Genomic DNA, 114,305 nt, shown 5'->3' with positions numbered 1-114,305 from the left:
GTTCGACCACGTGGTCAAACTGACCTTCTTCGTCACGGACATGGCCCACATGCCGGCGATCCGCGCGGCCCGCGCCACCCACATACCCGACGACCGACTGCCCGCCGCGTCCGCCGTGCAGGTGGCCGCGCTGGTCCGGCCGGAGTTCCTGATGGAGATCGAGGCGTTCGCGGTCGTCGGCGAATAATCGGGCGCCGAGCGGGGCCACGACTCCCTGGGGTGCCGCCATGGACGACGACGAGCCCCCGCGGATCCGCCCGATGGCCCTCGCCGACTGCGACCGCGTCTCCGAGATCCGTGTCCTCGGCCGGCGGTTCGCGTATCGGGGTCTCATGCCGCAGCCTTTCCTCGACGCCCTCAGTGCGAAGGCCGACGCCGAGCGCCGCCGGGCCCGCTTCGGGTGAGGCGACGGCAGCGTCGTGAACCTCGTCGCCGCACGGGGCGAGGAGATCGTCGGCTGGGCCGCGGTTCGGACCCTACCGGGACGGCGAACTCCGCACCGAGGACGCCGAGTTGTACGCCATCTACCTCGACCCCGAGCACCTGGGCACCGGCGTCGGCCGGGCCCTGATGCGGGAGGCCCTACGGCAGTGCGCGGCCCTCGGCCACGAACGGGTCTACCTGTGGGTCGTCCGGGGCAATGCCCGGGCCCGCCGCTTCTACGAGCGGGCGGGCTTCCACGCGGACGGCGCCGAGGAGCCGTACGAGGTGGAGGGGGTGGCGGTTCCCGAGATGCGGTACGTCAGGGAACTCCCGCGCTGAGGGCGGGAGTCGGGCGTCTCAGCGCTGCCGTGGAATCCGGCCCAGCGCACGCACCGCGGCCTCCGCGAGCGTCGGGTGGGCGAGGGCGTCGTTCAGGACCGGTCGGGCGCGGGCGTCGCCGAGTTCGCCGAGACCGTCCACGCAGGCGAGGGCCACGCGGCGGTACGGGTCGTGGGGGCGCAGGCGTCGCTCCAGGGTGGTGATGAGGGCAGGGACGGACTCGGGGGCGCGCAGGTCGGCCAGCAGCCGGACGGGGTGCAGGGCGTAGGCGACGCGGAGTTCGTTGGTGGCGAGGGCGGCTGCCGCGCGGGCGGTGCGGGGGTCGTCGAGGCGGGCCAGGGCGTACGCGGCGGAGGCGCAGCGCGGCGGCTCACGGTGATTGAGGAACAGAACGAGGGACTCGAAGGCCCGCCGGTCACCCGCGAGGCCGAGCCGGAACGCGGCCAACTCCCGGGCCCAGAGCGGCTGTCCCACGGCCGTGAGCACATCCGCCAGTTCGTCGAGGTCTTCGGTCGCCACGAGCCGCTCGTAGAGCGCCGTCCCACCCGACTCCTGCCGTAAGCGCTCCGTGAGCGATCGCAACTCTTCGTCCATGACGCCGAGCCTAAGGGGGTCGCCGGGAGCCCGGGACCTACATCACAAACTCGGGGGCTGGCGCGCTCGTTACCCACCGGTTAAGCTCAGACGAGCGAGTTACCCACTCGCACCCTCCTTGCGGTGGCCTGGTGACGCAGCCACCGTGAGTGCAGTCGGTTCGGCACCTCAATGTGCCGCAGTACGACACGGCCTGGGACAGGGCCGGTCGGACCTCATCTCTCATCTCGCCGGGCGTGTGCGCTCGTTGCCCGGTACCACCCGCACTCCTTCTCGCACTCCGTGCGCCCCTCGGCGTACGGAGTGCGCTCCCAGTCGTCACCCTCATTCCAGGAGTCCCGCGATGGCAGCTCCCCTGTCCGACGCCCCCCTGTCCCCGTTCACGACCATCGCCGTCGTCGGTCTCGGCACGATGGGCACCGGTATCGCCGAGGTCCTCGCCCGGGCCGGCCGCGAGGTCGTCGGCATCGACGTCAGCGAGGCCGCGACCGCCCAGGCCGTCGCCGCCCTGGAGACCGCGACTGCCCGTGCCGTCGAGCGCGGCCGGCTCACCGGGCAGGAGCGCGCCGACGCCCTGGCCCGGGTCCGCACCTCCACCGATCTGCGGGCCGCGGCCGACGCCGACCTGGTCATCGAGGTGGTCCCGGAGTCGTACGAGATCAAGCACCAGATCTTCCGGGAGCTGGACGGGATCGTGCGCCCCGAGACGATTCTCGCGACCGGCACGAACGCCCTGTCCGTCACCCGGCTCGCCGCCGACTCGGCGCGGCCGGAGCGGGTGCTCGGGCTGCACTTCTTCAACCCGGCGCCCGCGATGAAGCTGGTCGAGGTGGTCTCCTCGGTGCTGACCGCGCCCGCCGCCGTCGCCGCGGTCACCGATCTCGCGATCGAGCTGGGCAAGGAGCCCGTCGCGGTCGGCGACCGGCCCGGGTTCGTCGCGGACGGGCTGCTGTTCGGCTACCTCAACCAGGCTGCCGCGATGTACGAGGCGAAGTACGCCTCCCGCGAGGACATCGACGCCGCGATGCGGCTCGGCTGCGGACTGCCCATGGGCCCGCTCGCCCTGCTCGACCTGATCGGCGTCGACACCGCGCGCACGGTCCTGGAGGCGATGTACGCCGAGTCCCACGACCGCCTGCACGCCCCCGCGCCGATCCTGAAGCAGCTCAGCGAAGCGGGCCTGACCGGCCGTAAGACGGGCCGCGGTTTCTACTCCTACGAGGCCCCCGGCAGCGCGACCGTCGTGCGGGACGCGCTGACCCCGCCGGAGGGCGGGCGGCTCAGCCCCGGCCGTACCGTCCGCTCCGTCGGTGTGGCCGGCTCCGGGACGATGGCGTCCGGTATCGCCGAGGTCTTCGCCAAGGCCGGGTACGACGTGGTCCTCGCCGCCCGCAGCGAGGAGAAGGCGCAGTTCGCCAAGTCCCGTATCGGCAAGTCGCTTTCGCGCTCTGTCGACCGGGGTCGGATGACCGCCGAGGCCGCCGCGCAGACGCTGGAGCGGATCACTCCGGCGGGCTCCTACGACGCGTTCGCCGACGTCGACCTGGCTGTCGAGGCGGTCGCCGAGGACCTGGGGATCAAGCAGCAGTTGTTCGCGACGCTGGACAAGGTCTGCAAGCCGGGCGCGGTGCTGGCCACCACGACCTCGTCGCTGCCGGTCGTCGCGTGCGCCCGCGCCACCTCGCGTCCGCAGGACGTGATCGGCATGCACTTCTTCAACCCCGCGCCGGCGATGAAGCTGGTCGAGGTCGTCCGTACCGTGTTGACGGATGATGACGTCCACTCAACGGTGCACGAGGTCTGCGTCAAGATCAAGAAGCATGCCGTCGACTGCGGTGACCGGGCCGGATTCATCGTCAACGCACTGCTTTTCCCGTACCTCAACAACGCGATCAAGATGGTGCAGGAGCACTACGCGTCCCTTGACGACATCGACGCGGCGATGAAGCTGGGCGGCGGCTACCCGATGGGCCCCTTCGAGCTGTTGGACGTCGTCGGGCTCGATGTGTCCCTGGCGATCGAGAAGGTCCTGCACCGCGAGTTCCGCGACCCGGGCCTGGCTCCGGCACCGCTTCTGGAGCACCTGGTGGCCGCGGGCTGCCTCGGCCGCAAGACGGGCCGCGGCTTCCGCGAATATGCCCGCCGCTGAGCGTCCCGGCGACTGGTTCGAGGCCGACGGGGACTGGGGCGGGCTGCTCGATCCCACCGGAGGACCCCTGCCCGCGAGGGGCGGGGGAAACCCCCGACGTGCACGGCACGCTGCGCACATGCAGTACGTTCGGGTCATGCCCCAGCCCGCCAAGCCCTCACGTACACCAGCCACGCCCGACGCACCGGAAAGTGCCGCGGGCAGTCGCGCCGCCGCCCAGCGCCTCAAGATGCGGCGCGAACTGGCGGCGGCCGCGATGGAGCTGTTCGCGACGAAGGGGTACGAGGCGACCACCGTCGACGAGATCGCGGCCGCGGCCGGGGTCGCGCGCCGGACGTTCTTCCGCCACTTCCGCTCCAAGGAAGAGGCGATCTTCCCGGACCACGACGACACGTTGATCCGGGCCGAGGCGGTGCTCAATGCCGCCCCCGCGCACGAGCACCCGCTCGACACGGTGTGCCGGGGCATCAAGGAAGTCATGCGGATGTACGCGGCGCGGCCGGAGATCTCGGTCGCCCGCTACAAGCTCACGCGCGAGGTGCCCACCCTGCGCGAGGCCGAGATCGCGTCGGTGGCCCGCTACGAGCGGCTGTTCACGCGCTATCTGCTGGGCCACTTCGACGAGCACGCGCACGACGACGACGCCAACGACGACCCGCTGCTCGCCGAGGTCGCCGCCTCGGCCGTGGTCACCGCCCACAACCACGTGCTGCGGCGCTGGCTGCGGGCCGGCGGCCAGGGCGATGTGGAGGCCCAGCTCGACCACGCCTTCGGGATCGTCCGGAAGACGTTCGGCACCGGCATCGGCGCCGGCCGCACCACGACCCCCAAGCCGGCCACCGCCGCGGTCCACCGGGACGGCGAGGTGCTGGTGACGGTCGCCCGCACCGACGCCCCGCTGGACGAGGTCATGCGGACCATCGAAGAGGCGCTGCGGGACCACTGAGCCCCCGCCCCCTGTGTGATGACGGCCACCCTTCGGGGTGGCCGTTTTGGCATGTCAGAGCCCCTTTTCACGCATCTTTCGGACCCCGTTCGATCGATCATCGCTCATTTGTTACGTAAAGATTTCACCTGAGAACAATTCATGGCACTCCGTGCCTTGCGAGGTGACACGCAGTGTCATACCTTGAAGGTGTCCGGGCGGCCGGCGTGCAGAGACCTTTCGTACGTCGGCTGTCCCCGCAACCCACCACTGGGCTGCGCGCCCGGACGCCTGCGTCACAGGCACCCTCCCGCGCCACAAAGCGCTGCCGAAGCTCCACCCCCGCCGAACCGACGGCACCTCTCCCACCACCCTCAGCAGCAGCACCGACGCAACCGTCAGCGCCCCTCCCTCAGGGCGCTCTTCGCCGGAGGCAACACCGTGACCGTGAAGGACATCCTCGCCGCGATCCAGTCGCCGGACTCGACTCCGGCCGACTTCGCCGCCCTGCCGCTCCCCGAGTCGTACCGCGCGATCACCGTGCACAAGGACGAGACGGACATGTTCGCGGGCCTCACCACCCGCGACAAGGACCCCCGCAAGTCGATCCACCTGGACGACGTCCCGGTGCCGGAACTCGGCCCGGGCGAGGCCCTGGTGGCCGTCATGGCATCGAGTGTCAACTACAACTCGGTCTGGACCTCGATCTTCGAGCCGCTGTCGACGTTCGGCTTCCTGGAGCGCTACGGCAAGCTCAGCGAGCTGACCAAGCGGCACGACCTGCCGTACCACATCATCGGCTCCGACCTCGCGGGCGTGGTCCTGCGCACCGGCCCGGGCGTCAACGCCTGGAAGCCCGGCGACGAGGTCGTCGCGCACTGCCTCTCCGTCGAGCTGGAGTCCTCCGACGGGCACAACGACACGATGCTCGACCCCGAGCAGCGGATCTGGGGCTTCGAGACCAACTTCGGCGGGCTCGCCGAGATCGCGCTCGTCAAGTCCAACCAGTTGATGCCGAAGCCGGACCACCTGTCGTGGGAGGAGGCGGCGGCCCCCGGGCTCGTCAACTCCACCGCCTACCGGCAGTTGGTCTCCCGCAACGGCGCCGGCATGAAGCAGGGCGACAACGTCCTCATCTGGGGCGCGAGCGGCGGACTCGGCTCGTACGCCACGCAGTTCGCGCTCGCGGGCGGCGCCAACCCGATCTGTGTCGTGTCCTCGCCCCAGAAGGCCGACATCTGCCGGGCGATGGGCGCCGAGGCGATCATCGACCGCACCGCCGAGGACTACAAGTTCTGGAAGGACGAGCACAACCAGGACCCGCGCGAGTGGAAGCGGTTCGGCAAGCGCATCCGTGAACTCACCGGCGGCGAGGACGTGGACATCGTCTTCGAGCACCCCGGCCGCGAGACCTTCGGCGCAAGCGTCTACGTCACCCGCAAGGGCGGCACGATCGTCACCTGCGCCTCGACCTCCGGGTTCAACCACGAGTACGACAACCGCTACCTGTGGATGTCCCTGAAGCGGATCATCGGCTCGCACTTCGCCAACTACCGCGAGGCCTGGGAGGCCAACCGGCTGGTCGCCAAGGGCAAGATCCACCCGACGCTGTCCAAGGTGTACTCCCTGGAGGAGACCGGCCAGGCCGCCTACGACGTCCACCGCAACCTGCACCAGGGCAAGGTCGGCGTTCTGTGCCTCGCCCCCGAGGAAGGCCTCGGTGTGCGCGACGAGGAGAAGCGCGCCCAGCACATCGACGCCATCAACCGCTTCCGGAACATCTGAGGTCACGTAGATGACTGAGCGTCAGAAAGACCAGCCGTGGCTGATGCGCACGTACGCCGGTCACTCCACGGCCGAGGCGTCCAACGAGCTGTACCGGCGCAACCTCGCCAAGGGCCAGACCGGTCTGTCGGTCGCTTTCGACCTGCCGACGCAGACCGGTTACGACTCCGACCACATCCTCGCCCGCGGTGAGGTCGGCCGGGTCGGCGTTCCGGTGGCCCATGTCGGGGACATGCGGCGGCTGTTCCAGGACATCCCCCTGGACCAGATGAACACCTCGATGACGATCAACGCCACCGCCATGTGGCTGCTGGCGCTCTATCAGGTCGTCGCCGAGGAGCAGGGCGTCGACATCACCCAGCTCCAGGGGACGACGCAGAACGACATCGTCAAGGAGTACCTGTCGCGGGGCACGCACGTGTTCCCGCCGGTTCCCTCGCTCCGGCTGACGACCGACATGATCTGCTACACGGTCAACCACATCCCCAAGTGGAACCCGATCAACATCTGCAGCTACCACCTGCAGGAGGCCGGGGCCACGCCGGTCCAGGAGATCGCCTACGCGATGTCCACCGCGATCGCCGTCCTGGACGCGGTGTTCGCGTCCGGCCAGATCCCCGAGGACCGCAAGGGCGATGTCGTCGCCCGCATCTCCTTCTTCGTGAACGCGGGCGTCCGCTTCATCGAGGAGATGTGCAAGATGCGGGCGTTCGGCCGCATCTGGGACAAGATCACACGCGAGCGCTACGGCATCGAGGACCCGAAGCAGCGCCGCTTCCGCTACGGCGTCCAGGTCAACTCCCTGGGGCTGACGGAGGCGCAGCCGGAGAACAACGTCCAGCGGATCGTGCTGGAGATGCTGGCCGTGACGCTGTCGAAGGACGCACGCGCGCGTGCCGTCCAACTCCCGGCGTGGAACGAGGCGTTGGGGCTCCCCCGTCCCTGGGACCAGCAGTGGTCGCTGCGTATCCAGCAGGTGCTGGCGCACGAGAGCGACCTGCTGGAGTACGCGGACATCTTCGACGGCTCGCACGTGATCGAGGCGAAGGTGGCCGCCCTGGTCGAGGAGTCCCTCGCCGAGATCGACCGCATCCAGGAGATGGGTGGTGCGATGGCCGCCGTCGAGTCCGGCTATCTCAAGTCGCAGCTCGTCTCCTCGCACGCGGAGCGCCGAGGCCGTATCGAGTCCGGTCAGGAGAAGATCGTCGGCGTCAACATCTACAACACGACCGAGCCCAACCCCCTGACCGCCGACCTCGACACGGCGATCCACACGGTCGATCCGGCCGTCGAGGCACGGGTCGTCGAGTCGTTGCGGCGCTGGCGGGACACGCGCTACCAGCCGCCCTTCAACCACCCGCGCCCGTGCAAGGCGCTGGAGCGGCTGAAGGAGGCCGCCAAGGGCACCGACAACCTCATGGAGGCCACCCTGGAGTGCGCCCGCGCCGGTGTCACCACCGGCGAGTGGGCCGGGGCCCTGCGCGAGGTGTTCGGCGAGTTCCGGGCGCCCACGGGCGTCTCGTCGGCGCCGGTCGCGGTGCCCGCCGAGGAGGGCTCGGCGATGGCCGGGGTCCGCCGCAAGGTCGATGTGACGGCGCGGGACATGGGCGTCGGCAAGCTGCGCTTCCTGGTCGGCAAGCCGGGCCTGGACGGGCACTCCAACGGCGCCGAACAGATCGCCGTACGCGCGCGTGACGCCGGCTTCGAGGTGGTCTACCAGGGCATCCGGCTGACCCCGGAGCAGATCGTGGACGCGGCTCTCGCGGAGGACGTGCACGCGGTCGGCCTGTCGATTCTGTCCGGCTCGCACGCCCAACTGGTGCCGGATGTCCTCGAACGGCTCCGTGTGGCCGGTGCCACAGACATACCTGTCATCGCCGGTGGGATCATCCCCAATGGCGACGCCGAGCAGCTCAGAGCTGCTGGGGTGGCCGCGGTCTTCACCCCGAAGGACTTCGACATCACCGGAATCATCGGCCGCATCGTCGACGAGATCCGGAAAGCGAACAAGCTCGACCCCCTGGAGGTCCCCGCATGACCACGCCCGCCCCCGTGAACCGGCTCCGTCCGCGACGCTCCTGTCTCGCGGTCCCCGGGAGCAACCCGCGCTTCCTGGAGAAGGCGCAGGGCCTCCCGGCCGACCAGGTCTTCCTGGACCTGGAGGACGCGTGCGCGCCGCTGGCCAAGCCCGAGGCGCGGCACACCATCGTCAAGTTCCTCAACGAGGGCGACTGGACGGGCAAGACGCGGGTCGTGCGCGTCAACGACTGGACCACCGAGTGGACGTACCGCGATGTCGTCACGGTCGTCGAGGGCGCGGGCCAGAACCTCGACTGCATCATGCTGCCGAAGGTGCAGACGGCCCAGCAGGTCGTCGCCCTGGACCTGCTGCTGACGCAGATCGAGAAGACGATGGGCTTCGAGGTCGGCAAGATCGGCATCGAGGCGCAGATCGAGAACGCGCAGGGCCTCAACAACGTCAACGAGATCGCGACGGCCTCCCAGCGCGTCGAGACGATCATCTTCGGCCCGGCCGACTTCATGGCGTCGATCAACATGAAGTCCCTCGTGGTGGGCGAGCAGCCGCCCGGCTACCCGGCGGACGCCTACCACTACATCCTGATGAAGATCCTGATGGCCGCCCGTGCCAACAACCTCCAGGCGATCGACGGCCCCTACCTCCAGATCCGCAACATCGACGGCTACCGCGCGGTCGCCCAGCGCGCCGCCGCGCTCGGTTTCGACGGCAAGTGGGTGCTGCACCCGGGCCAGGTCGAGGCGTCCAACGAGATCTTCTCGCCGTCCCAAGAAGACTTCGACCACGCCGAGTTGATCCTGGACGCGTACGACTACTACACGTCCGAGGCCGGCGGCAAGAAGGGCTCGGCGATGCTCGGCGACGAGATGATCGACGAGGCCAGCCGCAAGATGGCGCTGGTCATCTCGGGCAAGGGCCGGGCCGCCGGCATGGAGCGCACCAGCAAGTTCGAAGCCCCGGAGGCCTGAGCACCATGCAGTTCGGACGCACCTACGAGGAGTTCGAGGTCGGCGCGGTCTACAAGCACTGGCCCGGGAAGACGGTCACGGAGTACGACGACCACCTCTTCTGTCTCCTGACGATGAACCACCACCCGCTCCACATGGACGCCAACTACGCCGAGAACACCACGGACTTCGGCAAGAACGTGGTGGTCGGCAACTACATCTACTCGCTGCTCCTTGGCATGTCGGTGCCGGACGTGTCGGGCAAGGCGATCGCCAACCTGGAAGTGGAGTCGCTGAAGCACGTGGCGCCGACCTTCCACGGCGACACGATCTACGGCGAGACGACGGTCCTCGACAAGACGCCGTCGAAGTCGAAGAACGACCGCGGGATCGTCTACGTCGAGACCAAGGGCTACAAGCAGGACGGCACGCTGGTCTGTGTGTTCCGCCGCAAGGTGATGGTGCCGACCGAGACGTACATCAAGGAGCGCGGCGGCGAGCAGCCCGGCCGCCCGGAGCTGAAGCAGACGGAGAAGTAGCCATGGCGCGACTCGCCCAGACCGCCGGTCTCACCGACATCCAGCGGGAGATCCTCTCCACCGTCCGCGACTTCGTGGACAAGGAGATCATCCCGGTCGCCACCGAGCTGGAGCACCGCGACGAGTATCCGCAAGCGATCGTCGACGGGCTCAAGGAGTTGGGCCTGTTCGGTCTGATGATCCCGGAGGAGTACGGCGGCCTGGGCGAGTCGTTGCTGACGTACGCCCTGTGCGTGGAGGAGATCGCGCGCGGCTGGATGTCGGTGTCCGGGATCATCAACACCCACTTCATCGTCGCCTACATGCTCAAGCAGCACGGCACGCAGGAGCAGAAGGACCACTTCCTGCCGCGCATGGCGGCCGGTGACATCCGGGGCGCGTTCTCGATGTCGGAGCCCGCGCTCGGTTCGGACGTCTCGGCGATCACGTCCAAGGCGGTCAAGGACGGTGACGAGTACGTCCTGAACGGTCAGAAGATGTGGCTGACGAACGGCGGCACGTCGTCGCTCGTCGCCGTCCTGGTGCGCAGTGACGAAGGACACCCGGAGGGCACCGCGCCCCACAAGTCGATGACGACCTTCCTGGTCGAGAAGGAGCCCGGCTTCGGTGAGGTCCGGCCCGGACTCACCATCCCCGGGAAGATCGACAAGATGGGCTACAAGGGCGTCGACACCACCGAGTTGATCATGGACGGCCTGCGCATTCCGGCCGATCGGGTACTCGGCGGCGAGACCGGCCGAGGTTTTTACCAAATGATGGACGGAGTCGAGGTCGGCCGCGTCAATGTGGCGGCGCGTGGCTGCGGCGTCGCTCAGCGTGCCTTCGAGCTGGGCGTCTCCTACGCGCAGCAGCGCCACACGTTCGGCAAGCCGATCGCCCAGCACCAGGCGATCCAGTTCAAGCTGGCGGAGATGGCTACCAAGGTCGAGGCCGCCCATGCGATGATGGTCAATGCGGCACGCAAAAAGGACTCCGGGGAACGAAACGACCTTGAGGCAGGGATGGCGAAGTACCTCGCCTCCGAGTACTGCAAGGAGGTCGTGGAGGACGCCTTCCGGATCCACGGGGGATACGGGTTCTCCAAGGAGTACGAGATCGAACGCCTTTACCGCGAGGCGCCGATGCTGCTGATCGGCGAAGGTACCGCCGAGATCCAGAAAATGATCATCGGGCGCAGGTTGCTCGAAGAGTATCGATTCCAGGGCTGATTGTCCGTTTCGGGGTGTTTTCTTCGAGAAGAAGATCACACCCCGTCAACGTGCTTCGGCCGCCGACTCGACTTACTGGCTTAGCCAGTTGTGGCCCACGACCGGTACGATCCCGGGAAAGCCGCCGTCCCCCGTTACAGTGCGGCATCATCCGCTACGAAGGTCATCCATGCCCCACAGCCAAACCTCTGCACCACGCGACAGCCTGGCAGGCGTACGCCTCGCGCGCGGAGCATCGCCGTGGCTCCTGCCGACCGTCGCCACCGCAGCCCTCAGCCTGGTCCGTGCGCGCAAGTCCGGCGCCGCCAAGGCCGTGGCCGTACCCGCCACCGCGCTCGCGGCGGGCATGCTGTGGTTCTTCCGCGACCCCGAGCGCGAGATCACCCGGGGCCGGGTCATCTCGCCCGCCGACGGTGTGGTGCAGAGCATCATGCCGTGGAAGGACGGTCGCACCCGCGTCGCCATCTTCATGAGCCCGCTGAACGTCCACGTCAACCGCGCGCCGCTCTCCGGCACGGTGACGTCGGTCGAGCACATCCCGGGCGGTTTCGTTCCCGCGTTCAACAAGGAGAGCGAGAACAACGAGCGGGTCGTCTGGCACTTCGACACCGAGCTCGGTGACATCGAGATGATCCAGATCGCCGGCGCCGTCGCCCGCCGCATCGTCCCCTACATCCCCCAGGGCACGAAGGTCGAGCAGGGCGAGCGCATCGGTCTGATCCGCTTCGGTTCGCGCGTCGACATCTACCTCCCCGAGGGTGTCGAGGTGGACCTGGAGGTCGGCCAGAAGACGGTGGCTGGGGTGACTCGCATTGACCGTGATTGATCCGGAGACCCAGGCGGGCTGGGTGCCCGAGGCCGACGAGGTGGACGACGAGGAGGAGATGCCCCTTTCTCTCCGCCTCTCAATAGCGGACACCCTCACCCTCGGCAACGCCACCTGCGGCTTCATGGCGGTGTACTTCACCACCACCGGCATCCTGATCCCGCACCTGACGGGCAACGACGAATCGACCGGCATGGCCCGCCACAGCGCGGCCACCGCGGTCATCCTGATGCTGTGCGCGGCGGTCTTCGACCTCTTCGACGGCCTCGTCGCCCGCAAGCTGCGCTCCTCCCCCATGGGCGCCGAGCTGGACAACCTGTCGGACCTGATCAGCTTCGGCCTCGCACCGGCGTACTTCGTCCTCGTCTACGGCATGGTCGCGGACGACGCGCACCAGAGAGTGGCGGCGGTCGGGGCAATCGTGGTGCTCCTGGCCGTGGTGCTCAGACTGGCGCGCTTCTCCTGCGTGACCCCGCCGAACGGCATGTTCCAGGGCATGCCCTCCCCGTTCGGCGCCCTGACTGTGGTCTCCATCGTGCTCCTGGAGCTGCCCTTCGTGGCGACGCTCCTGGCGATCCTGGGCACCGCCTGGCTCATGGTGAGCCGGGTCGAGTACCCGAAGCCGCGGGGCCGCCTCGCGGTGGCGATGCTGTCCTGGATCGTGCTCGGTGTGGGCCTCCTGGCGGCCTGGGCCTTCGACGCCCCGGGCGGCCAGTTGCTCCTCCAGACCGGCTGCGCGCTGCAACTGGTGACGGGCGCGGTCATCCCGCTCTTCGCCACGGCCCGCCGGGTGAACAACTTCCGCGACAACCGGCGCGAGGCGCGAGCGGCGCAGTCGTAGCGGTCGTAGCGCTCCTGGTAGACAGAACGAAGGGCCCCGAGCCACTTGGCTCGGGGCCCTTCGGCGTTCCTCGGGCGGGACTGTCTCAGATCAGGAAGTCGCGGGCGATGTTCTCCGCCACCCGCTCCAGGATCGGTCCCGCGTCCGCGATGCACTTGACGACGTCCGGTTCGACCGAGGTGAGCGGGTACGCGCGGCGGATGCCGGCGTGGCCGAGGTCCTGCGGGGGCAGGGCGAGGCGGCCGCAGACGGCGACGACCTCCTTGCCCTCCGCACGGGCCGCCGCGGCGACACCGGCCGGGGCCTTGCCGTGCAGGGTCTGCTCGTCGAGGGAGCCCTCGCCGGTGATGACCAGCGTGGCGCCCTCCAGGGCGGCGGAGAAGCCCAGGACGTCGAGCATGACCTCGATGCCGGGGCGGAAGCGGGCGCCGAGGAGCAGCGCGCCGTAGCCGATGCCGCCCGCCGCGCCGGCGCCGGGTGCGGCGGCGTACTCGGCGGCCCGGGTGCCGATCGACTCCTCCAGGACCTTCGCGTAGTGGCCGAGGGCGGCGTCGAGGGCGTCCACGTCGTCCGGTGCGGCGCCCTTCTGGGGGCCGTAGACCGCCGGGGCGCCCTTGGGGCCGGTGAGCGGGTTGTCGACGTCGCTCGCGAGGACGAGGTCGACGGAGGCGAGGCGCGGGTCCAGGCCGGAGAGGTCGGCCGAGGCCAGGTCGATCAGAGCGCCGCCGCCCGGGGGCACCGGTTCGCCGTCCGCGGCCAGGAAGCGGGCGCCGAGCGCGGACAGCATCCCCGCGCCGCCGTCCGTCGTGGCACTGCCGCCGACCCCGAACACGATCGTGCGGGCACCCGCGTCCAGGGCCGCCCGCAGCAGCTCGCCGGAGCCGTACGTCGAGGAGGTGAGCGGGGCGAAGACGCCCTTGGGCAGTCGTTGCAGACCGCTCGCCTCGGCCATCTCCACGACGGCCGTGTCGCCGCGCACCGCGAAGGCCGCGCTGACCTCGTCACCGAGCGGACCCGCGACCCGGGTCTCCCGTCTCGTGAACCCGGCCGCGACGGCCGCGTCCACGGTCCCGTCGCCGCCGTCGGCGACCGGCATCGCCGCGACCTCCAGCTCGGGCACGACCCGGCGCAGCCCCGCCGTCACCCGCTCGGCCACCTGCACGGCCGTCAGCGACCCCTTGAACTTGTCCGCGGCGATGAGCACCCTGTGGGTGCCCCTCCGCGCAGCGTCCACCACCTTGCGATCCCCTTGCTCTACGGGCCCCACACACTTCAGGGCCAGTCGCGCCGCTGCGACCTTAACCGGCGGACGCCCCCGCCGTCATGCCCGGACCGAACGCTGGGACCGGTCTGAGTACCCGCTGTGCCGCTGCCGGGCCCGGAATCGGGTACACCGGAGACATGACCCCTGTGGGCACTGACCCGGCGCTCGCGGACCGCATTCTCGGGGGCTGGCTGGGCCGGATCGCGGGCAACATGCTCGGCAAGCCGGTCGAGCAGGGCGACCTGTGGACGCGCGACCGCATCGACCGCTATCTGCGGCGGGCCGCCGCCCTGCCGCTGACCGACTATCTGCCGGAGCCGGCCGGCGAGGACGACGGCTTCGAGCTGCGCCCCGAGTGGCAGCGGTGCGTGCGCGGCCGTATCCACGGCAGTTGCCGTGACGACGACGTCGACTACGCCATCCTCGGCCTCGACCTGCTGGAGACCCACGGCTTCGGCTTCAGCACCGAGCAGGTCGGCGAGCTGTGGCTGCTGCGGCTGCCATATCTGCAGACGTTCACGGCCGAGCGGGCCGCCTACCGCAACCTCGCGGGCGGCCTCAAACCACCGCTGACGGCGACGTACGACAACCCCTACCAGGAGTGGATCGGTGCCCTGATCCGCGCCGACATCTACGGCTGGACCAGCCCGGGCGTGCCGCGCCGGGCGGCTCAACTGGCGCGCCGGGACGCGGTGTTGTCGCACACCGGGAACGGTGTCTACGGCGCGATGTGGGCCGCCGCCCTGGTCGCGGCGGCGTTCACCGCGCCGACCGTGCGGCACGCGCTGGACACGGCGCTGACCGTGATCCCGCCGGGCTGCCGCCTCGCCCGCACCGTGCGCCGGGTGCTCACGCTGCACGAGACCCGGATGAGCTGGGAGGACACCCTGGCCACGGTGTCGGAGGAGACGGCGGGGCTCGGCTGGATCCACACGATCCCGAACGCGGCCGTCCTCACGGCCGGACTCCTGTACGGCGACGGCGACTTCACCCGCAGCATCACGCTCACCGTGCGTGGCGGCCTGGACACCGACTCGAACGGCGCGACCGCCGGTTCGGTCGCCGGGGTGCTGACCGGGGCGGAGGCGATCCCGGGCCAGTGGAAGGACCCGCTGGAGGACACCGTGCGCAGTGCGGTGTTCGGTTTCGACGGGGCGCGGATCAGTGAACTGGCGGAGCGGACCGCGCGACTGGCGGGATCCGCGGCCGAGGAAGCGGCCGCGCCGTCTGGTTACCCTTCCTGAATGACCACCACGCCAGACTTCGACGCCTATCTCGCGGGTCTCCCCCGCATCCTCGCCGGGGCCGCCGCCCTGTTCCGGGACGCCGAGGGACGCGTCCTGCTCGTCGAGCCCAACTACCGTGAGGGCTGGGCCCTTCCGGGCGGCACGATCGAATCGGACGACGGCGAGACCCCACGCCAGGGTGCGCGCCGCGAAACCCTGGAGGAGATCGGCCTCGACATCGAACTCGGCAGGCTCCTCGCCGTCGACTGGGTCCACTGGGCGGGCCGGCAGCCGCTGGTGGCCTACCTCTACGACGGCGGAGTCCTCACCGAGAACGACCTCAAGTCGATCCGACTCCAGGAGGAGGAACTGCTGTCCTGGCGCCTCGTCCCGCGCGAGGAACTCACCGAGTACCTGCGGGGTTCGCTGGGACTCCGAGTCCTGGCCGCACTCGATGTGCTGGACGAGGGGTCGGGGACGGCGGAACTGGAGAACGGTCGGCGGGTGGGGTGAGGCCGGGGCTGGGGCCGGGTGCCCGGAGGGGCACAGATACCTTGGCCATGGGCCGGACGGTAACACCAGGTGCCGGCGCCGCGATATCCGCTCGCCGCCCCCGCCCCCGCCGACCTACCCTCGGCTGCATGAGCAAGCCCCTTGTCGCCCTTCTCAGTGGCGCCGGCATCTCCACCGACTCCGGGATCCCCGACTACCGCGGGCCGAACGGGGTGTGGCGGAAGGATCCCGAGGCCGAGAAGCTCGTGACCTACGACTACTACATGGGCGACCCGGAGATCCGCCGGCAGTCCTGGCAACTGCGGCGCAAGAACCGCACGCTTCAGGCCGAGCCCAACGCCGCGCACCGGGCCGTCGTCGAGCTGGAGAGGTCCGGCGTGCCGGTGCGGGTCATCACGCAGAACGTCGACGGGCTGCACCAGCTCGCCGGTCTGCCCGCCCGCAAGGTGCTCGAACTGCACGGCACCGCAAGGGAGTTCCTCTGCACCGAGTGCCACGCGCGCGGGCCGATGGCGGACGCCCTCGCCCGAGTGGACGCCGGTGAGGACGATCCCGCCTGTCTGGTCTGCGGTGGGATCCTGAAGTCGGCGACCGTGTTCTTCGGTGAGCGGCTCGACCCCGTCGTCCTCGGCGAGGCCGTCGCCATCACCAAGGCCTGCCAGGTGTTCATCGCCGTCGGGAGCAGCCTCCAGGTGCAGCCCGCCGCCGGGCTCGCCGGTGTCGCCGCCGATCACGGGGTCCGGCTGGTGATCGTCAACGCCGAGCCCACGCCCTACGACGACCGCGCCGACGAGGTCGTACGGGAGCCGATCGGCACCGCGCTGCCGAAGCTGCTGCGCACCCTCGTGACCGTCTAGAAAAGCGCCGCCCCGCTCTCGAAGTCCAGCAGCCGCTGCTTGCGGTCGAGGCCGCCGCCGTAGCCCGTGAGGCCGCCGTTCGCGCCGACCACGCGGTGGCAGGGGACGATGATCCCGATGGGGTTCCTGCCGTTGGCGAGGCCGACCGCGCGGGAGGCGCCCGGGTTGCCGAGGGCGTCGGCGAGGTCGCCGTAGGAGCGGGTCTCGCCGTAGGGGATGCGGCGGAGCTGGTCCCAGACCGTGCGCTGGAACTCGGTTCCGTGCAGGCGCAGTTCGAGGGTGAACTCCTTCAACTCACCCGCGAAATAGGCCTGTAGTTGGGCGGTCGCCTCGGCGAAGGGGGTGTCGTCCGGAGTGCCGAAGTTCTCCTCCGGAGGGCGGTGGCGTTGGTCGGTCATGTAGAGGCCGCTCAGGGCGCCGTCGTCGTCGGCGACGAGGGTGAGCGGGCCGTACGGGCTGTCGATCAGCGTGTGGTGCTTCATCGTTTCCGGAGTCCTCATGTCTTCTGCACAACCCTTATACGGGGAGGAAGTTGATCGGGTGGGTGTCCGTCGCCCACAGGTACTGGACCGCGTAGGCTCGCCACGGCCGCCAGGCCGCCGCGCGTGCGGTGAGGGCGGCCGGGGTCGACGGGAGGCCCAACTCCTGGGCGGCGCGGCGGATTCCGAGGTCGGTGGGGAGGAAGGCGTCGGGGTCGCCGAGGGCGCGCATGGCGATGACGTCGACCGTCCAAGGGCCGAAGCCGGGGAGGGAGAGGAGCCGGGCACGCGTGTCCGCCCAGTCACTCTCCACGCCCAAGTGGAGGGTGCCGTCGGCGAGTTGGGCGACGAGGGTGGTGAAGGTGGTGCGGCGGGACTGCGGCATCGCCAACGTGTCAGGGGCCACCGCTGCCAGGGACTCCGGCGACGGGAACAGGTGGGTCAGGCCGCCCTCGGGGTCCTCGACCGGTTCGCCGTGGGCGGTGACCAGACGGGCCGCGTGGGTGCGGGCAGCCGCCGTGGAGACCTGCTGGCCGAGGACGGCCCGTACGGCGAACTCCGCCTCGTCGACCGTGCGCGGGACGCGGCGGCCCGGTGACTTGTCGACCAGCGGCGCCAGCACCGGATCCGTACGCAACTGGTCGTCCACCGCGACCGGATCGGCGTCCAGGTCGAGCATCCGGCGGCAGCGGCTGATCGCCACGGGCAGGTCGCGCAGGTCGCTGAGGGTGAGGCGGCAGGCGATGTGGTCGGACTTCGGGGTGAGCGAGGCGATGCCGTGGCCGTAGGGGAGGCGGAGGGTCCGGCGGTAGGCGCCGTCGCGCCACTCCTCGACGCCCGGTACGGCGGTGGCCGCCAGGTGGCCGAAGAGGTTGTCGGGGGTGAGAGGGGCGCGGAACGGCAGGCGGAGGGTGAGAGTGCCGGGGGTGAGGACGGTCGTCCTCGGGCGCCTGGTGCGTAGTTCGCTCGGGGAGAGGGCGAAGACCTCGCGCACGGTGTCGTTGAAGGTGCGGATCGAGGAGAAGCCGGCGGCGAAGGCGATCTCCGCCATCGGGAGCGCGGTCGTCTCGATCAACAGCCGTGCCGTCTGGGCGCGTTGGGCCCGGGCCAGGGCGAGGGGACCCGCGCCGAGTTCGGCGAGGAGCTGGCGTTCGATCTGCCGGGTGCTGTAGCCGAGGCGGGCGGCGAGACCGGGGACGCCCTCGCGGTCCACCGTGCCGTCGGCGATCAGGCGCATCGCGCGGGCCACCAGGTCGGCCCGCTGGTTCCACTCCGGGGAGCCGGGGCTGGTGTCGGGACGGCAGCGCTTGCAGGCCCGGAACCCCGCCTGCTGGCAGGCCGCCGCGCTCGGGTAGAACGTCATGTTCTCCGGCTTGGGCGGTACGACCGGGCAGCTCGGCCGGCAGTAGATGCGGGTGGTCGTGACGGCGGTGAAGAACCAGCCGTCGAAGCGCGCGTCCTTGGACTGGACGGCGCGTACGCAGCGCTCCGTGTCGGTGTGCATCCCGTTCTGCATACGTCCAGCATCCGATACGGCGTGGACCGGGGCTGGCGGGAATCCGACATCGACCTCGCGTGGCCTGCCGCCGGACGCGAGCCACGCCCTCACTTAACCATTGGTGGTGTCGCGCCCGGCTTTGTAGCGTCGACCTCCGTGGCCCAGACTCCCCCCTCGGTGAACACCGCCGATTCCCTTCCGGCCCGCCTCGACGCGGCCCGGAGCGACTACGAAGCCCTCCTCGCGAAGGCCCTGTCGCTCGACCTGACCCGCGGCAAGCCCTCGGCGCGGCAGCTCGACCTGTCCGCCGCACTGCTCTCGCTGCCCGGTGACCGCCACACCTCCGCCGACGGCACGGACTGCCGCAACTACGGTGGCGCGGACGGGCTGTTGGAGCTCCGGGAGATCTTCGCCGGGTTCCTCCAGGTGCCGGCCGGGCAGTTGCTCGCCGTGGGCAACTCCAGCCTGGAGCTGATGCACGACTGCCTGGTGCACGCGCTGCTCGGCACCCTTCCCGGGGCGGCCCGCCGCTGGGCGGACGAGGAGCGGGTCGCGTTCCTGTGCCCGGTCCCGGGCTACGACCGGCACTTCGCGCTGTGCGAGCGGTTCGGCATCGAGATGATCCCGGTGCCGATGACGGCAGAAGGCCCCGACATGGACGTCGTGGAGCGGCTCGTCGCCGAGGACTCGGCGGTCAAGGGCATCTGGTGCGTGCCCAAGTACAGCAATCCGGACGGGACTTGCTACAGCGACGAGGTGGTACGGCGGCTCGCCGCGATGCCGGCCGCGGCGCCCGACTTCCGGATCTTCTGGGACAACGCCTACGCCGTGCACCATCTCACCGACGAGGAGGCGGAGATCACCGACCTGCTCACGGCGTGCGCCGAACACGGCACTCCCGACCGGGCGTTCGTCTTCGGGTCCACCTCGAAGATCACGCTGGCCGGTGCGGGCGTGGCCTTCTTCGGCTCCTCCCCCGCCAACGTGGCCTGGCTGCGCGGATACAGCGCCAAGCGCTCCATCGGACCCGACAAGATCAACCAACTGCGGCACGCCATGTTCCTGGGCGACGCCGACGGGGTGCGCGCCCATATGCGGCGGCATCGTGAGCTGCTGCGGCCCAAGTTCGACACCGTGCTGCGCATCCTCGCCGAGCGGCTGGGAGACACCGGTCTCGCCACCTGGTCCTCGCCCCGGGGCGGCTACTTCATCACCCTCGACGTCCCCGACGGCTGCGCCCGCGAGGTGGTGCGGCGCGCGGCGGACGCCGGTCTCGCGCTGACACCGGCGGGCGCCACGCACCCGTACGGCGACGATCCCAGGGACCGTACGATCCGCATCGTTCCGTCCTTCCCGCCCCTCTCGGAGATCGAGACGATCATCGACGGGGTGGCCACGTGCGTACGGCTGGTGGGCTACGAAAAGCTTGTGAACGACGGGAGTTGACCCGGTTCGGGGACCGCACACCCCACGCTTCCCAGGTGTGCGGTACCTCACGCCCCGGTTACAAATCTCTCAACCTCTGGTTGCGGGGCGGTGAGCAGTCCACCATGGGCACATGACCCTGGCCGAGCGAGCCATGCAACGACTGGAGGGCTGGCGCGACCTCAGCGCGGTCCCGGCCAGTTGTGGTACCGGGCGGGCGCTGCGGTCCGCCCAGAGCGAGATCGTGCATTTCCACTCCGATCACGATGTGGACCTGCATCTCACGGTCGGGGCCATCCTCCGGTTCCACAGTGACCTCAGTGAGTCGACCGCGATCCGGATCATCCCGGGCTCCCGCTGGGTGACCGTGCACCTGGACTGCGAGACGGATGTCGACCTGCTGCTGAGCCTGGTCAGCGTCGCCCTCAAGGCACATGCGGGCGGGCCCCCTCCCGGGAGCCCGCCCGTGACCGGCTGCAACTTCCACCGGGTGACACTGGTGCCGCGCGACGGCGACTAGAGACCGCCCCGAAGGCGCCGTTCCCTGGAAGCGTTTCTAGAAGACCGCCGCCGTGTCGTCCTCGCCCGCCTCCAGCAGGGTGGCCGCCGCCCCGACGATGCGCGGATCGGGGCTGCCGACGACCTCCTCGTCCTTGTCGGCGTAGTCGAAGCGGGCCAGCACGCTGCGCATGGCCTCGACCCGGGCCCGCTTCTTGTCGTTGCTCTTCACCACGGTCCAGGGCGCCTGCTCGGTGTCGGTCTCCCGGAACATGGCGACCTTGGCGGCCGTGTAGTCGTCCCAGCGGTCCAGCGAGGCCAGATCCATCGGGCTGAGCTTCCACTGCCGTACGGGATCCACCTGGCGGATCGTGAAACGGGTGCGCTGTTCACCCTGTGAGACGGAGAACCAGAACTTGATCAGGTCGATGCCGTCGTCCGCCAGCATCCGCTCGAACAGCGGGGCCTGGCGCATGAAACGGCGGTACTCGTCCTCAGAGCAGAACCCCATCACGCGCTCCACGCCGGCCCGGTTGTACCAGGACCGGTCGAAGAGCACGATCTCGCCCGCGGTCGGCAAGTGCTGGACATAACGCTGGAAGTACCACTGACCGCTCTCGCGCTCGCTCGGCTTCTCCAGCGCCACCACACGGGCACCACGCGGGTTCAGATGCTCGGTGAACCGCTTGATCGTGCCGCCCTTGCCGGCCGCGTCCCGCCCCTCGCAGACGATGACGAGCCGACGGCCGGTCTCCTTGATCCAGCGTTGCAGCTTCAGCAGTTCGATCTGCTGGAGCCGCTTGTGCCAGTCGTACTCCTTGCGCTCCATGCGCTGTTCGTACGGGTAGTTCTCGCGCCAGGTGTCCACCGGGCTGCCGTCGGGCCGGATCAGCACCGGGTCGTCCTGGTCCGTGTAGTCGACGCGCAGCCCCGACAACAGCTCGGTCATCCCGGCCTCCTCTCGATTCGTTCAGTGATCAACGCTGCTCAGTGGAACTGCGGCACGATGAGATATATGCCGTAGGCCACGACAGCCGCACAGGCGACAAAGCACAACCCCGCCTGGGCGATCCCGAGGGTGTGCGTGCCGCCGTCCTGTTCCCGGGCGGTCTCGGCCTGGGCCAGGCCGAGCACCCCCAGCGCGAAGACGACGACCACACCGACGGTCACTCCGACACTCACCCCGAAGACCTCACCGAGGGCGTTCCAGTCCACGCTCATCGCTCGACTCCCTTGATTCAGGCGGCCGTACGGACGTCCTTGGACGCCTCGCCGCGGATGACGACCTCGTGGGTCTCGTTGACGTTGTCGGCGTGCACCGGGTTACGGCGCGAGGCGATCACGATGAACGCGGCCACGGCGGCGGCGATCAGGGCGATCAGGGCCGTACCGAGGTTCCCGCCGTGCTTGACGACGGTCGCGGACACACCGCCGACGAAGGCGGCCGCCGGGAGGGTGACCAGCCAGGCGATGACCATGCGGCCCGCGGTGCCCCAGCGCACCTCCGCGAGGCGCCTGCCGAGGCCCGCGCCCAGGATGCCGCCGGAGCAGACCTGGGTGGTGGAGAGCGCGAAGCCGAGGTGGGCGGAGGTGAGGATCACGGTCGTGGAGGCGGCCTCGGCCGCGAAGCCCTGCGGCGACTGGATGTCGGTGAGGCCCTTGCCCATCGTGCGGATGATGCGCCAGCCGCCGATGTAGGTGCCGAGGCCGATCGCGAGTCCCGCCGAGGCGATGACCCACACCGGCGGACCGGCGTCGTGGCCGAGCGCGCCGGCCGAGATCAGGGTCAGGGTGATGACACCCATCGTCTTCTGGGCGTCGTTCGTGCCGTGCGCGAGGGAGACCAGCGAGGCCGAGGCGATCTGGCCGAGCCGGAAGCCCTTGGTGACCGAGTCCTTGCGGGCCCGGGCGGTGATCTTGTAGGCGAGGTAGGTGGCGAGGAGAGCGGCGATTCCGGCCACCAGCGGGGAGGCGACCGCGGGGATCAGGATCTTCTCGACAACCTTGTCGAAGTGCACCCCGTTGGAGCCCGCGCCGACCCAGACGGCACCGATCAGGCCGCCGAACAGGGCGTGCGAGGAACTGGACGGCAGGCCGACCAGCCAGGTCATGAGGTTCCAGAGGATCGCCCCGACGAGCCCCGCGAAGATCATCCCCGGAGTCACGAGGGTGTCGTCGACGATGCCGCCGGAGATCGTCTTGGCGACTTCCGTGGAGAGGAAGGCGCCGACGATATTGAGAGCCCCGCTGATCAGAACCGCCGTCCGGGGCTTCAGCGCACCGGTGGCGATGGACGTCGCCATCGCGTTGGCGGTGTCGTGGAATCCGTTGGTGAAGTCGAAGGCCAAGGCCGTGACGATGACGACCGCCACGAGGAACGTGATGTGGTCCATCGTTCGATGGAAGCAATCGAAGGCGTACATTCGGCCAAGCCGAAGCCAAATCCAGGCATGGCCCGTTCAACACGGGCGTGCACACACCGCCTTCCGGCCGCCGCTCGCGCTTTCCTCCACTTCATGCGCACACTTCCTTCTTTTTATGGCATGGCCCGGTCAAATCTGCGAAGCTTCCCCCGCGATCACGCGACCGCACCGCGCACCCCCGCGGTCGCTCTCCGGCGCACCCCAGCCGGCCGGGCGACCACCGAGCAGGCCGGAATCCCGGCCGCCGCAGAAGGAGTTCCGTGTGAGATCGACCCCCCACAAGGCTCTCGCCGCCGGCGTCTTCGCCGTCGCCGCGCTGGCCGCCCTCTCGCTCCCCGTCGGTCCCGCCGCCGCGGCACCGGCCGCGGCTCCCGTGGCCGCCGCCTGCACCCCGGCGCAGGTGGTCGCCAACGGCGGCTTCGAGAGCGGCACTTCGTCCTGGACGCAGTCCTCGACCAGTGTCATCACCAGCCGCACCGGGCAGAGCGCCCACGGCGGCACCAGCTTCGCCTGGCTGGACGGCACCGGCTCCACACACACCGACACGCTGAGCCAGAGCGTCACCATCCCGTCCGGGTGCAGCAGCGCCAGCCTCACCTTCTGGCTGCACATCGACACGGGCGAGACGACCTCGTCCACCGCGTACGACAAGCTCACGGCGAAGATCGGCAGCACGACGCTGGCCACGTACTCGAACCTGAACAAGGCCACCGGCTACGTCCAGAAGACGTTCGACGTGTCGGCGTTCGCCGGGCAGACCGTGAGCCTCGCCTTCACCGGTACGGAGGACTCCAGCCTCCAGACGAGCTTCGTGCTGGACGACATCGCCCTCAACACCTCGGGCGACACGGCTCCGCCCGCCGACTCGACGCGCACTCCGGCCGCCCCGGCGTACACCGTCAGTCTGAGCAGCAACACCGCGGGCACGGTCTGGACCGGCCACGAGAGCACGACCTTCACCAACGCCTCGGCGACCCCGCTCACCGAGGTCTACCTGCGGCTGTGGGACAACTACCACGGCACCTGCTCCGCGCCGCCGATCACGGTCACCAATGTCACCGGCGGCACCGCGGGCGCCCTCTCGGTCGCCTGCACGGCCCTCCAGATCGCGCTGCCGACCCCGCTCGCGCAGGGTCAATCCACCACGATCGGCTTCGACTTGGGGATCACCGTCCCCAGCGGCGCCGACCGGTTCGGCTACGACGGCGCGTTCAGCATGATCGGCAACGCGCTGCCGGTCCTCGCGATCAAGGACGGCTCGGGCTGGCACCTGGACCCGTACACGAACAACGGCGAGTCCTTCTACTCCCTGGCCGCCGACTTCAAGGTGACCCTCGACCACCCGACCACCCTGTCGGTCCCGGCCACCGGCACCTCGGTCGACACCCCCGGCAGCAGCGGCCGCACGGTCACCACGGCCACCGCGTCCAAGGTCCGCGACTTCGCGTGGGCGGCCGGTCCGTTCACCAAGATCTCCGGTACGTCGACGGCGGGCACCCCGATCAACATCTACTCGGTCACCGGCATCAGTTCGGCCAACGCCCAGTCCATGCTCAGCACCGCCAAGTCCGCGGTGGACGCCCACGCGGGCCGCTTCGGCGCCTATCCGTACGGCGAGTTGGACGCCGTCATCGACAACAACTTCTGGTTCGGCGGCATGGAGTACCCCGGCTTCGTCCTCGACCTGGTCAGCACCACGGCGCTCACCCATGAGATCGGCCACCAGTGGTTCTACGGCATCGTCGGCGACGACGAGTACAACAGCCCCTGGTTGGACGAGGCGTTCACCGACTACGCCACCGACCTGGCCCAGGGACTGACCGGCACCAACTGCTGGAACAACGTCTCCTGGGCGTCCTCCGCCGAGAACATCACCAACTCGATGGCCTACTGGGACGCCCACTCCTCCCGCTACTCCACCGTCGTCTACGGCTACGGCAAGTGCGCCCTGCACGATCTGCGCCGCACCCTGGGTGACACCGTGATGGCCAAACTCCTGAAGGACTACGCCACTTCACACTGGTACGGCGTCTCGACCACGGCCGAGTTCAAGGCGGCGGCCCAGGCCACCACGACCACGGACCTGACGTCGTTCTGGACCACGCACCGGATCGTCGGCTGACCGAACGGGGCCGCCGCGGTGAACGCCTTCCGGCGTTTCCCGCGGCGGGCCTCCGACCGGCCCTAGTGGTACCGGTGCCAGCCCACCCGAGCCAGCAAGGGCGTCAACGCGTCCACGCTCACGGCGAAGCCGCCGCGCGCAGCCGGTGCCCGGTCACTGGCACAGAGCAGGCCGATGACCTCGCCGAGGTCGTTGAGGAGCGGTGCCCCGGCCTGCTCCGGAGTCGGCCGCAGGGTAGTCCTGACGAGGCGGAGTTGTCGCTCCGGAACGTTCTCCAGGCCGTCGACGGCCGCGGTCAGGAGTGAGCCGGGCCTGTCCGAGACGGCCACCGATGCGGAGCCGTGGACCACCGGCGCCCATACCGGGTCACCGAGACGGACGAGGCCGGGGTGCCCGAGGCGCAGGGAGGCGGACGGCGCGGCAGCGGCGAGTCGTAGGACCGCCACCAGAGCGGACTCCCGGCCGAGTGGCACGATCTCGGCGACGGCGGCCTCGAACCCTTCGCCAGACACAGTGATCCGGTTCGGGGCGATCGGGTTCAGCAGGGTGGTGACCACCAGCCGGTCGGCGAGGAGGAAGCCGCTCCTTCGGGTCCGAACAGCGTCCTGACCTGTGGTGAGAACCTCGACCAGGGCCGACTGAATCGGCGGCGGGCACTCGTCGGGACGTTCCGGCGGCAGGGGGCAGACCTGCAGACGGTCGGCGAAGCCACGGAGCGTGGTGCGATAGCGCCGGGCCCGGGTGCCGACGTCATCGGTTTCGGCGATGCAGTGGAGCAGGCGCTCCATATCGTTCGTCTGGTCGAGACGTAACGACAGTCCGTCGAGCACTTCCAGCGCGCCCGCGAAGTCGCCGTCGTCATGGCGGTCCCGGAAGCGGGTGAGAATGTCCTGCCGGCTTACCGCCGAGCGGATGAGTACCGCGTTCCAGGCGGCCAACTTCGCTTGTCGTTCGGCGAGTTCGCGATGGGCGTGCTCCAGACGGATGCCGAAGTCCTGTGCGCCTCGCACCAGCTCGACGGTCACCTTCCTGTTCGAGAGTTCGTCGAGAAGATCGGGCGCGGCCTCGTTCAGGCGGCGGAAGGCGTCGCGGGCCGCGATGAATTCGAACTCCTCCAGCCGGGCCTCGGAGTGCATCGTGGCGAGCGCTTCCTGGGTGGCCGGGTCCAGCAGTTCGGCTGGGGTGCGGAACGTCTCCAGCCGGTGCCGGAACTCCTCCCGTTCCGCGCCGGTGTCACCGTCCTCGACGGCGGCGAGGAGACGACGGAGCCTCTCGCGCACCGCGTCGCGCTCTCGGAGCAGCCGCTCGCGCTCGTTGAACCGCCGGAGATGTTCCGTCATCCGGGCGACCTGATCAGGGGTGAGCAGTGTGGAGTCGTACACCTGGATCGACTTCCGATGGCCGGTGTCGAGGTCGTGGGCACTGACCTTCAGCACACCGCCGGCGTCCAGATCGAACGACACCTCGATGCGGGGTTCGCCTCGTTGCGCGGGCCCGATTCCGTCGAGCGTGAAATGGCCGATTTCGCTGTCGGGGCTGACCACTCCACTGAAGATCTCGATCAGGACGTTTTCCTGGTTGTCCTTGCCTGTGGTGAAGATCTGCGAACGTGTGGCGGGAATACCGGAGTTGGGCTCGATCAGGACCGCGAGCTCGTCCTTCTCCGCCTGCCCATGGGCCCTGATCCCCATGGCGAACGGGGTGACGTCGACGATCAGGGTCTCGGCCAGCTTCCCGTCGAGCTGAGCGGCCGTCAGCGCGGCTCCGAGCGACACGGCCGTGCGCGGATCGCCCGGCATGCTCCTGGTCCGGCGGAAGGCCCGCTGGCAGAGATCCGACACCAGCGGCGAGAGCATGGGGCCGCCGATGAGGACGAGATGATCGAGCTCGTCGGGGAGACGGCCTCGGGTCCTCGCGCAGAACTCGCGCAGGGCGTCCAGGGGTTCGCGCACGACGTCGGCCAGTTCCTCCCGGGTCAGTGACACCAGCACGTCCATGCCGTCGACGAAGGACCGAAGGAGGTACTCGGCCTTCTGCTGCATGGAGAGGTTGATCTTGATCTGCTCGGCTGCCGTCTCCAGGCGCCGGCCGGCCTCGACGGTCCGCGGCACCCTGAGGCCGCGGTCCTCTATCTGGCGGGTGAGGGCCCGGCAGATCAGCGGGTCGAAGTCCCGGCTTCCGCAGGCGTTGTCCCCGAAGACCTGCTTCACCTCGTGAATGCCGCCGCCGATGTCCATGTGGCTGATGTCGAGGGTGCCCGCCCCGAGGTCGACGACGATCACCGTGTCCTCCAGCTCACCGCCGCGCTGGAAGTTCACCGCGACGCAGGCGGCCGTGGGCTCGTGGACGAACCGCACCAGACGCACTCCGGCGATGGTGCAGGCGTCACGGGTCGCGCTCCGGGCCTTGCTGGAGAAATGGGCCGGCACGGTGACGATCACCTTGGGCCGCGCTATGCGGTAATTGTGCTGCTGCTCGGCCCAGTTGAGCCACTCGGGGGCGACATGGCCCAACTGGGCGCGGGCCAGTTCGTGGACTCGCTCCCGTACGTGGGCGGCCAGGAAGTCCTCCACCGTCTGCCGGGCATGGCGGATGAGGTGGGCGGCGACTTCCTCCGGCCGGTAGGAGGCCGTCGGCGTCTCGTAGGGGAAGCCCGTCCCCATCTTTCGCTTGCTGTCGCGGATGAGGGTCATACCCTCGCGGGTCTGGGTCTCTTCCACGGTCAGGCCGACCAGTTCGCCGCCGTCCAGGTCCACGCACAGGGTCGAGGGGAACTGGTCCCGACCCTTCCAGGAGCAGGCGACGGGCTGTCGGTCGGCGGTGTCGTAGATGGCGGCCGCGCACTGCGAGGTTCCGAGATCGAGCCCCCAGATGCTCGCGAACCGCTGGTCGGTCTCGCGGCGGGCCTGGTCGATCCAGACCGAGACCCGCTCCTCGAAGTCCCTGCGCGCGGCGGCGTCCAGCGCATCGAGCGCTTCGCGCATCCGGGTGACCAGTTCCGGCGCCAGATCAGGTCGGCTCACGAGGTCACGCAGTTCAGCTGCAGCGCGGCGATGGACGGCTCCGCGTTCGACCGCCGCCAGACAGAGCCGGGCCAGTTCCTCGATCTCGCCGGTGGCCCGTAACCACATGGCGAGCCGGGCGTCCTGCTCCAGTGCCTCGTCGCCCAGTTTCCGGCGCAGACACCGCACGGCGCCGGCCAGGTCCTTCTCCCCGACCAGGAGGGCGATGGCCTCCTCCCAGTCCCCCGCCTCCTCGCGCACCTGAGCGGCGCGGGGCAGGTCGCCGCCGGCGGTGAGCGCGGCGGCCCGGGCCTTCATGCCCCTGTCCGACATGTCGCCGTGCAGCACGCGGTCGGCCTCGCCGTACCGTGCTGCCCGCCGATACAGTTCGTGAGCGCGGTAGAGCGCGCCGGCGGCCTCTGCCCGGCGGGCGGCCTCGGACGGTTCGCCGGCCGCTTCCTCGAAGTCGCTCCAGTCGAGGAGGGCCTTGGGCCGGTCGTTCTCGGCCGCTCCGGACACACGCCGCTCGAAGGCGTTCCGAGCCTCCTTCAGTACGGCGTCACGGCGGGCCGCCAGGTCCTCCTGACAGATCGCCGCGGCCGGCGTCCTGGCGGTCAACCGCCCCACGGCATCGCTCAGTTGGTGTAAGTGTCGTGCCGCATCCGCGTACCTTTGCCCGGCGACCAGGTCACCGAGGGGCGGCAGACAGGCGTCCACCAGGCCGAGCAGTCGGTCGGGTTCGTCGTCCGGGCAGTTGACGAGTGCCTCGAAGGGCCTGCCCAGTCGTTCATGGCATTCGCCGGCCTGCTTCAGCAGACCTCTGTCCTGGAGGTGTGGCAGTGCCTCGCGGTAGCGGCCGGCCCTGAACAGCAGGTCGCCGAGCCGCTGTTGCAGTTCGCGCGTCGCCGGGTCGTCGCCCAGTGTGCGGGCCAGGCCGAGGCCTTCGCGTAGTCCGCGTTCGTCGCACAAAGTCAAACAGCAGTCGAGAGCGCGCCGTTGCTCCTCAGGAGTGGCGGCGAGTGTGGCCGCGTCGGCTCCCCGGCCGAGGAGGAGGTGGACGCTGAACATTCTGGGAAGGAGATCCTCCGGCAGTTCGCCGAGGAACCCCGCCCACAACTGCGGATGGCGCTCCAACGGCACCCGGGTCGCGTGCTCCTGTAATGCCCAGCCCCAACCTCCGTCCTCCAGAAGGCCCCACGCATGCCAGCGCGCGCAATGCCGCACCACCGACTCCGCGTCGTAGCTCAGCGCGAGGTGCCGGATCAACACGTCCCGCGCGAGCTGTTGCAGACCGGGCAGCCGCAGCCGGCCGCCCAGCTTGATCAGCACGGTGAGCGTGTCCTCGTCCCCGCCTGCGGCGAACGTGGTCAGCCATGGCTCGTCCTGCGGCCGGAAGGCGCCCGCGTAGTAGGCGTCGGGGATGCGCCGGTCGTAGGTCTCGAAGAGCCGGTCCGCTTCGGCGGGCGCACGGCGCAGGGCCAGGCGGAGTGCCTGGCGGTAGTAGCGTGCGGCTCGGTCGAGTTCCACGGCGCTCAGTGTCGAGAAGTCGAGGGTGGCGGCCACTCGGTCGGCGGCCCGACGCCTGTGCCGCTCGCTGCCGCCCCGCAGCCAGTCGGCGAGCACGGCGGTACCCCGGGTCAGCGCGCCTGACCGCCGGACGCGGGCGGGCATCGGCGCCGTCAGCGGTTCCGGCACTGATTCGGGACGCCGTACGATCGCGGCCTGGGCCTTGCCCGGGAAGCCAGGGAACGGGGACGGTTCGTCGTCCTCCGGAGGTCCGGCGGCGGGCCGCACACCGCGGTCGAGCCACGCCGTCGGTGCACCTGCCCCGGCCTCCCTGACCCCTGTCAGCAGCATGTCGCGCGCCTCCTCTACGGCGAGGTCACGCAGGTCCACCGTCCGGACCAGACCCAGTTCGGGGGGCGGCTCACCGTCGTCCGTGCGCACCGGAATCACCTTGCTGACGAGTGCCTGCGCGTCCGCCTGCTTGGCAACCTGCCATTCCTCCTTTCTGTGGGCGGAACGCGCATACTCGTCCGACACGACGGCCAGGATCCGGTCGGCTCTGGCCACTCCGTTCCACAGAGGGAAGGCCCGGTACGCGCTCTCCGTGCCGGGACAGGGAGCGAGCAACACACGGCACGTGGGGCCCTCAGCCCTGCGCAGTTCCCAGGCGATCCACTCGGCCCAGCGGCGGTCGCGAGGCGCATAGGAGACGCAGTAGCTCCACCAGTCCAGTTCCCCGGCGAGGACGCGCAACATGGCCAGGGCGGCCTGGGTCGCGTTCCGGGCCGCCGTCTGCTGCGAACCGCCCGCGTCGGCCGCGCCCTTGTGGCCGTCGGCCAGGTCACTGATTCCTCGGATGACGAGGGCGGGCCGTCCTCCCGCCAGGTGTGCCGCGTTGGCGATGCCAGCCCCCTCCATCTCGATGGCCACCGCATTGTTGTAGTTCTTTCGCAGCCGTTGCCGGAGCGGGTCGTCTGCGGCGGCGTCGAGCACCACGTCGCCTGCCGCGACCGGCTCGAAGTGGAAGGTGCCCAAGCGCGAACCAAGCGCTATGCGAGCCGCCTCCAGCAGTCCGTTGTCCGCCTTCCAGCTTTCGGGCCGGACCAGCAGTCCGTCCTCGGTCTGCCGTCCGCCCTGGTAGGCATGCACCCAGGTGGCGACCACGACGTGCCCGATCTTCACATCGGGCTTGAGACTGCCGGCGATGCCGACGAACACCAGCGCGCGTGGCCGGAACATCTCGCCGGCTCGCTCCGCGATGACCGCGGCGCTGTCGCTGCCCCGGCCCGCGGCTGCCAGGATGATCCGCCAGGACATGCCCCTGACGAATCCCTCTTCGAAGAGCGTGCCGCTGTCGTGTCTGAAGGTCCGGACGCAGACGAGTTCGGCCTTCACCGCCTCGTACTCCACGGCGAGCGCGGTGAGGATGACGATGGTGTTGTTGTTCCGCATGAACCCGCATCCGAACGCATGGGCACCGACAACGAATTGTCACGGTAGGGCACCTATCCACCTACGGCGACCCATAAGAATGAAAACGGTCACATCACACACAAGCGGAACAGATCGTTCGCGGAGCAGGCGCGCAGTACGGGGAGTGGGGCACCACCGCCGTCGTCAGGGGACCTGCCGGCCGAACGCCTCGTACGCCGTCTCGTCGAAGAGCACGAACGTGACCTCCTCGACCGAGGTCTTCGCGGCCCGCACCGTCTCCACGGCGATGCGGGCCGCGTCGTCCATCGGCCAGCCGTAGATACCGGCGGAGACCGCGGGGAACGCGACCGTGCGGGCGCCGAGTTCGTCGGCGACGCGCAGGGACTCCCGGTAGCAGGACGCGAGTTGGTCCGAGCGGTCCTCCTCGCGGGAGTACACGGGGCCCACGGTGTGGATCACCCACTGGGCGTCCAGTTCGCCCGCCGTCGTCGCGACCGCCTGGCCGGTGCGCAGGCCCTTGCCGTAGTGGGAGGCGCGGAGTTCTCGGCAGGCCTCCAGGATCGCGGGGCCGCCGCGGCGGTGGATCGCGCCGTCGACGCCTCCGCCGCCCAGGAGTGAGGAGTTGGCCGCGTTGACGATCGCGTCGGCGCTCTGGCGGGTGATGTCGCCGCGGACCAGGGTGATGGTGGTCATGACTGCCTCAGTCTTCGCCAGACGGCCTTCGCCGCGTTGTGTCCCGACATGCCGTGCACTCCGGGGCCGGGCGGGGTCGCCGAGGAGCAGATGAAGACGGCGGGGTGCGGGGTGCCGTACGGGGTGAGGGAGAGCTTGGGGCGCAGGAGGGTCTGGAGGCCGGTGACCGCCCCGGTCGCGATGTCGCCGCCGACGTAGTTGGCGTTGCGGGCGGCGAGTTCGGGCGGGCCAGCGGTCGCGCGGGCGAGGACGCGGTCGCGGAATCCCGGTGCGAAGCGCTCCAGTTGGCGTTCCAGGGCGTCCGTGAGGTCGCCGGTCCAGCCGCTCGGGACATGGCCGTAGGCCCAGAAGACGTGTCGGCCGGCCGGGGCCCGGGTGGGGTCGACGACGCTGGGCTGCACGGTGATCATGAACGGCTTGTCGGGGGCGCGGTTCTCGCGGGACGCCGCGCGCAGGGCGTTGCCGATCTCCGTGCTGTCGGCGCCGATCTGCACGGTGCCGGCCCTGCGCGGCTCCTCGGCGGTCCAGGGCACCGGGCCGTCCAGGGCGTAGTCGATCTTGAAGACGCCGGGGCCGTAGCGGTAGTTCTCGTAGTAGTTGCCGAAGCCCGCGATCTTCGCCAGGGCGGTGGGCGAGGTGTCGAAGACGTAGGCGCGGGCCGGGGGGAGGTCGTCGAGGCGCTTGACCTCGTAGTCGGTGTGGATCTCGCCGCCGAGGTCCTCGAGATAGGCGGCGAGGGCGTCCGAAATGGACTGTGAGCCGCCGCGGGCCAGCGGCCAGCCACGCGTGTGTGCCGCGAGGGCGAAGACCAGGCCGATCGCGCCGGTGGCGAAGCCGCTGAGCGGGGCCATGACGTGCCCGACGAGTCCGGCGAACAGGGTCTTGGCGCGCTCGTCCCGGAAGCGGCTGGTCAGCCAGGTCGACGGGGGCAGTCCGACCAGGCCGAAGCGGGCGAGGGTGACCGGGTCGCGCGGCAGGGCGGTGAGCGGCAGCGACATGAAGTCGCGGACCAGGGTGTCCCACTTGGGCAGGAAGGGCTCGACCAGTCTGCGGTACGCCCCCGCGTCGCGCGGCCCGAAGGAGGCGGCCGTCTCCGCGACCGACCGCGACAGCACGGCCGCGCTGCCGTCGGTGAACGGATGCGCCATGGGCAGCTCGGCGTGCAGCCACTCCAGGCCGTAGCGCTCCAGGGGCAGGGCGCGGAACGCGGGCGAGCTGATGCCCAGCGGGTGCGCCGCCGCGCACGGGTCGTGCCGGAAGCCGGGGAGGGTCAGCTCCTCGGTGCGGGCGCCACCGCCCACGGTGTCCCGCGCCTCGAACACGGCCACGGAGAAGCCGCGCCTGGCCAGCTCCACGGCAGCCGTCAGTCCGTTCGGCCCCGCACCCACCACGACCGCATCGAGCATCGACGGCACCTTCGGACCCCTTCGTCAACCGATGGCAAACTCGGTGTCAGGATATGCCGCGGGACCGACAACCCCGGGGCCAGCCCGTCCAGTGTGCGAAAGCCGTGACCCTACGACGCCCGCAGCAGCTCCATCACGCGCCGGGCCGTCCCTTCGTCCCGGGCCGCCGTGAACGGCAGCGTGTTGCCGCCCGTGATACGGAAGGGCTCCCCGGTGAGCGTGAGGTGGGCGCCGCCCGCCTCCTCGACGAGGAGCAGGCCGGCCGCGTGGTCCCATGCCGCCTCCCAGGAGAAGGCGACCGAATCCAACTCGCCCCGGGCGATGGCGAGATACTCCAGTCCCGCCGAGCCGCACGGGCGCGTGCGCACACCGTCCGCCCACAGGCCGAGCAGGGCGCGCTTCTGGGCGTCCGTCGTGTAGTCCGGGTGCGAGGTGGCCACTTCCAGGTCCCGGCTCGGGTCCGGGGCGCCGGAGCGCAGCCGCACGCCGTCGAGGAAGGCGCCGCCGCCCTTCACCGCCGTGGCCAGTTGGTCGCGGGCGGGCGCGTACGTCCAGGACGCGAGGAGGACCCCCTGCCGGGCGAGCGCGACCAGCATGCAGAAGCCGGTCTCGCCGCGCACGAACTGGCGCGTGCCGTCGACCGGGTCGACGATCCAGACCGGGGCATCGCCCTGTATCGCCTCGTACGTCTCCGGGTCGGCGTGCACCGCTTCCTCGCCGACCACCACGGAGCCGGGGAGGAGGGAGCCGAGTGCCTGGGTGAGATACCGCTCGGCATTGCGGTCGGCGTCGGTGACCAGGTCGTGCGGGCCGCTCTTCTGGTCGACCTCGTGCGCGGCGAGTTGCCGGAAGCGGGGCATGATCTCGGCCGCCGCCGCCTTGCGGATCGCCTCTTCGACGTCGGCCGTGTGCTGTACGAGAAACTCGTCGATGGTTTCGGTCTCTTCGATCATGCCTCCATGAGAGCACGCGTCACTGACAATCCCCACCCGCCCGGTGCACCCCGGGTGGATTCACCATGAACACCCGGGGTTCGGGATCAACGCCCCACGGCGTATCCCTGCACGCCCCGAGGATTCGCCGCCGCCGACAGGATCCCGGCCTCCGGCTCCCGGGCGACCGCGCACAGCCGCCCCTCCGACCAGGCCTCTCCGACGGTCACGTCGTGGCCCCGCCGCCGCAGCTCCTCCACCACCGCAGGGTCCGTGCGGGACTCGACGGTGACGCTGCCCGGGCGCATGCCGCGCGGGTAGAAGGAGCCGGGGAAGCCGTCGTTGTGCCAGTTCGGGGCGTCGATCGCGCCCTGGATGTCGAGGCCGCCGCGTACCTTCGCGCGCGTGGCGACCGCCAGGAAGAAGTGCAGTTGCCACTGGTCCTGCTGGTCCCCGCCGGGCGTCCCGAACGCCAGGACCGGTACTCCGTCGCGCAGGGCGATCGACGGGGTGAGCGTGGTGCGCGGACGGCGGCCCGGGGTGAGGGAGTTGGGCAGCCCGGGCTCCAGCCAGGTCATCTGGAGCCGCGTGCCCAGGGGGAATCCCAGCTCGGGCACCACCGGGTTGGACTGCAGCCAGCCGCCGCTGGGCGTGGCCGCGATCATGTTGCCCCAGCGGTCGACGACGTCGAGGTGGCAGGTGTCGCCCCGGGTGCCACCGTCGGCCGCGACCCGCGCGACGGTCGGCTCGCCCGCACCCATCGGGTCGAAGCCGGGCTCTCCGGACACCACCACGCGCGCGTGCTCGCACAGCCGCGGCGCCCGCCCTCCGGGGCTGCCAGGCCGCAGCTCGTACGAGGCCTTCTCGCCGATCAGCTCACGCCGCGCCGTGTTGTACTCCGCCGACAGCAGCGCGTCCAGCGGTACGGCGTCCGGGTCGGCGTCGCCGTACCAGGCCTCCCGGTCGGCCATCGCGAGCTTGCAGCCCTCGATCAGCAGATGGACGTAGTCGGCGGACTCGTAGGCCGGCAACTCGGGCGGAAGCAGGGCGAGTTGCTGGAGGAACACCGGGCCCTGGCTCCAGGGGCCAGCCTTGCAGAGGGTCCAGCCGTTCCAGTCGTACGTGACCGGCGCCTCGTAGGACGCGGACCAGGAGGCCAGGTCGGCGGCCGTGAGCGTGCCGGTATGGCGCTCGCCGCTGGTGTCCATGGTGGGCCGCCCCGCCTGCCGTACGAGGGCCTCGGCGATGAACCCGGACCGCCACACCGCGCGCGCCGCCTCGATCTGCGCCTCCCGGTCCCCCGCCCCGGCGACCTCGGCCAGCAGCCGCTTCCAGGTGGCGGCGAGGGCCGGGTTGCGGAACAGCTCGCCGGGCCGGGGCGCCTTCCCGCCGGGCAGGTACACGTCCGCCGACGAGGTCCACTCCGTCTCGAACAGCTCCCGTACGGTCTCGACGGTTGCCCCGACGTTCTCCACGCACGCGTGCCCGTCCTCGGCGTACCCGATGGCGTACTTCAGGACGTCGGCGAGGGACTTCGTGCCGTGGTCGCGGAGCAGCAGCAGCCAGGCGTCGAAGGCGCCGGGGACGGCCGCCGCGAGGGGACCCGTACCGGGTACGAGATCCAGACCGAGTCCCCTGTAGTGGTCGATCGTCGCCCCGGCGGGTGCCACACCCTGTCCGCACAGCACCCGTACCTCGCCGCCTGCCGGGGCCAGCAGGATGGGCACCTCGCCGGCGGGTCCGTTGAGGTGCGGTTCCACGACGTGCAGCACGAAGGCCCCGGCGACGGCGGCGTCGTACGCGTTGCCGCCGTCCTCCAGGACGGCCATCGCCGACTGGGAGGCCAGCCAGTGGGTGGAGGACACCATGCCGAAAGTGCCTTGGAGCGTGGGGCGGGTGGTGAACACGGACGGGCTCCTCACTGCGCGGCGGACGACCACGTGATCGTACGCAGCGGGGCGTACACCGCTAGGACCTCTTTCTCCCCGCTGTCAGCAGATGTCCGCTCGTGCCGAGCAGCGTGGGCTCCGACTCGGTGCGCCTCATCGCCGCCAGGACGGCCTCGCGGCGGTCCGGGTCGTCCAGCCAGCGCTCGACGCCGCCCATCAGCCAGGCGACGCCTTCGAGGCCGTACTGGCCCTCGACGGTGAGGCCCGACTCCATGAACTCCTCGGGGGCTTCGTGGGGTTGGGCGAAGTAGGCGGTCGTGAACGGTCCGTCGCCGCCGTTCCTGCCGTGGTTGCTGATCGCGTCGGTGTTCGCGCGCCGGACCGGGTCGAAGTACCACTCCTGCAGAAGCATGTCGTGCAGCCCGGCGAACCGGTTGATGGTCGCCGCGACCACCAGCCCGCCCGGTCGCACGACCCGGTGGGCCTCGCTCAACGCCCTCAGCCGGTCGGCCCGTTCGGGCAGGTGGTAAAGCGGTCCGAGCAGCAACACCACGTCGTACGAGGCGTCTTCGGCGGCCAGCGCCCTGGCGTCCCCGGCCCGGACGGTGATCCCGGGCACGCGGGCGGCCTGTTCCAGGTGCAGCGGTACGGGGTCGACCAGATCGACCTCGTAGCCGTCCCGGGCGAGCCACTCGGCGTGGATTCCGCTGCCGCCGCCGACGTCCAGCACCTTCGCGGGGGCCGTCGGCAGCAGTCGCCGCAGCACGTCCTGGGTGCGCCACAGCTCCAGCCGGTTGGAACCCCGTCTCAGGCGGCCGTCCTCCTCGCCGCGGGAGTAGTAGGCGAGGATCTCCTCGCGGACGGCGGGGACTTGGGGACGCGCGGTCTCGGTCACCGCCCCAGGGTGCGATCCGGCGCGTCCGCCTCGCAACGGGATTCCGGCGCGCGGGCCGTGACGAGTCCCGACTCGTAGGCGAACACCACGAGTTGGGCCCGGTCGCGGGCCGCCAGCTTCGTCATCGCCCGGCTGATGTGGGTCTTCGCCGTGAACGGGCTGATGACCATGTGGGCCGCGATCTCCTCGTTGGTGAGACCGCGCGCGGCCAGGGCGGTGACCTCGCGTTCGCGGCGGGTGAGGCGTTCCAGACCGGGGGGTGTGGCGCGGTCCGGGGGCCGGGAGACGAACTCGCCGATGAGGGTGCGAGTGATGGACGGGGAGAGCAGGGCCTCGCCGCCGGCGACGATTTCGATGGCCTGGAGCAGGTCCGCCGGGTCGGTGTCCTTGAGGAGGAAGCCGCTGGCGCCCGCGCGCAGCGCTTCGAAGACGTACTCGTCCAGGCCGTAGTTGGTGAGGATGACGACCCGGACCCCGGCGAGGGCCGGGTCGGCGGCAATGCGGCGGGTGGCCTCGATGCCGGTCATCACGGGCATCTGTACGTCGATCAGCGCGATGTCGGGGAGCTGTGCGCGGGCGAGGGCCACGCCCTCTTCGCCGTTCGCCGCCTCGCCGACCACCTCGATGCCGTCCTCGGCGTCGAGGAGGGCGCGGAAGCCCGCCCGCATCAGCGCCTGGTCGTCGACGACCGCGACCCGGATCATCCCGCCTCCCCCAGGGGCAGTTCGGCCCGTACCGAGAAGCCGCCCTCCGCGCGCGGGGCAGCGTGCAGGGTGCCGCCCAACGCCGCGACGCGCTCCCGCATGCCGGTGAGGCCGATGCCCGGGGTGGGCGGGCAGTCGGGGTCGGCCGCTCCGTCGTCCTCCACCCGTATCGTCAAGTCCCCCTCGCCGTAGTCGAGTCGGACGCTGACCTTCGCGGGGCCCGCGTGCCGGGCCGCGTTGGTGAGGGCCTCCTGGACGATGCGGTACACCGCGCGGTCGACCGTCGCCGTGAGGGGGCGCTCCTCGCCGGTCACCGAGAGTTCGACGGCGAGGCCCGCCGCACAGGCCCGCTCGACGAGCAGCGCGGGGGTGCCGGTGGGCTCCTCGGTGGTGCGCAGGATCTCCAGGGTGGCCCGCAGTTCGCGCATCGCCTCGCCGCCCGCCTCCTGAATGGCGAGCAGTGCGGGTGGCACCTCCTCGCCGCGCTTGCGGGCGAGATGGACGGCGACGCCCGCCTGGAGCTTGACGATCGAGATGCTGTGGGTGAGGGAGTCGTGCAACTCCCGTGCTATGCGCAGGCGTTCCTCACCCGCGCGGCGCAACGCGACCTCCTCGCGGGTGCGTTCGGCCTCCAGTGCGCGCTGTTCGGTCTGGCGCAGATACGCCCGCCAGTTGCGGTCGGCGAGACCGGTGACCACCGCGCTCAGGAACCAGCCGGTGATGAGCGCGGTCCGCTCGACCACCTGCTGGGTCGTCGGCCCGGTGGCGAAGTAGGCCACCAGGAACAGCCCGCCCGCCCCGGCCGACCAGCCGCGGTGCCCCGCGCGGGCCGCCGTGTGCATGGCGGCGAGGACGGGCAGCCCGGCGACCGGCCCGGGATGGGCGTGCAGGACGTAGGCCGCCTGTCCCGCCGTGGCCACGGCGAGGACCGCCTTCGGAGCCGTCTGGTAGAACGCCAGGGCCGCCGACGCGAGGGCCATGAGCACGTAGTCGACGGCGGTCGTGTCCGGGTCGAAGGCGGCGACGGTCATGACGAGGGCACCGATCACGACCGCGAGGGACGCGTCGGCGAGGCGCCTGCGTGGGGTCGAATCGACCGGGTACCCGCTCATGTCGGCACAGTAGACCGCCGCACCGACCTCGGCGTCAGCCCTGTGGACAACTCCCGGACTACTCCCCACGCAGTACTTCCCGGATCCGACCGGGCCGGCCGACGCAGCCTCAACTCCCTTCGGCGGTACGACGACCGGGAGGACCCGGCGAGCGCACGCTGCTGCCATGCCCACACCCTTCCGTCACACCCTGCCGCCGTCGCCGAAGTCGGCCACCGGCCGCACCGCCGAGGTCTTCGAGCAGATCGCCGCCGACTTCGGGATCGAACGGCCCCCGACCTTCGTGGTCCTGTCCTCCGTACCCGAACTCCTCGCCCCCGTCTGGGCGTTGATGCGGGAGTCGCTGATCGCGGGCGACGGCTCCCGCACCGGCAAGGAGCTGGCCGCCCTCGGCGTCTCGCTCGCCAACAAGTGCCCCTTCTGTGCGGACGCGCACACCGTCCTGCTGCACGCCACCGGCGACCACGCCCTCGCCGAGCACCTGGCACGCGGTGGCACCCCGCGGAACGAGGAGCACGCACGCGTGCTCGACTGGGGCCACCGCACCCGGATCCCCGGCGCGGCCCTGACCCCCTACCCGTTCCCGCGCGAGCAGGCGCCTGCCTACCTGGGCACCGCCCTCACCTTCCACTTCATCAACCGCGTCGTGTCGGCCCTGCTGACCGAACAGCTCCTCCCGGGCAACGCCCAGCGCTTCCGGGCCGTACGGAGCCTCGCGGGCCGCAGCGTCGCCCGCACCGTGCGCCGCAGGGCCGTAGCGGGAGCCGCGCTCCCCCTGCTCGACGCACCGGGACCCGGCCCGGAGTGGGCGGCCGGGACCCCCGTGGGCCCGGCCTACGACGCGCTGCGCACGGCCGCGCTCGCGGGCGCGGCCCTGCTCGACGAGGACGACCGCACGCTCGTACGGGAGACGCTGTGGGCCTGGGACGGATCGCATCCGCCAGTCGTCCTGCGCGGTTTCCCGAACCGGCGGGAGCGGCCCGCCGCACGGCTGGCGGTGCTGGCCGCGCTCGCGCCGTACCGGATCACCGAGGAAGATGTGGCCGCCTGGCGCGGGCCCGAGGAGACCGACGCGGGGCTGGTGCGGCTGGTCGCGTACGGGGCGTTCGCCGCCGTCGAACGGATCGAGACGACGATGCGCGTGCCCGCCGCGCGGGCCTGAGTCACGGACATAAGGGGACACACGGCACATCAACAGCGGGGCACTGTCACCGCACAGGCACGGAGCGAGTTCAGGCTTCCGCCTCACAGGGAGTCATGTGACACTGGCGTCCCCGTCCGCAGTGCGGACCCGCTCCGCACCCGTCCCCCACGAGAAGTGCGACTTGCGTTCTCTTCCTCTGCCGCTCGCCCTCACCGCCCGTCTGTCGCCGGTCGTCGTGCTCGCCGCGATGGGCTGGGCCCTGACGTCCGGCCCGTTCGCCGCGACGACGACCGCCGACCACAGATCGGCGTCCGGGAGCGAGGCCTCGCCCGAGGCGTCGACCCCGACCGCGACGGCCGCCGTCAAGGCGTACTCCACCTCGCCCGCCCCGTGCGGGAGTGTGACGGTGGCGACGATCAAGTCGCTGGTGCCGGGCGCGAAGACGGCCGGCAAGGAGATCCCGTCGACGGACACGAAGGTGCGCCGCACCTGCTCGTGGAACGCGCTCAAGGGGTACGACTACCGCTGGCTCGACGTGTCGTACGAGATCACGGAGTCGACCGCGGCGGCGCAGAAGTCGTACTCGGAGACCATCACGGAGAAGAGCGGCGGCGGTGAGGTTCCGGGGCTCGGTGACGCGGCCTACTCCATCGTGAACCTCACCACCGAGGACAAGCAGCAGACCCGTGAGGGCACGGTCGTCGTCCGCGCGGGCAACGCGTTGGTGACCATCACGTACAACGGCAGCGACTTCGAGAACAAGAAGGCGCCGAGCACGGACGTCATCAACAAGGGCGCGATCAAGGCCGCCAAGGAAGCGGTGACCGCGCTGGAGGGCGGCAAGGCCAGCTAGTACGCCGGCCCGACCGCCCTCCCAGGATTCCTCCGACCAGCAGTCCTACGACTCGACCGGCACCGGCTCCTTCCGGGTCAGCAGGGTCAGTGCCACGTAGAGCACCATCGAGGTGCCCAGGCCCACCGCCCAGCCGTAGTCCGCGAGGGAGGACAGGGCCGGGATGGGACGGCCGTCGATCAGCGGGTGGAAGTCGGCGCCGCCGACGGCGAGTACACCACCCACCAGGAAGGCGACGACGGCCCGCCAGTTCCAGCCGCCGTCGTACCAGTAACGTCCGCCCGCGCGGTACAGGTCGACGAGGTCGAGCTTGCCGCGGCGCAGGATCCAGTAGTCGGCGATGAGGATGCCGGCGACCGTGCCGAGCAGACCGCCGACCAGACCGAGCCAGGTGAAGATGTAGCCCTGCGGGTCGGAGTACAGCTTCCACGGGAAGATCAGCACCGCGAGGACGCTGGTGATGAGGGAGCCGGTGCGGAAACTGATCTTCCGGGGTGCGATGTTGGAGAAGTCGAAGGCGGGCGAGACCAGGTTGGCCGCGATGTTCACGGACAGGGTCGCCACCAGGACGGTCACCAGCGCGTAGAGCAGACCGACCACGTTGTCCGTCTTCGCGGCCAGCTGCACCGGGTCCCAGATCGCCGTGCCGTACACCGCCTGGGAACCGGAGGTCACCAGCACCGACAGGAACGCGAACAGCGTCATCGTGGTCGGCAGACCGAGCGCCTGGCCCCACATCTGGGCCTTCTGGCTCTTGCCGTAGCGGGTGAAGTCCGGGATGTTCAGCGACAGCGTGGACCAGAAGCCGATCATGCCCATCAGCGAAGGCCAGAAGAGCTTCCAGAAGCTGCCGCCCCAGCCGAGCTTGGACGGCTGGTCGAAGAGCGGGCCGAAGCCGCCGGCCTTGCTGCTCATCCACCACAGCATCACAAGCGCGCCGACGATCACGAAGGGCGCCGCCCAGTTCTCGAAGCGGCGGATCGTCTCCATACCCCGGTAGATGATGGCCACTTGGAGCACCCAGAACAGCGCGAACGACAGCCACATCGTCCAGGCGTACCCGCCGATGTGCGAGGCGTTCGCCCAACTGTCCCCGATCAGCTTGCCGGCGAGGAAGTAGATCGCCTCACCGCCGATCCAGGTCTGGATGCCGAACCAGCCGCAGGCCACCAATGCCCTGACGACAGCGGGGAGGTTGGCGCCGCGCATCCCGAAGGAGGCGCGGGCGAAGACCGGGAAGGGGATGCCGTACTTCGGCCCCGCGTGCCCGGTGAGCAGCATGGGCACCAGCACGATCAGGTTGGCCAGGGCGATGGTGAACACCGCCTGCTTCCAGTCCATGCCCACGGCGATGAGCCCGGACGCCAGGGTCCAGGACGCCGTGTTGTGGGCCATGCCGACCCACAGTGCGGAGAAGTTGTACGTGGTCCAGGTGCGCTTCTCGACGGGAACCGGCAGCAGATCGTCGTTGGCGTACGGCCCGCTGGGCTGCGGGGATCCGGGGGCAATCTCCACCCGCCCGTCGGCGAGGGTGACTTGAGCGGACGGCTCTATGGCCGGGGGAACGGTGTCGGTCATGGGCAGGCCAATCAATGAGGTGGGTCCGGAAAGGCCGTGCGGGGGGTCTCCGGTCCCCCTCCCCAGGACGGTGGGGAGGGGGAGAACTGGAGTGGGGGGACGGGGAGTTGAGCGGGTCTTCTGCTTCGGCTCAGGCGTTGACGGCCGGGATGATCGTCGCGCCGTAGGCGTCGATCGTGGCCTCCTGTGCGTCGTGCATGTCGTAGACGGCGAACTGGTCGACGCCCAGCTCGCGCAGGGCGTTGAGTTTCTCGATCTGCTTCTCGGCCGATCCGATGATGCAGAACCGGTCGACGATCTCGTCGGGGACGAAGGCGGTGTCGGGGTTGTCGGCGCGTCCGTGGTGCGAATAGTCGTACCCCTCACGGGCCTTGATGTAGTCCGTGAGTTCCTCGGGTACGGCGGCGGAGTGCTCGCCGTACTTGGAGACGAGGTCGGCCACGTGGTTGCCGACCATGCCGCCGAACCAGCGGCACTGGTCGCGGGCGTGGGCGAGCGCCTCGGGCGAGTCGTCCTCGGTGACATAGGCCGGGGCCGCGACGCAGATCTTGACCTCGGACGGGTCGCGTCCGGCGGCGACCGCCGCGTCCTTCACCGCCTTGACCATGTACTCGGTGAGATAGAGGTCCGAAAGCTGGAGGATGAAGCCGTCGGCCTCCTCGCCGGTCATCTTCAGCGCCTTGGGGCCGTACGCGGCCATCCAGACCGGGAGTTGGGCGTCCTCCTTGGCCCAGGGGAACCTGATGACCGTGCCGCCGAGGTCCGCCTCCTGGCCGGAGCCGAGCGCTCTGATGACCTTCATGGCCTCGCTGATCCGGGCCAGGGTGTTCGGGGCGCGGCCGGCCACGCGCATCGCGGAGTCGCCACGGCCGATGCCGCAGACCGTGCGGTTGCCGAACATGTCGTTCAGGGTGGCGAAGGTGGAGGCGGTGACCTCCCAGGTGCGGGTGCCCGGGTTGGTGACCATCGGGCCGACCGTCAACGTGCTGGTGTTGGCCAGGATCTGACTGTAGATCACGAACGGCTCCTGCCACAGCACGGCGGAGTCGAAGGTCCAGCCGTAGGTGAAGCCGTTGCGCTCGGCGCGCTTCATCAGGCTGATGACGCGGGAGGCAGGGGGGTCTGTCTGCAGGACGAGTCCGAAGTCCATGGGCGCCGCTCCTAGTTGAGGTACTGGCTGGTGGCACGCGGGGTGTAGACGCCGTGGCCCGCGTGCCCGGTGTACTCCCGCTCGGTGATGACGAGGTCGCCGCGCGAGAGCACCGTCTCGACGCGGCCGGTGAGGCGCTTGCCCTCGTACGCCGAGTAGTCGACGTTCATGTGGTGGGTCTCGGCGGAGACGGTCTGCTCGGCGTGCGGGTCGTAGATGACGACGTCGGCGTCGGCGCCCGGGGCGATGGTGCCCTTCTTCGGGTAGAGGCCGAACATCCGCGCCGGGGAGGCGCAGGCGATCTCGATCCAGCGGCGGCGGCTGATGTGGCCGTCGACGACGCCCTGATGGAGCAGGTCCATGCGGTTCTCGACGCCGGGCATGCCGTTGGGGATCTTCGAGAAGTCGCCCCGGCCCAGCTCCTTCTGGCCCACGAAGCAGAAGGGGCAGTGGTCGGTGGAGACCACCTGGAGGTCGTTGGTGCGCAGGCCCTGCCACAGCTTGGCCTGGTGCTCCTTGGGCCGAAGCGGCGTGCTGCACACGTACTTGGCGCCCTCGAAGTCGGGCTCGGCGAGGTTGTCGGTGGACAGGAACAGGTACTGCGGACAGGTCTCGCCGAAGACGGGCAGCCCCTCGTCGCGGGCCCGGGCCAGCTCGGCGACCGCCTCCATCGCGGAGACGTGGACGACGTAGAGCGGGGCGCCCGCGACCTGCGCGAGCTTGATGGCCCGGTGGGTCGCCTCCGCCTCCAGGAGCGCCTTGCGGACCTCGCCGTGGTAGCGGGGGTCGGTCTCGCCACGGGCCAGGGCTTGTTCCACCAGCACGTCGATGGCGATGCCGTTCTCGGCGTGCATCATGATCAACCCGCCGTTGTCGGCGGCGCGTTGCATGGCGCGCAGGATCTGGCCGTCGTCGCTGTAGAAGACGCCCGGGTAGGCCATGAACTGCTTGAAGGAGGTGACACCCTCCTGCACCAGCAGGTCCATCTCCTTGAGGGTGTTCTCGTTGACGTCGGAGACGATCATGTGGAAGCCGTAGTCGATGGCGCAGTTGCCCTCGGCCTTGGCGTGCCAGGCGTCGAGGCCCTCGCGCAGGGCGCCGCCGACGCTCTGGATGGCGAAGTCGACGATGGTGGTCGTACCGCCCCAGGCGGCGGCCCGGGTGCCGGTCTCGAAGGTGTCGGCGGCCTTGGTGCCGCCGAACGGCATCTCCATGTGGGTGTGGGCGTCGACCCCGCCCGGGATGACGTACTTCCCGGTGGCGTCGATGACCCGCTCGGCGGTCCATGCCTCGGCGGCGGAGGTGCCGGAGGCGGCGAGGGCGGCGATACGGCCGTCCTCGATCAGGACGTCGGCGTGGATCTCGTCGGACGCGGTGATGACGAGGCCGCCTCGGATGACGGTACGACTGCTCATACTCCCTCTCCTGCCAGGGTGGTGGGTTCGGTCAGGGTGCGGTCAGCGGGCCGTAGGCGTCGGGGCGGCGGTCCCGGTAGAACTGCCAGCGGTCGCGGACTTCGCGAAGTTTCGCCAGGTCCAGGTCGCGGACGACCAGTTCGGTCTCCTTGTCGCTCGCCACCTCCCCGACGAACTGGGCCTCCGGGTCGACGAAGTAGGTCGTCCCGTAGAAGTCGTTGTCGCCCAGCTCCTCGACACCGACCCGGTTGATGGCGCCAACGAAGTACTCGTTGGCGGCGGCGGCCGCGGGCTGCTCCAACTGCCACAGGTAGGCCGACAGTCCGCGCGAGGTCGCCGACGGGTTGAAGACGATCTCGGCGCCGGCGAGGCCCAACGCCCGCCAGCCTTCCGGGAAGTGGCGGTCGTAGCAGATGTAGACACCGATCTTCCCGACCTTGGTGTCGAAGATCGGCCAGCCGCTGTTGCCGGGGCGGAAGTAGAACTTCTCCCAGAATCCCGGGACTTGGGGAATGTGGTGCTTGCGGTACTTGCCGAGGTACGAGCCGTCGGCGTCGATCACGGCGGCCGTGTTGTAGAGGACGCCGGGCTGCTCCTCCTCGTACATCGGCAGGATCAGGACGATGCCGTGCTCCTTGGCGAGCGCCTGGAAGCGCTTGACGATCGGGCCGTCCGGGATCGCCTCGGCGTACTCGTAGAACGCCTTGTCCTGGACCTGGCAGAAGTACGGCCCGTAGAACAGCTCCTGGAAGCACAGGACTTGAGCACCCTGCGCGGCCGCGTCGCGGACCGCCTGCTCGTGTACCTGGATCATCGACTCCTTGTCGCCCGTCCACGCTGTCTGGAACAGGGCGGCACGAATCACGGTGCTCATCGGGGCCTCCGGTGGCTAGGTTTGGGAGGAGCCTAGGAAGTCCGGAAGTCGTCTTTGAGTTGCACGGTGTCACGTCTGCGGGCGTGTGGCGTTCCACCGTGTCACCCTGTCCTGGGCACATGTTTCACCGCCGTTTTCGCAGGTAGTCCCATGTTTCACCCCTGTTGCGCGTCGTGCGCGAGGAGCGCGATGTGCACCGAGGCGGCCTGCTCGAAGTCGTCGAGGTCCACGCCGAGCCGGCCCTCTATGGCCTCCAGCCGGCGGTACAGCGCGGGCCGCGAGACATGGTGGAGCTGGGCGGTGCGCGACTTGTTGCGGCCGGTGGCGAGATAGGTCCGCAGTACGGCGAGCAGGTCCTCGTCGGCCGCGCACAGCAGCCCGTCCAACTCCCGTTCGGCGAAGGACTGCACCTGCGGGTCGTCCCGCAACAGCCGGATCAGGCCGCGCAGATGGACGTCCTTGAGGCGTACGACGGCCGGCAGGTCGAGGGCGGCGGTGGAGTCGGCCACCGCGTCGGCGACATGCTGTGCCTCGCGCAGCCCGGCGGGCACGTCGTCCCACACCGTGCGGGGACCGGCGGCGGCCACCACCGCCTTCAGCGCCCCGGACTCGGTGCGCAGCCGGCTCGCGAAGTGCGCGGCGAGGGCGTCCGCGTCCTGGTCCCGGGGCAGGCTGAGCAGGACGGCGGTGGCGCCGTCGGCCAGTTCCGCGACGAGTCCGGACAGGCCCAACAGCCTTAGCATGCGGTCGAGTTGGACCGCGTCTCCGTCACGTACGACCATCGGCACGAAGGTGCGGCGGTTGACCGGGAGGCCGGCCGCGCGGGCGCGGGGCAGCAGGTGGCGGGCCGGTACGACGCCGCTCACCAGGTCGGTCAGCAGGCTCTGTGCGGACTGTTCCTCCCAGGTGTGGGCGGAGCCGCCGAGCATGCGGTGCAGGACCAGGGCCTCGGCGGCGCGGTCGGCGAGGAGGCGCCCGGTGGCGGTGTCGCCGCGGTGGCCGCACAGCATGATCTCGCCCCACCGCTCGCCGCGTCCGCCCAGTTCGGCGCGGATCCAGCCGTCGCCCTCGCTGCCGCCGGCCTGCCGGGCGATGCGCTCCCAGTCGCGCAGCACGTCGTCGACGGCGGACCGCTCCCCCGCCGTGGCCAGGACGCGGTGGGCGAGGTTGGTGACGACCACGGGGCAGGCGCTGTGCGTGGCGACCTCGTCGAGCAGGCTCTGCAGCGGGGCGCCGCCGGTGATGAGTCCGGTGAGCGCGGTCCGTACCGCCTCGGAGAGGCTGACGGCGGCGAACTTCCGCCGTACCAGCCGGGATTGGACCTCTTCGGTCAACTCGGCGAAGGGGAAGGGTCGGTGGAGCACCACCATGGGCAGCCCGCAGCGCTCGGCCGCGCGGCGCATCACGTCCGGCGGGGCGGGGAAGGCCCGGCCGAGACCGAGGACGACGGCGGAGGCCTCCGCGCGGTGCAGGGACTGGATGTACTCGGCCTGGGCGCCCTCGTCACCGGCGAGCAGGACGCCGGTGGTGAGGACCATCTCGCCGCCGGTGAGCATCACGCCGACATCGGCGGCCTCGGCGACATGCACCCAACGCACGGGCCGGTCGAGCTGGCTCGCGCCGGCCACCACCTCGGGCTCCCCGGCCAGGACCCGTTCCAGGCCGAGGACCTGACGGACCGACAGGGCCGGCTCCAAGGTGTCCAGGGTGGTGGCCATCGCGTGTTTCCCTTGCTCGTGCTGCTACAACTGCGTGCTCCGCAGCGCCTGTTCGAGGATGGCGGCGCCCTCTTCGGCCTCCGCGACGGTGAGGGACAGCGGCGGGGCGATGCGCAGCACGCTGGTGTTGTGCCCGCCGCCCTTGCCGAGCAGCAGCCCGCCCTCGCGGGCCGCTTCGAGCACGGCGGAGGCGGCCTGCGGATCGGCCTCGTCGGTGCCCGGTTTCACCAGCTCGACGCCGATCATCAGGCCGCGCCCGCGCACTTCCCGTACGCCGGGATGCTGGGCGGCGACGGCCCGCAGCCGCTCGATGAGGAGGCCGCCGACGCGCCGGGCGTTGCCCTGGAGGTCGTGTTCCAGCAGATAGGTGAGGTTGGCGAGGCCGGCCGCCATGGTGATCTGGGTGCCGCCGAAGGTCGAAATGCTGTTGGAGTCGAGGCAGTTCATGATGTCGGCGCGGGCGACGACGCCGCCGATCGAGCTGCCGTTGCCGATGCCCTTGGCGAAGGTGAGGATGTCCGGCGGGCCGTTCTCGGCGTGCGCCTGCCAGCCCCAGAAGTGGTCGCCGGTGCGGCCCCAGCCGGTCTGCACCTCGTCGGCGATCCACAACACCCCGCGCTCGGCGAGGACTTCGCGGAAGGCGGCGTACAGACCGTCGGGCGGGGAGGTGAACCCGCCGACGCCCTGGACGGGTTCGGCGATCAGCGCGGCGGGCGGCCGGACGTGACCGAGCAGGTCCTTGAGGTCGTCCACGCAGGCGGCGATGAACTCGGCGTCGTCCAGGTGCGCGTAGGGTCCGCGCGTGCGGACGCCCCCGTGGACGTACAGCGTCTGGAGCGGGGAGAGCGAGGTCGGGGACCAGCCGCTGTTGCCGGTGATGCCGACCGAACTGAAGGAGCGGCCGTGGTAGCTGTTGCGCATGGCCAGGATCTGGTTGCTGCGCCGGTACGACGTCGCGAGCAGCAGGGCGGTGTCGTTGGCCTCGGTGCCCGAGGTGGTGAAGAAGACACGGGCGTCCGGGATGCCCGACAACTGGGCGACGCGCTCGGCGAGTTCGACCATCGGCCGGTTGAGGTAGAGCGTGGAGGAGTGGATGATCCGCCCGGCCTGCTCGCTCACCGCCTTCGTCACCTCGGGGAGCGCGTGCGCGGTCATGGTGGTGAGGATGCCGCCGAAGAAGTCGAGGTACTTGTTGCCCTCGGCGTCCCAGACGTGCCGTCCCTCGCCGTGGGTGATTTCGAGCGGGTCCTCGTAGTAGAGGGCGAGCCAGTCGGGGAGCACGGCCTTGTGCCGTCCCAGCAGGTCCTTGGTCACGGCTGCACCAGCCCTTCGTAGGCGTCGGGGCGGCGGTCGCGGTAGAAGGCCCACTGCTGCCGCACTTCTTCGATGAGTCCGAAGTCGAGGTCGCGGACGATGAGTTCCTCGTCCTTGTCACTGGCGACCTCGCCGACAAACTGGCCGCGCGGGTTGACGAAGTACGAGGTGCCGTAGAAGTCGTTGTCCCCGTACTCCTCCTGGCCCACCCGGTTGATGGCGGCGATGAAGTACTCGTTGGCGACGGCGGCCGCGGGCTGCTCCAACTGCCAGAGGTAGGCGGAGAGTCCGCGCGAGGTGGCCGAGGGGTTGTACACCAACTGCGCGCCATTGAGGCCGAGTTGACGCCAGCCCTCGGGGAAGTGGCGGTCGTAGCAGATATAGACGCCGACCTTGCCGACGGCGGTGTCGAAGACGGGCCAGCCCGCGTTGCCCGGCTTGAAGTAGTACTTCTCCCAGAAGCCCTTGACCTGGGGGATGTGGTGCTTGCGGTACTTGCCGAGGAAGGTGCCGTCGGCGTCGATCACGGCCGCGGTGTTGTAGTAGAAGCCCTCCTGCTCGATCTCGAAGACCGGGACCACGATCACCATGCCGGTCTCGCGCGCGAGCTGTTGCATACGACGCACGGTCGGCCCGTCGGGCACCGGCTCGGCCCAGTCGTAGTGCTCGGGTTCCTGGACCTGACAGAAGTAGGGGGCGTTGAACACTTCCTGGAACCCGATGACCTTGGCGCCCTGCCGGGCCGCCTCGCGGGCGTGTTCCTCGTGTTTCGCCACCATGGACTCGGTGTCGCCGGTCCAGGTGGCCTGGACCAGTGCGGCGCGTACGACGTTGGGCATGAGCTGCTCCTTCGACGGGACGTCAGAGCCTCTACGCCCGTAGACAAAGGTCGTAGAGGCTCGAACGTAAGCCTCTCCGGCAGCCTTGCCAAGACCATCGTCGTTAACCCGCGGAGTCGATCCTGTTTCACACTCCGGTGGGTGAGCCGCTGGGCCGGTCAGGCGGTGAAGCCCGCCACCCGGAGGGCGTGGACGAGGTCCCAGTGGCGCTCGTCCGAGACGCCCTGGGCGGCCTCCAGCAGGAGCGGTACGAGCTGCTGCGGGTCGGCGGCGACGCTGCGGGCCGCCTCCTCGGGGGTGCGGACGCGGACGTAGGCGTCGAGCAGCTCGTTGATCTCACGCCGGCGGCCCTCGGCGGCCAGCGCGAGCACGGCCTCGCCTATCTCGCCCGCGGGGCGGGCCACGCCCTGTCGCAGGATCTGCTCGCCGTCGGCCTTCCGGCCCGCCGCGACCAGCGCGTCCGCCGCGCCGACCAGCCGGTCGGCGGGCAGCGAGGCGGCCTCCCACAGCAGCGTCGCCCAGTCCGCGCCGAGCCCGGCCCGCTGGAGTTCGGCCGCCAGCAGCGGGAAGCGCGCGGCGGGCCAGTGCGCGGCCTCGACGAGCAGCGCGTGCGCCTCGCCGCTACGACCCTCGCGGCGCAGCCCGACCAGCCGCCGCACGGCATCCACGGTGCCCTGCCGCGCCTCCGCGTCCAAGGGCTCCCGCTTCGGCTGTGACCGCTCGACCGGCCCGGCGGCCCCGGCGAAGCGGGCACCGCGCGGGGTGCGGCGGGCGACGGGCGCGGGAACCTCCGGTACGGCGGCCGGGGCGTCCGGGGCCGGGGCGGCGGCGGTGTCGTCCTCGGCCATCCCCGCGAAGCGGGCGCTGCCTCGGCGGCGCTTGCGCTGTTTGGGGGCGGGGGCCGGCTCCGCCGTGGGGTCCGGGGGCTCGGGGTTCGGGGCCTCGGGCTCCGTGAAGGCGTCGTTCAGGGGGTCGGGGCGGTCGTAGAGGGAGCCTGCGGGGCCGGGATCTCCGTAGTCACCGCCCTCGGGCTCGAAGTTCCCGTAGCCCCGGCGCGCATCGAGGGCGCCGGGATCACGGCGCACGGCCTCGGAGCCGGGGTATCCGCCCGCCCCGCTGCCTTCCCCCGGTCCGTACTCCACGTCGCGCTGGCGAGGCAGCCGGCGCGGGGTCAGGTGCTGGTCGTACGCGGTGTCGGCGCCGGTCCCCGCTCCCTGGTCCGGGAAGCGGTCGTCGACGCGGTGGACGTTGCCGTGGTGGTCGCGGTGGACGGCTCGGGCGCCCCGGACGCGGTCGTCCAACTCCTCGATGCGGCTGCGGAGTTCGGCGCAGCGGGCGGTGGCGCGTTCGTGGTCGTCGTGGGCCCAGGCCAGGTCGAGGCGGAGGGCGTCGGCCTCCTCCTGGGTGGTGGCCGCGTTGAGCAACCGCCCCAGTTCCGACTGCCGTTCGGCCGCGTACCTCTGCTCGCGGAGCATCACGTCGAGCCGGTCGCCGAGGGCGTCCCTGGTGCCGGGCCTGGCGTCGAACGCGGTGAGCGCCGCCGCGTGCAGGGTGCGGGCCCGGTGCTTCTCCTGGGCCGCGACGCCGGGGCCGTACTCCGCCGCGAGGTCCTGGAGGAGGGCCTCCACCACGTCCCAGGGTGGTATCTCCCGCCCGCCCAGGCAGGCCTGCATGCCATCGGGATCACGCTGCCAGAACACGCCGCACCAGCCGCCGCCCTGGTCCAGGCGCGCCAGGAGTCCGTCGAGGTAGTTCGCGAACTCCCGCACCTGTCCGGGGAGTTGATCCACAGCCATGCTCCAACTCCCGCCAGACCGGAATACTCCGGTCCGTAGAAAACACCATTTGTGTTACGACGCGGCTACGGAAGCTTTTCGAGCCGGGCGCAGAGATCTCGGAGCCTACGCCTCCCGACTGTGCGTCCGCCGGGTTCGCGGCGGATCCGACACCCTCCCCGGGCGGGCTCAGGCCGCCAACGGCGCGCACCTGGTGACGAGTTGGTCCATGGACAGGCCGAGCGCCTCGGCGAGGGCGGCGACGGTGAAGAAGGCGGGCGTCGGCGCCCGGCCCGTCTCGATTTTACGGAGGGTTTCCGCCGAGATGCCCGCGTTCGCCGCCACCTCCGTCATGCTGCGGCCACCACGGGCCTCGCGGAGCAGCCGGCCGAGTCGTTCGCCGCGTTCACGCTCTTCTGGAGTGAGAGGGGTGCGTACCATGCCGTCATTCTAATACCGGTATAGTAATTGGCATGGTGGAACTCAAGACGAACACGTCTCTCGATGCGATGTACGAGGCGGGCCAGGTCGTGGCCCGCGCCCTCACGGCCGTGCGGGAGGCCGCCGACGTGGGCGTATCCCTGCTGGAACTGGACGAGTTGGCGCACGACGTGCTGCGCGCGGCGGGCGCGGGTTCACCCTTCCTCGGCTACCGTCCCTCCTTCGCGCCCACCCCGTTCCCGGCGGTCGTCTGCGCCTCGGTGAACGACGCGATCGTGCACGGCATCCCGGACGGCTACCGCCTGCGCGACGGCGACCTGGTCTCGATCGACTTCGGCGCGACGCTCGGCGGCTGGGCCGGCGACTCGGCCATCAGCTTCATCGTCGGCACGCCGCGCCCCGCCGACGTGCGCCTGATCGAGACCGCCGAGCGCGCTCTCGAAGCGGGCATCGCGGCGGCCGTCGTGGGCAACCGCATCGGCGACATCGCCCACGCGATCGGCACGGTGTGCCGCGACGCCGGCTACGGCATCCCCCAGGGCTTCGGCGGCCACGGCATCGGCCGCCAGATGCACGAGGACCCCGCGGTCCCGAACGAGGGCCGCCCAGGCCGGGGCTTCCCCCTCCGCCACGGCATGGCCCTCGCCATCGAGCCGATGCTGATCGCCGGCGGAAAGGACGGCTACCACGAGGCCCCGGACGGCTGGACCCTCCGCACCAACGACGGCTCACGAGCGGCCCACGTGGAACACACGGTGGCTATTACGGAGGCAGGACCCCGGGTCCTTACCGAGCGACGGTAAGCAGTCCCCAACCCGCACATGCCCCACGCAGTGGTCCGTGCCATGGTGGAGTGATGACTACCGGCTACCCAGACCCGGAAAACGACCCCCTCGGAGACTTCCTGGCCCGTTTCCTCGCCGGAGGCACAGGCGCCCGCCCGCGTCATGTGGACATCGCCCGCCTGCTCAGCCAACCGGCCAGGGACCTCGTGCGGGGCGCCGCGCAGTACGCCGCCGAACACGGCAGCCACGACCTGGACACCCAGCACCTGCTGCGCGCCGCCCTGTCCGCCGAACCGACCCGGGGCCTCCTCAGCCGCGCGGGCGCGGATCCCGATTCGCTGGCGGCGGAGATCGACGAGCGCGCGGGCCCGGCCCACACCCCGGAGGGCGAGCTCCCGCCGCCCACGGCGCTCAACCTCACCCCCGCCGTCAAACGCGCCCTGCTGGACGCGCACGACCTGGCCCGGGCCGGCGGCACCGGTTACATCGGCCCGGAGCACGTCCTCGGCGCGCTCGCCGCGAACCCGGACTCCGCCGCCGGTCACATCCTGAACGCGGCCCGGTTCGCCCCGACGGGCCTCCCGCCGGAGGCGCCGGACGGCGTCCAGCCCCGTACCGACCAGCCCCGCCCCACCGGCACCCCGACCCTCGACAAGTACAGCCGTGATCTGACCGACCTGGCCCGGCTCGGCCGGATCGACCCGGTGATCGGGCGCGACGAGGAGATCGAGCAGACCATCGAGGTGCTGTCGCGGCGCGGCAAGAACAACCCGGTGCTGATCGGCGACGCGGGTGTGGGCAAGACCGCGATCGTGGAGGGACTCGCCCAGCGCATCACCGACGGCGATGTACCGGACGTGCTGACCGGGCGGCGGGTGGTCGCGCTGGATCTGACGGGTGTGGTCGCGGGCACCCGTTTCCGCGGCGACTTCGAGGAGCGGCTGACCAACATCGTCGGCGAGATCCGCGCGCACTCGGACCAACTCATCGTCTTCATCGACGAGTTGCACACCGTGGTCGGTGCGGGCGGTGGCGGCGAGGGCGGTTCGATGGACGCCGGCAACATCCTCAAACCGGCGCTGGCACGCGGTGAGTTGCACATCGTGGGCGCTACGACATTGGAGGAGTTCCGCCGGATCGAGAAGGACGCGGCGCTGGCCCGCCGCTTCCAGCCGATCCTGGTGCCGGAACCGTCCGTCGCGGACGCGATCGAGATCCTGCGCGGACTGCGCGACCGCTACGAGGCCCACCACCAAGTCCGCTACACCGACGAGGCGTTGGTGGCCGCGGTGGAGCTGTCGGACCGCTATCTCACCGACCGCAGGCTGCCCGACAAGGCGATCGACCTGATCGACCAGGCGGGCGCGCGGGTACGGCTGCGGGCGCGCACGAAGGGCACGGACGTACGGGCCCTGGAGCGCGAGGTGGAGCAGCTCGCCCGGGACAAGGACCAGGCCGCCGCCGGCGAGGACTACGAGAAGGCCACGCAACTCCGGGACCGGATAGCCGAGTTGAAGGTGCGGCTGGCCGAAGCCGGGGGCGAGGACTCGGGCGACGAGGGTCAGCACCTGGAGGTCACCGGCGAGGCGATCGCGGAGGTCGTGTCGCGGCAGACCGGTATCCCGGTGAGCAGTCTCACCGCGGAGGAGAAGGACCGGCTGCTCGGTCTTGAGGAGCATCTGCACCGGCGGGTCGTCGGGCAGGAGGAGGCTGTCCGGGTCGTGTCGGACGCGGTGCTGCGCTCGCGCGCCGGGCTGGCGAGTCCGGACCGGCCGATCGGCAGTTTCCTCTTCCTGGGCCCGACCGGCGTCGGCAAGACGGAGCTGGCCCGGGCGCTGGCCGAGGCGCTGTTCGGCAGCGAGGAGCGGATGGTCCGCCTCGACATGAGCGAGTACCAGGAACGGCACACGGTCAGCCGGCTCGTCGGCGCCCCGCCCGGCTACGTCGGCCACGAGGAGGCCGGTCAACTGACCGAGGTGGTGCGCCGCCACCCCTACTCGCTGCTGCTGCTCGACGAGGTCGAGAAGGCACACCCGGACGTGTTCAACATCCTGCTCCAGGTCCTGGACGACGGCCGGTTGACCGACTCCCAGGGCCGCACGGTCGACTTCACCAACACGGTGATCGTGATGACCAGCAACCTCGGCTCCGAGGCGATCACCCGGCGCGGTGCCGGTATCGGCTTCGGGCCGGGCGGCGCCGACGCGGACGAGGAGGCGCGGCGCGAGCAGATCCTGCGCCCGCTGCGCGAGCACTTCCGGCCCGAGTTCCTCAACCGGATCGACGAGATCGTCGTCTTCCGTCAGCTCACCGCCGGGCAACTGCGGCAGATCACCGACCTGTTGCTGGAACGCACCCGCCGTCTCCTGCACGCGCAGGGCATCACGGTCGAGTTCACGGACCCCGCCGTCGACTGGCTGTCCCGGCAGGGCTTCCAGCCGGAGTACGGCGCCCGTCCGCTGCGCCGCACCATCCAGCGCGAGGTCGACAACCAGCTCTCCCGGCTACTCCTGGACGGTCGGATCTCCGAGGGCGGCCGGGTGACGGTGGACGTGGCGGACAGGCGGCTCGCGTTCAGGACCGATCCCCAGCAGCCGCCCGCCTCCGACCCACCGTCTACGGAGCAGGATTGACGACCGCCGCCGAGCCGCCGCCGCGCCGCACCTTCTCGGCGGCGGCCAACCACTCGCCGTTCGGCAGCCGTTGCACACCCGTCGCCGCGCCGATCTCCGGGTTCAGCGTGAAGGAGTGCCCGATGGCTTCGAGCTGGGTCTTCAAGTCGCTGTTGTAGAGCGCGGGTTCGAGTTCGGTGGTGGCCGCGTTGCGCTGGCTGGCGCGCGGCGCCGCGATCGCGTCGACCAGCGGGAGACCCCGGTCGAGGAACTCGGTGAGGGTCTGCAGCACGGTCGTGATGATGGTCGCGCCACCAGGTGAACCAAGCGCCACGACCGGCTTGTTGTGCTTGTCGAGGACGATCGTCGGCGAGATCGACGACCGCGGGCGCTTGCCGGGTCCTGGCAGGTTCGGGTCGTGGACGGCCGGGTTGGCCGGGGTGAAGGAGAAGTCGGTCAGCTCGTTGTTGAGCAGGAAGCCGCGGCCGGGCACGGTCATCGCGCTGCCGCCGGTCTGCTCGATGGTGAGCGTGTAGGAGACGACGTTGCCCCACTTGTCGGCGACCGTGAGGTGGGTGGTGTTCTCGCCCTCGTAGGTGGTCGGGGCGGCCGTCCCGGTGGCGGTGCAGGCCGTCGGGTCGCGCGGGTCGGCGGGTGCCAGCGGGCTGGTGAGCACCGCGTCGTCCTTGATGAGGCAGGCGCGCGAGTCGGCGAACTTCTGCGAGAGGAGTTCCTTGGTCGGTACGTCCTCGAAGGCGGGGTCGCCGACCCAGCGCCCACGGTCCGCGAACGCGATCCGGCTGGCCTCGATGTAGTGGTGCAGGTACTGGACCTCGCTCGCCTTCGAAAGGTCCGTCTTCTCCAGGATGTTGAGTGCCTCGCCGACCGTCGTGCCGCCGGAGGAGGAGGGCGCGATGGAGTAGACGCCGAGTCCGCGGTACGAGGTCTTCGTGGGCGCCTGGAGTTTGGCGCGGTAGGCCGCGAGGTCCTTGGCGGACAGTTGGCCTGGGCGGGCGTTCCACCCCGAACTCGCGTCCACCTTCGGGGTGTTGACCGTGGCGAGGATGTCCTTGCCGAGGTCTCCGTGGTAGATCGCGCCGATCCCCTTCTTGCCCAGCTCCTTGTAGGTGGCGGCGAGTTCGGGGTTCTTGAAGGTGGAGCCGACGACCGGCAGCGCACCGCCGGGCAGGAACAGCTTGGCGGTGTCGGGGAAGTAGCGGAAGCGGGTCTCGTTGGCCGCCGTCTGGCTGCGGAAGGTGTCGTCGACCGTGAAGCCGTCGCTCGCGATCCGCTCGGCGGGCTTGAGCACCGTGCCGAGCTTCTCACTCCCCCACTGGTCGAGGGCCCTCTGCCAGGTGGCGGGCGTGCCCGGGGTGCCGACGCTGAGGCCGCTGCTGACGGCGTCGGCGAAGGCGAGCGCCTTGCCGTTCTCCACGAAGAGGTTGGAGTCGGCGGTCAGCGGGGCCCTCTCGCGGCCGTCGATGGTGTGCACCGTACGGGACTTGGCGTCGTAGTAGACGAAGTAGCCGCCTCCGCCGACACCCGAGGAGTAGGGCTCGGTGACACCGAGCGCGGCGGCGGTGGCGACGGCCGCGTCGACCGCGTTGCCGCCCTTCTTCAGGACCTCGATGCCGGCCGCGGTGGCGTCCGCGTCGACGCTCGCGACCGCGCCGCCGTAGCCGACGGCGACCGGAACCTTCGTCGGGGTGCCGCTCGTGGCGGCCGGCGGGGCCGCGGCCCCGACCGACACCACGGCGGCCGAGACCGCCAGGACCGACAGTTTCCGTGCCACAGGGCGACGCATCCGTACCTCCAGTCCAGAACCGTCCGCGCAGCGTACCCACCTGGCACGGGCCCCGACAGACCGCTTCCGGCCGCCGCCACACGAACGTCACACGTCGAACACCGGTACGTACCAGTCATGCGGGGCCGCTAACATGCGCGCCCATGAATGACGACGTGCGCAACATCGTTCTGGGCGTGGCCGCCGCGGGCATCAGCGCCGCGCTCGGCTGGCTGGCCCGCACCTATCTGTGGAAGCGCAAACTCCGGCGCAAGCAGGCGTTCTTCGGGCTGCCCGACAACTCGGAGTCGCTGCTCGTGGTGAACCGCGAGGCGGGCGGCCCCGAGCTCACGGTGATGCGGCACGACGTGTTCGCGCTGCTCGAACTCGCCGCCCTGATCAAGGACTGCAACGCGCACGCCCAGGTCGTCGCGCACGACGCGGCCCAGCAGGGCTTCGGCGAGCGCACCGAGTTCTGCGTAGGCGGCCCGGCCTCCAACCGGCGTATGACCGCGCACCTGGCGTCCCTGCTCCCCGGCATCCGCGTCAACGTCGACCCCGAACCGGGCCCCGACCGGGGCGCGTTCCAAATAGGCAGCGAGCGCTACCGACTTGAGCCGGGCAGGGGCGAGTACGTGCTCCTCGCCCGGCTCACCGCCGGTCAACTGGGCGGCGCGCGGCCGGTGTTCCTCTTCTGCGGCCAGCGCGCGATCACCAACCAGGCGGCGACCCGCTATCTTGCCCGCAACCACGAGAAGCTGGCGCGCAAACACGGCGGCAACACCTTCGTCCTGCTGCTGAAGGTGGTCAACTCGCAGGCGTACGGCCCCGATGTGGTGGAGCTGGTGGCCGACGTGACCAGGGCTGCGGAAACGCCCCTACCTGCACCGGCTCCGCGCAGTTCGCATCGGGCCTCCTGAGTTCGCGCACGCGCCAAAGATCGTTACTGGCACGTAACTTACTGATGGGTTACCTGGAGTAAGCGACGGCGGTTACCGTCAGGTCACTTTGCATTGACACGTGTGGGGAGTGACCCGTGGGAAACCGTCGCAAGGCCCTGCGTACGACCGCAGTGGGCGCCGTCTCCGCGACCCTGGTCGCCGGAGGCGTCTTCGGGCTCGCCCCCGCCGCCCAGGCCGCCACGAACGGCGTGCGCTTCGTCGACATCGCCGGCGACGGCGGTATGAAGCTCGCGGCGAACGTCGTCACGCCCGCGGGTGCCGACGGCTCGCACCGCTACCCGCTGCTGGTCATGCCCACGGCCTGGGGCTTCCCCCAGGTCCAATACCTGGCTCAGGCACAGAAGTTGGCCGACTCGGGCTATGTCGTGGTGGCCTACAACGTCCGCGGCTTCTGGCAGTCCGGCGGCTCCATAGAGGTGGCGGGCCCGCCCGACGTCGCCGACGCCTCCAAGGTGATCGACTGGGCGCTCGCCAACACCCCCTCCGATGCTGGGCACATCGGCATGGCCGGGGTGTCGTACGGCGCGGGCATCAGTCTCCTCGCGGCCGCATACGACAAGCGGATCAAGGCAGTTGCCTCGCTCAGCGGCTGGGCCGACCTGATCGACTCGATCTACTCGGGCCGTACCGAACACTCCCAGGCGACCGCCCTGCTGAACGGCGTCGGCCTCGTCACCGGCCGCCCGAGCGCGGAGACCAGCCAGGTCTTCAAGGACTTCTTCGCCTCCGACCTGTCCAAGGAACAGGAACTGATCGACTGGGGCAAGAAGCGCTCCCCCGACACCTATGTCGACCGGATCAACAAGAACGGCGCGGCGATCATGCTCGCCAACGCCTGGGGCGACACGATCTTCCCGCCCAACCAGATCGCCGACTTCTACGGCGAGTTGACCGGCCCCAAGCGGCTCGAACTCCGTCCCGGCGACCACGCCACCCCCGAGCTGACCGGAATGTTCGGGCTGCCCAACGACGTGTGGACGGACACCGAGCGCTGGTTCGACCACTACCTCAAGGGCGACGCCAACGGCATCGACCGCGAGCAGCCGGTGGAGCTCAAGTCCCGTTCCACGGGCGGCTACGAGGGCTACCCGGACTGGAAGTCGGTCGGCGCGACGCGGAAGAAGATCGACCTCGCGGGCACGACCACCATCCACACCAACGTCGACTCGGGCGCCGACGGCGGGATCGTCTTCCTCTCCAGCATCCTCGACCAGGTCGCCCAGGTGCCGCCGGTCGCGTCGATCCCGCTGCTGCCGCGCCGCTGGGCCGCCGTCTGGCGGTCGGGGACGTACACGAGTGCCCAACAGGTGCGCGGCACCGTGAAGTTGCACACCACGGTCACCGACACCAAGGAGAGCGGCACCCTCGTCGCCTACCTCTACGACGTGGGCCCGCTCGGCCTCGGCAAGCTGGTCAGCAACGCGCCGTACACCTGGCACGGGCAGACGCCCGGTCAGCCGTTCGGTGCGGACCTGGAGTTGTTCTCCACGGCCTACGACGTCCCGGCAGGGCATCACCTCGCCCTGGTCGTCGACACGGTCGACCCGCTCTACATCGAGCACAACCCGTCCGGCGCGCAACTGACCTTCTCCTCGCCGGCGAACGACCCGTCGTACGTGTCGATCCCGCTGCGCGAGCAGTGATCTCCGGCTGCTGCCAGGCGGGCACGTGCCCTCTCTACTACTGCACCCGCGGCAGCAGCATCCCTGGTTCGGCCGGTGCCACGGCCTCGGTCCTGGGCCTGCGCTGCTCCCGGCGGGACACCCGACCGGCGAACCAGGAGAGCAGCATGCACATCCCGATGCAGATCGGCGAGATCACCATCACCACGGGGATGAACGGCACATCGTAGTCGAGGTCCGACACGATCAGCTTCCCGGTGTGGAGAAACTCCCGTACGGCCGCAGGGCCTGAAACGTCGTAGAGGGCGTTGGCGGTGGTCAATGGATCGCACTCCCCCACTCAGTGCTTGAGGATCTTGGACAGGAAGTCCTTGGCGCGGTCGCTGCGCGGGTCGGTGAAGAACTCCTCGGGGGTGCGGTCCTCGATGACGCGGCCGTCGGCCATGAACACGACGCGGTTGGCGGCGGAGCGGGCGAAGCCCATCTCGTGGGTGACGACGACCATGGTCATGCCGTCGTGGGCGAGTTGGCGCATGACCTCGAGGACCTCGTTGATCATCTCCGGGTCGAGGGCCGAGGTCGGCTCGTCGAAGAGGAGCGCCTTGGGTTCCATGGCGAGGGCGCGGGCGATGGCCACACGCTGCTGCTGGCCTCCGGAGAGCTGCGCGGGGAACTTGGGCGCCTGGTCGGCGAGGCCCACGCGGTCGAGGAGTTCGAGGGAGCGCCGGTCGGCGTCCTCTCGCTTGCGTCCTCGGACCTTGATCTGGGCCAGCGAGACGTTCTGCAGGACGGTTTTGTGGGCGAACAGGTTGAAGGACTGGAAGACCATGCCGACCTCGGCGCGGAGCTTCGCGAGGGCCTTGCCCTCCTCGGGCAGCGGCCGGCCGTCGAGCTGGATCGTCCCGGACGCGATGGTCTCCAGCCGGTTGATCGCCCGGCACAACGTCGACTTTCCCGACCCCGAAGGGCCGATGACCACGACCACCTCCCCCTTGCCGACGGTGAGATTGATGTCCTGGAGGACATGCAACTCCCCGTAGTACTTGTTGACGTCACGCAGTTCGATCAACGGATCGACGGCCATACCCAGACCTACCCACTCTCCGCGCTGTGTCGTGGTTGCCGCAAACTATCCAGCCAAGAGCGGAGTTAAGGCACGACACGCACTTTTCGGGCATTAGCCGTATTTAACCCTCAGTTACTCCTCTGCGACCTCGGCGTAGACCTGCGAAAGCTCAGGCACTCCGCTCGCGGCCCACTCATGGCCGGAGGCCACGACGTCGAACTCGCGCCCTGAGACGAGCCGTACGACGGGCTGCCCGTCCGACCGGATCTCCCAGGCCGCGCCGGGCACCGTGCGCACGATCACGGTCCCCAGATACAGCCCGGCGTCGTTGCCGAGCCAGGACAGGGTCTCCTCGTCGTCCCGCCAGCGCGGGACCAACTGGTCCAGCGCCGCCAACGAGTCGGCGGTGTCGTCGAGTTGGATGCCCTCCCGGGCCGCGAGGTCACGGAGCAGTTGGCACTCCGACAGCAACTCGGCGATGCCTTCGGCGTCGTGCGGACGGTGCTTCTCGCCCCGGTCGCCCAGGAAAGGGATGTTCATCGCTCCAGGGTGTCATTCGCACCGCCCCGCACACCACAGCGCGTCGCCGATGGCGGGTCAGACGTCGAGGTCCACGACCAGCGGTGCGTGGTCCGAGGCGCCCTTGCCCTTGCGCTCCTCGCGGTCGACGTAGGAGTCGGTGACGGCCTTCGCGAACGGCTCGTTGCCGTAGACGAGGTCGATGCGCATGCCGCGGTTCTTCGGGAAGGCGAGCTGGCGGTAGTCCCAGTACGTGTACGGGTGCTCGTACTTGAGGGGGCGCGGGACCACGTCCGACAGGCCCGCTTCGCGCAGGGCGGTCAGGGCGGCGCGCTCGGCGGGGGTGACATGGGTGAGGCCCTCGAAGGCGGCCACGTCGAAGACGTCGTCGTCGGTCGGCGCCACGTTGTAGTCGCCCAGCACCGCGAACGGGCGGCTGCCTCGGGCGTCGTCCGCGACGGCCGCCTTGAGGGCCTCGAACCACTGGAGCTTGTACGCGTAGTGCGGGTGCTCCACCTCGCGGCCGTTGGGCACGTACACCGACCAGACGCGGACCGGGCCGCAGGTCGCCGAGATGGCGCGGGGCTCCTGGACGCCGTCGTAACCCGGGTCCCCGGGAAGGCCCTTGACCACCTCGTCGAGTCCTACGCGGGAGATCACCGCCACGCCGTTCCACCGGCCGGTCGCGTGGACCGCCGCCTCGTAGCCCGCCGCGCGCAGCTCGTCGAACGGGAACTGCGCCTCTGCCAGCTTGGCCTCCTGGAGGCACAACACGTCGGTGCCGCTGCTCTCCAGCCAGGCCAGGAGCCTCGGCAGTCGGGCGGTGATCGAGTTCACGTTCCAGGTCGCGATGCGCATGCCTCACAACCTACCGGGCGGCTCCGACACTCACAGGACCGTGGCCTCGCCCGGTGCCAGCCGCAGGTGCTCAGCGCCGCCGAGCGCGCCGATCTGGTTGTCGTAGATCGGCCGGGCGAGGTCGGTGAGCAGGGCGTCGTGGATGTCGTAGGCGCGCTGCGGCTTGACCTCGCGGACGTAGTCGATGACCTCGGAGATCTTGCTCCAAGGGGCCATCACCGGGAGCATCAGCGTCTCCACGGCCTGGTCGGGGACGGTGAGGGCGTCGCCGGGGTGGAAGACGCGGCCGCCGTCGACGAGGTAGCCGACGTTGGTGATGCGCGGGATGTCCGGGTGGATCACGGCGTGCAGCTGGCCGTGCACCTGGACGTCGAAACCCGCCGCCGTGAAGGTGTCGCCGTGGCCGACGGTGTGCACACGGCCGGGGAAGGCGGCGGAGAGCTGGTCCGCGACCGACTTCAGGGTCCAGATCTCGGCGGCCGGGTTGGCCTCCAGGCCGACGCGCAGCCGGTCCTCGTTGAAGTGGTCGAAATGCTCGTGTGTGACGAGGATCGCGTCCGCGCCGGCCGTGGCGTCCTCCTCGGTGAAGGTGCCCGGGTCGATGACGAGCGTCCGGCCGTCCTTCTCCAGACGGATGCAGGCGTGCGACTTCTTCGTGAGCTTCAGCGTCATGGGTCCATCCTGCCGCGCGGGACCCGCGGAGGGGCGGGTGAGGCTGGTGCTTTCGGTACCAGGCCGACGATCACTCGACGGGGTCAGTCGGTGGGGTCACTCGGTGGGGGTCGTCTCCTCGCGGATGACCTGCTGGGCGACCTTGAACGCGCTGTTCGCCGCGGGCACCCCGCAGTACACGGCCGCCTGCATCAGCACCTCCTTGATCTCGGACGGGGTGAGGCCGTTGCGCAGCGCCGCCCGGGTGTGGAAGGCCAGCTCGTCCAGGTGGCCGCCCGCGACCAGTGCGGTGAGGGTGACACAGCTCCGCGAGCGCCGGTCGAGGCCGGGCCGGTCCCAGATCTCACCCCACGCGTAGCGGGTGATGAAGTCCTGGAAGTCCCCGGAGAACTCGTCGGCCTGCGCGAGCGCCCGGTCGACATGCGCGTCGCCGAGCACCTCACGGCGAACCTTGATCCCGGCGTCGTAGGGATCCGGACGGCCCATGGCCTGCGGCGGTACGGCGGGCGGCGGCGCGATCTCGGCGATGGGCGCGGCCTGCTGCGGCGCGGCGAGGACCGGCTTGACCGGGACCGCCGCGATGGCGATCTGCCCGGTGGAGTGGTCGTAGGCCGGCTGCCAGGCGGTGGAGAAGTGCCGGACCAGGAGGTCGGTGACGGCGGCGGGCTGCTCGACCGGGACGAGGTGCGAGGCGCCGGGTACGACCGCGAGCCGGGCGTCCGGGATGCCCGCGACCAGGGTGCGGGCCTCGGCGGGGCCGGTGACCTGGTCGTCCGAGCCGACCAGGACGAGGGTCGGCACGCCGATCCGGCCGAGTTCGGACCGTACGTCGAACGCGGCGAGCGCCTCGCACGCGGCGATGTAGCAGCCGGGGTCGGTGGTGCGCACCATCTGTACGGCCCACTCGGTGATCGCGGGCTGCGCCGCGGCGAAACCGCTGGTGAACCAGCGGTCGGGCGACATCCGGGCGATGGGGTCGAGGCCGTTGGTGCGCACGATCACCCCGCGCTGGCGGAACTCGTCCGCCGTGCCGAAGCGGGGCGAGGCGGCGATCAGCCCCAGTGAGGCCACCCGTTCCGGGTGGCGCAGCGCCAGTTCGAGACCGACCGCGCCGCCGAGGGCGCAGCCCGCGTAGCCGAAGCGCTGCACGCCGAGGGCGTCGAGCGTGGCCAGCAGCCGGTCGGCCAGGTCGGAGACCGAGCCGGTGGGATGCGCGGGCGAGCCGCCGTGGCCCGGCAGGTCGAAGCGGAAGACCCGCCACTGCTTCGCCAGCTCGGGCACCTGTCTGTCGAACATGTGCCACGTCGTCCCGAGCGACGGGCCCAGGATGATGACCGGGGCGTCTTCGGGGCCGTCGAAGCGGTACTGGAGGGCGGGGGTGTTCATGTCGCTCACCGCTCCAACGTAACCGCCGTTTCTTACCTCCCGGCTGTGGGGCCCCCGGTCTCCCCACCTGGCTCCCACACATCAGTGGGGAACCCTCACACCAACTTCACGGGATGGGCCATGGTGCCTGGGGGCTCAGAAGTCGCCGGGTGCGCCCAGGCCCGTCAGCGCGCCGACCGGGTCCAGGTCGGGGGTGCCTCTGGGCCACCAGTCGTCGTGGCCCGGTTCCGATTCGTAGGCGTACCACAACCCGTCGCGGCCCAGGCGGAGTTGGACATGGCCGTGCGGATGGGTGAGGTGGTTGTGCCAGGGGCGGAAGGCCGGGAGGTCGGCGGCGAGGAGCAGGGGGCGGGCCCGGTCGAAGCGGCCGGCCGGCGGGTCCCAGGGCTCTTCGAGCACCGCGAGGCCCTCGATGCCGCCCTGCCGCCAGGCGGCGACCGCGCGGGCCAGGTCGGCGGGGGTGCGGCCGGTGGCCTTGGCGAGGGAGGCGTAGAGGGAGCGGGTGGCGGCGGTCAGTCCGGAGCCGGGGCGGGCCGCGGCGAGTCGGACCGCGTCCTGCCACAGCGTGAGGTCGGCGACCGGGTCCCGGCCGGTGCTGAGCAGCGCGTGCGCGCGGGCGGCGGCGTCGGTGGCCAACTGGTCGAGCGCGAAGGGGTCCGGGCCACCAGGTGCCGCCGGATACACCGGGGGCTGCTCGGGGTGCGGGGGCGTGGGCAACGGGTGTGGCAGCGGCGGGAGTCGGCGCGGGGCGAGGGCTTCCGTGGCCCGCACTCCGGGGAGGGGTGTCGGTTCCTGCTCCTGGGCGGCGCGGGCCGCCCGGGCCGCGTTGCGCCGGGACAGGGCGTCGAGTAGCGGGCGTTCGCCCCGGCCGCGGAGCAGGAGCAGGACGAAGGGGTCGGCGTCGAGGAGGCGCGCGGTCTGGTAGCAGAGCGCGGCGGCGTGCTTGCAGGGGTGACCGGAGTCGGGGCAACTGCAATGGGGGGCGAGGTCGCCGGGCCCCGGCAGCAGCGGAACCCCGCTCTCGGCAAGGGACTTGGGCATCTCCTTGTCGAGCAGCGCGGCGATGTGCCCGGGCCGGTCGGCGGCGGTGTCCAGGAACCGCTCCCAGTCCGCGTCGTCGAGCGTCCGCAGGCGCACCTGCACGCGGTACGGCCGCGCGCGGCTGCCCTGCACATACGCGAGTACGAGCCCCGGCGTCACGGTGATCGCGTCGACATGCCCCTTCTCCGCGTAACCCCGCCCGCGCGCAAGCCGCTTGGCGTCGAGCGCGCCTTCCTCCAACGCGGTGACCCAGGCGTTGCCCCACCAGGTCTCGGCGAAGCTCGCGCTCTCCGCGGACCTGGGCGGGAACGCGGGGAAGGTGCGGCGGAGGTCGCTGTCGCGGGACGGGGAGGCCATGGAGGTGAGGGTGGGGGTTGTGGGGGCGGCGGGTGAGTCGGGCTCTGGCGGCTCACTACGGTCTGGTGTCCGGACGTCCCGACTCCCTTGCTCCGCCAGGTCGTTGTCACCGGTCAGCACCGCGCCGGAGTCATCCTCCTCGGGCATCCGAAAGGCACCGGCGAGCACATCACGCACCGCGCGCGCCCGGGCGGCTTCTACACCGCTGGGTTCCTGAGCAGGGGTACGGCGGGGTGGCCGGCCTTTGGACCCAACTCCCCGGTGCCCCGCGTCTGTCGGGACCTGTCGGCTCTCCCGCCGAGCCGCCCGCAATGCCTCGCGCGCGACATCGGCGGGGCGAGTGGTCGGCTGGTCGCCGGTGGCGGGAGCGGGATCGCCCTGTTCCGAGGGAGTGGTGTGGGTGCCCTCGACGTCGGCCGTGGGGGGCGCGCCCGTGGCGGAGCCATCGGGCACCGCTTCCGATTCCGACGGCCCGTCCCCACGCCGAACGGGCAGCGCACCGCGCAATGCGGCACGGGCTGCGTCACCGGGTCGGGGTACGGATGGGGAGGGGGCGGTCGGCGGGGGTGAGGTGCTCGGCCTCGCCTCGGGACCGTTCTGCGGGGGCGCTTCTACCGCCGCTTGGTCCGGTTCGGGGGGCATCACCGCCCGAGCCTTCGACTTCCCGGTACCCGCCGAGCCGCCCGCCCGCGTCTCCGGCGCCCGCTCCCGACGCTCACGCGCGGCCCGCAGGGCTTGGCGCGCGAGGTCGGCGGGGCGAGCGGGTGGTTCCTCGGCCGATCCGCTCGCCGCCCCTGCCGCCTGCACCTGCTGCGGTTCCTTTTCGTCTACCTCAGGTCCGACAGCCCGCTGCGGCTCAGCTTCGCCTGCTTCATACCCCGAGATCCGCTCGGGGTCTGCTTTGCCTCCACCGGGCCCGACCTCGTCCACCCCCATCACGACGTCCTCCGCAACGACACCAGGTCGGACAGCTCCCGGTCCGTCAGCTCGGTCAGGGACGACTCGCCGGAGCCGAGGATCGCGTCGGCCAGTGCCCGCTTGGATTCGAGCATGTCCGCGATGCGGTCCTCTACCGTGCCCTCGGTGATGAGGCGGTGGACCTGTACCGGCTGGGTCTGGCCGATGCGGTAGGCGCGGTCGGTGGCCTGTTCCTCGACGGCCGGGTTCCACCAGCGGTCGAAGTGGACGACGTGGCCCGCGCGGGTGAGGTTGAGGCCCGTGCCGGCCGCCTTCAACGACAGCACCAGGACCGGGGTCGCGCCGTCCTGGAAGCGGTCGACCATGCGCTCCCGCTCCGGTACCGGTGTGCCGCCGTGGAGCAGGTCGACCGGGACCGCGCGGGCCGAGAGGTGGGCGGTGATGAGGCGGGCCATGCCGACGTACTGCGTGAAGACGATCGCGGAGCCGTCCTCCGACAGCAGCGTGTCCAACAGCTCGTCCAGCAGGGCGAGTTTGCCGGAGCGGGCGGCGAGGCGGTCTCCGGCGGCCTGTGCCGCCGTGTGCTCCTCCTTGAGGTACAGCGCCGGGTGGTCGCAGATCTGTTTGAGGGAGGTGAGGAGCTTGAGGACCAGCCCCCGGCGTGCGATGCCCTCCGTCGTCTCGATGGCCAGCATCGACTCCCGGACGACCGCCTCGTAGAGCGAGGCCTGTTCGCGGGTGAGCGGGACCGGGTGGTCGGTCTCCGTCTTGGGGGGTAGTTCGGGGACGATGCCGGGGTCGGACTTCTTGCGGCGGAGGAGGAACGGGCGGACCAGGCGGGCGAGTCGGGTCACCGCCTCCTCGTCCTCGCCGTTCTCCACCGCACGCGCGTGCCGGGCGCGGAAGGACTTGAGGGGGCCGAGGAGTCCCGGAGTCGTCCAGTCCAACAGGGCCCAGAGTTCGGAGAGGTTGTTCTCGACCGGGGTGCCGGTGAGGGCCACGCGCGCGGGGGACGGGATGGTGCGCAGTGCCTTCGCCGTCGCCGAGTACGGGTTCTTGACGTGCTGGGCCTCGTCCGCGACGACCATGCCCCATGGTTGCTGCGCGAGGGTCGCCGCCGCCGAGCGCATCGTGCCGTACGTCGTCAGGACGAAGCCGCCACTCAGGTCCTCCAACGTGCGGTCCGGGCCGTGGAAGCGGCGGACGGGGACTCCGGGGGCGAAGCGGGTGATCTCCCGCTGCCAGTTGCCGAGGAGCGAGGCGGGGCAGATCACCAGGGTGGGGTCGCGGTGTGCCCGGCGCAGATGGAGGGCGATGAGCGTGATCGTCTTGCCGAGGCCCATGTCGTCGGCGAGGCAGCCGCCCAGGCCGAGGGAGGTCATCAGGTCCAGCCAGGCCAGGCCCCGGAGTTGGTAGTCCCGGAGGGTGGCCTGGAGGCCGGAGGGGGGCTCGGCGGGGTGGATGCCTGCCGTCAAGCGGTCGCGCAGGGTGGCCAGCGCGCCCACCGGGACGGCCTCCACCCGCTCGCCGTCGACGTCCGCCGTGCCCGTGAGCGCGACGGACAGCGCGTCGACCGGGTCGAGCAGGCCCAGTTCGCGTTTGCGGGCCTTGCGGACGAGGGCCGGGTCGACCAGGACCCACTGGTCCCGCAGCCGTACGACGGGACGGTGGGCCTCGGCCAGGGTGTCCATCTCGGCCTCGGTGAGCGGGTCGCCGCCGAGCGCCAACTGCCAGCGGAACTGGAGGAGTTCCTCGCTCTCGAAGAAGCCCGTGCCGTCGGTCGCCGAGCCCGGCGCCGAGCGGACCACGGCGGATGCCGTCAGGTCCTGTGCCAGGTCCCGGGGCCAGTGGACGGCGACCCCGGCGGCCGCGAGCCGGGTGGCCGCCATGCCGAGCAGATCGCCCAACTCCTCCTCGGACAGGGTGAGTACATCGGGCACGTCCTGTTCGCTGAGGCGGTCCAGCGGAGGCCAGACGCGGGCGGCCCGGCGTACGGCCAGCGCGGCATCCACGCGGGCGCGCGGGCCGAAGGCGGTGTCCGCCGTGCCCGCCCACAGGGCCGCCGCGTCGACCACGAGGGTCGGGTCGGCGAGGCTGTGCACCTGGACGATCGCGGCGCCCGCGCTGCGCACCTGCCCGCCGTCGTCGAACAGGTCGTAGGCCGACAGGTCCAGGCGGAGCGAGATCCGCACGCCCGCGTCCATGCCGGCGGCGACCTCCGCGGCCCAGTCCTGGGCGTCTGGCAGCCGCTGCGGCGGGCGGGCCGCGAAGGGCATCCCGGAGGTGTAGGGCGCGGCCGGGGTGCGGGGCAGGGTGTCCGCGACCGCGTCCAGGAAGGACCGCATGAGCGCCTCGGGCTCGGGCAGCCGGAGCGGGCCGGGGCCGGGCAGCGGAACCGCGTGGCCCTCGTACGGAAGGGCCGCCGCGACCGCGCGTACGTGTGCGATGTCCTCCGGCTCCAGGGGGCCTGCGCGCCAGGCGTCGTGGCCCGTCGCGGTGAGGCCGGGGAGCAGCCGGCCGCGGGCGGCGAGCCGCAGCGCGTGCAGGGCGGCGGCGCCCCAGCACGCCGTGGCGGGGTGGGCGGCGGGGTCGCGGCGGGCGCGCACGAGCAGGGGCAGCGCCGCTTCGATCGGCATGGTCAGCGCGGGGGTGGGCCTGCGGCGGACTGTGGAGCCGTGCCGTCGTACGACGGTCAACTCGGTGTGTTCCGCGCCCTGTTCGGCCGCGGGAAGGGGGGTCTCGCCGTCGGGGTCCCAGAAGGCGACGCGGCCCTCGCGCGGGAGGGGGGACGGCAGGAAGACCGCGGCCAGTCGGACGGGGATCTGCTCCGTCGATGCCGTGTCGGTCATACGTCCTGTCACCTCCCGCCCCTCAGTCGTGTCACTCGTCTTCGACTCTACGGGCGGGGTCTGACAATCGGTCCCGGCGACGGGCCGGGGCCGCCCCCGCTAGGGAACCGTGCGGGAGACGACGTAGACCATGGGGAGCTTCGGGTCGGACAGGTTCACCACGATGTCCTGGGTGGGGGCCGGGTCCTTCTGCTTGTTGACGACGCCCCACCAGGGACCGGGGCCGGTGAACTTCCAGCCGGTGATCTTCTGGTCGCGGTCGCTGATGGTGATGTCGTTCTTCTTCAGCGTGTCCCGGTCGACGTTTATCCCGGCGAGGAAGGTGTCGAGGCCGGCGTCGGTGGTCTCGAACTGGACGTAGAGGCGGCTGGTCTTCCAGTTGTTGGTCTCGTAGAAGGCGACCTTCTCGGCGGGGTGCGGGACGGGTACCTGGTAGAGGCGCCGTTGCACCTTGGAGGGCCAGCCCGTCGTGAGGCCGGTCGCCGAGTACTTGTCCTCCTTGTCCTTGCCGCTGTTGCGGCTCTGGTTGGCGGAGATCACCAAGTAGCCGGCCGGTACGCCGATGAGCAGCACGATGATGAGCAGGGTGAGCGCCCGGCGGCGGGCCTTGTGGCGGGGGTCCTCGGGTGGCCGGGGTGGCTCGTCGCGGGGCGCGGCCTGGCGGGGCAGCGATGCGGTCATGCGGTGTCCTGGCTGCCGCGCCGGAATTCCGCGAACCGCTCGTAGCGCTCGTACCGCTCGACCCGGCGGCGCTTGGCGCGGCGGAAGCGGCGGGCGACCAGGCGGGCGAGGTCGGCGGCGCCGACCATGCCAGCCTCGGGGCCGAGCTGGGCGCGCACTATGCGGGCCTCGGGGCGGTAGCCGCGGCCGGTGAGCTGCCGCTTGAAGGCGTCCCGCGCGGGGCCGATCAGCAGGTCGTCGGCGGCCGAGACACCACCGCCGATCACGAAGCAGGACGGGTCGAGGGCGGCGGCGAGGTTGGCGATGCCGACGCCGAGCCACTGGCCGATGTCCTGGAACAGCTCGATGCTCATGGCGTCGCCGTCACGGGCCAGCTCGGTGATCATCGGCCCTGTGATGTCGCCGATGTTGCCCTTGACGTGCTCGATGATCCCGTACGCCACCGGGGAGTCGGCGGCGGCCAGCTCGCGGGCCTCCCGGACCAGCGCGTTGCCGGAGCTGTACTGCTCCCAGCAGCCGCGGTTGCCGCACGGGCAGCGGTGGCCGCCGGGCACGACCTGCATATGGCCGAACTCGCCGGCGACGCCGTACTTGCCGCGCTTGACCTGGCCGTCCTCCAGGATCGCGCCGCCGATGCCGGTGCCGAGCGTGATCATGACGAGGTGGTCCTCGCCGCGGCCGGCGCCGAAGCGCCACTCGGCCCAGGCGGCGGTGTTGGCGTCGTTGTCCACCAGGACGGGCACGGAGAGTCTGCTCGTGATGCGGTCCCGGAGAGGCTCGTTCCGCCAGGACAGGTGGGGCGCGAACAGGACGCGGTTGCGCTCGGCGTCGACCCAGCCGGCCGCGCCGATGCCGACCGCGTGCACGTCGTGCCGGTCGGACAGGTCCAGGACCAGTTCGACGATGGTGTCCTCGACGACCTTGGGGCTCTTGGACTTGTCCGGGGTCTCCGCGCGGAGCTTCTCCAGGATGTTGCCGTCGGCGTCCACGACGCCCGCCATGACTTTGGTGCCGCCGATGTCGATGCCGACCGTGGGCACGCGGGGTGCCGTCAGGTGCGAGCGGCGCTCCCGGGTGCCGACGGTGCGGAGCGCGGGAGCGCGGCGGGAACCTATGGGGGCGCTGAAATTGCCGTAGGTGCTCATCAGCCCCGATTCTGCCTCACCGTCGGGACGGGTGCCGTACGGGGGAGGACAGCGCTCACACATCAATTCGGCGCCGCCCGGTCTTATTGTCCTGACATTACGACCGATGCCGCCGGGCAAACCATCGCACTCAGGGACGTACCAGAAGCTGGAACTCGAAGGAGTAGCGGGTCGGCCGGTAGGTGTGGCTGCCGAACTCCACCGCCCGGCCCGTGTCGTCGAACGTGGTGCGCTGCATCGTGAGCAGCGGGGCCCCCTCGGACTCGGCGAGCCGCTCGGCCTCCTCGGCGGTGGCGCCACGGGCGCCGATGGACTGGCGGGCGCTGTGCAGGGTGATCCCGGCGGTGCGCATCATCCGGTACAGACCGGTGGCCTCCAGTTGTGCGGTGTCCAGGTCGAGCAGTCCGAGCGGCAGGTGGTTGCTCAAGTACGCCATCGGCTCACCGTGCGCGAGGCGCAGCCGGTCGACCCGGTGCACGTCGCTGCCCTCGGCCACGCCGAGGGCAGCCGCCACCTCGGCGGACGCCGGGACGACGGTGTTGACGAGGACCTTCGTGGCGGGTCGCTGACCGGCCGCCTCCAGGTCGTCGAAGAGGCTGCTGAGTTCCAGCGGGCGTTTGACCTGACTGTGCACGACCTGGGTGCCGACGCCCCGGCGGCGCACCAGGAGGCCCTTGTCGACCAGGGACTGGATGGCCTGGCGGACCGTGGGCCGGGACAGGCCGAGTCGCGCGGCCAGCTCGATCTCGTTGCCCAGCAGGCTGCCGGGGGTGAGCGAGCCGTGCTCGATCGCGGCCTCCAACTGCTGGGACAGTTGGAAGTACAACGGCACCGGGCTGCTCCGGTCCACGCTGAGTTCGAGCGGCACTCTCGGGTCCACATCTGGTTTCGGCACGGGCCGAGCGTAGCTCTGTGAATGGTTGACGGGAAGTGATGTAGTTCGATTGTCCGGACATACGCATTGACAGCGCGGCTGGTCGGCCCCCAGTTTGTTCCCATGCGCATCGGAGTCATCGGTACGGGCCGCATCGGGACCATCCATGCCAGGACCCTCAGCCGTCATCGCGAGGTCGGTTCGCTGATCCTCACGGACGTGGACCCGGCACGGGCCCAGGAGCTGGCCAACCGGCTGGGGGAAACAGCGGCACCGAGCACGGAGGAGATCTTCAAGTGGGGTGTGGACGCCGTGGTGATCACCACGGCGACATCGGCGCACGCCGAATTAATAGGCAGGGCGGCGCGATCCGGGCTCCCGGTGTTCTGCGAGAAGCCCATCGCGCTCGATCTGCCGGGTTCCCTGCAGGCGATCGCCGAGGTCGAGACGGCGGGAACGATCCTTCAGATGGGGTTCCAGCGCCGGTTCGACACGGGCTACACGGGCGCCCGGGAGGCGGTGCGCTCGGGCCGGCTGGGACGGCTGCACACCGTGCGGGCGATGACCTCCGACCAGTCGCCGCCCCCGGCCGCCTATCTGCCGATCTCCGGCGGCCTGTACCGGGACACCCTGATCCACGACTTCGACATGCTGCGCTGGGTGACCGGCCGCGAGGTCGTCGACGTGTACGCGGCCGGGTCGGACGCCGGGCCCGCGATGTTCCGCGAGGCCGGTGACGTCGACACGGCCGCGGCCGTCCTCACCCTGGACGACGGCACGCTAGCGACGGCCACGGCGACGCGCTTGAACGGGGCGGGCTACGACGTCCGCATGGAGCTGGCCGGAGAACTCGACCAGGTCGTGGTCGGCCTGGACGACCGCACACCGATCGCCTCCACCGAGCCGACCGGCCCGCCGGCCGCGACCAAGCCGTGGACCGGCTTCCTGGAGCGCTTCGCGCCCGCCTACGAGGCCGAGCTGATCGCCTTCGTCGAGGTGGTGGTCGGCCAGCGCGCCAACCCGTGCGACGGCCGCGAGGCCCTCCAGGCACTGCGGATCGCCGAGGCGTGCGACGTGTCGCGGCGCGAGCGAAGACCGGTCCGGCTCGGCGAGATCGCGGGCGGCTACGCCCTCAGTTGAGCAGCCGTATCGCCGGGGTGGTCACGTCCTTGGCGATCACCGACTCGCAGTGCGCGCACCGAAGTTCGCTGGGCCGCCGGAGGTTGGTCTGCACACTGTGCTTGCCCGCCTCCGTCCCCTCGCGACAGTAGGAGCCGAGGTGCAGTCGCACCCAGGGGTGGCTGGTCGGGGCCATGGCGGGACGGTCGTGGCGGGTGTCCTGGAAGGGCGCCCACCAGAAGTCGACCAGGGCACGCAGGGCCAGCCGCTCCGCGCCCTCGGTCGTGTCGTACGCGGTGATCCGGCCGGCCGTGAAGTGGCTCGGGAAACCGCTGCGGCTGCCCGAGCACCGGGCCCGTTCTGCCCCGCACTCGTAGACCTGGGTACGGCCGGTCCGCTCGCAGACGAAGCAGTCGACGCTGAACTCCAGTCGTGGACTCCAGTGCAACTTGTGCGAGTTGGCGCCGGTCATCCGTCCGGTCAGCTCCGCGGTGATCTCGGCGGTACGCAGCATCCAGGGCTCTCCTCAGGGGGTTCGGACCGGCAGCACCGTGCCCTGGGCGACCGCGCACAGGGTCTCCGTGCCGTCGTCGGCGACCGCGAGGACGTCGCAGCGGACCACGGCCTGGCGGCGGCCCGCGTGGACGACCTCCGCGCGGGCGCGCAGGGTGCGGCCGGTGGCCGGGCGGACGTACTGGACGGTGAGGCCGCCGGTGAGGACCGCCGGGCCGAGGACCGCGCCGCCGGCGAAGGTGAGCGCGTTGTCGGCGGCGTAGGCGAGGACTCCGCCGTGCACGAAGCCGTTCTGCTGGTGGAGGTCCTCCCTGATGTCGATCTCCAGCGTGGCGGCGCCGTCCCCGAAGGCACTCAGCCGCGCGCCGAGCAGCCTGCTGAAGGGCTGGCTCTCCAGCGTCTTTCGGGCCATGTCCAGGTCGAACTCGACGGGTGCGGTCACGAGGGGCACGCCTCCAGCGGCTGCTACGACTTTCACGGCGCTACGGCCGTGCGGTCCGGCCGTTCTACCAGCGCACCGGCAACGCGCGCATCCCGCGCATCAGCATGCCCGGGAGCCAGTCGCCGGGCGGGCCGTCCAGGGCGAGGCCGGGGGCGCGCTCCAGCAGGGTGCGGATCGCCGTGCGTGCTTCGAGGCGGGCCAAGGGGGCGCCGAGGCAGTAGTGGATGCCGTGGCCGAAGGCGAGGTGGCCGCGCGCGTCGCGGCGGATGTCGAAGCGGTCCGGGGCGGGGAAGCGGTCCCCGTCGCGGTCGGCGGCGGTCAGGCCGACCATGACCGGGTCGCCCTTCCCGATGGCGGTGCCGGCGATGTCCAGGGGTTCGGCGGCGAAGCGGAACGTGCCGTTCTCCACCGGGCCCTCGTAGCGCAGCATCTCCTCGATCGCGCCGTCCAGGAGGGTCCTGTCCGCGCGCAGGGCGGCGAGTTGATCCGGGTGGGTGAGCAGGGCGTGGATGCCGCTGGTGAGGAGGTTGACGGTCGTCTCGTGGCCGGCGATGAGCAGGATGAAGGCCATGCCCCGCAGTTCCTGCGGGGAGAGCCGGTCGCCGTCCTCGGCGGTGGTGCGGATCAGGTCGCTGAGGAGGTCCCCGCTCGGACCGGCGCAGCGCTTGTCCTCGATCAGGTCGCCGAGATACGCGGCGAGCCGTACGAACGCCTCGTGCTCGCTGCCCGAACTGGTGGGCGCGACCGTCTCCGTGGACAGCTTCCGGAACTCAGCGCGGTCGAGCTCGGGGACGCCGAGCAGCTCGCAGATCACGGTGATGGGCAGCGGGTAGGAGAGCGAGTCGACGAGGTCCGCGCGGCCGAGCGGCAGCATCGCGTCCAGCAGTTCGTCGGTGATCTGCTGGACGCGCGGGCGCAGTTCCTCGACCCGGCGCATGGTGAACGCGCGGGTGACGAGCCCGCGCAGGCGGGTGTGGTGCGGTGGGTCGACGGTCAGCAGGTGCCTGCCGATCAACTCCTCGTCGAGGAACGTCATCCCGATCCTGCTGCCGTCCTTGGCCAGTCGCGGGTCGGTCAGTGCCGCGCGGGCCTCCTCGTACCCGACGATCAGCCAGGTCACGTGGTGCTCGTCCGGCACCGGCAACCGGACGCGGTGCACCGGGCCCGACTTCCGCAGCATGGCGTACACCTGATGCGGGTCCCGCCTGAACTCCTCGCCGTACTCCCCCAGATCGATCACGTCGGTCATGCCTGCCCCCTCCCGGACGATCCCCCGAGATCTCCCAGTGCAGTGAGAACGCCCGGCGCCGACGGCTAGTGCCCGCTTCCCCCGTCCTCTTCGAGCAGGCCCGCGTCGTACGCCAACAGGGCGATCTGCACACGGTTGTTGAGGTCGAGCTTGGCCAGGATGCGGGAGACGTGGGTCTTGACGGTGGCGACACTCATGAAGAGGCCGGCGGCGATCTCGGCGTTGGCGAGGCCCTGCCCCACGGCGACGGCGACCTCGCGTTCGCGGTCGCCCAGGGCGGCGATGCGTTCACGCGCGCGTGCGCGACGGGTGTCGGTGGCGGTGCCGGCGGCGTGCTCCATCAACTGGCGGGTGACCGCGGGCGACAGGACGGGATCGCCGGCCGCGACCCGGCGTACCGCGTCGATGATCTCGGCGGGCGGGGTGTCCTTGAGGACGAACCCGGCGGCGCCCGCGCGCAGGGCCCGCAGCACCTGTTCGTCGGCGTGGAAGGTGGTGAGAACGATGATCTGCGGCGCGTCGCCGCGCGCGCGAAGCAGTTCGGTCGCGGTCAGTCCGTCCACCGACGGCATCCGGATGTCCATGAGGACGACGTCCGGATGGACTCGGTCGACGAGTTCCTTGACCTCACCGCCGTCGGCGGCCTCACCGACGATCTCGATGTCGGCGGCGCCGCCCATCATGAAGGACAGCCCGGCCCGCACCAGCGGGTCGTCGTCGACGAGGAGCAGTCTGATCGCAGTCATGGGGTTACGTAACCACGGTCGCGGGGCGGTGGGTGACCCCGCCGCATCCCGGACACCCCCGGACCCCCTTGTCCGGAAAGGGAGTTACCCCTGAAGCCGCCCGGCCCTCACCCCCACGGCAGCCACGCCCGAACCCGGAACCCCCCGCCCTCCGGGCCGTGCTCCAGGCGGCCGCCCGCCAGGGTCGCCCGCTCGGTCAGGCCGATCAGACCCTGGCCGGAGCCGGGGACATGGGGGACCTCGCCCTCCGGGGGCGGGTTGTGCACGGCGATGAGGAGGCCGTCGCCCGGGGTGCCGGTGACCGTCACCGTGACCTCCGTGCCGGGGGCGTGTTTGCGGGCGTTGGTGAGGGCCTCCTGGGCGATGCGGTAGGCGGTGCGGCCGATCGAGGCGGGGACGGCGGCCGGGTCGGTGACCCGGTTGTCGAGGGTGACCTTCATGCCGGCCTCGCGGGACTCGGTGACCAGCGCGTCCAGGGCGCCGAGGGTGGGCTGGGGGCGGCCCGTGTCGTCGGGCTCGCCCGCGCGCAGCACCCCGATGATCTCCCGCAGGTCCTGAAGTGCCTCGTGGGCGCTCTCCCGGATGACGCCGGCCGCCCGCGCGACCTCCTCCTGGGGCGCGTCCGGGCGGAACTCCAGCGCGCCCGCGTGCACGCTCAGCAGGGTCAGCCGATGCGCCAGCACGTCGTGCATCTCGCGGGCGATGGCCTCGCGGGCCAGCCGCTGGGCCTGTTCGGCGCGCAGCTCGGCCTCCGTCTCGGCGCGCCGGGCGCGGTCGCGCAGGCTCAGCATGAGCTGCCGCTTGGACCGCACGAACATGCCCCAGCCGATGACGGTGAGGGTGAACAGCTCGGTGAAGACGACCGCGCCGGCGTACGGCAGGTCGGGGTCCGGGCGCAGCCAGAAGACGAACGGGGCCAGCACGAGCTGTATGCCGCCGATCCAGGCGACGTAGCGGAAGGGGCGATGCACCGCGAGGGTGAAGACGGCGACCATGGCGGCGCCCCCCGCCGTGTTCGACACGAGGCCGACGGGGATCATCGCGACGGCCAGCCCGACCGGCCAGCGCCGGCGCAGCCACACCGCGCCGCAGGCGAGGACCCCGAACAACTGGTCCAGGACGGCGAGGGAGTGCGGGGTCCCGGTGTCGTCCCTGAGGGTCTGCGCGGCCGCCAGTCCGATGAGCACGGCCAGCAGGAAGCAGCAGATGTCGACGACCCAGTCGCGTGCGGTACGGCGGGGCCGCCCGCGGCGTTCGACGTCGGGATCGAGTTGGTCGGCCACGGCGGACGGCAGCAGCCAGCGGCGCCCGGCGAACGCCGGCGGAACCTGCGCGGTCCTGTCATCGGTCACGGTCGACAAATCTATGCGGCGCCGGGCCCGGTCACCGCACCGCGACGGGGATCGGCGACCAAAGTCGCGCGGTCACAGACTTTCGGCGGACATGCCTCGCCCCGCGGCCGTGGAACGTGGGGGGAGCCGCGGGGCGAGGGGCGAGCGGTGGTGCAGCCTGTCGGTCGGCTCAGCAGCCGAAGTTGATCAGGTTGAAGGTGACGTAGTGGTCGGAGGTGTAGTAGTCCTCCTGGGTCTTCTCACCGGTGACGATGCGACGCGCTCCGCGCGTGGACGCACCGGGGGTGATGACCGTGTACTCGTGGTAGTAGCCGGACGCCTGGCTGGGCAGGACGCCTTCCTGGTTCCGGAAGACGACTCCGTCCTGCGAGTACGGGAAGGGGCCGTCCGACGCGATCAGGTCGAGCGTGTCGTAGGCCTGGGACGGCAGCTTGGTGTAGCAGATGCTGCCGACAGCGGCGTCCGCCGTGGTGGCGGAGACGGTGCCGCCCACGAGCAGGGCGGACAGGAGAGCGGCTGCGGTGCCGATTCGAGTGGCGCGTGGGGGGAATCTCATGGACTCATGATGACGCGCGTAGATAGTGGCATGTCAATGACAACCGCAGAGATTTTCCCGTCAAGTCCGATGAGTTTTCCGGGAGTTAACGTGCGGCCCCGCGTCCCCACGCCGTCCCCACAAGAACGAGTACGCCGCCCGCCAGCCCGAACGCGCCGAGCCGCTCGCCGCCGAGCGCGATACCGGCCGCGGCGGCCCACAGGGGCTCGGTGCCGAGCAGCAGACTGACCCGGGACGGAGAGGTCCGGCGTACGGCCCACATCTGGACGAAGAACGCGAACAGCGTGCAGAACACCGACAGGAACAGCAACCCGGCCCACTCGCGCGCCCCGAAGTCCGCGGCCGTCGCCCACGGGGTGGTGTCGGCGCCGGCCGACAGCAGCGCGAACACCGTTACGGCGGCGCCGAGTTGGACGGTGGTCAGGGACAGCGCGTCGGCGCCCCGGACGGACTTCACCCGGGACATGGTCAGGACGTGCAGGGTCCGGGCGAGGGCCGCGAGCAGCATCAGCAGGTCGCCGAGGGAGGGGCGGGTGAAACCGGCGCCCTGGGTCAGGAGCAGCACGCCGAACACGGAGAGCGCGGCGGCTCCGAGGAAGGCGCGAGAGGGCCGGGTGCGGGTCACGGCGGCCTCGGCGAGCGGGGTGAAGATCATGGTGAGGCTGATGATGAGGCCCGCGTTGGTCGCCGAGGTGTGGACGACGCCGTAGGTCTCCAGGAGGAAGATCCCGGCGAGGATCAGCCCGAGCAGGCCCGCACCGCGCCATTGGGCTCCGGTCAGGGCGCGCAGCGAGCGGTGGCCCACGACCGCCAGGACGGGCAGCACGAGGGCGAAGCGCAGGACCAGGACGGCGAGGACCGTACGGGCGGTGGTGATGTCCTTGGCGGCGAGATAGCTGGCGCCCCAGACCACGGCGACCAGCAGGACGGGCAGGTCGGTCTGCCAGGTGCGGCGGGGCGCGACGACGAGCGGTGCGGCGATCGAGGACATGGGGGCGGCTCTCCGGGTCTCCAATGGCTGGGTGGAGACAGCGGCGGCTCCCACGCGGACGATCACCGTACCGGCGCGGCCCCGCGTCGACTAGGCGTTTTCGGTGCCCGCGTCCTCGTCCGCATAGGAGCCGTACTTCGGGCTGCCCGCCAGGTCGTACGACTGGATGGAGACGCCGGTGCTGGTGACGCGCCCGTCCGTCCGGCGGAAGGCCATGGGGGCGGTGCCCTCGGGGAACAGACGCAGGCCGCTGCCGAGGACGACCGGGAAGGTCACCAGGTGGATCGTGTCGAGAAGGCCGAGCGTGAGGAGGGACCGGACGAGGGCGCCGCTGCCGTGCACCTGGAGTTCGCCCTCGGTGCGCTCCTTGAGGTCGGTGACCTCCTTGGCGAGGTCGCCGCCGAGGACGGTGGTGCCGGCCCAGGAGGGGTCGGTGAGGGTGGTCGAGGCGACGTACTTCGGCAGGGCGTTGAGCTTGGACGCGATCGGGTCGGCGGGGTCGGTCTTGAGCGGCCAGTACGAGGCGAAGATGTCGTACGTACGGCGGCCGAGCAGATAGGCGCCGGAGCGGTCGAAGACCTCGACCACGAACCGGCCGAAGTCATCGTCGCCGTACACGAAGCTCCAGCCGCCGTGCTCGAAGCCGCCGCGCCGGTCCTCTTCCGGCCCGCCGGGGGCCTGGTAGACGCCGTCGAGGGTGACGAAGATAGTGGAGACGAGCTTGCCCATGTCGGGTGCCTGCTTCCTGGTGCGGGGGCCGATGGTGTCATCAGCTCAGACCCCGTGGGCCCCCGCAACTCATCGGTCGTCGCTACGGCGGCTCATCCCGCGTGGGTCGAGAACAGGCCGCCGGTCGGGCCCTGCTTGTCGCCGCCCTGGGCCTTCTTCAGTGCGTTGGCCAGGCTCTCGATGGTGAGGGACTGGAGGATCACCCTGCCGTTGCCCTCCAGGGTGGCCAGGGAGAGGCCTTCGCCGCCGAACACGGCGTTCATCAGGCCCTGGCGGTTGAGGCCGCCGATGCGCTGGACCCCGTACTGGATGCCCTCCTCGAAGGCGACGACGCAGCCGGTGTCGACCTCGATGCGGCCGCCGAAGTCGGCCGGGTTCAGGTCGATGAAGTTGCCCGCGCCGGCGATGATCACCGTGCCGTGCCCGGTGAACTTCTCCAGGACGAAGCCCTCGCCGCCGCTCATGCCGGTGCGGCCGCCCTGGAAGGCGATGCCGAACTGGACGCTGGACTCGGCGGCGACGAAGGCGTCCTTCTCCGCGAACCACGCGCGCGTGCCGTCCAGCTCCAGGGCGCGCATCTCACCGGGGAGCACGCCCGCGAAGCCGACGGTGCCCTCGCCGCCCTGGGAGGTGAAGTACTGGAAGGCCAGCGACTCGCCGGCGAGCATGCGCTGACCGGCCTGCATGGCCGTGCCCATGGCCTGGCGGAGCATGCCGCCCATGCCTCCGGCGCCTGAGCCACCCTGCTGCTGGCCGCCGCTCGACGGGCCGCTCAGGCGGGTTTCCATGGTCACGTTCGTCGTCTTGAACAGGAACTTCCCGGCCTCGCAGTACACGGTCTGGCCGGGGTTCAGGTTGACGACCGCCATCTGCATGGCGTTGCCGACGATTTCTTGCTGAAGGGTCACGTGGAGGAGAACGCGGGAGGTGGCCGATTCAGTTCCGGGTACGGGTGTGAGCTGGTGGTGCGGAGGTCAGCCGCCCAGTTCCTGGTGCCGGGCCTCCAGCGTCGATGCCCCCCGCTCCGTCAGCGAGCCGAACAGCCGCAGCCGGGAGATGCCGCCGTCGGGATAGATGTCCACGCGCGCGTGGGTGCCGGTCGCCGGGGTGGGGAGGACGAAGCGGTGGTTCGTGTCGGGCTGGAGGCGGGTGCGGGGGAGGATCTCCGTCCAACTGCCGTTCTCGCCGTCCCGCACCGAGACCGATGCCCAGCCCGCGCTGTTGCCCTTGAGGTAGGCCGTGTCGATCTCCACGGCGCGGATCTCGGACTGGGCGGCCAGGCGGTAGCGGATCCAGTCGTTGCCCTGGTCGCGGCGGCGGCGGGTCTCCCAGCCGTCGTCCATCTTGCGGGAGCGGCCGGGCTGGATGGTGTTGGTGGCGGGTGAGTAGAAGAGGTTGGAGGCGTCCTCGGCCCGCCCGCCGTTCTCCAGGGCTACGACGTCGAAGGTGCCCAGGGCCGCCAGCCAGTGCGGGTCGGGGACGACCTCGCCGTGGACCCGCAGGCGCGCGATGCCGCCGTCGGGGTGCTGGTTGACGCGGAGGTGGGTGAAGCGCTGTTCGACGGCGATGGGGAAGCCGTTCGCCGCGTGGCCGCCGACCGGTGTGCGCGGGACCAGGGTCGTCCACTTCACGTCGTCGGAGAGCAGGTCCTCGGGGGACGGGGAGCCGGGCACCGAGGTGGCCTCGACCGACACCGCCTGCGGGTAGTTGCCGCGGAAGTGGGCCGTGTCGACGATGATCCCGCGGATCACGCCGGGGGCGCCGAGCCGGACCAGCGCCCAGTCGTGGTCCTCGGCCGTGGGCCAGGGATGCTCGGCCGAGGCGCCGCGGCGGCGGCGGGTCTCCCAGCCGTCCATGATCTTGCCCTTGTGGCCGAAGTGCTCGGGGTCGAACTCGGCGGGCCCGGGCACCAGGAGGTTCTCGCGCTGGGCGAAGAACTCGTCGTTGGCGGCGATGACACCGGCGCCGAGCTGCCGGTCGGCGAGGTTGGCGTACTGGGTGAAGGCGAAGTCGGCCGTGCGGTAGTCCGCGTACGGGTCACCGCCTCCATAGGGGTTCGCGTCGCCGGTGAAACGAGCCGAAGGAAGTCGATGCTGCGCCGTCACTGGGTGTGCCTTTCGGGTGTGGGCCGCTGCGGGTGCGGAGGGTCGGATCAGGCGGTACGGACCAGGAGTTGTCCCTTCGGGTCGGTGAACTCGCCGTCCAGCACGATGCGTTCGCCGCGCAGCCAGGTCGACTTCACGACACCGCTGAGGGTCTTTCCGGCGTACGCCGTGACGCGGTTGCGGTGCTGGAGGGCGGCCGGGTCCACGGTGAACGTCTCGTCGGGCGCGAGGACCGCGAAGTCGGCGTCGCGCCCCGCCTCGATGGCGCCCTTGTGGTCAAGTCCCGCCAGTGCGGCGGTCCTTGACGACATCCAGCGGACGATGTCCTCAAGGCCGTAGCCCCGCTCGCGTGCCTGTGTCCACACCGCCGCGAGGCTCAACTGGAGGCCGGAGATGCCGCCCCACGCAGTGGCGAAGTCGTCGGTCTTGAGGTCGGCCGTGGACGGCGAGTGGTCGGTGACGACGCAGTCGATGGTGCCGTCGGCCAGCGCCTGCCACAGCAGGTCCTGGTTGGCGGACTCGCGGATGGGCGGGCAGCACTTGAACTCGCTTGCGCCGTCCGGGACTTCCTCTGCCGTGAGGGTGAGGTAGTGGGGGCACGTCTCGACCGTGATGCGGACGCCCTCGGCCTTGGCGGCGGCGATCAGCGGCAGCGCGTCGGAGGAGGACAGGTGCAGGACATGCACGCGCGCGTCGAGCCGCTTGGCCTGTGCGATGAGGCCCGCGATGGCGGTGTCCTCGGCGTCGCGCGGCCGACTGGCGAGGAAGTCGGCGTACTTGGGGCCGCCCTGCTGCGGGGCCGCCTCGAGGTGGTGCGGGTCCTCGGCGTGCACGATGAGCAGGCCGCCGAAACCGGCGATCTCGGCCAGGGAGCGGGCGAGTTGGTCCTGGTCGAGGTGCGGGAACTCGTCCACACCGGACGGGGACAGGAACGCCTTGAAGCCGAAGACCCCGGCGTCGTGCAGCGGGCGCAGGTCCTTGACGTTGTCGGGCAGGGCGCCGCCCCAGAAGCCGACGTCGATGTGGGCCTTGGCCGCGGCGACCTCCTGCTTCGTACGGAGGTTGTCGACCGTGGTGGTCGGCGGGAGGGAGTTGAGCGGCATGTCGATCAGGGTGGTGATGCCGCCGGCCGCCGCCGCGCGGGTGGCGGTCCAGAAGCCCTCCCAGTGGGTGCGGCCGGGGTCGTTCACATGCACATGGGTGTCGACCAGGCCGGGCAGCAGGACGTCGTCGCCGAAGTCCTCGAACCGTGCTCCGGGCGGCACTTGGGCGTCGTACGGGAGGACGGCCGTGATCTTCCCGCCCGCGACCGCGACCGTCGCGGCGCGGGTCCCTTCGGGAGTGATGACACGCGTGGAGCGCACCACCAGTTCAGCGTCGGACACCCGAACCCCTTCTCTACGGAATTCAACGTTCTGTTGAAGGAGTCTTCACTCCCGCCCCCGTACCGTCAAGGGCACACTTCTCCACGATGCACCCGGCGCGCACACTCTGGACGTTTCCGTAGAGCGGAATTACACTTCCGGCAAGCAGAACGTAATCACGCACCGGCGGGGAGTCAACCGGCCCCGGACAGCTCCCCGGGTAGGCTTCAGCCCTTCCCGCCCGTGCCGAAAGGAACGCGCCGTGCCGCCGTCCAGCGTCAGCACCACCGACTCCACCAAGTCCGCCACGGGTGGCGTCCAGTCCCTCGAGCGCGCCTTCGACCTGCTGGAGCGGATGGCCGACGCGGGTGGCGAGGTCGGACTGAGCGAGCTGTCCGCGAGCAGCGGCCTCCCGCTGCCCACCATCCACCGCCTGATGCGCACCCTCGTGGCCTGCGGTTACGTCCGTCAGCAGGCCAACCGGCGGTACGCGCTGGGCCCGCGGCTGATCCGCCTCGGCGAGTCCGCGTCCCGGCTGCTCGGCACCTGGGCCCGCCCCTATCTGGCCCGGCTGGTCGAGGAGACCGGCGAGACGGCGAACATGGCGCTGCTCGACGGCGACGAGATCGTGTACGTGGCACAGGTGCCGTCCAAGCACTCGATGCGGATGTTCACCGAGGTCGGTCGGCGCGTGCTCCCGCACTCCACCGGTGTCGGCAAGGCCCTGCTGGCCAACACCCCGGACAACGAGGTGCGCGCCCTGCTCGCCCGCACCGGCATGCCCGCCGCGACCGAGAAGACGATCACCACGCCCGAGGGTTTCCTCGCGGCCCTGGAGGACGTGCGCCGCCTCGGCTACGCGATCGACGACAACGAGCAGGAGATCGGCGTGCGCTGCCTCGCGGTCTCCGTGCCCAACTCCCCCACCGCCGCCGCGATTTCGATCTCGGGCCCGGCGGGCCGGGTCACCGAGTCGGCGACCGACAAGATCGTGCCGGTGCTCCAGCAGGTGGCCGGCGAACTGTCGGAGGCACTGGCCAGCCAGAACCCGGCGTGAGGGCCGTGCCGTTGCTGAACTAGCCCTGTCCGCCGCGCGGTTGGCCGAACAGGTCCACCGCGGTGCGGACCTCGGTCAGGCCGCGGGACAGTGCGCTCACCGAGCCGATCGCGCCCGCGATCAGCAGCAGGGAGCGGCGCAGCCGGGGAATCTCCGGGCAGCCACTGAGGGCCATCGCGGCGAGGGCGGCGAGTTCGTCCTCGGCGATGACCCGGTCCGGGAACTCGGCCGGATGCGCGGCCAGTTCGCGGCGCAACCGGGACACCGCGGTCCGCAGTTCCGCCACTCTCGGATCCTCGTCGCTGCTGGTCACCGACCTCTGCCCCAAGCTCCGCAACACAGCTCTCCCCCCTCGCACGCCATCGTGCGCAAGAACTTTGTGATCCCGCCGCGCACCCCGCGACACTGGTCGGGCACCGAGGGACGCGGGCCAGTAAACGCCACCCGGCGCGGGGTGCGCCACCGAACGGACCGAAATTAAGTCTGAGGATTCCGTGCGGCCGCCGCCGGGTCGGGTATGCGGCACGTCCGGGTCAGGTATGCAGGACGTATGACGCGAAACGAGGACGCCGAAAACACGGTCGCCGGGCTGCTGCTCGCCGCCGGGGGCGGCCGGCGGCTCGGCGGGCGGCCCAAGGCGCTGCTGGAGCACCGGGGGCGGCCCCTGGTGGAGCACGCGGTCGGGGTGCTGCGCGCGGCCGGCCTGACCCGCGTCCATGTGGTCCTGGGGGCGCGCGCCGACGCCGTAAGGGAGCGGGCGGAGCTGACCGACTGTGTGGTCGTCGAGAACCCGCAGTGGGAGCAGGGCATGGGGTCCTCGCTGCGGGCCGGGCTCGACTCGCTCGCCGGCACGGGGGCACGGGCTGCGCTCGTGTCGCTCGTGGACCAGCCCGGCATCGGCGCGGAGGCGGTGGCGCGGGTGCTCGCCGGGTACCGCTCGCAGGAGTCGCTGGTCTCGGCCGCCTACGACGGGGTACGCGGCCATCCGGTGCTCTTCGGCGCCGCGCACTGGGCCGGGATCGCGGAGAGCGCGACCGGGGACCGGGGGGCGCGCGCCTACCTCAAGGCGCACACGGACGCGGTCACGCTCGTCGAGTGCGGGGATGCGGCGGAGCCGTACGACATCGACACTGAGGCGGATCTCGTCCACCTTGAGTGATCGGGGTGGCACCGAGCGCCACTTTGGCTCGATCCGGAGAATCTCGACGTCAACAAACCATTGAACTTCCACGATGAGGAAACTAGTATCCACTGTTCAGAAGCGCCCGACGGCCCCTCGGGTGCTCCCAGCCCTACCCGGGTCACCTGGCACCCGGTGCCACGCTCGCTGAAGGAAGTGACAGTTCATGTCCGCACCAGCGCCGTCCTCGCCGGTCGTCGTCGACGCCGAACCCCTGCCCCGGCAGGAGGAGGTCCTCGCGGAGGAGGCCCTCGCCTTCGTGGCCGAGCTGCACCGCCGGTTCACGCCCCGCCGGGCCGGACTCCTCGCCCGCCGGGCCGAGCGCCGCGCGGAGATCGCCCGGACCTCCACCCTCGACTTCCTCCCGGAGACCGCCGCGATCCGCGCGGACGACTCCTGGAAGGTGGCCCCCTCCCCCGCCGCGCTGAACGACCGGCGGGTCGAGATCACCGGCCCCACCGACCGCAAGATGACGATCAACGCCCTCAACTCGGGTGCGAAGATCTGGCTCGCGGACTTCGAGGACGCCTCCGCGCCGACCTGGGAGAACGTCGTCACCGGACAGCTCAATCTGATCGACGCCTACACCCGCCGCATCGACTTCACCGACCCGGGCTCCGGCAAGTCGTACGCCCTGAAGGCCGAGGACGAGCTGGCGACCGTCGTGATGCGGCCGCGCGGCTGGCATCTGAACGAGCGTCACCTCCTGGTGGACGGTGAGCAAGTACCGGGCGCCTTCGTCGACTTCGGGCTGTACTTCTTCCACAACGCGCGGCGGCTGCTCGACCTCGGCAAGGGCCCGTACTTCTATCTCCCGAAGACCGAGTCCCACCTCGAAGCCCGCCTGTGGAACGACGTGTTCGTCTTCGCACAGGACTACGTCGGCATCCCGCAGGGCACCGTCCGCGCGACCGTGCTGATCGAGACGATCACGGCGGCGTACGAGATGGAGGAGATTCTCTACGAACTCCGCGACCACGCCTCGGGGTTGAACGCGGGCCGCTGGGACTACCTGTTCTCCATCGTGAAGAACTTCCGTGACGGCGGGCCCAAGTTCGTCCTCCCGGACCGCAACGCGGTGACGATGACAGCCCCGTTCATGCGGGCGTACACCGAACTCCTCGTCCGCACCTGCCACAAGCGCGGGGCGCACGCGATCGGCGGCATGGCGGCGTTCATCCCGTCCCGCCGTGACGAGGAGGTCAACAAGGTCGCCTTCGAGAAGGTCAAGGCGGACAAGGACCGTGAGGCGGGCGACGGTTTCGACGGCTCGTGGGTGGCCCACCCGGACCTGGTGCCCATCGCCATGGCCTCCTTCGACGCGGTGCTCGGCGAGAAGCCGAACCAGAAGGACCGGCTGCGCGAGGACGTCGACGTCAAGGCCGCCGACCTGATCGCCGTGGACTCGCTGCACGCGAAGCCGACGTATCCCGGACTCGTCAACGCCGTTCAGGTGGGCATCCGTTACATCGAGGCATGGCTGCGCGGACTCGGCGCGGTCGCCATCTTCAACCTGATGGAGGACGCGGCCACCGCCGAGATCTCGCGCTCGCAGATCTGGCAGTGGATCAACGCCGGCGTCGAGTTCGAGAATGGCGAGAAGGCCACGCCGGAGCTGGCGCGCAGGATCGCCGCCGAGGAGTTGGCAAGCATCCGCGCCGAGATCGGCCCGGACGCCTTCGCCGCGGGCCACTGGCAGCAGGCCCACGACCTGCTGCTGGAGGTCGCGCTCGACGACGACTACGCGGACTTCCTGACGCTGCCCGCCTACGAGCAGCTCAGGGGCTGAGCACCGGGAAGGCTCATCTCTCCGAGTGGCCCAGGGACTTGTCCGGGGCCACTCGGTCGCGTACGAGCTGCTTCACGGCCGTGGGCTCCGGGAAGCCCTGTCCGCGGCGGTCCCAGACCACCTCGTCGTTGACGCTGACGACGAAGACGCCGCCGGTGCCGGGCTTCAGGGACAGTTCCGTCAGCTCGGTCTCGAAGGTGGTGAGGAGTTCCTGAGCCAGCCAGGCCGCGCGGGGCAGCCAGCGGCACTGGGTGCAGTACTCGATCTGTACGCGGTTCTCCGTAGGTATGGCGGGGATAGCGGGGACATCTGTCATCCGAGGTGCACCGACCAATCCTGTTCGGCCGCCGGTCTGCCGTGCAGGTCGGGGACCCGCTTGAGCCAACTCGGGCGGCCCTGCTGTGTCTTCGCCGCGCGCCGGGCCTCCTCGGCGGCGAGTTCCTCCCTGCTGGGGAAGTCGGTGGGCAGCCAGGCCGCGGAGGCTCGCACGCGCGCGTGGAGGTAGGCGACGTACGCCTCCCGGACGGCGTCGGGGGTCGCGAGGCCCGGTTCGCCGGCCAGCCAGGCGTCCGGCACCTCGGCGGCAATGCCGCGCAGGAGTTCCTCGGTCACCCGGGGGGCCAGTTCGGCATCGGCGGCGTGGGTGTCCGGGGTGTAGCGGCCGAGGGCGTGGTGGCGGAAGTCGTAGGACCTGGTGGGGTCCGAGCCGTCCCAGCGGTGGTGGAAGACGAGGGCGGCGCCGTGGTCGATGAGCCACAGGCACGGGGGCGCGACGCCGAGGGTGGGCCAGATCATCAGGTTGGAGCTGTGGATCGTCCGGTCGACGTTCACGGTCAGCGCGTCGAGCCAGATGATCTTCCCGGCCTCCAGCGGGTCGACCGTGCAGCGCGCGGCGACCTCCGGGGTGAAGTCCCGGGCGCCCGGCAGATAGTCCATGCCGAGGTTCAGGCCCGCGCTCGCGCTGTGCAGGTCCCGTACCTCCTGGTGGGGCTCCGCGTCGGCGATCTCCGGGTCGAAGTGCACGAGCACCAGCTCGGGGAAGCGCAGCCCGAGGGCGCGGGCCAGTTCCCCGACGATCACTTCGGCGACCAGCGCCTTGCGGCCCTGCGCGGAGCCGGTGAACTTGACGACGTACGTGCCGAGGTCGTCGGCCTCGACGACGCCGGGGACGGAACCGCCCGACCTCAGGGGCTCCACGTAGCGGGTGGCCGTGACCTCTCTCATGCCGTGAGCATAGTGATCGGGCGTGACGGGTGCGGCGGCGCGGTTCAGCGCCAGGAGGGGTGGCCCTCCGGTGTGCTGCCGGTGGTGAGCCTGCGGGCGCCCGTGCCGTCCGCGCGGACGGCCCAGACCGCCGGCTGGTCGAAGGGCCCTCGGACGTACGCCACCCACGTACCGTCCGGGGACCAGACCGGGTCCATCTCCTGGGCGGCCGTCTGCACGAGGGTCCTGTCGTCGGTGCCGTCCGCCTTCACGATGTGGATGTCTCCGCCCGTCGCGATGCCAGGTGCTCCGGCCGTGTAGGCGAAGTAACGGCCGTCCGGGGACCAGACGGGGTCGAGCGCCCGCCGGGACTGATGGGTCACCTGCCGGGGTTCCGCGCCCGGCCGCGCCGGATCGACGACGTGGATCTGCCAACCGGACGTCTTCTGGATGCACACGGCGATCTGCTTGCCGTCCGGGGACCACGCCGGGTCCTCCACCTTCGCCGAACCGGTGGTCAGCCGCTGCGCGGAGCCGTCCGAGACGGTCACCACGAACAGTTGCTGCACGCCGTCGCCGTCCCGGCGCAGTACGGCCAGCCGCTTCCCGTCCGGCGACCAGGAGACCCGGCCGCCCGAGATCGCGGCGACCCGACGGACACCGGTACCGTCCGCGTTCGCCGTCCACACGGCCGACTCCTGCGCGGTCTTGCGGGTGAACGCGAACGACTTGTGATCGGGGGACCACTGCGGGAGGGCGTCACAGGTCCCGTCGATCAGTTGCTTGGGATCGTCCTTGGTGGAGTCCCGACGGCCGATCACGCTGTGACACGTCGACGACCCGGGGTCCGTGTCCATCCGGACCAGCAGCGGGGCGTTCGGAAACGCGGCGGGCGTCGACCGCCGGGGCGAGGAGGAGGACGAGGACGCCCCAGCACCGGTGTCGTCCCCACCGGCGCCACTCCAGGGATGCCACACCAGCACGCCTGCGGTGGCTGCGGCGACCAGCAGCGCCGCTACGGCGAGGGTCCCGCGGCGCCCTTGCCCTCCACCCACAGCCCCGGACCCGCCGGGGTCCGGGACGGACGTGGGCTGCGGGATGGGGCCGCGAGAGTAGTCCGGCGCGGGCCCGAAGCCGGGGTTGGGCGACGACCGGACGGTCCGGGGACGGGAGGTCACGGCCGGTCCCTCGGCAGGCGTCGGCGGGGTGGCTACGGCCGGCGGCCACGCGTCGGCGGTCGGCGGACCGGGCACCCTGGGCCGCAGGTCCTGGTCGGCAGCGGCAACTGGCTGCTCCCCAATTGCCGACTCACTCCACGCCACCCGCCCCGGGTCAACAGCCCCGAACGGCCGCTCCCCGGCGACGGGTTCACCGCACACCACCGGTCCCCGATCGACAGCGGTGGCAGGTTCACCGGACACCACCGGCTCCCGATCGACAGCGGTGGCAGGCCGGTCCCCGACGACAGGTTCACCCGACGCCACCGGTCCCCGATCAACAGCCGTGGCGGGCCGGTCCCCGAACACCGGCTCACCAGACACGGCCCCCGGGTCGACAGTCGCGCCCGACCGGTTCCCGACTACCGGCCCAGTGGACACCACCCGTCCCGGATCAACAGCGGCGCCCGGCCTCTCTCCGACCACCGGCTCACCCGACGACACCGGCCCCCGATCGACACCCGCACCCGGCCACGCCCCAACCACCGGCCCAGGGGACGCCCGCCCCGGATCAACAGCCCCGATCGGCCCCTGTCCGACCACCGCCTCACCCGACGACACCGCCCCCGGATCGACAGCCGCACCCGACCGGCCTCCGACTACAGGACCAGCAGCCACCCCCGGCCCCGGATCAGCACCCCCGAACGCCGGCTCACCGGGCAACACCGCCCCGGGATCGGCGGCCCCGCCCGACCAACCCCCAACCACAGGCCCACCCGACACCCCCCGCCCCAGAGCAGCACCCCCAACCACCCCCTCCCCACCACCCCGCGGCACGGAAAGCCCCGCACGCGGATCAGCAGCCGCCCCCGCCGCACGATCCCCCGCCGCGAAGGACGCCCCAGAAACCTGCCTCCGCACCAGCGCCGTCGCCTCCGCAGGCAACCAGACATCCGACAGCCGCTCGACCGTGAGGTGGTTGAGGAGTTCCAACGGACCAGGACGATCACGCGGATCCTTGGCGAGGCAGGCCGCGACCAGCTCCCGCAACCGCCCCGGCACGCCCGTGAGGTCGGGCTGTTCGTGGACAACCCGGTAGGGCCACGCGGGCGAGCCGCCGTCGCCGAAGGGGGTGACGCCCGCCGCCTGGCAGAGCACCACGCCCAGGGCGAACAGGTCGACGGCCGGAGTCAGCGTGCCGCCGGTGAGCTGCTCCGGGGAGAGGAAGCCGAGGGTGCCGATCTGGAAGCCGGTCTGGGTGATGGCCGTGCCGTCGAGGGCCCGTGCGATGCCGAAGTCGATGACCCGGGGGCCGTCCTCCGCGACGATGATGTTGGCGGGCTTCAGGTCGCGGTGGATGACCCCGGCCTGGTGGATGGCGGCCAGCGCCTCGGCGAGACCTGCGGCCAGCACGGTGAGCGTGTCCACGGGAAGCGGGCCCACCTGGTCGAGCAGGATCTGCAGGGTGGGTCCGGGGACGTAGGCCGTGACCAGCCAGGCCGGCTCGCCCTCCGGATCGGCGTCCACTACCGGCGCGGTGTGGAAGCCACCGACGCGCCGGGCCGCGGCGACCTCGTCGGCGAACCTGCGCCGGAAGCCCGGTTCCGTGCTCAGTTCGGGCCGTACGACCTTGACGGCCACCGCCCGGCCCGACCGCGAGCGGCCGAAGTAGACGACGCCCATCCCGCCCTGGCCGAGCCGTCCGACCAGCCGGTATCTGCCCTCCCCGACCGAGGCGGGATCACCCGCTTGCAGCGGCTTCATGACTCCCCCTCCCACCTCTCCGGCCCCCGTCGCCGTCGAGCGGCCTTGATCAGCCGCGAGGCTCCTCAATTCCGGCCACCAGTCTAGATGTTCCGCTCATGACGTCACCGGGTCCGGAACGGTTCCCCTTCACCCCGCGAGGGGGTTCGGCAGGGGCAGATAGCGGGCGTCCGCGCCGTCCGCCCCGGTCCAGCGCAGCAGCAGGTTGGTCTTGCCGGGCAGGGTGGGCGAGGCGAGGAGCGCGGCGATCTCGGGGAGGTCGGGGCGGCGGACCAGTTCGGCGCGGACGGCGGGCCACGGGTCAAGCCCGGGGTGGCGCTCGGCGAGGACTCCGGCGATCTCGACGAGGTGGTTGACGACCAGGCAGTACACCAGCCGCTCCCACCCGGCGGCCCGGTCCACGTCCGTCAGCAGCTTCACGCCCTCCGCGTCCCGGTACAGCGCCTGCGCGGGCGTCCCGTCCGCGTCGACGGCGATCAGCGTGTTCTGCAGATGCGCTTCGAGTACGACGCCGTGATCGGCGAAGGCGGTGAGCGCGGGCGGTACGACCTGGCGCAGATACGCCTCCCACCAGGCCACCGGGTCGGCCGTGGCGTCGAGCGGGTTGCCCTCGAAGCCCTCGACCAGGCCCGCGGCGAGCAGCGGGGTCGTGCCCGGCAGGAGGTGGTCGCGCAGGCCGTCGCGGACGAGGACGGCGAGTTCCTCGAAGGCGAAGTCGGCGGTGCGGTAGCCGCGGTCGGCGAGCCAGGCCGCCGGGCCGCCCATCGCGGCGAAGGCGTCCCGGGCGGCTGTGTCGGTGCGCCGGAGTTTCAGCAGGTCGTGGCGCCAGAGCCGGCGCACGTCGTTGGTGATGCGCACGTCGAGGCTGAACTTGAGGAACAGGTCGTCCCCGGAAGGGAGTTCGGGGAGGTACACCGTGCGGATCGCGGCCGTCGGCCACACCTCGGCCGTGGTGCCGAGCCGGATCAGCCGCCCGTCCGCGAAGGCGTCCGCGAGGCCGTCGCCCACGAGGTCGAGCTGCCAGGGGTGGGCGGGCAGCAGCCGGTACCCGGGAGGGGCCGGGGCGAGGGCGTCCAGGGCCGAGGTGTCGCCCTCCTCCACGACCGCGTCCTCGCGCAGCCCCAGCAGCACCAGCGGGAAGCGGGCGTACGCCTCCGGGGCGTAGGGCAGCCAGCCCCCCACGGGGCCGCCGCCGCGTGCCTTGGGCGCGGGGTGGTAGGGATGGCCGGTGATCAAGGACTGTTCGGAGCGGAGATACGGGTCGTCGGGCGCCGGTGTGCGCTCGCGCGCGGTGAGCAGCGCGGCGACCGCGTCGCGGCTGTCCGTCATCTCGGCGGGGAGTTCGTGGTTGGAGACTCCGGTGTGCCGGGTCAGTTCCTCGGCGACGAGTTTCACGAGTTCGGCGTGGCCGACAGGCTGCCAGTCGCCGTCCGCGTACACCTCGGGATCGGCAGGGCGCCGCTCGCCGCGCACCCGTAGCAGTCGATCGCTTCCCGGCAGCCGGTACACCCGCCGCTCCCCCGCCTCGAGGAGCGGCAGGGCCACCTCCCGGAGGAGACAGTTGAGCAGGGGCGCGGCCGCGTACGCGTCGGCGCGTTCCGCCACGTCGTCCGGGCCCTCGCCCGGAGGTGTGAAGTCGACGCGATCCATTCGTTCCCCAAGTCCGTGTCCTGCGATCGCGATCAGTATGTCTCTCGTCGTCACCGACCCTGACGCCCCGTCCGCACCCGAGGAGTCGACCGTGGACCGTCCCCCGAACCCCGAGGCCGAGGTCGCCGAGGAACTCGCCGCCGTACGGCCCGACCTCCTGCAACGGTACGCGGCCGAGCTGCCCGGCGCCCGGGCAGCGGTGCTCACCCGGCTGTGGCGGGCGCTCGCCCATGAGCCGCTGCCATGGATCACCGGGCGGGTGAACCGAAGGCGGGGCCCCGTCCTGTGGCTCTCCGACCACCGCGGGCTGTACGGCCCGCCCGCCGATCCATACGCGACCCACGCGTACGTCACCGTCGTCCACCTCGACGGCGTTGCCTACGACGATCCGGCGCGGCTGATGACCGACCTCGGCGTGCCGCACGGGACCGCCTTCGCGGCCGAACTCGCGCACAGCGTCGCCTCGTTGGCGCTCTCGCGGGCCAACCAGCCCGCCCGCACGGAGGAGTGGCCGACGCGGGACTGGGAGTGGGAGCAGCGGGTCGTCGACGGGCATCCCTTCCACCCCAACTGCCGTTCCCGGCCCGGGTTCTCGGTGGCCGAGCAGCTCGCGTACGGGCCCGAGCACCGGCCGGTGGTGGCGCTCGGTTCGGTGCCGGTGCGGGCGGACGAGTGTCTGCTGACCGGCGACTGGCCGGACGAACTGCGGGACGCGGGACGGCTGTTGATCCCGGTGCACCCGTGGCAGGCGGCCCATGTGCTGAAGCGCGCGGGGGACGGCCCGGTGGACGCGCATCCGCTGATGTCGCTGCGCACGCTGGCCCTGACCGGCGGCACCCATGTCAAGACCGCGCTGAGCGCCCGGCTGACGTCCTCGGTGCGGGACATCTCGGTCTACTCGATCGGCCTGTCGGCGACGTTGTCGTCGTTCGGGGAGACCCTGGCCGCGCGCTCGGAGGGCCTGTTGCACGTCACCCGCACGCTGGGCGCCGCCACCGCCGACTCCCCCGATCTCGCCGCCGTACTGCGGGAGTCGCCGCAGACGTACGCGGACACGGAAGCGGGCGAGCGGATCCTGCCGGTGGCCGCCCTCGCGACCACCGGCCTGCCCCGATCGCCCGCCTGGCTGGCCGAGTTCACGCGCCTGGCCCTCGTCGTCGGTCTGCGTCTGCTGGAGTCCGGTGTGGCCCTTGAGGCCCATGGTCAGAACCTGCTGGTGGTGCTCGACCGGACGGGTTCCCCGGTACGCCTGGTCTACCGCGATCTCGCCGACATCCGGGTGAGCCCGAAGCGCCTTGCCCGGCACGGGATCCCGGTGCCGGAGTTGAGCGGACGGATCGTCACCGACGACGAAGTGACCCTGCGCCGCAAGCTGTTCGGTTCGCTGGTCGCGGGCGCGCTCGCGGACGCGGCGGGTTCGGGCACGGCGCTCAGGGCGGCACTGGCGGCCGTCGTCCCCGATCTGCCGCGGACGCCGGACCTGCTCGTGCTGCTCGAACAGCCGCTGCCGGCCAAGGCGTTGACGCTGATGCGGCTGTCGCCGGCGCTGCCCGGGGACCAGTGGACCGCGCTGCCCAACCCGCTCGTTTTGGAGCCCGGTCCATCTGATCAATAGGATCCGGCGATGATCACAAGACAACGGCTGGCGGCGGGGATCTGTGCCCTGCTCGCCACCCTCACGGCCGGGGTCGCCTTCCCGGCCGGAGCGGTCGCCGACGAGACGGACTCCGCGGCCGCCCCCAAGGTCGAACTCGTGCTGGACGTCAGCGGTTCCATGAGCGCCAAGGACATCGACGGCGGCTCCCGGATGGCCGCGGCGAAGCAGGCGTTCAACGAGGTGCTCGACGCGACACCCGAGGAAGTGCAGCTCGGCATCCGCACGTTGGGCGCCAACTACCACGGCAACGACCGCGAGACGGGCTGCAAGGACACCGCGCAGCTCTACCCGGTGGGCACCCTGGACCGCACCGAGGCCAAGACCGCGGTCGCGACGCTCACGCCCACCGGCTGGACGCCGATCGGGCCCGCGCTGCTGAAGGCCGCCGACGACCTCGACGGCGGTGACGGCACCCGCCGTATCGTCCTGATCAGCGACGGCGAGGACACCTGCCAGCCGCTGGACCCGTGCGAGGTGGCCCGCGAGATCGCGGCCAAGGGCGTCGGCCTGACCATCGACACGCTGGGTCTGGTGCCGGACGCCAAGACCCGCGACCAGCTCAGTTGCATCGCGGACGCGACCGGCGGGACGTACACGTCGGTGCAGCACAAGGAGGAACTCTCCGACCGGGTGGGCCAGTTGGTGGACCGCGCGGCCGACCCCGTGGTGACTCCGGTCGCCACCGAGGGCGCGAGCCAGTGCTCCAGCGCCCCGACCCTCAAGTCCGGTCTGTACACGGACCGCGAGGAGTTCGGCAAGCAGCGCTGGTACCGGGTGGATGTCAACCCCGGTCAGGAACTGCGTACTTCGGTGAGCGTGGGCGCGGACCGCGAAGTGAACCCGGACTACGGGGTGTTGCTGCGGGCGGTCACCGTGCACGGCCGTGAGATCGTGCGCGGCGAGGGCACGGGCAACGGACGTACCGATGCCGTCTCGACCGGGCTGCGCTACCCGAAGGCGGAGAGCGACGACGACAACGCCCCGGCCGAGACCGTGTGTCTCCAGGTCACCAACTCCTTCTCGGCGGCCTCCGGGGTGAAGACCACACCCGGTCTGCCGCTCGAACTGACCGTGGACGTCGTGGACGCACCGAGCAAGGCGAGCGACGTGGCCTCCTTCGGCCTCGGCCGCGGCTGGTGGCTGCTCGGCGCACTGGTGCTGACCGGCTTCGTGGCGGGTCTGCTCTGGGGCTGGGTGTCACGCTGGCGGGTCGCGGTCTGGAGGACCAACTGATGCGGATCACACGTGTGTTGAGCACCGCTCTGCTCATGGCCGGGCTGGCCGCGGCACCCGCGGCGGCGGACTCGTCCCCGTCGGCGAGCCCGTCCGACGACGGCTCGGCGCCCACCCAGGCCGGCACCTCCTTCCGTACGGCGACGGAGCTGGACCAGGGGCAGCAGGCGACCGCGAGCGGCTCCACGGGTGACTACCTGTACTGGTCGTTCGCCGCGGACGCCGGGCAGCGCCCCACCGTCAAGGCGACGGTGAAGCTGCCGGACACGCACGCCGGGGAGACCTGGCAGCTCGACGTGTACGACGGGCTGCGGCGCCGCCAGGCCTGCCAGTACGGGGCCGCGACGCGCACCGCCGCGCAGGACGCGACCTCCCTGGACCTGGCCTGCACGCTGCGTACCGTGCGTGCCTGGTCGGAGACCTGGGCCAACGACCCGCTGCCGGGCACGTACTACGTACGGCTGACGGTCGTGGACCTCCAGTCCTCGGACCTGGGCCAGCCGGTCAGCACCGAAGTGCGGGTCGACTCCAAGGACATCGGCGGTGCGGCGGCGGTGGACGGCTCGCTGGCGCAGCCGCTGACGCCGGGGATCGCGGTCAAGTCGACCTCGGACGAGGACAGTTCGTCTTCGACCTCGGCCGCGCTGTCGAGCATCGAGCCCGACGGCGGCTGGTCGTCCGGCTGGTGGTCCGACCGCTGGGTGTGGACCGGCGTGGGCGGTGTGCTGGCCGCGCTCGCGGGGATCGGCGGCTACGCGCTGACGCGCGGATCGGGACGACCCCGGCCCGCGACGCCACCCGGCATGTGACGTTCCCTCAGAAGGCCCGCCCCCGGCGGGCCTTCTGTCATGAGGGGCCCAGTCTCATGCCTCCCGCAGCGCCTTCGCGAGCGTGCCGTCACCGCTCACGTCGATGCGTCCGGCGCGCACCCCCTCGGCAACGCTCAACTCCCCCTGGGCGACGGCCGTACACGTCTCGACGCCGAGCACCAGCCGGGCATCGGGCTCGACGGGCGCGGGCCCTTCCCCGTAGACCGCCCCGTCCTCGCTCTCCCCCACCCGCAGGTGGAACTCCCCCTCCTCCAGCCGGACTTCGACGAGCCCCTCGCCCTCCAGCGCGCGCAGCAGCGGCAGCGCGAACCAGTGGGCGCGCACCGCGTCGGTCGGCCGCCGCTCCCCCAGCTCGGGCGCGCCCCAGGTGCCGAGGGCCTGGAGGACTGGGAGCAACTCCCGCCCCCGGCCGGTGAGTTCGTAGACGTAGGCGGCGCCGGGGGGAGGCAGTCGCCGCCGTGTCGCCAGCCCGTCCCGCTCCATGTCCTTCAGCCGTGAGGCGAGAACGTCCGTACTGACACCCGGCAGATCGGCGTGCAGATCCGTGTAGCGGCGCGGGCCGGCGAGGAGTTCGCGGACGATCAGCAGGGTCCAGCGGTCGCCGACGAGGTCGAGCGCCCGGGCCGCGGAACAGTACTGGTCGTAGCTTCGGCGAGGTGACATGCGACGCAGTCTAGACATGTTGTTGGACTTTCCAAGCTCACACTTGGTAAAACCAAGCAACACACGAACCCGAAGGGGCGAGGGCGCAATGGAGTTCCGGCAGTCGAGCAAGCTCAGCGAGGTCTGTTACGAGATCCGCGGCCCGGTGATCGAGCACGCCAACGCGCTGGAGGAGGCAGGCCACAGCGTCCTGCGTCTGAACACCGGCAACCCCGCGCTCTTCGGCTTCGAGGCGCCCGAGGAGATCATCCAGGACATGATCCGGATGCTCCCCCAGGCACACGGCTACACGGACTCGCGCGGCATCCTCTCCGCCCGCCGCGCGGTCGCCCAGCGCTACCAGACCCTGGGTCTGGAGGTGGACGTGGACGACGTGTTCCTGGGCAACGGCGTCTCCGAGCTGGTCTCCATGGCCGTACAGGCGCTGCTGGAGGACGGCGACGAAATCCTGATCCCCGCCCCGGACTTCCCGCTCTGGACGGCGGTGACCACCCTCGGCGGCGGCAAGGCGGTGCACTACCTCTGCGACGAACAGGCCGACTGGTACCCGGACCTGGAGGACATGGCGGCGAAGATCACCGACCGCACCAGGGCCGTCGTCATCATCAACCCGAACAACCCCACCGGCGCCGTCTACCCCAAGGAGATCATCGAGGGCATCCTCGACCTCGCCCGTCGGCACGGTCTGATGGTCTTCGCCGACGAGATCTACGACCAGATCCTCTACGACGACGCCGTGCACCACTCGGCCGCCGCGCTCGCCCCCGACCTGGTCGTCCTCACCTTCTGCGGCCTGTCGAAGACCTACCGGGTGGCGGGCTTCCGCTCGGGCTGGCTGGTGGTGACAGGCCCCAAGCAGCACGCGAAGAGCTACCTGGAGGGCCTGACGATGCTGGCCTCCATGCGACTGTGCCCCAACGCGCCCGCGCAGTACGCCATCCAGGCCGCGCTCGGCGGCCGGCAGTCCATCCGCGACCTGACCGTGCCCGGCGGACGACTGTACGAACAGCGCGACGTGGTGTGGGAGAAGCTCAACGAGATCCCCGGGGTGTCCTGCGTGAAGCCGAAGGGCGCGCTGTACGCGTTCCCCCGGCTCGACCCCAAGGTGCACAGGATCCACGACGACGAGAAGTTCGTCCTGGACCTGCTGCTCCGGGAGAAGATCCAGGTGGTCCAGGGCACCGGCTTCAACTGGCCCACCCCCGACCACTTCCGCATCCTCACGCTGCCGTACGCGGACGACCTGGAGGCGGCGATCGGGCGGATCGGACGGTTCCTCGGCGGGTATCGCCAATGACATGACCGACCGCCCCCTGCTGCTCCTCGACGTCGACGGCCCCCTCAACCCGTACGGCGCCCGGTTCCTGCGCCATCGCGGCTATGTCACCCACCGGCTCTGGCCGGCGAACTGGTCGGCCCGGCAAGCGCCCGGCTCCCGGCGGCTGCGGCGCGGCCTGCGGGTGCGGCTGCACCCCGCGCACGGGGAGCGGATACGCGCGCTGCCCTACGAGCTCGCCTGGGCCACCACCTGGATGCACCAGGCCAACGAGATGATCGCGCCGGTGATCGGGCTGCCCGGCGATCTGCCGGTGATCGAGTTCACCGACCTGTTCGCCAAGGACCCGGACGGTCTCTACTGGAAGACCCGGCAGATCGTGGCCTGGGCGGCCGGACGCCCCTTCGTCTGGGTCGACGACCTGGTCACCGACCTGGACGTACGGCACGTCGAGGAGCACCACGACGGATCGGCGCTGCTGCTCAAGGTGGACCCGCGCCGGGGTCTGCGGGCGACCGATTTCGCGACGCTGGAGCACTGGGCCCATAGCCTGTGAGGTATGGGTGATCTTTTCCTCGTACGGCATGGAGAGACCGAATGGTCCCGGTCGGGGCGGCACACCGGCTGGACCGATGTCCCGCTGACCGGGAAGGGGCGCGAGGAGGCCCGCGGCCTGGTGCCGCTGATCCGCTCGCACCGGGTCGGCGCCGCCTTCGTCAGCCCCTTGCAGCGGGCGCGGGAGACCGCCGAGCTGATCGGCCTGACGGACGTACGGATCGACGTGGACCTGCGGGAGTGGGACTACGGCGGCTACGAGGGCATCACGACCGTCGAGATCCAGCGCACCCGGCCGGGCTGGTTCCTGTTCACCGACGGGGTCGCGCCCGGGCCGCCCGAGCATCCCGGGGAGAGCGCGGAGCAGGTGGGTGAGCGCGCCGACCGTGTGCTGGCCGAGGTGGACGCGGCGCTCGCGAACACCGAGGGCGTGGTCGTCCTGGTGGCGCACGGCCATTTCCTACGGGTCCTCACCGCCCGGCGGCTCGGGCTGCCCCCGGCGGACGGGGCGCTGTTCCAGCTCGCGACGGGGACGCTGTGCCGGCTGGGCACGGAGCACGGCCGGCCGGTGATCGCCGCGTGGAATGTCAGACCCCCGTCGTAGCCTTCGAATGAGCCCTCGAACCAGCCGGTGACTCGTCGGGAGGAGCACGCCGTGACACGACCGCCGACCGCCGCGCAACGGCGTGTCATCGACGCCGCCGACCCGGTCACCGGGCGGCTGCGGGGTACGGAGGCGCAGCTCGCCGCGCTGGTGACGCGGGGGCTCGCGTTCCGGCACCCGCGCCCGCCGCACGACCACTTCCTGACACCGGCGGGCCATCGCATACGGGAGTCCGCGCCGGAGGTTCCCGAGCCCGCCGCGGAAGCCCCCGCGAGCGCCGGGGTGTTCACCGCCCGGATCGGCGGCGAGGACGTGCCGGACGCCGGTCCGGCCCGCACCCGTGAGGTGCACAGCGCCTGGCAGGGGCTGCTGGAGCTGCGCCGGATGACCAATCCGGACGGTTCCGTGGACCGGCCGTGCGGCTGGGAGCGTACGCATCTGGTGCAGGCCGCCGCGCTCGCCCTGGAGGCGGCCGGACACCGGCCCGCCGGACGGGACGCGGAGGGCTACCGGGTGCGGACGACCCCGCAGCCGGAGGCGGTCGCCGTGCGCGATCCGGACGGGGAGGCGCTGCGTGCCTGCGCGGGGACGCTGGAGCGGGCGGGCTGGCAGGTGAGCGAGCACAAGGAGCCGCGTACGGCGGCGAGTTATCTGCTGGCCTCGCCGCGGCGGACCTGAGGGACATGCCAAGATCGGTCGGGCAGATCGTCCGTCAGTGCGAGAAGGGAACGCAGTGAGCGAGCCGTTTTCCGTCCCGGTGACCGTCCGCGGATACGAGACCGACAGCCAGGGGCACCTCAATCAGAGCGTGTATCTGCAGTACGCGGAGCACGCCCGCTGGACCCTGCTGCAGGCGGCGGGGGTGGGCCAGGCCGAGTTACTCGCCCAGCGGATCGGCCCCGTCGCCCTGGAGACGACCATCCGCTATCTGCGCGAACTGCGCGCGGGTGACGAGGTCGAGGTGAACTGCGCGTTCGAGTGGGGCGACGGCAAGACGTTCCGGATCCTGCAGACGATCACCAAGGCGGACGGCACGGTCTCCGCGGAGGTCACGTCGGTCGGCGGACTCCTGGACCTCGAAAAGCGCCGACTGATCGCCAACCCCCGTGAGTTCTTCGAGCAGTTGACCACGGACCCGAGCCTGTTCGGACTCTGACCGGCGGCTACTCCACCCCGCGCTCCATGTCATAGGCCGCGCGGGACTCGGCGATGTGCACCCGGTTGCGCTCGGCCCAGTCCGTCAGCCGTAGCAACGTCTCGTGCAACTCCTCGGCCACCGGGGTGAGTTCGTACTCGACCTTCGGTGGCACCGTCGGATACACGGTGCGGGTGACGAGTCCGTCGCGCTCCAGGTTGCGCAGGGTGAGGGTGAGCATGCGGCGGCTGATGCCTTCGATGCCGCGCTCCAACTCGGTGAAGCGGATGGGTCCGTGGGCCGCCGCGACCAGGATCTGCACACTCCATTTGCCGGCGACCCTGTCAAGAACTTCACGGACCGGACAGGCGTGCGCGTTCACGACCTGGGGGGTAACACCGGTGTTCCCCTGGGACATCCAAGTGCCTCCTTACGACGGCCTCCATGGTTCCCCACGATGTTCCCCGTTACAAGTCGTGCGCCTATGCGCTCAACGGAGAACCATGGAGGCCACCGGCCATGTCGCCCCTTTCCGACCTTTCCGAGTCGCCGCCGCGAGGGCGGGAACAAACGTACTCCCGCTGGGCGTCCCTGGCCGTCCTGTGCGCGGGGACGCTGATGACGATCCTGGACGGCAACATCGTCACGGTCGCCATGCCGGCGATCCGGAGCGACCTCGGTTTCTCGGGGCCGGGGCTCGCCTGGGTCGTCAATGCCTACCTGATCCCGTTCGGCGGGCTGCTCCTCCTCGTCGGCCGGCTGGGCGATCTGGTGGGCCGCAAGCGGATGTTCACGGCGGGACTGGCCGTGTTCACCGCCGCGTCCGTGCTGTGCGGGGTCTCGACCGGCCAGGGCATGCTGATCGCGGCGCGGGCCGTGCAGGGCGTCGGCGGAGCGATGGCCTCGGCGGTCGTCCTGGGGATGCTGGTGTCCCTCTTCCCCGAGCCGCGTGAACAGGCCCGCGCCATCGCGGTGTTCAGTGCGGTCGGCGCCGGGGGCGGTGCGCTCGGCACGTTCCTCGGCGGGGCGCTGACGCAGGCCCTCGGCTGGCACTGGATCTTCCTGATCAACCTGCCGATCGGGATCGTGGCGTGGTTCGCCGCCGTCCGCGTCCTCGCCCCGGAACAGGGCGCCGGACTCGACGGGGGCGCCGACTATCCGGGGGCCGCGCTGATCACCGGAGCACTGATGCTCACGGTCTACGTCATCGTCGGCACCGCCGACCGCCCCCTCTCCACCAGCCTGCCCCTGGCCGCGCTCGCCCTGGTCCTGTTCACGGCGTTCACCGTCCGCCAGGCCCGGGCCGCCCGACCGCTGCTGCGCCTGAGGCTGTTCCGCTCCCGTCTCCTGAGTGGAGCGAACGCCGTGCAGATCCTGATGATCGGCACGATGTTCGGCTTCCAGTTCATCGGCGCGCTGTACGTCCAACGCGTGCTGGGCTTCAGCGAGTTGCTCACCGGTACGGCGTTCCTGCCCGCGCCGGTCGTGATCGGCGTCCTGATGCTGGGCCTGTCGGCACGGACCATCGGCCGCTTCGGCGCCCACCGGGTACTGCTGGCCGGACTGGTCCTCATCGTCGCCGGGATGGCCCTGCTGGGCCGCGCCCCGGCCGACGGCTCCTATGTCACCGACGTACTGCCGCCTCTGCTCCTGCTGGCCACCGGGTTCGCCGCCGCGATGCCCGCGCTGACCGGGCTCGCCATGTCGGGGGCACGGGAGGAGGACGCGGGACTGGCCTCCGGGCTCTTCAACACCACGCAGGTGGTGGGGGGTTCGCTGGGCCTTGCACTGCTGTCGACACTGGCGGCGGGGCGGACCGACGGACTGCTCGGCCGGGGCGCGGAGTTGATACCGGCCACTGCGGCGGGGTACCAACTCGCCTTCCGTACTGGGGCGTTGATCGCGGCGGGTGCACTGGTCCTGGCGGCGACGGTGCTGCGGAGCCGCGACTGACGCCCGTGTCAGGCCTCCCCGAACATCTTCTTGTGGTCCTCGGCCCACTCCCGGTAGGTCCGCGCCGGGCGCCCCAGCACCTCCGGTACGTCATCGGTGACGACCTCGTTGCCACCGCCCCTGACGTACGCCCTGCTGATCTCGGAGGCGTCGATGAACGTGTCGCTGAAGCCGAGCCCGAGCAGATACTCACGCGCCTCGGCCGTGGACAGGTCCCGCACCTCCACCGGGCGCCCGAGCACCCCGGCGAGGACGGCGGCCTGGCCCGGCACACTGAGCACCTCCGGGCCGGTCAGGGTGTACGTCCGCCCCGCGTGGCCGGTGTCGAGCAGGGCGGCCACCGCCACCTCGGACACATCACGCGGGTCCACCACCCCCTGACCGCCGGTACCGCTCGTGTTCGGGATCGGGCTGCCCGCCCGGACGGAGGCCGCCCAGCCCAGCGTGTTGGAGGCGAAGGCCGAGGGACGCAGGACCGTCCACTCCAACCCGCTGTCGCGCACGGCCTGTTCACCGGCCATGTGCCAGGTGCCGACCGGTCCGACGGCGGGGTCGCCGGTGCCGATTGCGGAGAGTTTCACGATCCGGCGCACCCCGGCGGCCTGTGCCGCCGCCACCAGGCCCCGGTCGTGCTCCGCGTCGTCGGGTCCGAACACGCCCACCAGGAAGGCGACTTCGACGCCGGTCAGCGCCGCGTCCACGGAGGCCCGGTCGGCATGGTGGCCCCGTGCCGCCTCGACTCCCGAGGGGACGCGGGCCTGTCCGGGGTTCCGGGTCAGGGCGCGCACCTTCTCGCCGCGCGCCACGAGCTGTCGTACGACCTCACTGCCGATGGTGCCGGTGGCACCCGTCACTAGGATCATGGCCACCACGATGGGTGGGGCAGGGCTCCCGGTTCTAGGAGATTCCGGCACGCTCGGAGGACGGGTACGGCCCGGCGGCGCGCTTACCGTGGAGGGGTGACCAACGCCGAGGTGTCCGAACGGGAGTTGACCCTGCCGGACGAACTGCGCCCCTGGATCGCGCGCATCGCCGACCTGAGCGTGAGCAGCGTCCCGGCCGCGCCCTTCGTCCATCTCCCGGACGCGGACACGAAGCTGGTCGTGCGCGTCGAGGGGAACGGCCGCCGCAGCGTTCTCGTCGTCGGGCCGCGGGTCCGGGCCACGTACCACGCGGCCAAACTCCTCGTGTCCTGCGTGGAGTTGCGGCTGGCACCGGGCACGACGCCGCCGTTGCTGGGTGTTCCGGCGGTCGACCTCGTCGGCCGGGCGGTGCCCCTGGGCGAACTGCCGGGTCGGGCCGCCCGGCAACTGGCTGCAGAGATAAAGGACTTGGAGTCCGAGGCGGCGGTGGCGCGGCTCGCGGAGGTACTCCCCGAGCGGCTGGCCACCGCGGCGGACCCGTCCCGTACCGGACTCGTACGGGCCGGCGTCGACGCGATGTCGATCCGCACCGGCCACCTACCCGGCCCGGTGCCCGACGTGGCCCGCGAACTCGCCGTCAGCGAACGCCAGTTGCGCAACCTGTTCGCCGAGGGGGTCGGCCTCTCCCCCAAGCACTACGCCCGCATCAACCGGGTACGCGCGGTCGTGGCCCACGCCACCGAACTCTCCTGGGCCGAACTCGCCACCGTCACCGGCTACTACGACCAGTCCCACATGACGTCCGACTTCCGCGCCCTGATGGGCGTCCCGCCCCGGTCGTACTTCACGGGCCGCCTCCCGGAGGCCATGCCCTGCCGGGCCCCGCAGGGGAACTCACAGTGACTTCCTAACGCCACCCCACGGCTTACCCAAGTTGACGAGCGAGTCTCGGCTGCCTTTCACCGTTGCCGTGTACCGCGCCCGCCTTGGAGTCGACGTGCCGATCTTCCGAAGAAAAGCCACCCGCCGCACCCTGCTCGCCGCCCTGGGGACCGCGGCGATCGCGAGTCAGTGGCCGTCCGCCGAGGCCTCGGCGGCGGGTGCGGCGGGGCTCGATGGCCCCGCCAAAAAGGATCTCGCGATGCGGCTGGTGTCGAGCGCGGAGAACTCCTCGTTGGACTGGGAGGCGCAGTACGCGTACATCGAGGACATCGGCGACGGCCGCGGCTACACCGGCGGGATCATCGGGTTCTGCTCCGGTACGAGCGACATGCTGGCGCTCGTCGAGCTGTACACGAAGCGGGTCCCGGGCAATGCCCTCGCCCGCTATCTGCCCGCGCTGCGCGCCGTGAACGGCACCGCCTCGCACAAGGGGCTGGCCCCGCGCTTCCCCGCCGCCTGGCGGAAGGCGGCGAAGACGTCCGCGTTCTGCCAGGCGCAGTGCGACGAACGGGACCGCGGCTACTTCGATCCGGCCGTGGCGCGCGCCAAGAAGGACGGGGTGCGCACGCTCGGCCAGTTCATCTACTACGACGCGATGGTGATGCACGGACCCGGCACGGACCCGGTCTCCTTCGGCGGCATCCGCGCCCGGGCCCGCCGGCACGCGGCCACGCCCACCGACGGCGGCAACGAGACGACGTATCTCAACGCCTTCCTCGATGCCCGGGTCTGGGCGATGAAGCAGGAGGCGGCGCACAGCGACGTGAGCCGGGTCGAGACGGCCCAGCGGGTGTTCCTGCGAAAGGGCAACCTCGACCTGGACACACCGCTCAAGTGGAAGGTGTACGGGGACAGTTACGCGATCGGCTGACCGGCGAGGGGTACGGCCCCGGTCGTACCCGTGACCTGTTCGCGGGCCCGGCCCAGGTGGTTGAAGACCAGGTTCAGCGCCACCGCGGCGACGCAGCCCGTGGAGATCCCCGAGTCGAGGACGATCTTCGCGGTCTGCGGGAACGCGTGGTAGAAGTCCGGCGCCGCGATCGGGATGATGCCGACGGCCAGGGACACCGCCACGATCAGGACGTTGTCGCCCTTCTCCAGGCCCGCCCTGACGAGCGTCTGGATGCCGCTCGCGGCGACCGAGCCGAACAGGACGACGCCCGCTCCGCCGAGCACCGGGCGCGGTACGACGGCGATGAGCGACGCGGCCATCGGGCACAGGCCCATCAGGACCAGGAAGCCGCCGCCGGTGGCGACGACGTACCGGCTGCGGATGCGGGTCATGGCGACCAGGCCGATGTTCTGCGCGAAGGCGCTGCACATGAAGCCGTTGAAGAGGGGGCTCAGGGCCGAGCCGAGGGTGTCGGCGCGCAGGCCCGCGGTGATGGTCGCCTCGTCGGCGGGGCGTTCGACGATCTCGCCCAACGCCAGCATGTCCGCGGTGGATTCGGTCATCGAGACGACCATGACGACGATCATCGACATGATGGCGGCGAGTTGGAACTGGGGTGCGCCGAAGTGGAACGGGGTCGGGAAGCCGATCATGTCCGCGTCCGTCACCGGCCCGAAGTCGGCGGCGCCGAACGGGATCGCGACGAGGGCGCCGATCACCAGGCCGAGCAGGACGGCGATCTGCTTGACGAAGCCGTCGGTGAACCTACGGATGAGCAGGACGACGACGAGCGTCGCCGCCGCCAGACCCAGGTTGGTCATCGAACCGTAGTCGTGTGCAGCCGGGTCGGGTCCCTGCGCCCAGCCGAAGGCCACGGGCAGCAGCGAGAGGCCTATGAGGGTGATCACCGTGCCGGTGACGACCGGTGGGAAGAAGCGGACGGCCCTGCTGAAGTAGGGGGCGGCGAGGAAGCCGAGCAGTCCGGCGACGATCACCGCGCCGAAGATGATGGGCAGCGCGTCGGACTTGTCCTTGGTGGAGGCCACGACAGCGGTCATCGGGGCAACGCCGGCGAAGGTGACGCCGTTGACGAAGGGCAGCCGGGCGCCGATCTTCCAGATGCCCAGGGTCTGGAGGAAGGTGGCGAGGCCCGCGGTGAAGAGACAGGCGCCGGTGAGGAAGGTCAGTTCGGTGCCGGAGAGGCCGATGGCCGCCCCGACGATCAGCGGCGGGGCGACGACACCCGCGTACATGGCGGCCACGTGTTGCAGGCCCGTGGTGGCCATCTTGAGTGCGGGGAGTTTCTCGTCGACGGGGTGGGTGATCACGGCGGCTCCTCCGGGCGGGTAACACGTCGGCTCTGACGTGGGTTTCAGGAGGTGGTGCGCGGTCGTGCGGGACCGGGGGAACGGAGCCCAACAAGGGGAATGGGCAGGGCCGTTCCGGGGCGCGCACGTTCATGCACGCCCCGGCCACAGCCACCGGTCGAGGGCCGTCCCCCTCGACCGGAGATCTTCAACTGCTCCTCAACTGCTCAGCCCTGCGCGGCGATACGCGCCAGCCGCCGGGCCTCCTCCCGCGTGGAGCGGGCGATCGCGTCCTCGTCGACGTGCAACAGCCGGTTGTTGTCGACGATCTGACGGCCGTTCACGAAGGAGGCCGTGACGGGGGCCGCGGCGCCGAAGACCAGCGCGGTCACCGGGTCGGCGATCGAGGCGTGCGCGAGGGTGTCCAGGTTCCACAGCACCAGGTCGGCCAGCTTGCCCGGCTCCAGGGAGCCGATCTCGCCTGCCCGGCCCAGGACTTGGGCGCCGCCGTAGGTCCCGAGGCGCAGGGCCTGGCGGGCGTTGAGGGCAGCCTCGCGATGGGCGCCGAGGCGGTTGATCAGGAGCGCGTTGCGCAGCTCGGTGTGGAGTTCGCCGGACTCGTTGGAGGCGGTGCCGTCGACGCCGAGGCCGACCGGGACGCCGGCCGCGAGCATGTCGGGGACGCGGGCGATCCCGGCCGCGAGCCGGGCGTTGGACGAGGGGCAGTGGGCGACACCGGTCTTCGTGCGGGCGAAGGCGGCGATGTCGGAGTCGTTCATGTGGACGCAGTGGGCCATCCACACGTCCTCGCCGAGCCAGCCGGTGGACTCGAAGTAGTCGGTCGGGCCCATGCCGAACAGCTCCTTGCAGAACTGCTCCTCCTCGACCGTCTCCGAGCCGTGGGTGTGCAACCGTACGCCGAGCCGACGGGCCAACTCGGCGCCCTGCCGGAGCAGTTCGGTGGAGACGGAGAACGGTGAGCAGGGGGCCACGGCCACCTGGGTCATCGCGTCGAAGGAGGCGTCGTGGTGCTCCCGTACCGTCGCCTCGGTCGCGGCCAGCGCGCCCTCGAGGGTCTCGACGGCGAAGTCCGGTGGCAGCCCGCCGTCCTTCTCGCTGCGGTCCATGGAACCGCGGGCCAGCGTGAAGCGGACGCCCATCTCGCGGGCGGCGCCGATGATGGCGCCGGAGAGGTCGCCGGAACCCTTCGGGAAGACGTAGTGGTGGTCCATCGCGGTGGTGACGCCACCCCGGGCCATCATCGCGAGGGAGCCCTGCGCGGCGGCGCGGACCATCGGCTCGTCGATGCGCGCCCAGGTCGGGTACAGCGCGACGAGCCAGTCGAAGAGGTTGTGGTCGGTGGCCAGGCCCCGGGTGATCCACTGGTAGAAGTGGTGGTGGGTGTTGACCAGGCCGGGCGTCACCAGATGGCCCGAGGCGTCGATACGGCGTACGACGTTCTCCAGACCCTCGGGCGCCCGGCCCGCGCCGAGCGACTCGATGCGGTTGCCGGCGACGACCACGAACCCGTGCGCGTACTCGGTGTCGTCGGCGTCGACGGTCGCGATGGAACAGTTCTCGATGACGATGCGCTGAGCTGTTGTCATGGTGGGTGCGTCCTTTTCGCTCAGTGGACTGTGTGGGAGGAAAAGGAGGCGGGTCAGAGGTTGGTGAGGTCGACCGGGATCTTCGGCTCGCAGCCGTCCCGCAGGACGGTCGCCTCGATCAGGCCGTAGGGCCGGTCGGCGGCGAAGTACACCTCGTTGTCGTTCTTGAGGCCGAACGGCTCCAAGTCCACAAGGAAATGGTGCTTGTTGGGCAGGGAGAAGCGGACCTCGTCGATCTCGTCGCGGTTGTCGATGATCCGCGCACCCATTTGGTACAGGCTCTGCTGGAGCGAGAGCGAGTACGTCTCGGCGAAGGCCTGGAGCATGTGCGCGCGCACCTGCTCGTACGACTCCTCCCAACCGGGCATCTCCTGCTGGTCGTCGGTCCAGTTGAAGCGCCAGCGGGCGGAGACCTGGGTGGCCAGGATGCGGTCGTAGGCCTCGGGGAGGGTCGTGTACTTGTCCTTGACGTAGCCCCAGAACTCGGAGTCGGTCGAGTTCAGCACGACGAGGTCCTTCAGGCCCGATACGACCTCCCAGGACTCACCGTCGTAGGTGATCTGCGTGACCCGGGTCTCCTGGCCCTTGCGGACGAAGGAGTGACCGCCCGTCGTGCGCTCCCAGGCGTACTCCTCGATGCGGATGCGGGCCTGGTGGATCGGCTCCTGCGAGGTCACGAAGTGCCGGGCGAGGTGGATGCCGAACTGCTCGGCGGACTCGATGCCGTGCTCCTTGGCGAACGCGTACACCGTGTTCTTGGTGGTGTCGGTCGGCAGCACGTTGGCGTTCGAGCCGGAGTAGTGGACCTCGTCCATGTCGCCGCTCAGCGACACGGAGACGTTGAGGTCCTTGATGTGATGGGTGGCGCCGTCCCGCGTGATCCTGACGACTCGGTTCTCGGCCTTGCCGTACTGGTTCTGTCCAAGCGTGGGCATGTCTGCTAGCTCCCTCGGTATACGGAGTAGCCGAACGGGTTGAGCAGCAGCGGTACGTGGTAGTGCTCGCCGGGTTCGACGGCGAAGGTGATCGCTACCTCTGGGAAAAACGCACCGCTGTCCCGATTCGCGGGGGCGTCCTGCTGCGCATCGGCTTGCTTGTTGTGCTGTTGCGAGAAGTACGGCTCCACGGCGAAGTCGAGCCGTACGTGTGTGGTGCCCTCCGGCAGCGCCGGGAGGTCCCTGCACCGGCCGTCGGCGTCGGTCGCGGAACCGCCGAGCGGTCGCCAGTCCGCCAACGGGCCGCTACGGGCGGCCAGTTGGACGGCGACGCCCGCCGCGGGGCGGCCGACGCTGGTGTCCAGGACGTGGGTGGACACGGAGGCGGTGGTGCTGGTGCTCATGCCTCTTCTTCCTCTACGAGCTTGGCCAACCGGATGCGGTTGATCTTCCCCAACTCGACCCGGACGATCTCGCGTTCGCGCTCCGGCGAGTTGCCGATCCGCTCCCTGACGGCGTCCCGCATCTGCTCGCCGGTGCGTCCGGTGGCGCAGATCAGGAAGACATGGCCGAACCTCTCCTGGTACGCCAGGTTGAGGTCGAGCATCTCCGCCCTGAGTTCCTCGGAGGCGCCCGCCATGCCGCGCTGTTCACGGGCGGAGGTGGGGTCGCCGGGCTTGGGGCGGCCGATGGGCGGGTGCCCGGCCATCGCCTCGGCGAGGTCCTCGGTGGTCAGGTCCGCCATCGCGGCGTCGCTCGCGGAGTACAGGTCCTCGGGGCCGGCGTACGGACGGGCGGCGAGCAGTCGCCGCGCCCACGCCGTGGAGGCACACGCCTCAAGGAGGGCGGCGAAGGCCGCGTGCTCCTCCAGGGCGTTGAACCGGGCGACGCCCGGCGGCGTGGAAGTCGAAGTCACCGGAGCCTCCGTGGACTGGTGCTGAACGGGCTGGCAGTAGCTAACGCCCTCGGCAACACCACGTCAACACTTTGTTGAAAATTCGGAGCAACGAAGACCGCCGGTCACCCGGAAGCCCAGGTCAGGCGTCTTTCTCACGATTGAGATAGTTGTAGACGGTGAACCGGCTGACCCCGAGGGCGCTCGCCACGGTCTCCACGCCATGCCGTACCGAGAAGGCGCCGCGCGCCTCCAGTATCCGTACGACCTCCTGCTTGGCCTTGCGGTCCAGGTCCGCGAGGGGCTTGCCCTTCTTGCGTTCCATGGCGGCCAGGATGTGGTCCAGCGAGTCGGCGAGCTGCGGCAGGCGTACGGCGACCACGTCGGCGCCCTCCCAGGCGAGCACGACGTCATCGGGGCCGGCCTCGTCGGGCGGGAGCAGCTCGCCGCCCATGGCGTCGACCAGCGGTTTGACGGCCGCGATGAAGGGTTCGTCCCCGATGCCGCTCACCGGTCGCCCTCACCGATGACGTTGAGCTGGAGCGAGATGCGGGTGGCGCCCGCCTCCAGGGTTCTGCGCAGCAGCGCGTCGACGGCGGCGAGCACCGCGTCAGCACCCCCCTCGACCGTGTTGCCGAACGGCCCGACATCCACGGCGTCCAGCTCCGCCGCCTCGATGACCTCCCTGGCGACCAGCGCATGCGCGGGGGCCTCGTCGAGATCGAAGGGCTCTGTCGTGAACTCCACTCGCAATCGCACGCGCTCAACCTAACGCCCTGTACGCGTTTCCGGGGAGGCAGGCGGCCCCGCACCCCCGGACAAGCTCGGACAGCGCTGGTCCGGGCCACGCGCCGCCGTTTTCCACCGAGCCCTCTTGACAAGCCCCGAGACGGGACGGCAATCTTCCATTAAGCAGAAACATTATTCCACAATACGGAATTATAAAACGACCCCCTGACACCCGGACACGGAAGGGAGCGCGACCCCGATGGGATTCGCAGACCAGCGCTTCAACGTCAACCTGTCGATCCTCTTCACCGAACTCCCGCTCCTGGAACGCCCCGCGGCCGCCGCCGCGGCCGGCTTCACCGCGGTCGAGCTGTGGTGGCCCTGGGTCGACTCCCCCACCCCCGCGCAGTCCGAACTCGACGCGCTCAAGCGGGCGTTGGAGGACGCGGGCGTCCAGCTCACCGGCCTGAACTTCTACGCGGGTCAGCTCCCGGGGCCGGACCGCGGCGCCCTGTCGCTCCCCGGCGAGGAGTCGGAGCGGTTCCGCGCCAACATCGACGTGGCCGCCGACTTCGCCCACTCGCTCGGCGCCACCGCGCTCAACGCGCTCTACGGCAACCGCGTGGCCGGCGTCGACCCGGCCGAGCAGGACGCGCTGGCGCTGGAGAACCTGGTCCTCGCGGCCCGCGCCGCCGACCGGATCGGCGCGATCCTGCTGATCGAGGCGCTCAACAAGCCCGAGTCGCCGCTGTACCCGCTCGTCAGCGCCCCGGCCGCCGTGGGAATCGTCGACAAGGTGAACGACGCGACCGGCCTCGCCAACACGCGCTTCCTCATGGACCTCTACCACCTGTCCATGAACGGCGAGGAACTCCCGTCGGTGATCGACCAGTTCGCGGCGAAGACCGGCCATGTGCAGATCGCGGACAACCCCGGCCGCGGCGCGCCGGGCACCGGGTCGCTCCCCCTCGAAGACCTCCTCGACCGACTGACCAAGGCGGGTTACGACGGCTGGGTCGGCCTCGAGTACAAGCCGGGCGACCGCCCGAGCGCCGAGGCCTTCGACTGGCTGCCCCGCTGACCCTTACCGAAAGGCACCCCCGATGAGCAAGCTCGCAGACTCTTCCCACCCGACCCGCCCGGCGATTGCCTGGATAGGCCTCGGCATCATGGGCTCCCCCATGTCCGAGAACCTGATCAAGGCGGGTTACGACGTCACCGGCTTCACCCTGGAACAGGACAAGCTGGACCGGCTGGCCACCGCCGGCGGCCGCGCGGCCGGCTCCATCGCCGAGGCCGTGCGCGACGCCGACGTGGTGATCACCATGGTGCCCGCGTCCCCCCAGGTCGAGGCCATCGCCTACGGCCCGGACGGCATCCTGGAGAACACGCGGCCCGGCGCCCTGCTGATCGACATGTCGTCCATCACCCCGCAGACCTCGGTCGACCTGGCGAAGGCGGCCCGGGACAAGGGCATTCGCGTCCTGGACGCGCCGGTGTCCGGCGGCGAGGCCGGCGCGATCGAGGCCGTACTGTCCATCATGGTCGGCGGCGACCGGGCCGACTTCGACGAGGCACGGCCGGTCTTCGACGCGCTCGGCGGGACCATCGTGCTGTGCGGTCCGCACGGCTCGGGACAGACCGTGAAGGCCGCCAACCAGCTCATCGTCGCCGTGAACATCCAGGCGTGCGCCGAGGCCGTGGTCTTCCTGGAGAAGTCGGGCGTGGATCTCGCGGCCGCTCTCGACGTCCTCAACGGCGGGCTCGCGGGCTCGACCGTGCTGACGCGGAAGAAGGACAACTTCCTCACCCGCGACTTCAAGCCGGGCTTCCGGATCGACCTGCACCACAAGGACATGGGCATCGTCACGGACGCGGCCCGCAATGTCGGCGCGGCACTGCCGGTCGGCGCCGTGGTGGCGCAGTTGGTCGCCTCGCTGCGCGCACAGGGCGACGGCGGCCTCGACCACTCGGCGCTGCTGCGCGCCGTCGAGCGTCTCTCCGGCGCCCGGCTCTGAGACTTCCGGGCGGCGCCGGCGCCGACAATGTCCTGTCGCGCCCAGGCGGCGGTGCCGCCCGGAAACCACATCGACCCCACAAGCGGCCCGTGTGTGCCGGACGACCCGGATGAGGGGTGGTCCACCGGCACCGCGCGGGCAGGGCGAGGACCGCGGCGGAGTGCGAGCCAGTGCGGTGGTGAAGGTTCCGAGGTCTCCTTCCCGACCTGAGGGAGGGAGCACCCCGGTTCCGTCGCGACCGCCGCGGTCCCAGCCGAAACACACAGCCGAACCACACGGCCGAAACACCCACCCGATGACCCCGTCCGGCGGCGCGAACGTCCTGTCGCGCCCAGCCTCGCGCCGTCGGACGGCCACACATCGAGCAGCGCCGGATACGGAGGATCCCGTATCCGGCGCTCTTCGGTGTTCCGGTGCGGTGTTCCGGGGTGCGGATCCGCGTCCGGCGCAGCAGCCTGAGGGCATGGCACATCCAACGGAACACCCGCACATCGTGGTCCACCCGCCGGCCCTGGACGGCTCCCGCCGGGTCACCACCGGCGACCAGACCCTCGGCATCGCCTCCCACCTGGACGACGTCGTCGAGATCCTGCGCCTGGCCGATCTGGACCGGATCGAGGTCGAGGAGAGCGATCTGATCGAGTGGCAGGGCGGCGGCCCCGAGGACTGGCCCGGCCTGTCGGAGCACGACGACGAGCACCCCGATCAGTGAACCTCAAATAAACCTCTGAACTCCGCTCGCGAAGCTTCAACCACCCCTGAAAGCGGGCACATTCGTCGCACGAGGCCCGCCGGCACGGGGGCGGCGGGCCTCGTCTCAGGGGGTGTCATGAGCGGTGGCCCGACGATTCGGCTCCAGCCGCACGAGGTCGCGCTGCTGCGGGGCGGCGACCGGGCGGCCGTCACGGTGGCCGTCCTCACGCTGCATCTGCGGGGCGCGGTCCGGGCCGGCCGGCCCGGCACGATGCGGACGTCCGGGGCGGCCGCGGACGCGGGTTCGCTTCCGCACCTGACCAGGGCGGTGCACTCCGCGCTCTACCGTCCGGCGGGCATACGGCAGTTGCTCGAACGGCGGGTCGTGCGGGACGCCCTCGCGGAGTTGCGGAGCGATCTGGTGACCGCCGGTCTGCGGCGCGGGTTCCCGCCGTATCGCACCCGTACGGCGCGTGTCCTGCTGAAGTCGCTGCGTGCCCAACTCCCGCTGCCCGCTGGGCGGGAGGGGCTGTCGGCGGAGGAGGTCCTGCTCGCGGTCGCCCTGTACGGGGACCGGGCGCTGTCCTCGCTCGTGCCGCGTTTCGCCGGGGCGGCGGGGCTGGTCGGTCGGGGCGGGGACACCGAGCGGGGGTTGCCGCAGTCGTGGGGTGGGGGGTCCGGCGGCGGGTTCACCTGCGGGGTCGTGTAGGCCCGGCGGGTTCGTGGCGCTTCGCGCCCCCACAGGACAAGCAAGAGGGGGCTGTCCCGTCCTTCCGGACGGGACAGCCCCCCCCCAAAAACAAAAACAAGAAGCGGGCCGATAGACTGC

General features: G+C 70.9%; 102 protein-coding genes and 2 pseudogenes (1 of these 104 running past the window's edge). 42 read left to right on the top strand and 62 right to left on the bottom strand.

What is annotated here, in order from left to right; genetic code table 11:
- Positions 1–187, top strand: partial view of a RidA family protein gene (locus ABZT04_RS27990; RefSeq protein WP_356059744.1) — the final stretch only. Its footprint begins 212 nt before the window's first position; 187 of the gene's 399 nt are visible here — the last part of the coding sequence; its start codon lies beyond the left edge, outside the window; the stop codon is at positions 185–187.
- 40 nt (positions 188–227) lie between these two features.
- Positions 228–762, top strand: a pseudogene (locus tag ABZT04_RS27985) (GNAT family N-acetyltransferase).
- A gap of 18 nt (positions 763–780) precedes the next feature.
- Here the strand turns inward: ABZT04_RS27985 and ABZT04_RS27980 are convergent.
- Positions 781–1,356, bottom strand: coding sequence for an adenylosuccinate lyase (locus ABZT04_RS27980; protein WP_356059743.1), 576 nt, complete (start codon positions 1,354–1,356; stop codon positions 781–783).
- 343 nt (positions 1,357–1,699) lie between these two features.
- Here ABZT04_RS27980 and ABZT04_RS27975 point away from each other — a divergent pair, with 343 nt between their 5' ends.
- The 9 genes from ABZT04_RS27975 to pssA all read left to right on the top strand — a co-directional run bounded on the left by ABZT04_RS27975 (position 1,700) and on the right by pssA (position 12,614).
- Positions 1,700–3,505, top strand: a complete 1,806-nt coding sequence (locus ABZT04_RS27975) for a 3-hydroxybutyryl-CoA dehydrogenase (RefSeq protein WP_356059742.1) — start codon at positions 1,700–1,702, stop codon at positions 3,503–3,505.
- A gap of 136 nt (positions 3,506–3,641) precedes the next feature.
- Positions 3,642–4,451 carry a TetR family transcriptional regulator gene (locus ABZT04_RS27970; protein WP_356059741.1) on the top strand — a complete coding sequence of 270 codons (810 nt, stop codon included), beginning with the start codon at positions 3,642–3,644 and terminating at the stop codon, positions 4,449–4,451.
- Between the two features lie 420 nt (positions 4,452–4,871).
- The gene (gene ccrA, locus ABZT04_RS27965) at positions 4,872–6,215 is read left to right on the top strand and encodes a crotonyl-CoA carboxylase/reductase (protein WP_356059740.1); all 1,344 of its coding nucleotides are present in this window, start codon (positions 4,872–4,874) and stop codon (positions 6,213–6,215) included.
- 10 nt (positions 6,216–6,225) lie between these two features.
- Positions 6,226–8,253 (top strand): protein meaA, encoded by a 2,028-nt coding sequence (locus ABZT04_RS27960; RefSeq protein ID WP_356059739.1) that lies wholly within the window; start codon positions 6,226–6,228, stop codon positions 8,251–8,253.
- Positions 8,250–9,221 (top strand): CoA ester lyase, encoded by a 972-nt coding sequence (locus tag ABZT04_RS27955; RefSeq protein WP_317772595.1) that lies wholly within the window; start codon positions 8,250–8,252, stop codon positions 9,219–9,221. Before ABZT04_RS27960 ends, ABZT04_RS27955 begins: the two co-directional genes overlap by 4 nt.
- Before the next feature lie 5 nt (positions 9,222–9,226).
- The gene (locus tag ABZT04_RS27950) at positions 9,227–9,739 is read left to right on the top strand and encodes a MaoC family dehydratase (RefSeq protein WP_356059738.1); all 513 of its coding nucleotides are present in this window, start codon (positions 9,227–9,229) and stop codon (positions 9,737–9,739) included.
- Between the two features lie 2 nt (positions 9,740–9,741).
- On the top strand, positions 9,742–10,947 hold the full coding sequence (locus ABZT04_RS27945; RefSeq protein WP_355906832.1) for an acyl-CoA dehydrogenase family protein: 1,206 nt from the start codon (positions 9,742–9,744) through the stop codon (positions 10,945–10,947).
- Positions 10,948–11,116: 169 nt separating this feature from the next.
- Complete coding sequence (locus ABZT04_RS27940) at positions 11,117–11,773, top strand: phosphatidylserine decarboxylase (protein ID WP_356059737.1); 657 nt, start codon at positions 11,117–11,119, stop codon at positions 11,771–11,773.
- 22 nt (positions 11,774–11,795) lie between these two features.
- Positions 11,796–12,614, top strand: coding sequence for a CDP-diacylglycerol--serine O-phosphatidyltransferase (gene pssA, locus ABZT04_RS27935; RefSeq protein WP_355907413.1), 819 nt, complete (start codon positions 11,796–11,798; stop codon positions 12,612–12,614).
- An 85-nt stretch (positions 12,615–12,699) separates the two neighbouring features.
- Here pssA and ABZT04_RS27930 read toward each other — a convergent pair whose 3' ends face one another.
- Positions 12,700–13,818 carry a glycerate kinase gene (locus tag ABZT04_RS27930; RefSeq protein WP_356059736.1) on the bottom strand — a complete coding sequence of 373 codons (1,119 nt, stop codon included), beginning with the start codon at positions 13,816–13,818 and terminating at the stop codon, positions 12,700–12,702.
- A 197-nt stretch (positions 13,819–14,015) separates the two neighbouring features.
- Here ABZT04_RS27930 and ABZT04_RS27925 point away from each other — a divergent pair, with 197 nt between their 5' ends.
- The 3 genes from ABZT04_RS27925 to ABZT04_RS27915 all read left to right on the top strand — a co-directional run bounded on the left by ABZT04_RS27925 (position 14,016) and on the right by ABZT04_RS27915 (position 16,474).
- Complete coding sequence (locus tag ABZT04_RS27925) at positions 14,016–15,122, top strand: ADP-ribosylglycohydrolase family protein (RefSeq protein ID WP_356059735.1); 1,107 nt, start codon at positions 14,016–14,018, stop codon at positions 15,120–15,122.
- Positions 15,123–15,617, top strand: a complete 495-nt coding sequence (locus ABZT04_RS27920) for an NUDIX hydrolase (RefSeq protein WP_356059734.1) — start codon at positions 15,123–15,125, stop codon at positions 15,615–15,617.
- 128 nt (positions 15,618–15,745) lie between these two features.
- Positions 15,746–16,474, top strand: coding sequence for a Sir2 family NAD-dependent protein deacetylase (locus tag ABZT04_RS27915; RefSeq protein ID WP_356059733.1), 729 nt, complete (start codon positions 15,746–15,748; stop codon positions 16,472–16,474).
- Here ABZT04_RS27915 and ABZT04_RS27910 read toward each other — a convergent pair.
- Both ABZT04_RS27910 and ABZT04_RS27905 read right to left on the bottom strand, forming a co-directional pair.
- Positions 16,471–16,956, bottom strand: a complete 486-nt coding sequence (locus ABZT04_RS27910; protein ID WP_356059732.1) for a methylated-DNA--[protein]-cysteine S-methyltransferase — start codon at positions 16,954–16,956, stop codon at positions 16,471–16,473. The genes ABZT04_RS27915 and ABZT04_RS27910 overlap by 4 nt on opposite strands.
- A 34-nt stretch (positions 16,957–16,990) precedes the next feature.
- Positions 16,991–18,457 carry an AlkA N-terminal domain-containing protein gene (locus tag ABZT04_RS27905; protein ID WP_356059731.1) on the bottom strand — a complete coding sequence of 489 codons (1,467 nt, stop codon included), beginning with the start codon at positions 18,455–18,457 and terminating at the stop codon, positions 16,991–16,993.
- A gap of 150 nt (positions 18,458–18,607) precedes the next feature.
- Between ABZT04_RS27905 and ABZT04_RS27900 the strand changes: the two genes are divergently transcribed.
- Together ABZT04_RS27900 and ABZT04_RS27895 are read left to right on the top strand one after the other, a co-directional pair.
- Complete coding sequence (locus ABZT04_RS27900; protein WP_356059730.1) at positions 18,608–19,897, top strand: aminotransferase class I/II-fold pyridoxal phosphate-dependent enzyme; 1,290 nt, start codon at positions 18,608–18,610, stop codon at positions 19,895–19,897.
- Positions 19,898–20,009: 112 nt separating this feature from the next.
- The gene (locus tag ABZT04_RS27895) at positions 20,010–20,396 is read left to right on the top strand and encodes a luciferase family protein (RefSeq protein ID WP_356059729.1); all 387 of its coding nucleotides are present in this window, start codon (positions 20,010–20,012) and stop codon (positions 20,394–20,396) included.
- 36 nt (positions 20,397–20,432) lie between these two features.
- Here ABZT04_RS27895 and ppk2 read toward each other — a convergent pair whose 3' ends face one another.
- From ppk2 to ABZT04_RS27880, 3 genes are read right to left on the bottom strand one after another with little or no spacing between them, the layout of a single operon-like run.
- The gene (ppk2, locus tag ABZT04_RS27890) at positions 20,433–21,323 is read right to left on the bottom strand and encodes a polyphosphate kinase 2 (protein ID WP_356059728.1); all 891 of its coding nucleotides are present in this window, start codon (positions 21,321–21,323) and stop codon (positions 20,433–20,435) included.
- Between the two features lie 38 nt (positions 21,324–21,361).
- Positions 21,362–21,595 (bottom strand): hypothetical protein, encoded by a 234-nt coding sequence (locus tag ABZT04_RS27885; protein ID WP_356059727.1) that lies wholly within the window; start codon positions 21,593–21,595, stop codon positions 21,362–21,364.
- Between the two features lie 17 nt (positions 21,596–21,612).
- On the bottom strand, positions 21,613–22,767 hold the full coding sequence (locus ABZT04_RS27880; RefSeq protein WP_356059726.1) for an inorganic phosphate transporter: 1,155 nt from the start codon (positions 22,765–22,767) through the stop codon (positions 21,613–21,615).
- Positions 22,768–23,059: 292 nt separating this feature from the next.
- On the opposite strand from ABZT04_RS27880, the gene ABZT04_RS27875 reads away from it, so the two are divergent.
- Positions 23,060–24,919 carry a M1 family aminopeptidase gene (locus tag ABZT04_RS27875; protein ID WP_356059725.1) on the top strand — a complete coding sequence of 620 codons (1,860 nt, stop codon included), beginning with the start codon at positions 23,060–23,062 and terminating at the stop codon, positions 24,917–24,919.
- A 62-nt stretch (positions 24,920–24,981) separates the two neighbouring features.
- On the opposite strand, the gene ABZT04_RS27870 is transcribed toward ABZT04_RS27875, so the two are convergent.
- The 8 genes from ABZT04_RS27870 to ABZT04_RS27835 form a co-directional block, all read right to left on the bottom strand.
- On the bottom strand, positions 24,982–30,879 hold the full coding sequence (locus ABZT04_RS27870; RefSeq protein ID WP_356059724.1) for an Hsp70 family protein: 5,898 nt from the start codon (positions 30,877–30,879) through the stop codon (positions 24,982–24,984).
- Positions 30,880–31,044: 165 nt separating this feature from the next.
- Complete coding sequence (locus ABZT04_RS27865; protein ID WP_356059723.1) at positions 31,045–31,554, bottom strand: O-acetyl-ADP-ribose deacetylase; 510 nt, start codon at positions 31,552–31,554, stop codon at positions 31,045–31,047.
- Positions 31,551–32,960 carry an NAD(P)/FAD-dependent oxidoreductase gene (locus tag ABZT04_RS27860; RefSeq protein ID WP_356059722.1) on the bottom strand — a complete coding sequence of 470 codons (1,410 nt, stop codon included), beginning with the start codon at positions 32,958–32,960 and terminating at the stop codon, positions 31,551–31,553. Before ABZT04_RS27860 ends, ABZT04_RS27865 begins: the two co-directional genes overlap by 4 nt.
- A 110-nt stretch (positions 32,961–33,070) precedes the next feature.
- Complete coding sequence (locus ABZT04_RS27855) at positions 33,071–33,913, bottom strand: inositol monophosphatase family protein (RefSeq protein ID WP_356059721.1); 843 nt, start codon at positions 33,911–33,913, stop codon at positions 33,071–33,073.
- Between the two features lie 86 nt (positions 33,914–33,999).
- Positions 34,000–35,799: a gamma-glutamyltransferase family protein gene (locus ABZT04_RS27850; protein ID WP_356059720.1), complete on the bottom strand. Its 1,800-nt coding sequence runs from the start codon at positions 35,797–35,799 to the stop codon at positions 34,000–34,002.
- Between the two features lie 61 nt (positions 35,800–35,860).
- The gene (locus ABZT04_RS27845; RefSeq protein ID WP_356059719.1) at positions 35,861–36,676 is read right to left on the bottom strand and encodes a class I SAM-dependent methyltransferase; all 816 of its coding nucleotides are present in this window, start codon (positions 36,674–36,676) and stop codon (positions 35,861–35,863) included.
- The gene (locus tag ABZT04_RS27840; RefSeq protein WP_356059718.1) at positions 36,673–37,380 is read right to left on the bottom strand and encodes a response regulator transcription factor; all 708 of its coding nucleotides are present in this window, start codon (positions 37,378–37,380) and stop codon (positions 36,673–36,675) included. Before ABZT04_RS27840 ends, ABZT04_RS27845 begins: the two co-directional genes overlap by 4 nt.
- Positions 37,377–38,492 (bottom strand): sensor histidine kinase, encoded by a 1,116-nt coding sequence (locus ABZT04_RS27835; protein WP_356059717.1) that lies wholly within the window; start codon positions 38,490–38,492, stop codon positions 37,377–37,379. Before ABZT04_RS27835 ends, ABZT04_RS27840 begins: the two co-directional genes overlap by 4 nt.
- Positions 38,493–38,658: 166 nt before the next feature.
- Between ABZT04_RS27835 and ABZT04_RS27830 the strand changes: the two genes are divergently transcribed.
- Both ABZT04_RS27830 and ABZT04_RS27825 read left to right on the top strand, forming a co-directional pair.
- Positions 38,659–39,654, top strand: coding sequence for a carboxymuconolactone decarboxylase family protein (locus tag ABZT04_RS27830; RefSeq protein WP_356059716.1), 996 nt, complete (start codon positions 38,659–38,661; stop codon positions 39,652–39,654).
- 163 nt (positions 39,655–39,817) lie between these two features.
- Positions 39,818–40,489 (top strand): hypothetical protein, encoded by a 672-nt coding sequence (locus ABZT04_RS27825; protein ID WP_356059715.1) that lies wholly within the window; start codon positions 39,818–39,820, stop codon positions 40,487–40,489.
- Positions 40,490–40,534: 45 nt separating this feature from the next.
- Here the strand turns inward: ABZT04_RS27825 and ABZT04_RS27820 are convergent, their stop codons facing one another.
- From ABZT04_RS27820 to ABZT04_RS27780, 9 genes are all read right to left on the bottom strand, one after another.
- On the bottom strand, positions 40,535–42,067 hold the full coding sequence (locus ABZT04_RS27820; protein ID WP_356059714.1) for an NCS1 family nucleobase:cation symporter-1: 1,533 nt from the start codon (positions 42,065–42,067) through the stop codon (positions 40,535–40,537).
- Between the two features lie 130 nt (positions 42,068–42,197).
- Entirely contained in the window at positions 42,198–43,217 is a 1,020-nt protein-coding gene (locus tag ABZT04_RS27815; protein ID WP_356059713.1) for a TIGR03842 family LLM class F420-dependent oxidoreductase, read from the bottom strand.
- A gap of 11 nt (positions 43,218–43,228) precedes the next feature.
- Positions 43,229–44,632 (bottom strand): dihydropyrimidinase, encoded by a 1,404-nt coding sequence (hydA, locus tag ABZT04_RS27810; protein ID WP_356059712.1) that lies wholly within the window; start codon positions 44,630–44,632, stop codon positions 43,229–43,231.
- Positions 44,633–44,663: 31 nt separating this feature from the next.
- Entirely contained in the window at positions 44,664–45,506 is an 843-nt protein-coding gene (locus ABZT04_RS27805) for a nitrilase-related carbon-nitrogen hydrolase (RefSeq protein WP_356059711.1), read from the bottom strand.
- Positions 45,507–45,661: 155 nt separating this feature from the next.
- Positions 45,662–47,224: a PucR family transcriptional regulator ligand-binding domain-containing protein gene (locus ABZT04_RS27800; protein ID WP_356059710.1), complete on the bottom strand. Its 1,563-nt coding sequence runs from the start codon at positions 47,222–47,224 to the stop codon at positions 45,662–45,664.
- Positions 47,225–47,248: 24 nt separating this feature from the next.
- Positions 47,249–48,538 carry an aspartate aminotransferase family protein gene (locus tag ABZT04_RS27795; protein WP_356059709.1) on the bottom strand — a complete coding sequence of 430 codons (1,290 nt, stop codon included), beginning with the start codon at positions 48,536–48,538 and terminating at the stop codon, positions 47,249–47,251.
- Positions 48,535–49,377 (bottom strand): nitrilase-related carbon-nitrogen hydrolase, encoded by an 843-nt coding sequence (locus tag ABZT04_RS27790; RefSeq protein ID WP_356059708.1) that lies wholly within the window; start codon positions 49,375–49,377, stop codon positions 48,535–48,537. Before ABZT04_RS27790 ends, ABZT04_RS27795 begins: the two co-directional genes overlap by 4 nt.
- A gap of 158 nt (positions 49,378–49,535) precedes the next feature.
- The gene (locus tag ABZT04_RS27785; RefSeq protein ID WP_356059707.1) at positions 49,536–51,173 is read right to left on the bottom strand and encodes a hypothetical protein; all 1,638 of its coding nucleotides are present in this window, start codon (positions 51,171–51,173) and stop codon (positions 49,536–49,538) included.
- Positions 51,174–51,341: 168 nt separating this feature from the next.
- A complete protein-coding gene (locus tag ABZT04_RS27780; RefSeq protein WP_356059706.1) occupies positions 51,342–51,593 on the bottom strand; it encodes a helix-turn-helix transcriptional regulator in 252 nt (83 codons plus the stop codon).
- A gap of 32 nt (positions 51,594–51,625) precedes the next feature.
- Here ABZT04_RS27780 and map point away from each other — a divergent pair, with 32 nt between their 5' ends.
- Both map and ABZT04_RS27770 read left to right on the top strand, forming a co-directional pair.
- Complete coding sequence (gene map, locus ABZT04_RS27775) at positions 51,626–52,396, top strand: type I methionyl aminopeptidase (protein ID WP_356059705.1); 771 nt, start codon at positions 51,626–51,628, stop codon at positions 52,394–52,396.
- 53 nt (positions 52,397–52,449) lie between these two features.
- On the top strand, positions 52,450–55,011 hold the full coding sequence (locus ABZT04_RS27770) for an ATP-dependent Clp protease ATP-binding subunit (RefSeq protein ID WP_356059704.1): 2,562 nt from the start codon (positions 52,450–52,452) through the stop codon (positions 55,009–55,011).
- On the opposite strand, the gene ggt is transcribed toward ABZT04_RS27770, so the two are convergent.
- Positions 54,995–56,794, bottom strand: coding sequence for a gamma-glutamyltransferase (ggt, locus tag ABZT04_RS27765; protein WP_356059703.1), 1,800 nt, complete (start codon positions 56,792–56,794; stop codon positions 54,995–54,997). The two genes, ABZT04_RS27770 and ggt, sit on opposite strands and share 17 nt — an antisense overlap.
- Positions 56,795–56,937: 143 nt before the next feature.
- On the opposite strand from ggt, the gene ABZT04_RS27760 reads away from it, so the two are divergent.
- Both ABZT04_RS27760 and ABZT04_RS27755 read left to right on the top strand, forming a co-directional pair.
- Entirely contained in the window at positions 56,938–57,693 is a 756-nt protein-coding gene (locus ABZT04_RS27760; RefSeq protein ID WP_355906939.1) for a hypothetical protein, read from the top strand.
- 116 nt (positions 57,694–57,809) lie between these two features.
- Positions 57,810–59,378 (top strand): alpha/beta fold hydrolase, encoded by a 1,569-nt coding sequence (locus ABZT04_RS27755; protein ID WP_356059702.1) that lies wholly within the window; start codon positions 57,810–57,812, stop codon positions 59,376–59,378.
- A gap of 37 nt (positions 59,379–59,415) precedes the next feature.
- Here ABZT04_RS27755 and ABZT04_RS27750 read toward each other — a convergent pair.
- From ABZT04_RS27750 to ABZT04_RS27700, 11 genes and pseudogenes are all read right to left on the bottom strand, one after another.
- Positions 59,416–59,628 (bottom strand): annotated as a pseudogene (locus ABZT04_RS27750) (amino acid ABC transporter permease); the annotation flags it as partial.
- A 69-nt stretch (positions 59,629–59,697) separates the two neighbouring features.
- Entirely contained in the window at positions 59,698–60,441 is a 744-nt protein-coding gene (locus ABZT04_RS27745; RefSeq protein ID WP_356059701.1) for an amino acid ABC transporter ATP-binding protein, read from the bottom strand.
- Between the two features lie 114 nt (positions 60,442–60,555).
- Positions 60,556–60,963: a DUF6278 family protein gene (locus ABZT04_RS27740; RefSeq protein ID WP_356059700.1), complete on the bottom strand. Its 408-nt coding sequence runs from the start codon at positions 60,961–60,963 to the stop codon at positions 60,556–60,558.
- Positions 60,964–61,020: 57 nt separating this feature from the next.
- Positions 61,021–61,800, bottom strand: a complete 780-nt coding sequence (locus tag ABZT04_RS27735; protein WP_356059699.1) for an exodeoxyribonuclease III — start codon at positions 61,798–61,800, stop codon at positions 61,021–61,023.
- A 30-nt stretch (positions 61,801–61,830) separates the two neighbouring features.
- Positions 61,831–62,466 (bottom strand): MBL fold metallo-hydrolase, encoded by a 636-nt coding sequence (locus tag ABZT04_RS27730; protein ID WP_356059765.1) that lies wholly within the window; start codon positions 62,464–62,466, stop codon positions 61,831–61,833.
- Positions 62,467–62,568: 102 nt separating this feature from the next.
- Entirely contained in the window at positions 62,569–63,858 is a 1,290-nt protein-coding gene (gene pcaC / locus ABZT04_RS27725) for a 4-carboxymuconolactone decarboxylase (protein ID WP_356059764.1), read from the bottom strand.
- 135 nt (positions 63,859–63,993) lie between these two features.
- A complete protein-coding gene (locus ABZT04_RS27720; protein ID WP_356059763.1) occupies positions 63,994–65,898 on the bottom strand; it encodes an SWIM zinc finger family protein in 1,905 nt (634 codons plus the stop codon).
- A gap of 293 nt (positions 65,899–66,191) precedes the next feature.
- A complete protein-coding gene (locus ABZT04_RS27715) occupies positions 66,192–69,023 on the bottom strand; it encodes a DEAD/DEAH box helicase (protein WP_356059698.1) in 2,832 nt (943 codons plus the stop codon).
- A 99-nt stretch (positions 69,024–69,122) separates the two neighbouring features.
- Positions 69,123–69,704: a sugar kinase gene (locus ABZT04_RS27710; protein WP_356059697.1), complete on the bottom strand. Its 582-nt coding sequence runs from the start codon at positions 69,702–69,704 to the stop codon at positions 69,123–69,125.
- Complete coding sequence (locus tag ABZT04_RS27705; RefSeq protein WP_356059696.1) at positions 69,701–70,849, bottom strand: ROK family glucokinase; 1,149 nt, start codon at positions 70,847–70,849, stop codon at positions 69,701–69,703. Before ABZT04_RS27705 ends, ABZT04_RS27710 begins: the two co-directional genes overlap by 4 nt.
- Positions 70,850–70,979: 130 nt before the next feature.
- Positions 70,980–71,717 (bottom strand): GntR family transcriptional regulator, encoded by a 738-nt coding sequence (locus tag ABZT04_RS27700; RefSeq protein WP_355907425.1) that lies wholly within the window; start codon positions 71,715–71,717, stop codon positions 70,980–70,982.
- 129 nt (positions 71,718–71,846) lie between these two features.
- Between ABZT04_RS27700 and ABZT04_RS27695 the strand changes: the two genes are divergently transcribed.
- Positions 71,847–72,863, top strand: a complete 1,017-nt coding sequence (locus ABZT04_RS27695) for a Gfo/Idh/MocA family oxidoreductase (protein ID WP_356059695.1) — start codon at positions 71,847–71,849, stop codon at positions 72,861–72,863.
- Here the strand turns inward: ABZT04_RS27695 and ABZT04_RS27690 are convergent.
- The 11 genes from ABZT04_RS27690 to allB all read right to left on the bottom strand — a co-directional run bounded on the left by ABZT04_RS27690 (position 72,856) and on the right by allB (position 82,910).
- Positions 72,856–73,356: a hypothetical protein gene (locus ABZT04_RS27690; protein WP_356059694.1), complete on the bottom strand. Its 501-nt coding sequence runs from the start codon at positions 73,354–73,356 to the stop codon at positions 72,856–72,858. The genes ABZT04_RS27695 and ABZT04_RS27690 overlap by 8 nt on opposite strands.
- A gap of 12 nt (positions 73,357–73,368) precedes the next feature.
- Positions 73,369–73,767, bottom strand: a complete 399-nt coding sequence (locus ABZT04_RS27685) for a PaaI family thioesterase (protein ID WP_356059762.1) — start codon at positions 73,765–73,767, stop codon at positions 73,369–73,371.
- Positions 73,768–73,861: 94 nt separating this feature from the next.
- Positions 73,862–75,046, bottom strand: coding sequence for a cytochrome P450 (locus ABZT04_RS27680; protein ID WP_356059693.1), 1,185 nt, complete (start codon positions 75,044–75,046; stop codon positions 73,862–73,864).
- 65 nt (positions 75,047–75,111) lie between these two features.
- A complete protein-coding gene (locus ABZT04_RS27675; RefSeq protein WP_356059692.1) occupies positions 75,112–75,792 on the bottom strand; it encodes a response regulator transcription factor in 681 nt (226 codons plus the stop codon).
- A gap of 107 nt (positions 75,793–75,899) precedes the next feature.
- Complete coding sequence (locus tag ABZT04_RS27670; protein WP_356059691.1) at positions 75,900–77,153, bottom strand: histidine kinase; 1,254 nt, start codon at positions 77,151–77,153, stop codon at positions 75,900–75,902.
- Positions 77,154–77,313: 160 nt separating this feature from the next.
- Positions 77,314–77,700 carry a ribonuclease domain-containing protein gene (locus ABZT04_RS27665; protein ID WP_355906979.1) on the bottom strand — a complete coding sequence of 129 codons (387 nt, stop codon included), beginning with the start codon at positions 77,698–77,700 and terminating at the stop codon, positions 77,314–77,316.
- An 85-nt stretch (positions 77,701–77,785) separates the two neighbouring features.
- The gene (locus ABZT04_RS27660; RefSeq protein WP_356059690.1) at positions 77,786–78,691 is read right to left on the bottom strand and encodes a DMT family transporter; all 906 of its coding nucleotides are present in this window, start codon (positions 78,689–78,691) and stop codon (positions 77,786–77,788) included.
- A gap of 90 nt (positions 78,692–78,781) precedes the next feature.
- Positions 78,782–79,420, bottom strand: a complete 639-nt coding sequence (locus tag ABZT04_RS27655; protein WP_356059689.1) for a dihydrofolate reductase family protein — start codon at positions 79,418–79,420, stop codon at positions 78,782–78,784.
- Between the two features lie 92 nt (positions 79,421–79,512).
- Complete coding sequence (locus ABZT04_RS27650) at positions 79,513–80,328, bottom strand: AIM24 family protein (protein WP_355906988.1); 816 nt, start codon at positions 80,326–80,328, stop codon at positions 79,513–79,515.
- A 66-nt stretch (positions 80,329–80,394) separates the two neighbouring features.
- Positions 80,395–81,525 carry an allantoicase gene (alc, locus tag ABZT04_RS27645; RefSeq protein ID WP_356059688.1) on the bottom strand — a complete coding sequence of 377 codons (1,131 nt, stop codon included), beginning with the start codon at positions 81,523–81,525 and terminating at the stop codon, positions 80,395–80,397.
- A gap of 47 nt (positions 81,526–81,572) precedes the next feature.
- Entirely contained in the window at positions 81,573–82,910 is a 1,338-nt protein-coding gene (allB, locus tag ABZT04_RS27640) for an allantoinase AllB (RefSeq protein WP_356059687.1), read from the bottom strand.
- 241 nt (positions 82,911–83,151) lie between these two features.
- Here allB and ABZT04_RS27635 point away from each other — a divergent pair, with 241 nt between their 5' ends.
- Entirely contained in the window at positions 83,152–83,946 is a 795-nt protein-coding gene (locus ABZT04_RS27635) for an IclR family transcriptional regulator (RefSeq protein WP_356059686.1), read from the top strand.
- 19 nt (positions 83,947–83,965) lie between these two features.
- Here ABZT04_RS27635 and ABZT04_RS27630 read toward each other — a convergent pair whose 3' ends face one another.
- A complete protein-coding gene (locus ABZT04_RS27630) occupies positions 83,966–84,286 on the bottom strand; it encodes a DUF5955 family protein (protein ID WP_356059685.1) in 321 nt (106 codons plus the stop codon).
- Positions 84,287–84,496: 210 nt separating this feature from the next.
- On the opposite strand from ABZT04_RS27630, the gene ABZT04_RS27625 reads away from it, so the two are divergent.
- Together ABZT04_RS27625 and aceB are read left to right on the top strand one after the other, a co-directional pair.
- The gene (locus tag ABZT04_RS27625; protein WP_356059684.1) at positions 84,497–85,105 is read left to right on the top strand and encodes a nucleotidyltransferase family protein; all 609 of its coding nucleotides are present in this window, start codon (positions 84,497–84,499) and stop codon (positions 85,103–85,105) included.
- Between the two features lie 187 nt (positions 85,106–85,292).
- Positions 85,293–86,915 carry a malate synthase A gene (gene aceB, locus ABZT04_RS27620; protein ID WP_356059683.1) on the top strand — a complete coding sequence of 541 codons (1,623 nt, stop codon included), beginning with the start codon at positions 85,293–85,295 and terminating at the stop codon, positions 86,913–86,915.
- A gap of 13 nt (positions 86,916–86,928) precedes the next feature.
- On the opposite strand, the gene ABZT04_RS27615 is transcribed toward aceB, so the two are convergent.
- The 4 genes from ABZT04_RS27615 to ABZT04_RS27600 all read right to left on the bottom strand — a co-directional run bounded on the left by ABZT04_RS27615 (position 86,929) and on the right by ABZT04_RS27600 (position 92,689).
- A complete protein-coding gene (locus tag ABZT04_RS27615; RefSeq protein WP_356059682.1) occupies positions 86,929–87,231 on the bottom strand; it encodes a SelT/SelW/SelH family protein in 303 nt (100 codons plus the stop codon).
- Complete coding sequence (locus tag ABZT04_RS27610; protein WP_356059681.1) at positions 87,228–88,139, bottom strand: HipA family kinase; 912 nt, start codon at positions 88,137–88,139, stop codon at positions 87,228–87,230. The genes ABZT04_RS27615 and ABZT04_RS27610 overlap by 4 nt, the downstream gene beginning before the upstream one ends.
- A gap of 44 nt (positions 88,140–88,183) precedes the next feature.
- Complete coding sequence (locus ABZT04_RS27605; protein ID WP_356059680.1) at positions 88,184–91,039, bottom strand: protein kinase; 2,856 nt, start codon at positions 91,037–91,039, stop codon at positions 88,184–88,186.
- 129 nt (positions 91,040–91,168) lie between these two features.
- Positions 91,169–92,689, bottom strand: coding sequence for an IucA/IucC family protein (locus ABZT04_RS27600; RefSeq protein WP_356059679.1), 1,521 nt, complete (start codon positions 92,687–92,689; stop codon positions 91,169–91,171).
- 37 nt (positions 92,690–92,726) lie between these two features.
- Between ABZT04_RS27600 and ABZT04_RS27595 the strand changes: the two genes are divergently transcribed.
- From ABZT04_RS27595 to ABZT04_RS27585, 3 genes are read left to right on the top strand one after another with little or no spacing between them, the layout of a single operon-like run.
- Positions 92,727–94,304: an IucA/IucC family siderophore biosynthesis protein gene (locus ABZT04_RS27595; protein WP_356059678.1), complete on the top strand. Its 1,578-nt coding sequence runs from the start codon at positions 92,727–92,729 to the stop codon at positions 94,302–94,304.
- Between the two features lie 9 nt (positions 94,305–94,313).
- Positions 94,314–95,579 (top strand): VWA domain-containing protein, encoded by a 1,266-nt coding sequence (locus ABZT04_RS27590; RefSeq protein ID WP_356059677.1) that lies wholly within the window; start codon positions 94,314–94,316, stop codon positions 95,577–95,579.
- Entirely contained in the window at positions 95,579–96,388 is an 810-nt protein-coding gene (locus ABZT04_RS27585; RefSeq protein WP_356059676.1) for a hypothetical protein, read from the top strand. The genes ABZT04_RS27590 and ABZT04_RS27585 overlap by 1 nt, the downstream gene beginning before the upstream one ends.
- Positions 96,389–96,442: 54 nt before the next feature.
- Here the strand turns inward: ABZT04_RS27585 and ABZT04_RS27580 are convergent, their stop codons facing one another.
- Complete coding sequence (locus ABZT04_RS27580) at positions 96,443–97,072, bottom strand: helix-turn-helix domain-containing protein (protein ID WP_356059675.1); 630 nt, start codon at positions 97,070–97,072, stop codon at positions 96,443–96,445.
- Between the two features lie 88 nt (positions 97,073–97,160).
- Here ABZT04_RS27580 and ABZT04_RS27575 point away from each other — a divergent pair, with 88 nt between their 5' ends.
- Genes ABZT04_RS27575 through ABZT04_RS27555 form a run of 5 tightly spaced genes read left to right on the top strand, consistent with a single transcriptional unit; the run spans position 97,161 to position 100,663 of the window.
- The gene (locus tag ABZT04_RS27575) at positions 97,161–98,369 is read left to right on the top strand and encodes a pyridoxal phosphate-dependent aminotransferase (RefSeq protein WP_356059674.1); all 1,209 of its coding nucleotides are present in this window, start codon (positions 97,161–97,163) and stop codon (positions 98,367–98,369) included.
- 1 nt (position 98,370) lies between these two features.
- Positions 98,371–98,904 (top strand): HAD domain-containing protein, encoded by a 534-nt coding sequence (locus tag ABZT04_RS27570; RefSeq protein ID WP_356059673.1) that lies wholly within the window; start codon positions 98,371–98,373, stop codon positions 98,902–98,904.
- Between the two features lie 3 nt (positions 98,905–98,907).
- On the top strand, positions 98,908–99,507 hold the full coding sequence (locus tag ABZT04_RS27565; protein WP_356059672.1) for a histidine phosphatase family protein: 600 nt from the start codon (positions 98,908–98,910) through the stop codon (positions 99,505–99,507).
- 51 nt (positions 99,508–99,558) lie between these two features.
- The gene (locus tag ABZT04_RS27560) at positions 99,559–100,185 is read left to right on the top strand and encodes a hypothetical protein (protein WP_356059671.1); all 627 of its coding nucleotides are present in this window, start codon (positions 99,559–99,561) and stop codon (positions 100,183–100,185) included.
- A gap of 55 nt (positions 100,186–100,240) precedes the next feature.
- Entirely contained in the window at positions 100,241–100,663 is a 423-nt protein-coding gene (locus ABZT04_RS27555; RefSeq protein ID WP_356059670.1) for an acyl-CoA thioesterase, read from the top strand.
- Between the two features lie 7 nt (positions 100,664–100,670).
- Here the strand turns inward: ABZT04_RS27555 and ABZT04_RS27550 are convergent, their stop codons facing one another.
- Positions 100,671–101,060, bottom strand: a complete 390-nt coding sequence (locus ABZT04_RS27550) for a helix-turn-helix domain-containing protein (RefSeq protein WP_356059669.1) — start codon at positions 101,058–101,060, stop codon at positions 100,671–100,673.
- Positions 101,061–101,161: 101 nt separating this feature from the next.
- Here ABZT04_RS27550 and ABZT04_RS27545 point away from each other — a divergent pair, with 101 nt between their 5' ends.
- Entirely contained in the window at positions 101,162–102,595 is a 1,434-nt protein-coding gene (locus ABZT04_RS27545; protein ID WP_356059668.1) for an MFS transporter, read from the top strand.
- An 8-nt stretch (positions 102,596–102,603) separates the two neighbouring features.
- Here the strand turns inward: ABZT04_RS27545 and ABZT04_RS27540 are convergent, their stop codons facing one another.
- Positions 102,604–103,467 carry an NAD(P)H-binding protein gene (locus ABZT04_RS27540; protein ID WP_356059667.1) on the bottom strand — a complete coding sequence of 288 codons (864 nt, stop codon included), beginning with the start codon at positions 103,465–103,467 and terminating at the stop codon, positions 102,604–102,606.
- An 87-nt stretch (positions 103,468–103,554) separates the two neighbouring features.
- On the opposite strand from ABZT04_RS27540, the gene ABZT04_RS27535 reads away from it, so the two are divergent.
- Both ABZT04_RS27535 and ABZT04_RS27530 read left to right on the top strand, forming a co-directional pair.
- Positions 103,555–104,361 carry a helix-turn-helix domain-containing protein gene (locus ABZT04_RS27535; protein WP_356059666.1) on the top strand — a complete coding sequence of 269 codons (807 nt, stop codon included), beginning with the start codon at positions 103,555–103,557 and terminating at the stop codon, positions 104,359–104,361.
- A gap of 94 nt (positions 104,362–104,455) precedes the next feature.
- On the top strand, positions 104,456–105,271 hold the full coding sequence (locus ABZT04_RS27530; protein ID WP_356059665.1) for a chitosanase: 816 nt from the start codon (positions 104,456–104,458) through the stop codon (positions 105,269–105,271).
- On the opposite strand, the gene ABZT04_RS27525 is transcribed toward ABZT04_RS27530, so the two are convergent.
- From ABZT04_RS27525 to ABZT04_RS27495, 7 genes are all read right to left on the bottom strand, one after another.
- Entirely contained in the window at positions 105,256–106,620 is a 1,365-nt protein-coding gene (locus ABZT04_RS27525) for a nucleobase:cation symporter-2 family protein (protein WP_356059664.1), read from the bottom strand. The genes ABZT04_RS27530 and ABZT04_RS27525 overlap by 16 nt on opposite strands.
- 206 nt (positions 106,621–106,826) lie before the next feature.
- Positions 106,827–108,206, bottom strand: a complete 1,380-nt coding sequence (locus tag ABZT04_RS27520) for an 8-oxoguanine deaminase (RefSeq protein WP_356059663.1) — start codon at positions 108,204–108,206, stop codon at positions 106,827–106,829.
- Positions 108,207–108,259: 53 nt separating this feature from the next.
- Positions 108,260–109,141, bottom strand: a complete 882-nt coding sequence (gene pucL, locus ABZT04_RS27515) for a factor-independent urate hydroxylase (protein ID WP_356059662.1) — start codon at positions 109,139–109,141, stop codon at positions 108,260–108,262.
- A gap of 5 nt (positions 109,142–109,146) precedes the next feature.
- Entirely contained in the window at positions 109,147–109,545 is a 399-nt protein-coding gene (gene uraH, locus ABZT04_RS27510) for a hydroxyisourate hydrolase (protein ID WP_356059661.1), read from the bottom strand.
- Complete coding sequence (gene uraD / locus ABZT04_RS27505; protein WP_356059660.1) at positions 109,542–110,057, bottom strand: 2-oxo-4-hydroxy-4-carboxy-5-ureidoimidazoline decarboxylase; 516 nt, start codon at positions 110,055–110,057, stop codon at positions 109,542–109,544. Before uraD ends, uraH begins: the two co-directional genes overlap by 4 nt.
- 121 nt (positions 110,058–110,178) lie before the next feature.
- The gene (locus ABZT04_RS27500) at positions 110,179–110,547 is read right to left on the bottom strand and encodes a helix-turn-helix domain-containing protein (RefSeq protein ID WP_356059659.1); all 369 of its coding nucleotides are present in this window, start codon (positions 110,545–110,547) and stop codon (positions 110,179–110,181) included.
- The gene (locus ABZT04_RS27495; RefSeq protein WP_356059658.1) at positions 110,544–110,795 is read right to left on the bottom strand and encodes a thiamine-binding protein; all 252 of its coding nucleotides are present in this window, start codon (positions 110,793–110,795) and stop codon (positions 110,544–110,546) included. Before ABZT04_RS27495 ends, ABZT04_RS27500 begins: the two co-directional genes overlap by 4 nt.
- A 229-nt stretch (positions 110,796–111,024) precedes the next feature.
- Here ABZT04_RS27495 and ABZT04_RS27490 point away from each other — a divergent pair, with 229 nt between their 5' ends.
- The 4 genes from ABZT04_RS27490 to ABZT04_RS27475 all read left to right on the top strand — a co-directional run bounded on the left by ABZT04_RS27490 (position 111,025) and on the right by ABZT04_RS27475 (position 114,185).
- Positions 111,025–111,846, top strand: a complete 822-nt coding sequence (locus ABZT04_RS27490; protein ID WP_356059657.1) for a TIM barrel protein — start codon at positions 111,025–111,027, stop codon at positions 111,844–111,846.
- A gap of 22 nt (positions 111,847–111,868) precedes the next feature.
- Positions 111,869–112,783, top strand: a complete 915-nt coding sequence (locus ABZT04_RS27485; protein WP_356059656.1) for a 2-hydroxy-3-oxopropionate reductase — start codon at positions 111,869–111,871, stop codon at positions 112,781–112,783.
- 463 nt (positions 112,784–113,246) lie between these two features.
- On the top strand, positions 113,247–113,495 hold the full coding sequence (locus ABZT04_RS27480; protein WP_356059655.1) for a hypothetical protein: 249 nt from the start codon (positions 113,247–113,249) through the stop codon (positions 113,493–113,495).
- 117 nt (positions 113,496–113,612) lie between these two features.
- Complete coding sequence (locus tag ABZT04_RS27475; protein WP_356059654.1) at positions 113,613–114,185, top strand: TIGR04222 domain-containing membrane protein; 573 nt, start codon at positions 113,613–113,615, stop codon at positions 114,183–114,185.
- Positions 114,186–114,305 lie beyond the last annotated feature (120 nt).

The organism is Streptomyces sp. NPDC005492, assembly GCF_040605995.1.
Taxonomy (GTDB): domain Bacteria; phylum Actinomycetota; class Actinomycetes; order Streptomycetales; family Streptomycetaceae; genus Streptomyces.
This window is presented reverse-complemented; position numbering and strand designations above follow the sequence as displayed.

Bases quoted from the DNA above. Each gene is read 5' to 3' on its own strand.
- ABZT04_RS27980 (WP_356059743.1), bottom strand. From the start codon at position 1,356: ATGGACGAAGAGTTGCGATCGCTCACGGAGCGCTTACGGCAGGAGTCG.
- ABZT04_RS27975 (WP_356059742.1), top strand. From the start codon at position 1,700: ATGGCAGCTCCCCTGTCCGACGCCCCCCTGTCCCCGTTCACGACCATC.
- ABZT04_RS27970 (WP_356059741.1), top strand. From the start codon at position 3,642: ATGCCCCAGCCCGCCAAGCCCTCACGTACACCAGCCACGCCCGACGCA.
- ABZT04_RS27960 (WP_356059739.1), top strand. From the start codon at position 6,226: ATGACTGAGCGTCAGAAAGACCAGCCGTGGCTGATGCGCACGTACGCC.
- ABZT04_RS27955 (WP_317772595.1), top strand. From the start codon at position 8,250: ATGACCACGCCCGCCCCCGTGAACCGGCTCCGTCCGCGACGCTCCTGT.
- ABZT04_RS27950 (WP_356059738.1), top strand. From the start codon at position 9,227: ATGCAGTTCGGACGCACCTACGAGGAGTTCGAGGTCGGCGCGGTCTAC.
- ABZT04_RS27945 (WP_355906832.1), top strand. From the start codon at position 9,742: ATGGCGCGACTCGCCCAGACCGCCGGTCTCACCGACATCCAGCGGGAG.
- ABZT04_RS27940 (WP_356059737.1), top strand. From the start codon at position 11,117: ATGCCCCACAGCCAAACCTCTGCACCACGCGACAGCCTGGCAGGCGTA.
- ABZT04_RS27925 (WP_356059735.1), top strand. From the start codon at position 14,016: ATGACCCCTGTGGGCACTGACCCGGCGCTCGCGGACCGCATTCTCGGG.
- ABZT04_RS27920 (WP_356059734.1), top strand. From the start codon at position 15,123: ATGACCACCACGCCAGACTTCGACGCCTATCTCGCGGGTCTCCCCCGC.
- ABZT04_RS27915 (WP_356059733.1), top strand. From the start codon at position 15,746: ATGAGCAAGCCCCTTGTCGCCCTTCTCAGTGGCGCCGGCATCTCCACC.
- ABZT04_RS27910 (WP_356059732.1), bottom strand. From the start codon at position 16,956: ATGAAGCACCACACGCTGATCGACAGCCCGTACGGCCCGCTCACCCTC.
- ABZT04_RS27905 (WP_356059731.1), bottom strand. From the start codon at position 18,457: ATGCACACCGACACGGAGCGCTGCGTACGCGCCGTCCAGTCCAAGGAC.
- ABZT04_RS27895 (WP_356059729.1), top strand. From the start codon at position 20,010: ATGACCCTGGCCGAGCGAGCCATGCAACGACTGGAGGGCTGGCGCGAC.
- ppk2 (WP_356059728.1), bottom strand. From the start codon at position 21,323: ATGACCGAGCTGTTGTCGGGGCTGCGCGTCGACTACACGGACCAGGAC.
- ABZT04_RS27885 (WP_356059727.1), bottom strand. From the start codon at position 21,595: ATGAGCGTGGACTGGAACGCCCTCGGTGAGGTCTTCGGGGTGAGTGTC.
- ABZT04_RS27880 (WP_356059726.1), bottom strand. From the start codon at position 22,767: ATGGACCACATCACGTTCCTCGTGGCGGTCGTCATCGTCACGGCCTTG.
- ABZT04_RS27870 (WP_356059724.1), bottom strand. From the start codon at position 30,879: ATGCGGAACAACAACACCATCGTCATCCTCACCGCGCTCGCCGTGGAG.
- ABZT04_RS27865 (WP_356059723.1), bottom strand. From the start codon at position 31,554: ATGACCACCATCACCCTGGTCCGCGGCGACATCACCCGCCAGAGCGCC.
- ABZT04_RS27860 (WP_356059722.1), bottom strand. From the start codon at position 32,960: ATGCTCGATGCGGTCGTGGTGGGTGCGGGGCCGAACGGACTGACGGCT.
- ABZT04_RS27855 (WP_356059721.1), bottom strand. From the start codon at position 33,913: ATGATCGAAGAGACCGAAACCATCGACGAGTTTCTCGTACAGCACACG.
- ABZT04_RS27840 (WP_356059718.1), bottom strand. From the start codon at position 37,380: ATGATCCGGGTCGCGGTCGTCGACGACCAGGCGCTGATGCGGGCGGGC.
- ABZT04_RS27835 (WP_356059717.1), bottom strand. From the start codon at position 38,492: ATGAGCGGGTACCCGGTCGATTCGACCCCACGCAGGCGCCTCGCCGAC.
- ABZT04_RS27830 (WP_356059716.1), top strand. From the start codon at position 38,659: ATGCCCACACCCTTCCGTCACACCCTGCCGCCGTCGCCGAAGTCGGCC.
- ABZT04_RS27820 (WP_356059714.1), bottom strand. From the start codon at position 42,067: ATGACCGACACCGTTCCCCCGGCCATAGAGCCGTCCGCTCAAGTCACC.
- ABZT04_RS27815 (WP_356059713.1), bottom strand. From the start codon at position 43,217: ATGGACTTCGGACTCGTCCTGCAGACAGACCCCCCTGCCTCCCGCGTC.
- hydA (WP_356059712.1), bottom strand. From the start codon at position 44,632: ATGAGCAGTCGTACCGTCATCCGAGGCGGCCTCGTCATCACCGCGTCC.
- ABZT04_RS27805 (WP_356059711.1), bottom strand. From the start codon at position 45,506: ATGAGCACCGTGATTCGTGCCGCCCTGTTCCAGACAGCGTGGACGGGC.
- ABZT04_RS27800 (WP_356059710.1), bottom strand. From the start codon at position 47,224: ATGGCCACCACCCTGGACACCTTGGAGCCGGCCCTGTCGGTCCGTCAG.
- ABZT04_RS27790 (WP_356059708.1), bottom strand. From the start codon at position 49,377: ATGCCCAACGTCGTACGCGCCGCACTGGTCCAGGCCACCTGGACCGGC.
- ABZT04_RS27785 (WP_356059707.1), bottom strand. From the start codon at position 51,173: ATGGCTGTGGATCAACTCCCCGGACAGGTGCGGGAGTTCGCGAACTAC.
- ABZT04_RS27780 (WP_356059706.1), bottom strand. From the start codon at position 51,593: ATGGTACGCACCCCTCTCACTCCAGAAGAGCGTGAACGCGGCGAACGA.
- map (WP_356059705.1), top strand. From the start codon at position 51,626: ATGGTGGAACTCAAGACGAACACGTCTCTCGATGCGATGTACGAGGCG.
- ABZT04_RS27770 (WP_356059704.1), top strand. From the start codon at position 52,450: ATGACTACCGGCTACCCAGACCCGGAAAACGACCCCCTCGGAGACTTC.
- ggt (WP_356059703.1), bottom strand. From the start codon at position 56,794: ATGCGTCGCCCTGTGGCACGGAAACTGTCGGTCCTGGCGGTCTCGGCC.
- ABZT04_RS27760 (WP_355906939.1), top strand. From the start codon at position 56,938: ATGAATGACGACGTGCGCAACATCGTTCTGGGCGTGGCCGCCGCGGGC.
- ABZT04_RS27745 (WP_356059701.1), bottom strand. From the start codon at position 60,441: ATGGCCGTCGATCCGTTGATCGAACTGCGTGACGTCAACAAGTACTAC.
- ABZT04_RS27740 (WP_356059700.1), bottom strand. From the start codon at position 60,963: ATGAACATCCCTTTCCTGGGCGACCGGGGCGAGAAGCACCGTCCGCAC.
- ABZT04_RS27735 (WP_356059699.1), bottom strand. From the start codon at position 61,800: ATGCGCATCGCGACCTGGAACGTGAACTCGATCACCGCCCGACTGCCG.
- pcaC (WP_356059764.1), bottom strand. From the start codon at position 63,858: ATGAACACCCCCGCCCTCCAGTACCGCTTCGACGGCCCCGAAGACGCC.
- ABZT04_RS27720 (WP_356059763.1), bottom strand. From the start codon at position 65,898: ATGCCCCCCGAACCGGACCAAGCGGCGGTAGAAGCGCCCCCGCAGAAC.
- ABZT04_RS27715 (WP_356059698.1), bottom strand. From the start codon at position 69,023: ATGACCGACACGGCATCGACGGAGCAGATCCCCGTCCGACTGGCCGCG.
- ABZT04_RS27710 (WP_356059697.1), bottom strand. From the start codon at position 69,704: ATGACCGCATCGCTGCCCCGCCAGGCCGCGCCCCGCGACGAGCCACCC.
- ABZT04_RS27705 (WP_356059696.1), bottom strand. From the start codon at position 70,849: ATGAGCACCTACGGCAATTTCAGCGCCCCCATAGGTTCCCGCCGCGCT.
- ABZT04_RS27695 (WP_356059695.1), top strand. From the start codon at position 71,847: ATGCGCATCGGAGTCATCGGTACGGGCCGCATCGGGACCATCCATGCC.
- ABZT04_RS27690 (WP_356059694.1), bottom strand. From the start codon at position 73,356: ATGCTGCGTACCGCCGAGATCACCGCGGAGCTGACCGGACGGATGACC.
- ABZT04_RS27685 (WP_356059762.1), bottom strand. From the start codon at position 73,767: ATGGCCCGAAAGACGCTGGAGAGCCAGCCCTTCAGCAGGCTGCTCGGC.
- ABZT04_RS27680 (WP_356059693.1), bottom strand. From the start codon at position 75,046: ATGACCGACGTGATCGATCTGGGGGAGTACGGCGAGGAGTTCAGGCGG.
- ABZT04_RS27675 (WP_356059692.1), bottom strand. From the start codon at position 75,792: ATGACTGCGATCAGACTGCTCCTCGTCGACGACGACCCGCTGGTGCGG.
- ABZT04_RS27665 (WP_355906979.1), bottom strand. From the start codon at position 77,700: ATGAGATTCCCCCCACGCGCCACTCGAATCGGCACCGCAGCCGCTCTC.
- ABZT04_RS27660 (WP_356059690.1), bottom strand. From the start codon at position 78,691: ATGTCCTCGATCGCCGCACCGCTCGTCGTCGCGCCCCGCCGCACCTGG.
- ABZT04_RS27655 (WP_356059689.1), bottom strand. From the start codon at position 79,420: ATGGGCAAGCTCGTCTCCACTATCTTCGTCACCCTCGACGGCGTCTAC.
- ABZT04_RS27625 (WP_356059684.1), top strand. From the start codon at position 84,497: ATGACGCGAAACGAGGACGCCGAAAACACGGTCGCCGGGCTGCTGCTC.
- aceB (WP_356059683.1), top strand. From the start codon at position 85,293: ATGTCCGCACCAGCGCCGTCCTCGCCGGTCGTCGTCGACGCCGAACCC.
- ABZT04_RS27615 (WP_356059682.1), bottom strand. From the start codon at position 87,231: ATGACAGATGTCCCCGCTATCCCCGCCATACCTACGGAGAACCGCGTA.
- ABZT04_RS27610 (WP_356059681.1), bottom strand. From the start codon at position 88,139: ATGAGAGAGGTCACGGCCACCCGCTACGTGGAGCCCCTGAGGTCGGGC.
- ABZT04_RS27605 (WP_356059680.1), bottom strand. From the start codon at position 91,039: ATGAAGCCGCTGCAAGCGGGTGATCCCGCCTCGGTCGGGGAGGGCAGA.
- ABZT04_RS27600 (WP_356059679.1), bottom strand. From the start codon at position 92,689: ATGGATCGCGTCGACTTCACACCTCCGGGCGAGGGCCCGGACGACGTG.
- ABZT04_RS27595 (WP_356059678.1), top strand. From the start codon at position 92,727: ATGTCTCTCGTCGTCACCGACCCTGACGCCCCGTCCGCACCCGAGGAG.
- ABZT04_RS27590 (WP_356059677.1), top strand. From the start codon at position 94,314: ATGATCACAAGACAACGGCTGGCGGCGGGGATCTGTGCCCTGCTCGCC.
- ABZT04_RS27585 (WP_356059676.1), top strand. From the start codon at position 95,579: ATGCGGATCACACGTGTGTTGAGCACCGCTCTGCTCATGGCCGGGCTG.
- ABZT04_RS27580 (WP_356059675.1), bottom strand. From the start codon at position 97,072: ATGTCACCTCGCCGAAGCTACGACCAGTACTGTTCCGCGGCCCGGGCG.
- ABZT04_RS27575 (WP_356059674.1), top strand. From the start codon at position 97,161: ATGGAGTTCCGGCAGTCGAGCAAGCTCAGCGAGGTCTGTTACGAGATC.
- ABZT04_RS27570 (WP_356059673.1), top strand. From the start codon at position 98,371: ATGACCGACCGCCCCCTGCTGCTCCTCGACGTCGACGGCCCCCTCAAC.
- ABZT04_RS27565 (WP_356059672.1), top strand. From the start codon at position 98,908: ATGGGTGATCTTTTCCTCGTACGGCATGGAGAGACCGAATGGTCCCGG.
- ABZT04_RS27550 (WP_356059669.1), bottom strand. From the start codon at position 101,060: ATGTCCCAGGGGAACACCGGTGTTACCCCCCAGGTCGTGAACGCGCAC.
- ABZT04_RS27545 (WP_356059668.1), top strand. From the start codon at position 101,162: ATGTCGCCCCTTTCCGACCTTTCCGAGTCGCCGCCGCGAGGGCGGGAA.
- ABZT04_RS27520 (WP_356059663.1), bottom strand. From the start codon at position 108,206: ATGACAACAGCTCAGCGCATCGTCATCGAGAACTGTTCCATCGCGACC.
- pucL (WP_356059662.1), bottom strand. From the start codon at position 109,141: ATGCCCACGCTTGGACAGAACCAGTACGGCAAGGCCGAGAACCGAGTC.
- uraH (WP_356059661.1), bottom strand. From the start codon at position 109,545: ATGAGCACCAGCACCACCGCCTCCGTGTCCACCCACGTCCTGGACACC.
- ABZT04_RS27490 (WP_356059657.1), top strand. From the start codon at position 111,025: ATGGGATTCGCAGACCAGCGCTTCAACGTCAACCTGTCGATCCTCTTC.
- ABZT04_RS27485 (WP_356059656.1), top strand. From the start codon at position 111,869: ATGAGCAAGCTCGCAGACTCTTCCCACCCGACCCGCCCGGCGATTGCC.
- ABZT04_RS27480 (WP_356059655.1), top strand. From the start codon at position 113,247: ATGGCACATCCAACGGAACACCCGCACATCGTGGTCCACCCGCCGGCC.
- ABZT04_RS27475 (WP_356059654.1), top strand. From the start codon at position 113,613: ATGAGCGGTGGCCCGACGATTCGGCTCCAGCCGCACGAGGTCGCGCTG.